The 114,651-nt window shown below is 64.4% G+C and carries 98 protein-coding genes, 1 tRNA gene and 2 riboswitches; of the genes, 62 read left to right on the forward strand and 37 right to left on the reverse strand.

Annotation, left to right across the window (positions count from 1 at the left end; genetic code table 11):
* The coding region (locus B0G62_RS18295) for an integrase core domain-containing protein (RefSeq protein WP_146055325.1) at positions 1-228 on the forward strand (228 nt) is incomplete at its 5' end.
* 73 nt (positions 229-301) lie between these two features.
* Here B0G62_RS18295 and B0G62_RS18300 read toward each other — a convergent pair.
* Complete coding sequence (locus B0G62_RS18300; protein WP_103705642.1) at positions 302-724, reverse strand: helix-turn-helix domain-containing protein; 423 nt, start codon at positions 722-724, stop codon at positions 302-304.
* Positions 725-1,089: 365 nt separating this feature from the next.
* Here B0G62_RS18300 and mnmE point away from each other — a divergent pair, with 365 nt between their 5' ends.
* From mnmE to B0G62_RS18330, 6 genes are all read left to right on the forward strand, one after another.
* Positions 1,090-2,490, forward strand: a complete 1,401-nt coding sequence (mnmE, locus tag B0G62_RS18305; protein ID WP_103705643.1) for a tRNA uridine-5-carboxymethylaminomethyl(34) synthesis GTPase MnmE — start codon at positions 1,090-1,092, stop codon at positions 2,488-2,490.
* 128 nt (positions 2,491-2,618) lie between these two features.
* Positions 2,619-3,284: a DUF433 domain-containing protein gene (locus B0G62_RS18310; protein WP_103705644.1), complete on the forward strand. Its 666-nt coding sequence runs from the start codon at positions 2,619-2,621 to the stop codon at positions 3,282-3,284.
* Positions 3,281-3,691 carry a PIN-like domain-containing protein gene (locus B0G62_RS18315; RefSeq protein WP_103705645.1) on the forward strand — a complete coding sequence of 137 codons (411 nt, stop codon included), beginning with the start codon at positions 3,281-3,283 and terminating at the stop codon, positions 3,689-3,691. The genes B0G62_RS18310 and B0G62_RS18315 overlap by 4 nt, the downstream gene beginning before the upstream one ends.
* A gap of 174 nt (positions 3,692-3,865) precedes the next feature.
* Positions 3,866-4,066, forward strand: coding sequence for a hypothetical protein (locus B0G62_RS18320; RefSeq protein WP_103705646.1), 201 nt, complete (start codon positions 3,866-3,868; stop codon positions 4,064-4,066).
* Between the two features lie 215 nt (positions 4,067-4,281).
* Positions 4,282-4,500 (forward strand): hypothetical protein, encoded by a 219-nt coding sequence (locus tag B0G62_RS18325; protein WP_103705647.1) that lies wholly within the window; start codon positions 4,282-4,284, stop codon positions 4,498-4,500.
* A gap of 433 nt (positions 4,501-4,933) precedes the next feature.
* Positions 4,934-5,977 (forward strand): S1C family serine protease, encoded by a 1,044-nt coding sequence (locus B0G62_RS18330; protein WP_103705648.1) that lies wholly within the window; start codon positions 4,934-4,936, stop codon positions 5,975-5,977.
* Positions 5,978-6,020: 43 nt separating this feature from the next.
* Here the strand turns inward: B0G62_RS18330 and B0G62_RS18335 are convergent, their stop codons facing one another.
* The 4 genes from B0G62_RS18335 to B0G62_RS18345 form a co-directional block, all read right to left on the reverse strand.
* Entirely contained in the window at positions 6,021-6,389 is a 369-nt protein-coding gene (locus tag B0G62_RS18335; RefSeq protein WP_181315609.1) for an ecotin precursor, read from the reverse strand.
* A 102-nt stretch (positions 6,390-6,491) separates the two neighbouring features.
* Complete coding sequence (locus tag B0G62_RS31360; RefSeq protein ID WP_146055326.1) at positions 6,492-6,674, reverse strand: hypothetical protein; 183 nt, start codon at positions 6,672-6,674, stop codon at positions 6,492-6,494.
* Between the two features lie 86 nt (positions 6,675-6,760).
* Positions 6,761-6,922, reverse strand: coding sequence for a hypothetical protein (locus B0G62_RS31735; protein WP_027815941.1), 162 nt, complete (start codon positions 6,920-6,922; stop codon positions 6,761-6,763).
* Between the two features lie 172 nt (positions 6,923-7,094).
* Positions 7,095-7,721 (reverse strand): LysE family translocator, encoded by a 627-nt coding sequence (locus B0G62_RS18345; protein ID WP_103705649.1) that lies wholly within the window; start codon positions 7,719-7,721, stop codon positions 7,095-7,097.
* Positions 7,722-8,075: 354 nt separating this feature from the next.
* Here B0G62_RS18345 and sap1 point away from each other — a divergent pair, with 354 nt between their 5' ends.
* On the forward strand, positions 8,076-8,417 hold the full coding sequence (gene sap1 / locus B0G62_RS18350; protein WP_103705650.1) for a surface attachment protein Sap1: 342 nt from the start codon (positions 8,076-8,078) through the stop codon (positions 8,415-8,417).
* A gap of 167 nt (positions 8,418-8,584) precedes the next feature.
* Positions 8,585-9,139 (forward strand): YaeQ family protein, encoded by a 555-nt coding sequence (locus B0G62_RS18355; RefSeq protein ID WP_103705807.1) that lies wholly within the window; start codon positions 8,585-8,587, stop codon positions 9,137-9,139.
* A 30-nt stretch (positions 9,140-9,169) separates the two neighbouring features.
* Here B0G62_RS18355 and B0G62_RS18360 read toward each other — a convergent pair whose 3' ends face one another.
* Positions 9,170-9,571: a VOC family protein gene (locus B0G62_RS18360; RefSeq protein WP_103705651.1), complete on the reverse strand. Its 402-nt coding sequence runs from the start codon at positions 9,569-9,571 to the stop codon at positions 9,170-9,172.
* 419 nt (positions 9,572-9,990) lie between these two features.
* Between B0G62_RS18360 and ada the strand changes: the two genes are divergently transcribed.
* The 5 genes from ada (at position 9,991) to B0G62_RS18385 (ending at position 15,662) form a co-directional block, all read left to right on the forward strand.
* The gene (ada, locus tag B0G62_RS18365) at positions 9,991-11,157 is read left to right on the forward strand and encodes a bifunctional DNA-binding transcriptional regulator/O6-methylguanine-DNA methyltransferase Ada (RefSeq protein WP_103705652.1); all 1,167 of its coding nucleotides are present in this window, start codon (positions 9,991-9,993) and stop codon (positions 11,155-11,157) included.
* 86 nt (positions 11,158-11,243) lie between these two features.
* On the forward strand, positions 11,244-12,134 hold the full coding sequence (locus B0G62_RS18370; protein WP_103705808.1) for a DNA-3-methyladenine glycosylase family protein: 891 nt from the start codon (positions 11,244-11,246) through the stop codon (positions 12,132-12,134).
* Positions 12,135-12,403: 269 nt separating this feature from the next.
* Complete coding sequence (gene gshA, locus B0G62_RS18375) at positions 12,404-14,026, forward strand: glutamate--cysteine ligase (protein ID WP_103705653.1); 1,623 nt, start codon at positions 12,404-12,406, stop codon at positions 14,024-14,026.
* A 189-nt stretch (positions 14,027-14,215) separates the two neighbouring features.
* The gene (locus tag B0G62_RS18380; protein WP_103705654.1) at positions 14,216-14,707 is read left to right on the forward strand and encodes a hypothetical protein; all 492 of its coding nucleotides are present in this window, start codon (positions 14,216-14,218) and stop codon (positions 14,705-14,707) included.
* Positions 14,708-14,945: 238 nt separating this feature from the next.
* Entirely contained in the window at positions 14,946-15,662 is a 717-nt protein-coding gene (locus tag B0G62_RS18385; protein ID WP_244193301.1) for an OmpA family protein, read from the forward strand.
* A 45-nt stretch (positions 15,663-15,707) separates the two neighbouring features.
* Here B0G62_RS18385 and B0G62_RS18390 read toward each other — a convergent pair whose 3' ends face one another.
* Both B0G62_RS18390 and B0G62_RS18395 read right to left on the reverse strand, forming a co-directional pair.
* The gene (locus B0G62_RS18390) at positions 15,708-17,276 is read right to left on the reverse strand and encodes a DHA2 family efflux MFS transporter permease subunit (protein WP_103705655.1); all 1,569 of its coding nucleotides are present in this window, start codon (positions 17,274-17,276) and stop codon (positions 15,708-15,710) included.
* A gap of 228 nt (positions 17,277-17,504) precedes the next feature.
* Positions 17,505-18,026 carry a MarR family winged helix-turn-helix transcriptional regulator gene (locus B0G62_RS18395; RefSeq protein WP_103705810.1) on the reverse strand — a complete coding sequence of 174 codons (522 nt, stop codon included), beginning with the start codon at positions 18,024-18,026 and terminating at the stop codon, positions 17,505-17,507.
* A 277-nt stretch (positions 18,027-18,303) separates the two neighbouring features.
* Between B0G62_RS18395 and B0G62_RS18400 the strand changes: the two genes are divergently transcribed.
* Together B0G62_RS18400 and B0G62_RS18405 are read left to right on the forward strand one after the other, a co-directional pair.
* Entirely contained in the window at positions 18,304-18,663 is a 360-nt protein-coding gene (locus B0G62_RS18400; protein WP_103705656.1) for a hypothetical protein, read from the forward strand.
* A gap of 174 nt (positions 18,664-18,837) precedes the next feature.
* Positions 18,838-20,436, forward strand: coding sequence for an efflux transporter outer membrane subunit (locus B0G62_RS18405; protein WP_103705657.1), 1,599 nt, complete (start codon positions 18,838-18,840; stop codon positions 20,434-20,436).
* Positions 20,437-20,484: 48 nt separating this feature from the next.
* On the opposite strand, the gene B0G62_RS18410 is transcribed toward B0G62_RS18405, so the two are convergent.
* The 8 genes from B0G62_RS18410 to gspG form a co-directional block, all read right to left on the reverse strand.
* Positions 20,485-21,264 (reverse strand): type II secretion system protein N, encoded by a 780-nt coding sequence (locus B0G62_RS18410; protein WP_103705658.1) that lies wholly within the window; start codon positions 21,262-21,264, stop codon positions 20,485-20,487.
* 21 nt (positions 21,265-21,285) lie between these two features.
* Positions 21,286-21,816: a type II secretion system protein M gene (locus B0G62_RS18415; RefSeq protein WP_227473331.1), complete on the reverse strand. Its 531-nt coding sequence runs from the start codon at positions 21,814-21,816 to the stop codon at positions 21,286-21,288.
* Positions 21,813-23,186 (reverse strand): type II secretion system protein GspL, encoded by a 1,374-nt coding sequence (gene gspL / locus B0G62_RS18420; RefSeq protein ID WP_103705811.1) that lies wholly within the window; start codon positions 23,184-23,186, stop codon positions 21,813-21,815. The genes B0G62_RS18415 and gspL overlap by 4 nt, the downstream gene beginning before the upstream one ends.
* 46 nt (positions 23,187-23,232) lie before the next feature.
* Positions 23,233-24,354, reverse strand: a complete 1,122-nt coding sequence (gene gspK, locus B0G62_RS18425; protein ID WP_407671209.1) for a type II secretion system minor pseudopilin GspK — start codon at positions 24,352-24,354, stop codon at positions 23,233-23,235.
* Positions 24,351-25,085, reverse strand: coding sequence for a PulJ/GspJ family protein (locus B0G62_RS18430; protein WP_407671210.1), 735 nt, complete (start codon positions 25,083-25,085; stop codon positions 24,351-24,353). The genes gspK and B0G62_RS18430 overlap by 4 nt, the downstream gene beginning before the upstream one ends.
* Positions 25,063-25,473: a type II secretion system minor pseudopilin GspI gene (gene gspI, locus B0G62_RS18435; protein WP_227473332.1), complete on the reverse strand. Its 411-nt coding sequence runs from the start codon at positions 25,471-25,473 to the stop codon at positions 25,063-25,065. Before gspI ends, B0G62_RS18430 begins: the two co-directional genes overlap by 23 nt.
* Position 25,474: 1 nt before the next feature.
* Complete coding sequence (locus B0G62_RS18440) at positions 25,475-25,987, reverse strand: GspH/FimT family pseudopilin (RefSeq protein WP_103705662.1); 513 nt, start codon at positions 25,985-25,987, stop codon at positions 25,475-25,477.
* Between the two features lie 120 nt (positions 25,988-26,107).
* Entirely contained in the window at positions 26,108-26,578 is a 471-nt protein-coding gene (gspG, locus tag B0G62_RS18445) for a type II secretion system major pseudopilin GspG (protein WP_103705663.1), read from the reverse strand.
* Between the two features lie 182 nt (positions 26,579-26,760).
* Here gspG and B0G62_RS18450 point away from each other — a divergent pair, with 182 nt between their 5' ends.
* Positions 26,761-27,174 carry a general secretion pathway protein GspC gene (locus B0G62_RS18450; RefSeq protein ID WP_103705664.1) on the forward strand — a complete coding sequence of 138 codons (414 nt, stop codon included), beginning with the start codon at positions 26,761-26,763 and terminating at the stop codon, positions 27,172-27,174.
* A 41-nt stretch (positions 27,175-27,215) separates the two neighbouring features.
* On the opposite strand, the gene gspF is transcribed toward B0G62_RS18450, so the two are convergent.
* Genes gspF through gspD form a run of 3 tightly spaced genes read right to left on the reverse strand, consistent with a single transcriptional unit; the run spans position 27,216 to position 32,290 of the window.
* A complete protein-coding gene (gene gspF / locus B0G62_RS18455; RefSeq protein ID WP_103705665.1) occupies positions 27,216-28,433 on the reverse strand; it encodes a type II secretion system inner membrane protein GspF in 1,218 nt (405 codons plus the stop codon).
* Positions 28,434-28,460: 27 nt separating this feature from the next.
* Positions 28,461-29,936, reverse strand: a complete 1,476-nt coding sequence (gspE, locus tag B0G62_RS18460; protein ID WP_103705666.1) for a type II secretion system ATPase GspE — start codon at positions 29,934-29,936, stop codon at positions 28,461-28,463.
* Positions 29,933-32,290, reverse strand: coding sequence for a type II secretion system secretin GspD (gspD, locus tag B0G62_RS18465; protein ID WP_103705667.1), 2,358 nt, complete (start codon positions 32,288-32,290; stop codon positions 29,933-29,935). The genes gspE and gspD overlap by 4 nt, the downstream gene beginning before the upstream one ends.
* 492 nt (positions 32,291-32,782) lie before the next feature.
* Between gspD and B0G62_RS18470 the strand changes: the two genes are divergently transcribed.
* Positions 32,783-33,226, forward strand: a complete 444-nt coding sequence (locus B0G62_RS18470) for a lytic transglycosylase domain-containing protein (protein WP_103705668.1) — start codon at positions 32,783-32,785, stop codon at positions 33,224-33,226.
* Positions 33,227-33,363: 137 nt separating this feature from the next.
* Positions 33,364-34,728, forward strand: coding sequence for a GTP-binding protein (locus tag B0G62_RS18475; protein WP_103705669.1), 1,365 nt, complete (start codon positions 33,364-33,366; stop codon positions 34,726-34,728).
* A gap of 142 nt (positions 34,729-34,870) precedes the next feature.
* On the opposite strand, the gene B0G62_RS18480 is transcribed toward B0G62_RS18475, so the two are convergent.
* Positions 34,871-35,149: an HU family DNA-binding protein gene (locus B0G62_RS18480; protein WP_027815965.1), complete on the reverse strand. Its 279-nt coding sequence runs from the start codon at positions 35,147-35,149 to the stop codon at positions 34,871-34,873.
* Between the two features lie 412 nt (positions 35,150-35,561).
* On the opposite strand from B0G62_RS18480, the gene mnmC reads away from it, so the two are divergent.
* From mnmC to B0G62_RS18515, 7 genes are all read left to right on the forward strand, one after another.
* A complete protein-coding gene (gene mnmC, locus B0G62_RS18485; RefSeq protein WP_103705670.1) occupies positions 35,562-37,538 on the forward strand; it encodes a bifunctional tRNA (5-methylaminomethyl-2-thiouridine)(34)-methyltransferase MnmC2/FAD-dependent 5-carboxymethylaminomethyl-2-thiouridine(34) oxidoreductase MnmC1 in 1,977 nt (658 codons plus the stop codon).
* A 975-nt stretch (positions 37,539-38,513) separates the two neighbouring features.
* Positions 38,514-39,719 carry a cation:proton antiporter gene (locus B0G62_RS18490; RefSeq protein ID WP_103705671.1) on the forward strand — a complete coding sequence of 402 codons (1,206 nt, stop codon included), beginning with the start codon at positions 38,514-38,516 and terminating at the stop codon, positions 39,717-39,719.
* 111 nt (positions 39,720-39,830) lie between these two features.
* The gene (locus B0G62_RS18495; RefSeq protein WP_103705672.1) at positions 39,831-40,946 is read left to right on the forward strand and encodes a YbdK family carboxylate-amine ligase; all 1,116 of its coding nucleotides are present in this window, start codon (positions 39,831-39,833) and stop codon (positions 40,944-40,946) included.
* A 698-nt stretch (positions 40,947-41,644) separates the two neighbouring features.
* Positions 41,645-42,283 (forward strand): MarR family winged helix-turn-helix transcriptional regulator, encoded by a 639-nt coding sequence (locus tag B0G62_RS18500; protein ID WP_103705673.1) that lies wholly within the window; start codon positions 41,645-41,647, stop codon positions 42,281-42,283.
* A 283-nt stretch (positions 42,284-42,566) separates the two neighbouring features.
* Positions 42,567-43,304: a glutamine amidotransferase gene (locus B0G62_RS18505; RefSeq protein WP_103705674.1), complete on the forward strand. Its 738-nt coding sequence runs from the start codon at positions 42,567-42,569 to the stop codon at positions 43,302-43,304.
* A 138-nt stretch (positions 43,305-43,442) separates the two neighbouring features.
* Positions 43,443-44,555 carry an NADH:flavin oxidoreductase/NADH oxidase gene (locus B0G62_RS18510; RefSeq protein ID WP_103705675.1) on the forward strand — a complete coding sequence of 371 codons (1,113 nt, stop codon included), beginning with the start codon at positions 43,443-43,445 and terminating at the stop codon, positions 44,553-44,555.
* Between the two features lie 329 nt (positions 44,556-44,884).
* The gene (locus tag B0G62_RS18515) at positions 44,885-45,385 is read left to right on the forward strand and encodes an SET domain-containing protein (protein ID WP_103705676.1); all 501 of its coding nucleotides are present in this window, start codon (positions 44,885-44,887) and stop codon (positions 45,383-45,385) included.
* 98 nt (positions 45,386-45,483) lie between these two features.
* Here the strand turns inward: B0G62_RS18515 and B0G62_RS18520 are convergent, their stop codons facing one another.
* The gene (locus tag B0G62_RS18520; RefSeq protein ID WP_103705677.1) at positions 45,484-47,049 is read right to left on the reverse strand and encodes a sensor histidine kinase; all 1,566 of its coding nucleotides are present in this window, start codon (positions 47,047-47,049) and stop codon (positions 45,484-45,486) included.
* A 204-nt stretch (positions 47,050-47,253) separates the two neighbouring features.
* Positions 47,254-47,940 (reverse strand): response regulator transcription factor, encoded by a 687-nt coding sequence (locus B0G62_RS18525; RefSeq protein WP_027815974.1) that lies wholly within the window; start codon positions 47,938-47,940, stop codon positions 47,254-47,256.
* 119 nt (positions 47,941-48,059) lie between these two features.
* Between B0G62_RS18525 and B0G62_RS18530 the strand changes: the two genes are divergently transcribed.
* Positions 48,060-48,290 carry a DUF3717 domain-containing protein gene (locus B0G62_RS18530; protein ID WP_103705678.1) on the forward strand — a complete coding sequence of 77 codons (231 nt, stop codon included), beginning with the start codon at positions 48,060-48,062 and terminating at the stop codon, positions 48,288-48,290.
* Positions 48,291-48,453: 163 nt separating this feature from the next.
* Here the strand turns inward: B0G62_RS18530 and B0G62_RS18535 are convergent, their stop codons facing one another.
* Together B0G62_RS18535 and phhA are read right to left on the reverse strand one after the other, a co-directional pair.
* On the reverse strand, positions 48,454-48,780 hold the full coding sequence (locus tag B0G62_RS18535) for a 4a-hydroxytetrahydrobiopterin dehydratase (RefSeq protein WP_279629761.1): 327 nt from the start codon (positions 48,778-48,780) through the stop codon (positions 48,454-48,456).
* A 143-nt stretch (positions 48,781-48,923) separates the two neighbouring features.
* The gene (gene phhA / locus B0G62_RS18540; protein WP_103705680.1) at positions 48,924-49,832 is read right to left on the reverse strand and encodes a phenylalanine 4-monooxygenase; all 909 of its coding nucleotides are present in this window, start codon (positions 49,830-49,832) and stop codon (positions 48,924-48,926) included.
* A 141-nt stretch (positions 49,833-49,973) separates the two neighbouring features.
* On the opposite strand from phhA, the gene B0G62_RS18545 reads away from it, so the two are divergent.
* Complete coding sequence (locus B0G62_RS18545; protein WP_027815978.1) at positions 49,974-50,465, forward strand: Lrp/AsnC family transcriptional regulator; 492 nt, start codon at positions 49,974-49,976, stop codon at positions 50,463-50,465.
* 32 nt (positions 50,466-50,497) lie between these two features.
* Here the strand turns inward: B0G62_RS18545 and B0G62_RS18550 are convergent, their stop codons facing one another.
* Both B0G62_RS18550 and B0G62_RS18555 read right to left on the reverse strand, forming a co-directional pair.
* Positions 50,498-51,025: a class IV adenylate cyclase gene (locus tag B0G62_RS18550; protein WP_103705681.1), complete on the reverse strand. Its 528-nt coding sequence runs from the start codon at positions 51,023-51,025 to the stop codon at positions 50,498-50,500.
* A gap of 194 nt (positions 51,026-51,219) precedes the next feature.
* Positions 51,220-52,107, reverse strand: coding sequence for a LysR family transcriptional regulator (locus tag B0G62_RS18555; RefSeq protein WP_103705682.1), 888 nt, complete (start codon positions 52,105-52,107; stop codon positions 51,220-51,222).
* A 136-nt stretch (positions 52,108-52,243) separates the two neighbouring features.
* Between B0G62_RS18555 and B0G62_RS18560 the strand changes: the two genes are divergently transcribed.
* The 26 genes from B0G62_RS18560 to B0G62_RS18685 all read left to right on the forward strand — a co-directional run bounded on the left by B0G62_RS18560 (position 52,244) and on the right by B0G62_RS18685 (position 81,781).
* Positions 52,244-53,776: a CoA-acylating methylmalonate-semialdehyde dehydrogenase gene (locus B0G62_RS18560; protein ID WP_103705683.1), complete on the forward strand. Its 1,533-nt coding sequence runs from the start codon at positions 52,244-52,246 to the stop codon at positions 53,774-53,776.
* Positions 53,777-53,791: 15 nt separating this feature from the next.
* Positions 53,792-55,495: a GMC family oxidoreductase gene (locus tag B0G62_RS18565; protein ID WP_103705684.1), complete on the forward strand. Its 1,704-nt coding sequence runs from the start codon at positions 53,792-53,794 to the stop codon at positions 55,493-55,495.
* A gap of 402 nt (positions 55,496-55,897) precedes the next feature.
* Positions 55,898-56,677, forward strand: coding sequence for an ABC transporter ATP-binding protein (locus B0G62_RS18570; protein WP_103705685.1), 780 nt, complete (start codon positions 55,898-55,900; stop codon positions 56,675-56,677).
* A complete protein-coding gene (locus B0G62_RS18575) occupies positions 56,674-57,450 on the forward strand; it encodes an ABC transporter ATP-binding protein (protein WP_103705686.1) in 777 nt (258 codons plus the stop codon). Before B0G62_RS18570 ends, B0G62_RS18575 begins: the two co-directional genes overlap by 4 nt.
* Positions 57,451-57,558: 108 nt before the next feature.
* Positions 57,559-58,776, forward strand: a complete 1,218-nt coding sequence (locus tag B0G62_RS18580) for an ABC transporter substrate-binding protein (protein WP_103705687.1) — start codon at positions 57,559-57,561, stop codon at positions 58,774-58,776.
* A gap of 108 nt (positions 58,777-58,884) precedes the next feature.
* The gene (locus B0G62_RS18585) at positions 58,885-59,769 is read left to right on the forward strand and encodes a branched-chain amino acid ABC transporter permease (RefSeq protein WP_103705688.1); all 885 of its coding nucleotides are present in this window, start codon (positions 58,885-58,887) and stop codon (positions 59,767-59,769) included.
* Positions 59,769-60,740: a branched-chain amino acid ABC transporter permease gene (locus B0G62_RS18590; RefSeq protein ID WP_167401309.1), complete on the forward strand. Its 972-nt coding sequence runs from the start codon at positions 59,769-59,771 to the stop codon at positions 60,738-60,740. Before B0G62_RS18585 ends, B0G62_RS18590 begins: the two co-directional genes overlap by 1 nt.
* Before the next feature lie 734 nt (positions 60,741-61,474).
* The gene (locus tag B0G62_RS18595) at positions 61,475-62,641 is read left to right on the forward strand and encodes an ABC transporter substrate-binding protein (protein WP_103705690.1); all 1,167 of its coding nucleotides are present in this window, start codon (positions 61,475-61,477) and stop codon (positions 62,639-62,641) included.
* 412 nt (positions 62,642-63,053) lie between these two features.
* Positions 63,054-64,166 carry an ABC transporter substrate-binding protein gene (locus tag B0G62_RS18600; protein ID WP_407671214.1) on the forward strand — a complete coding sequence of 371 codons (1,113 nt, stop codon included), beginning with the start codon at positions 63,054-63,056 and terminating at the stop codon, positions 64,164-64,166.
* 152 nt (positions 64,167-64,318) lie between these two features.
* Positions 64,319-65,374, forward strand: a complete 1,056-nt coding sequence (locus B0G62_RS18605) for a branched-chain amino acid ABC transporter permease (RefSeq protein ID WP_103705691.1) — start codon at positions 64,319-64,321, stop codon at positions 65,372-65,374.
* Between the two features lie 4 nt (positions 65,375-65,378).
* Entirely contained in the window at positions 65,379-67,166 is a 1,788-nt protein-coding gene (locus B0G62_RS18610; RefSeq protein WP_103705692.1) for a branched-chain amino acid ABC transporter ATP-binding protein/permease, read from the forward strand.
* The gene (locus tag B0G62_RS18615) at positions 67,166-67,912 is read left to right on the forward strand and encodes an ABC transporter ATP-binding protein (RefSeq protein WP_103705693.1); all 747 of its coding nucleotides are present in this window, start codon (positions 67,166-67,168) and stop codon (positions 67,910-67,912) included. Before B0G62_RS18610 ends, B0G62_RS18615 begins: the two co-directional genes overlap by 1 nt.
* A 194-nt stretch (positions 67,913-68,106) precedes the next feature.
* The gene (gene mnmG, locus B0G62_RS18620; RefSeq protein WP_103705694.1) at positions 68,107-70,080 is read left to right on the forward strand and encodes a tRNA uridine-5-carboxymethylaminomethyl(34) synthesis enzyme MnmG; all 1,974 of its coding nucleotides are present in this window, start codon (positions 68,107-68,109) and stop codon (positions 70,078-70,080) included.
* On the forward strand, positions 70,077-70,775 hold the full coding sequence (gene rsmG / locus B0G62_RS18625) for a 16S rRNA (guanine(527)-N(7))-methyltransferase RsmG (protein ID WP_103705695.1): 699 nt from the start codon (positions 70,077-70,079) through the stop codon (positions 70,773-70,775). The genes mnmG and rsmG overlap by 4 nt, the downstream gene beginning before the upstream one ends.
* Positions 70,776-70,877: 102 nt before the next feature.
* Positions 70,878-71,648 carry a ParA family protein gene (locus B0G62_RS18630; RefSeq protein WP_103705696.1) on the forward strand — a complete coding sequence of 257 codons (771 nt, stop codon included), beginning with the start codon at positions 70,878-70,880 and terminating at the stop codon, positions 71,646-71,648.
* A 19-nt stretch (positions 71,649-71,667) separates the two neighbouring features.
* The gene (locus tag B0G62_RS18635; RefSeq protein WP_103705697.1) at positions 71,668-72,555 is read left to right on the forward strand and encodes a ParB/RepB/Spo0J family partition protein; all 888 of its coding nucleotides are present in this window, start codon (positions 71,668-71,670) and stop codon (positions 72,553-72,555) included.
* Positions 72,556-72,605: 50 nt separating this feature from the next.
* Positions 72,606-73,733, forward strand: a complete 1,128-nt coding sequence (locus B0G62_RS18640) for an SLC13 family permease (protein ID WP_244193305.1) — start codon at positions 72,606-72,608, stop codon at positions 73,731-73,733.
* Between the two features lie 298 nt (positions 73,734-74,031).
* Complete coding sequence (locus tag B0G62_RS18645; RefSeq protein WP_407671215.1) at positions 74,032-74,634, forward strand: ATP synthase subunit I; 603 nt, start codon at positions 74,032-74,034, stop codon at positions 74,632-74,634.
* Positions 74,635-74,832: 198 nt separating this feature from the next.
* Entirely contained in the window at positions 74,833-75,684 is an 852-nt protein-coding gene (atpB, locus tag B0G62_RS18650) for a F0F1 ATP synthase subunit A (RefSeq protein WP_103705699.1), read from the forward strand.
* Between the two features lie 86 nt (positions 75,685-75,770).
* A complete protein-coding gene (gene atpE, locus B0G62_RS18655; RefSeq protein ID WP_027815999.1) occupies positions 75,771-76,049 on the forward strand; it encodes a F0F1 ATP synthase subunit C in 279 nt (92 codons plus the stop codon).
* Between the two features lie 136 nt (positions 76,050-76,185).
* Positions 76,186-76,656 (forward strand): F0F1 ATP synthase subunit B, encoded by a 471-nt coding sequence (locus tag B0G62_RS18660; RefSeq protein ID WP_103705700.1) that lies wholly within the window; start codon positions 76,186-76,188, stop codon positions 76,654-76,656.
* A gap of 2 nt (positions 76,657-76,658) precedes the next feature.
* On the forward strand, positions 76,659-77,198 hold the full coding sequence (locus tag B0G62_RS18665; protein WP_103705701.1) for a F0F1 ATP synthase subunit delta: 540 nt from the start codon (positions 76,659-76,661) through the stop codon (positions 77,196-77,198).
* Between the two features lie 66 nt (positions 77,199-77,264).
* Entirely contained in the window at positions 77,265-78,806 is a 1,542-nt protein-coding gene (gene atpA / locus B0G62_RS18670) for a F0F1 ATP synthase subunit alpha (protein ID WP_103705702.1), read from the forward strand.
* An 84-nt stretch (positions 78,807-78,890) separates the two neighbouring features.
* Complete coding sequence (gene atpG, locus B0G62_RS18675; protein WP_103705703.1) at positions 78,891-79,775, forward strand: F0F1 ATP synthase subunit gamma; 885 nt, start codon at positions 78,891-78,893, stop codon at positions 79,773-79,775.
* Between the two features lie 85 nt (positions 79,776-79,860).
* On the forward strand, positions 79,861-81,255 hold the full coding sequence (atpD, locus tag B0G62_RS18680) for a F0F1 ATP synthase subunit beta (RefSeq protein ID WP_103705704.1): 1,395 nt from the start codon (positions 79,861-79,863) through the stop codon (positions 81,253-81,255).
* Positions 81,256-81,355: 100 nt separating this feature from the next.
* Positions 81,356-81,781, forward strand: coding sequence for a F0F1 ATP synthase subunit epsilon (locus B0G62_RS18685; RefSeq protein ID WP_103705705.1), 426 nt, complete (start codon positions 81,356-81,358; stop codon positions 81,779-81,781).
* A gap of 91 nt (positions 81,782-81,872) precedes the next feature.
* Here B0G62_RS18685 and B0G62_RS18690 read toward each other — a convergent pair whose 3' ends face one another.
* Entirely contained in the window at positions 81,873-83,789 is a 1,917-nt protein-coding gene (locus B0G62_RS18690; RefSeq protein ID WP_103705706.1) for a hypothetical protein, read from the reverse strand.
* Positions 83,790-84,248: 459 nt separating this feature from the next.
* On the opposite strand from B0G62_RS18690, the gene B0G62_RS18695 reads away from it, so the two are divergent.
* Positions 84,249-86,000, forward strand: a complete 1,752-nt coding sequence (locus B0G62_RS18695) for an AMP-binding protein (protein WP_103705707.1) — start codon at positions 84,249-84,251, stop codon at positions 85,998-86,000.
* An 824-nt stretch (positions 86,001-86,824) separates the two neighbouring features.
* Here the strand turns inward: B0G62_RS18695 and B0G62_RS18700 are convergent.
* Positions 86,825-87,625 (reverse strand): transporter substrate-binding domain-containing protein, encoded by an 801-nt coding sequence (locus tag B0G62_RS18700; protein ID WP_103705708.1) that lies wholly within the window; start codon positions 87,623-87,625, stop codon positions 86,825-86,827.
* A gap of 224 nt (positions 87,626-87,849) precedes the next feature.
* Between B0G62_RS18700 and hemE the strand changes: the two genes are divergently transcribed.
* From hemE to B0G62_RS18725, 4 genes are all read left to right on the forward strand, one after another.
* Entirely contained in the window at positions 87,850-88,938 is a 1,089-nt protein-coding gene (hemE, locus tag B0G62_RS18705) for a uroporphyrinogen decarboxylase (protein WP_103705709.1), read from the forward strand.
* Between the two features lie 427 nt (positions 88,939-89,365).
* Positions 89,366-91,633, forward strand: coding sequence for a primosomal protein N' (locus B0G62_RS18710; protein WP_103705710.1), 2,268 nt, complete (start codon positions 89,366-89,368; stop codon positions 91,631-91,633).
* Between the two features lie 615 nt (positions 91,634-92,248).
* Positions 92,249-96,199, forward strand: coding sequence for a trifunctional transcriptional regulator/proline dehydrogenase/L-glutamate gamma-semialdehyde dehydrogenase (gene putA, locus B0G62_RS18720; RefSeq protein ID WP_103705712.1), 3,951 nt, complete (start codon positions 92,249-92,251; stop codon positions 96,197-96,199).
* 93 nt (positions 96,200-96,292) lie between these two features.
* Positions 96,293-97,441 (forward strand): branched-chain amino acid ABC transporter substrate-binding protein, encoded by a 1,149-nt coding sequence (locus B0G62_RS18725; RefSeq protein ID WP_103705713.1) that lies wholly within the window; start codon positions 96,293-96,295, stop codon positions 97,439-97,441.
* Between the two features lie 123 nt (positions 97,442-97,564).
* Here B0G62_RS18725 and B0G62_RS18730 read toward each other — a convergent pair whose 3' ends face one another.
* The 8 genes from B0G62_RS18730 to B0G62_RS18765 all read right to left on the reverse strand — a co-directional run bounded on the left by B0G62_RS18730 (position 97,565) and on the right by B0G62_RS18765 (position 109,090).
* On the reverse strand, positions 97,565-99,292 hold the full coding sequence (locus B0G62_RS18730) for a thiamine pyrophosphate-binding protein (RefSeq protein WP_103705714.1): 1,728 nt from the start codon (positions 99,290-99,292) through the stop codon (positions 97,565-97,567).
* A gap of 84 nt (positions 99,293-99,376) precedes the next feature.
* The gene (locus B0G62_RS18735; protein WP_103705715.1) at positions 99,377-100,765 is read right to left on the reverse strand and encodes an L-serine ammonia-lyase; all 1,389 of its coding nucleotides are present in this window, start codon (positions 100,763-100,765) and stop codon (positions 99,377-99,379) included.
* Positions 100,766-100,869: 104 nt separating this feature from the next.
* The gene (locus B0G62_RS18740) at positions 100,870-102,036 is read right to left on the reverse strand and encodes an alginate lyase family protein (protein WP_103705716.1); all 1,167 of its coding nucleotides are present in this window, start codon (positions 102,034-102,036) and stop codon (positions 100,870-100,872) included.
* Between the two features lie 179 nt (positions 102,037-102,215).
* The gene (gcvP, locus tag B0G62_RS18745; RefSeq protein ID WP_103705717.1) at positions 102,216-105,188 is read right to left on the reverse strand and encodes an aminomethyl-transferring glycine dehydrogenase; all 2,973 of its coding nucleotides are present in this window, start codon (positions 105,186-105,188) and stop codon (positions 102,216-102,218) included.
* A 79-nt stretch (positions 105,189-105,267) separates the two neighbouring features.
* Entirely contained in the window at positions 105,268-105,648 is a 381-nt protein-coding gene (gene gcvH, locus B0G62_RS18750; protein WP_103705718.1) for a glycine cleavage system protein GcvH, read from the reverse strand.
* 105 nt (positions 105,649-105,753) lie between these two features.
* On the reverse strand, positions 105,754-106,872 hold the full coding sequence (gcvT, locus tag B0G62_RS18755) for a glycine cleavage system aminomethyltransferase GcvT (RefSeq protein ID WP_103705719.1): 1,119 nt from the start codon (positions 106,870-106,872) through the stop codon (positions 105,754-105,756).
* A 101-nt stretch (positions 106,873-106,973) separates the two neighbouring features.
* A riboswitch (glycine riboswitch) is annotated at positions 106,974-107,093 on the reverse strand.
* 56 nt (positions 107,094-107,149) lie between these two features.
* Positions 107,150-107,261, reverse strand: a riboswitch (glycine riboswitch).
* Positions 107,262-107,483: 222 nt separating this feature from the next.
* A complete protein-coding gene (locus tag B0G62_RS18760; protein WP_103705720.1) occupies positions 107,484-107,864 on the reverse strand; it encodes a hypothetical protein in 381 nt (126 codons plus the stop codon).
* 176 nt (positions 107,865-108,040) lie between these two features.
* Positions 108,041-109,090, reverse strand: a complete 1,050-nt coding sequence (locus B0G62_RS18765) for an oxidoreductase (RefSeq protein ID WP_103705721.1) — start codon at positions 109,088-109,090, stop codon at positions 108,041-108,043.
* Between the two features lie 394 nt (positions 109,091-109,484).
* Between B0G62_RS18765 and B0G62_RS18770 the strand changes: the two genes are divergently transcribed.
* Positions 109,485-111,575, forward strand: coding sequence for a UvrD-helicase domain-containing protein (locus B0G62_RS18770; protein ID WP_103705722.1), 2,091 nt, complete (start codon positions 109,485-109,487; stop codon positions 111,573-111,575).
* A gap of 90 nt (positions 111,576-111,665) precedes the next feature.
* Here the strand turns inward: B0G62_RS18770 and B0G62_RS18775 are convergent, their stop codons facing one another.
* Positions 111,666-112,568, reverse strand: a complete 903-nt coding sequence (locus B0G62_RS18775; protein WP_103705723.1) for a c-type cytochrome — start codon at positions 112,566-112,568, stop codon at positions 111,666-111,668.
* A 318-nt stretch (positions 112,569-112,886) separates the two neighbouring features.
* On the opposite strand from B0G62_RS18775, the gene B0G62_RS18780 reads away from it, so the two are divergent.
* Positions 112,887-112,962, forward strand: a tRNA-Arg gene (locus B0G62_RS18780).
* Positions 112,963-113,114: 152 nt separating this feature from the next.
* Complete coding sequence (locus tag B0G62_RS18785; protein ID WP_103705724.1) at positions 113,115-114,416, forward strand: site-specific integrase; 1,302 nt, start codon at positions 113,115-113,117, stop codon at positions 114,414-114,416.
* The last annotated feature ends 235 nt before the right edge of the window (positions 114,417-114,651 follow it).

Consider the following 114,651-nt stretch of genomic DNA (forward strand, 5'->3'; position numbering starts at 1 on the left):
TTGCGTTGTTCGATGACGGACGGCTACGACTGCTACCAGAACGCACTGGCCGAGCGGGTCAACGGCATTCTCAAAGGCGAATTCCTGCTACAGCGGCCCGCCGACCTGCAGCAGGCGGCGAAGATGGTTGAGCAATCGGTACGTATCTACAACCAGGAACGGCCACACACCGCCCTTCAATACAAAACGCCCGATGCGGTGCATCGGGCGTTCAGGGACGCAAAATAGTGTCAACCTATTCCAGGACTTGACACTTTGCGGATTGCGTCGCGCTCGGGCGATACTGGCCCGAGTCCGGTATCTAGGTCTTCTCGGGGCCGCCGTAAAACTGCGTAACCAGCTCTTCCACGAGATAACGGTGATGCGCGCTCAACGACTCGATCTTCGAAGCGAGTTCGAGCGTTTCCTCGGAAAGCGGGTATTTGTCGTCGTGCTTGCGCGGTCTGGGTACAGCGGGCGAAGTCTTGCCCGGCGACGGACCGTAGTGGAGCCAATGCACATCCACGTCGAACCACTCGGCGAGCGTTTCCAGCTTGTCGCTCGTGGGAATGGTGCGACCGCTCAGCCATTTGTGAGCGGTTTGTGGCGAGACGGGTTGGTCGCCGTGATGGCGCAGATTGAACCGGTTCGCGAGATCGGTGCTGCCGCGCAGTTTTTCGGGCGCGCGCTTCATGGCGAACTTAAGACGTTCGGCGAAGGCGGCTTTTTCTTCAGGGGTTGGCATGACACTGATTGTGCAATCGGCTTTCGTCGAAGTTGACAACCAGTTGAGCTACATATAGCTCACAAAAGCTACAAATCGCCTGAAAACGCAACTACCTCAACAATTTGTCGTATGAGTGAAGAGACAGGCTGACCGCTTATTTTTCGCTCCTATGCCGTCTTTTGTCCTGGACTCGACCGCGAATCTTAAGACAACGCTTATCTAATTCGAGATAAATTCGGATAATTCTCGATCCTGCTTGGGACCGAGGCTCGGAAAGGCCACGCGTTACAATTCACGCAGCTTTGCGCGTCCACGCCAGAACGCATGAGCGCACCGCACCGTCTCCATCCCGATCTCACCGATTCACCTCGATTCCACCCGCCATGCTCGCCACCGATACCGATCCCATCGTCGCCATTGCCACTGCGCCCGGTCGCGGCGGAATCGGGGTCGTGCGAGTGTCGGCCGGCCGCGCGGGCGCTGCGGCCGCCGATGCGCTCATGCAGGCGCTGACCGGCCAGACGCTGGCCGCGCGCCATGCGAGCTACGTGCCGTTCCTCGACGGCGCGGGCACCGTGCTCGACCGCGGCATCGCGCTGTATTTTCCTGCGCCGCATTCGTACACGGGCGAGCACGTCCTCGAACTGCAGGGCCACGGCGGCCCGATCGTGCTGCAACTGGTCCTGCAACGCTGCATCGAAGCGGGCCGCGCATTCGGTCTGCGTCTGGCCGAGCCGGGTGAGTTCACGCGCCGCGCGTTCCTCAACGACAAGCTCGACCTCGCCCAGGCCGAAGCCGTCGCCGACCTGATCGAAGCCAGCACGGAGGCCGCCGCGCGTTCGGCGGGCCGCTCGCTCGACGGCGCGTTCTCGCGCGACATTCATGCGTTGGTGGACAACGTCGTGACGCTGCGCATGCTCGTGGAAGCGACGCTCGATTTCCCCGAAGAAGAGATCGACTTCCTCGAAGCCGCCGATGCGCGCGGCAAGCTCGGCGCGATTCGCGCACAGCTCGACCATGTGCTGTCCGAAGCGCGTCAGGGTGCGCTGCTGCGCGAAGGGTTAGCGGTCGTGCTCGCGGGGCAGCCCAACGTCGGCAAGTCGTCGCTGCTCAACGCGCTTGCGGGCGCGGAGCTCGCGATCGTCACGCCGGTGGCGGGCACCACGCGCGACAAGATCTCGCAGACGATCCAGATCGAAGGCATCCCGCTGCACATCATCGACACGGCGGGCCTGCGCGAGACCGAAGATGAAGTCGAGAAGATCGGCATCGAGCGCACGTGGAGCGAAATTGGCCGCGCCGACGTGGTGCTGCATCTGCTCGACGCCCGTGTGGGCATGACGGCGGAGGACGATACGATCGCCGCACGTTTTCCGGCGGGCGTGCCGGTCGTGCGTGTGCTGAACAAAACCGATCTGACCGACGTGGCGCCCGAAGTGGCAAAGCGCACGATGGATCATGGCGCCGAGCTATGCGAAGTGCGCCTTTCGGCTAAACAGGGTGACGGCGTCGCGCTCCTGCGCGCGGAACTGCTGCGTATCGCCGGTTGGCAGGCGGACGCCCAGAGCGTCTATCTCGCCCGCGAGCGCCATCTGATCGCGCTGCGCGCGGCGCGCGAGCACCTCGCTCAGGCAACGGCCCATGCGGAGCAGAACGCGCAATCGCTCGATCTCTTCGCGGAAGAACTGCGGCTCGCGCAGGAGTCGCTGAATTCGATCACGGGTGAGTTCACGTCAGACGATCTGCTCGGCGTGATTTTTAGTCGGTTCTGCATCGGGAAGTAAGCAATTGCCCGGGTACACCGGGAAGCTGCGGTTGCGATCCTAATGCTGTTGACTACGGCATGACAATGGTCACGGAGCGTTGCTCTGGGGGAAACAGCGCCGACTAGTGTCGCTGTTAGAATGCTTTCATGGATCTGACCGGAATTGGCCTATACACGCTGAAGGAAGCTGAGAGGCTCACTGGCGCCGACGCGCGCGAAGTGAGCCGGTGGCTGTTCGGCTATACATCCAAGGAAGGCGCCAAGCCACCACTCTGGACGACACAACTGGCAGAACTCGACCAGAAGGTTATCGGCTTTCGCGACTTGCTCGAACTGAGAGTCGTGAAAGCGTTTCGCAACCATAATGTCTCGCTACGCGTAATTCGGGCAGCGATAGAGAACGCAAAAGCGATCTTTGGATCCGATTACCCGTTCACTGCCAACCGGTTCCTGACTGACGGAAAGTCCGTATTCTATGAAGCATTGCGCGATCATGGAGAACTCGAACTTACCGATCTTGTGAGGCGTCAGCTTGTATTCGAGCACATCGTCCGGCCCGAGCTTTATGCGGGAATCGAGTTCACCGCTGAGGGGCATGCGAAGCGATGGTTTCCGCTAAAGCAAAGTCATGCGGTAGTGCTAGATCCGGAGGTCTCGTTCGGAAAGCCGGTTCTCTCTGAATATGGAATAAGAACCGATCTCATCGTTGAGACATACAAAGCGGAAAAGAGTAAAAAAATGGCCGCCTCGCTGTACAGCATTCCTCTTTCTGCTGTCGACGCGGCTATCCGCTATGAGCGGCTGGTCGCATGAGATATTTCTTCGACAACAATCTTTCGATGCATCTCGCGCATGCAGTGCGCGAGCTTTGCAAGGTTGAAGACTCGGTCGAAGACGTTATCCATCTGCGAGACAAATTTGCGCCGACTACCAAAGATCATGATTGGATCTCATTTCTCGGTAGCGAGGGGCGTTGGGTCGTTTTGTCTCAAGATGGCTTGCGAAAAAACGACCTCGAGCGCAGTGCACTTCGCCAATCAGGTCTGATTGTGTTTGTGCTTCACCGTCAATGGGCAGAACGGCGTCATTGGGACAAGGCACACAATCTGGTTAAGTGGTGGCCGGCCGTGATGGAGCAGAGTCGGCGCATTAAAGGCGGCGCATCGTTTCGAATACCCTGGCGATTCGGCGCCGGACAGTTCGAACAAATCAAGCTGTAGCACACTTACAGGTCGCGCCGTCAGCCATTGGTAAGGGTTGTGAATTGATCACATCCGGTTACACCGGGCCTGCGTGCCACGGCCTTCGATCTTTACCGCCGTAACCAGCGGTCACACATCGTTTCGTTTTCAAACCTCGCTTTTGCCGACAATAAAGGCATACGGGAGAACACCATGAAAACGATTCGACTCTTTTGCGCCTTGATTGCCGCCGTCGGTGCTGCGACGCTCGCGGGCTGTGTTGTGGCCCCGCCTTACGCTTATGCGCCGGCCCCCGCGTATGGTTACGGTTACGCGCCAGGTTATTACGCGGCGCCTGCAGTCGATATTGGGGTCGGCGTCGGCGGTTATTACGGTCACGGCTGGCGACATTAAGGACAACGTTGCAACACCAGGAAATCTCCTGGCTCAAGCTTGTCAACCAATCGACGAAGGCGCTGAAAGCGCCTTCTGGCGGGCTTCCGACGTGTCACCCGAACGTACTTCCCAGCGCCCTATCTGTTGTGATAGCTAGTCACCGGCTACCGGCAAACTAGAGTGACAACACAGATTCAAAAATGAGATCTGAAGCACACCGGGGAGCTAACAAAATGATGTTCATCGACCAGGAAATTGCGCACATCATGCGCGTCATGGTGCCGTCACTCTTGACCGACGGCACGGTCCCGATTCTTTCCGTCGAGTACTGGCACCGCCGCCTGTCGAACCTCCTCGACTCGGCCCAGCTCTCGCAAACCCAGTTTCGTACGATCGATTCGCTGATGACGCAACTCGAACGTCTTCAGCTTGAGCCGCGCCTCGCAGCCTGATTAGCCGGCCAGCGCGCAACGCGCCAGGAAAGGGCGCCGCACTATCGATTTGATTAACCTCGCCATGTAACCCGAGCATGGATTAGCCCGCCAAAGTGCGGGCTTTTTTCTTTTGAGTCGCGGGTATGGCCGATTATCACTTCTGGCGCGACGGCAGCAAAAAAATAGCCGCGGCAGGGGCCGCGGCGAAAGAGCTTGCCAACTACTGACTACACGGCGCGAGGGGACGTCGCCGCGAAACCATTGTCGTAGCTCGCACGTAGCGCTTCAATCTCCGCGTGTTTGATTTAACAATCGTTGACCTTCCTTACCCCGAGTCAATCTGCCCCCTTACAGAGGCATTTCCACGTCGCGTACGGGATTGGCGCACGCCTCTTGAAATCAACCTGCAACCCCTGCATGTACGGCGCACTTTCATCGGAGAATTCTGATCGTGGGAAGCCGTCCATCCTTCATCGACGATCTCGCGCGCGACCTGTCAGCCAATAGGGCCGATAGCGTGAGCACTCGTTCTCACGGCGACGATGCCTTGCTCGACGCCTATTCGCAAACCGTCGTCGGCGCGCTTGAGCGCGTGCATCACGCCGTCGCCCACATTGCCGTCGAGCGCCGCGCGACTTCCGGGAGCCCGGGCGCGGCGCGCGGCGGCAGCGGCTCGGGGTTTCTGTTCACGCCCGATGGCTATCTGCTCACCAACAGCCACGTCGTGCATGGCGCCAATGCGCTGCGCGTGACGCTCGCCGACGGCTCGACCTATGACGCCGATCTGGTCGGCGACGATCCGAGCACCGATCTCGCCGTCCTGCGCATCGGCGCTTCCGAAGTCCTGCCGCACGCCGATCTTGGCGAATCGGCGAAGCTGCGCGTCGGCCAGATCGCGATCGCCGTGGGCAGTCCGCTCGGCCTGACGCAGACGGTGACGACGGGCGTGGTTTCGGCACTGGGCAGATCGTTGCGCTCGAACTCGGGGCGGATGATTTACGACGTGATCCAGACCGACGCCGCGCTCAACCCGGGCAACTCGGGCGGCCCGCTTGTCAATTCGGCGGGACAGGTGATTGGCGTGAATACGGCGATCATTCCGGGCGCGCAGGCGATCTGCTTTGCCACGGCCATCGACTCGGCGAAATGGGTCATCACGCAACTGTTCGCGCATGGACGCGTGCGACGTGCGCATGTGGGTATCGCGGGTACGACCGTGCCGATCGCTCGCAAGGTCCAGCGCTTTTTCGAGCTGGGCGCAACGAGCGGCGTGCGCGTGATGGAGTTGGTGAAGGGCGGTCCCGCCGCGCTGGGCGGGTTGCGCGTGGACGATACGATCGTCGCGATCGACGGCGTGGCTGTCGATGGAATCGATGCGCTTCAGCGTCTGCTCGATGCTTCGCGTATCGGCCGCGCGGTCGAATTCACCATCGTGCGGCTCACGCAGAAACTGAACCTGCAGATCACGCCGGTCGAGCAGGCAGTGCTGGCCTGAACCTGAGCACGCAGGGACAAGCCAGCTTCGCCTCGATCGGAAATTACCAGCCGGGCTGTCCGTAGCCGTCGCCATAGCCGTTCGGCGGAGGCGGCGGGGCCGGTTGCTGGGGTGCGCACGGCACGTAACGTCCCGAATACCGGTCGTAGCAACCGGACGGCGCGGGAGCCGCGGCGTACACAGGAGCGGGTTCGGCATACACCGGCACGGGCGCCGGGGCCGGCTCGGCATAGACGGGCGGTGCCTGGTAGGCCACGGCCGGGCCGCTGTTGATCGCGGCGCCCACTACCGCGCCAATCAGCGCGCCGCCGACGAGCGCGCCCACCACATCGCCGCCGCGATCGTGCGCACTGGCCGGACCGGCCGCCATCACACATCCCGCCACCACCAGTACGGCTGCCATCTTACGCATGTTGTTCTCCTCGAGAACCTTTGAAAACATGCGAGCGATTGTCGCCGCGAAGCCCGGATACAGGTGCTGCAAGTCGTAACGACGAATTACGCAGCCGATGAATTACGGTGCGCGCGGCGGCGAGGTGGATTCAGGCGTGTCAGATTTCGCGTCGGGTTCAGACGCAGGAGGCGCTGCATCGCGACGCCTGCCAGCGCCGGGACACAGCAGTGACAGGGCGATGGCGCAAACCATCAGCGCGAACAGGGCGACGAAATACGTCATCCAGGAGAACTCGAATTCCACGAGTCCCTCCGACGATCAAACGCGCCCTCCGCGCGGCGCATGGACGGCAGCCCGGCGAGAAACCGGACTGCCATTCATGCAGCGAATCAGTGGTGCAGGATGCTACGCAGCGGATGACGCCAGTCGATATGGGGTGCACCCGCTTCCACGCGCTGCCGATGCTCCTCCAGGATTTCGTCCGAGAACAGAAAAACGACAATGACGAGGGGGATGACCAGAAACGCGCCCAGTATTACGTGCTCGATCACGATAACCTCCTGGTTGTCAAGCGGTTGCGAGTTCATTGTAGCCGGAAAGCTACAACTTGTACTGCGGGCGATGACTGATTCATCGGAACAGGGTGCGCCGCCGCACGCAATCGCTCTAGCAGGCGACGTGCCCGGCGATTGCCGCGTTGGCGAAAGCACCAGCGCACGCGCGTCAGGCCGCCGACTTCTTCCAGACGGCCGCAAACAGTCCCGCGCCGATCAGCAACGATCCGCCCGTGCGATTGACCACGCGCTGCACGCGCGGGCTGCGCACCGCGCGGCGTGCGGCCGCCGCGAGCAACGCGTAGCCAAAGGCGTTGAGCGTGGCGAACGCGAGGAAGGTGGCCTCGAAGATGACGATTTGCGGCAGCGCGGCGGCGTGCGGGTCGATGAACTGCGGCACGAAGGCGACGAAGAAAATCAGGCTCTTCGGATTGAGCGCGGTGACCGCGTAGGCGTGCGCGAAGATGCGGCCCGCGCGCGTTTCGGAAGTGTCGGCTGATTCGGCGGTCATGACGGGCGCGCGCCAGAGCTTGATGCCCAGGTAGATCAGGTAGGCGGCGCCGACCCACTTGAGCATCGAGAAAAGCGTGGCGGAAGCGGCGAGGATGACGCCCAGGCCAAGCATCGAAGCCGTCATCGCAGTGAAGTCGCCGAGCGCGACGCCGGCCGTGGTCGCGAGCGCGTAGCGGCGGCCGTGGCCGAGCGCATAGGAGACGACGAGCAGCACCGTCGGCCCCGGAATGGCGACGAGAATGGCGGATGCGATCGCAAACGGCAGCCAGTGGGCAAGGGTCATGTCGGTCTCCGCGTTCTGTGTTTCTGTGTCATAGGGAGATCCGATTTATCCACGAAGTTTCCGGCAGCGCAAGAGGGCGCCTGGCATCGATTTTCTTCTGTATCCGCCGGCTAATTGGACCGGCTCTGGCACATCCGGACAAGCAAGCTATGTGCACCGCGTCAGCCACAGCCGATAAGGCCGCCAGTCCGCAAGACGCGCCACCCCGTTGCGCCCGCACACAAGAAATCCTTGCACTTCGCCCACCGTCTTATAGATTCAGAAAGTCGGCTCGGGAACAGAAGTTAAATACATAGCTAACCTGAACAAGCATTCCCGACGCTCTCCACCAGAGTCGGGAGCGAGGAGGCAATCATGAAAACGCTTTCCACGATGGCCGTGCTCATCGCCGGACTTCTGTGCGCTTTTTCCTCCCAGGCGCAGGACGTCACGGTCAAACCGCAGCAGACCGTGCGCTTTAAGCCCGGCTCGTACGGCTGCCTTTCGAAGGACAAGCTCGATGCCGTGTCCCTGCATGAGCAGGCCGGCGAGCATCAGCAGATGCAGGAATATTTCGCCGATTTCCGTTGCCTCTCGACGCCGGAAAACCAGACGTTCCGCGTCGTGCGCGTCGATGGCCACGACGTCGAATTCGTGAATGCCGCGAACGCCGACGATCAAGGCCTCTGGACCAGCGATCGCTTCATCAAGCAGTAGCACCCACGCGAGCAGAAACACCGGATTCGCTGTTCAGGCGTCACGGCGCCGTCATTTTCGTGTCAGACCATGCCAGATGACCCGGCACGGCGCTGTCTGACGATTGCGGCACAGTTCGTGCTGGAACTCGCTATCATGTGCGGCTTTTGCGCGGCGCGGGATTCGGTATGGCACTTAAATCGACCATCTTCAAGGCAGAACTGCAGATTGCGGACATGGACCGGCATTACTACGCCGACCATGCGCTGACGATCGCCTGCCACCCCTCCGAAACCGACGATCGCATGATGGTCCGTATCGCCGCCTTCGCGCTGTTCGCGGGCGAGCGGCTGGAGTTCTGCAAGGGCCTGTCGGACATCGACGAGCCGGATCTCTGGAGCAAGGACTACACGGGCGCGATCCAGACCTGGATCGAAGTCGGTCAGCCGGACGAGCGCCGCATCGCCAAGGCAAGCGGGCGCTCGGAAGAAGTGATCGTGATCGCCTATGGTGGCCGCACCTCGGACATCTGGTGGCAAGGCGTGCGCAGCAAGGTCGAGCGGCTGCGCAACGTCACGGTCTGGTCGCTGGGCGAGGGCGTAGCGGCTTCCCTCGGCAAGCTCGCGGAGCGCACCATGCGGCTGCAGTGCACCGTCCAGGACGGCGCTGCGTGGATCGGCAGCGAGAAGAGCGAGCCGGTAGCGGTCGAGTGGACCGTGTACAAGGCGCCCGAGAACGTTTAAGGCAAGAGGCGGTCGCGGCGCTGTTGCAGGTCAGGCAGCGGGCGGCCCTTTGAGTTCGATCATGTTGCCTTCCGGATCGAACAGATACAGCGACGGCCCGAAACCCTCGGCGCCATAGCGCTCGACCACCTCGCCGGGACGCGCGCCGGATTGCGTGAGCCAGGCCTTCAGCGCCTCGCCGTCGAACGGCTCCACGCGCAGACAGAGGTGATCCATGTTGCGGCCCGCGCCGCCTTGCGCGTTGCGGTCCAGCGGCCCGCCCGCCGTGATGAGATCGACCAGCGAGCGCCCCGCGCGCAATTGCAGTAGCCCCAGTTCGCGTTCCTCACGTTCGACGCGACAGCCCAGCACCTCGCAGTAAAAGCGCGTCATGGACGCCGGGTCCGCCGCGCGGATCACCACATGGTCAATTTCGCGAATCCGGATCTGCATGGTGTCCACCGTTGCGGTGCGCGTGAGTGCGTCCAGGCAGTGTAGAAGGAAATCGGCAGGGGAAGGGAGGTGCGGCGCGTGCAAAAACGCTGGACGAAAAAAAGCCCGCTGCTGTGAGCGGGCTTAATCCATATCAGGAGGAGACATGGAGGAGACAAGAACCACTATACACAGCGGTCTGACGCGTTGCAACAAGTTTTTAAGGGAAAACCCGCAATGGTGCCAAATTGTCGCAGCGCCCTGCTTGCGTGCAGACGCCGCCTCTGAACGGGGCAGAGTCGTCGAGTAACCGGCATGGCCCAAAGAGGCAAAATAGCGGCTGAATGCGCGCCGAACGACAGCGCAAGATCCGGCGCGCCCGCGCCTGTGCGAGCGTCTACAGTGGGACCATCGAATCTGCTCTCACCAGGAGTCATGACATGAACGCTGTCCCGTCCACCGCTCCAGCCCGCCTCGACACCTCCGGCGATACCGCGCGCTGGGACGCCGTCGCCGCACGCGATGCCCGCGCCGACGGCCAGTTCTTCTACGGCGTGCGCACGACCGGCGTGTTCTGCCGCCCTTCCTGCGCATCGCGTCTGCCGCGTCCCGAAAACGTCGAATTCTTCCCCGATGCCGATAGCGCGCGCGCCGCTGGCTACCGCGACTGCAAGCGCTGCCAGCCAGGCGGCTTGCCGCGCGAACTGGAAATCGTGCAGCGCGCGTGCGCAGCGCTCGACGCCGATCCCCAGGAACGCCTCACGCTTGCGAGACTCGGCGAGGCGGTGCATCTGAGCCCGTTCCACCTGCAGCGTCTTTTCAAGCGCGTGCTGGGCGTCTCGCCGCGTCAATATCAGGCCGCCCGGCGCGGCGCGGTCCTGCGCGACGCGCTCGCCCAGGGCGCCGACGTCACGCGCGCGAGCGCCGATGCGGGCTTCAACTCGTCGTCGCGGCTCTATGAGAGCGTGGCGGGCGAGCTGGGCATGGCGCCCTCGGCATTCCGGCGCAAGGGCGCGGGCCTCACGATCCGCTATGCGGACGCGGCCACGCCGCTTGGGCATGTGATCGTCGCCGCGACCGACAAGGGGATCTGCCGGATCGCTTTCGGCGACAGCGCGAGAGCCTTGAGCGAAAGCCTGCACGCCGATTTCGAGAACGCCCGATGCGTCGAGGATGCCGCAGGCCTCGCGCCCTTCGTCGCGCAGATCGACGCTTATCTGCACGGCCGCAGCGAGCGCATCGAGTTGCCGCTCGACCTTTCCGCGACGGCGTTCCAGCAACGCGTCTGGGACGCGCTCCAGCGGATTCCCTACGGCGAGACGCGCAGCTACACCGAGATCGCCGAAACCGTGGGCTCGCCGCGCGCGGTGCGCGCCGTGGCGAGCGCGTGTGCGTCGAACCCGGTGGCGCTGGCGATTCCGTGCCATCGCGTCGTGCAAAAGGGCGGCTCGCTCGCGGGCTATCGTTGGGGACTTGAGCGCAAGGCCGCGCTGATCGACGCCGAAGCGCGCGCGGGCGAGGTCCATGTGCTGCAGGAAGCTGTGCAGCCCACTACCAGACTCAAACGGCGCGAGCGCGCCGACAACCCGCCGGAGACTGCTGCTTGAGCGCCGTCCAGCAATCCGTCGAACCCTTCGAAGCCGCGGACGCCACGCTCGAACTACCGTTTCGCGCGCCCTACGACTGGCCGCGCATGCTGCGCTTCCTCGCGGGCCGCGCGACGCCAGGCGTCGAAGCGGTGGAGGACGGCGCGTGGCTGCGCGCGATCGACTTCGACGGCGCGAGCGGCACGCTTGCCGTGCGCCGCCATGCGCGCAAGCGTTGCCTCGTCGCACGGATCGACGGGCCAGTAAGCGTGCATGCGGCCGCGCTCGCCGCGCCGCTTGCACGCGTGTTCGACATTCACGCGGATCCTGCCGCGATCGGCGCGGGTCTGGGCGGCGATCCGTGGCTCGGACCGCTCGTCGCCGCCGCTCCTGGGCTGCGTATGCCGGGCGCGTGGTCGGGCTTCGAGCTGGTGGTGCGCGCAATCGTCGGCCAGCAGGTCAGCGTGAAGGCCGCGACGACGATCGTCGGCCGCCTCGTCGAGCGGGTCGGCAAGCCGATCGCCGGTCACCCTCATGCGCGCACGGCCTGGCGCTTTCCCACGCCTGCGGCGCTCGCCGCGGCGGATCTCACCGGCATCGGTATGCCGGGCAAGCGCATCGCGGCGCTACAGGGCTTCGCGGCCGCCGTGGCGAGCGGCGCGGTCGCCGTCGAACGATCGCCTGCGTCCGGTCAAGACGGCAAAACCACTGCGGCTGAACGCGCCACGCTCGACGCCATGCGCGCGGCGCTGCTCGCGTTGCCGGGCATCGGCCCGTGGACGGTCGAATACGTGGCGATGCGCGCCTGGCGCGATGCCGACGCGTGGCCCGCCACCGACCTCGTGCTGATGCAGACCATCGCGGCACGCGACCCCGCGCTCGTGCGCGCGACGCAACAGCGCGCACGCACCGACGCCTGGCGTCCCTGGCGCGCCTACGCGGCCATGCATCTCTGGAACGAAATCGCCGATCGCGCCGGCGCGGCGCGCGGCGGCTGACGCGCGGCAATCCACGCCATAGCGCCGGGTTCGGCAACGCAGCACCCGTCGTCGCCCGGGTACTGCGCAAGCCGCTTAAAACCTTGCCAGCACTGGCTTCCAGCCATGTCAAATCGGCCGCAAAGGCAGGCCCGAGGTGGCCTCAAGCAGGTCTTTCGGCGAGATGTTAAAGTGCCCGCTACCGAAAAATTCCCTGCCAGCGAAGCGTGCCTATGTGCAATAACGTGCAATAGCGCCGTTGCCGCCGGCCAGTGCCCGACCAGCCCTCAATGCCAGACACGACCTCTACACGCACGAACGACGTTCTCACGCAGCGCCTTTCCGTGCTGAGCGCCGGGCCGCATCGCGACGCGCTCACGCGCGGTCTGCGCGGCATCGAAAAGGAAAGCCTGCGGGTCACGCGCGACGGCCATCTCGCCATGACGCCGCATTCCGCGGCGTTGGGTTCGGCGCTCACGCATCCGTCGATCACCACCGATTATTCGGAAGCGTTGATCGAGATCATCACGCCCGCCGAACAGGACGCGTCGATCACGCTCGACAAGCTCGACGAGCTGCATCGCTACGTCTACAGCGTGCTCGCGCGCGACGGCGAAATGCTCTGGAACGAATCGATGCCGGGCCTTTTGCCCGCGAGCGACGACGGTATTCCCATCGCGCGCTACGGCAGCTCGAACATCGGCAAGCTGAAATACGTCTACCGCATGGGTCTCGCGCTGCGCTATGGCCGCACCATGCAGTGCATCGCGGGCATCCACTACAACTATTCGCTCAACGAAGAAGTGTGGCGCGTGCTGCATGCGCACGATCAATCGACGGCCACGCAGACGGACTATCAGTCGGAGCGCTACCTCGCGCTGATCCGCAATTTCCGCCGCACGAGCTGGCTGCTGATGTATCTGTTCGGCGCCTCGCCCGCGCTCGACGCCCGCTTTCTGCGCGGGCGCGAAAACACGCTACAAAGCCTCGACGCCGACACGCTCTATCTGCCGTACGCGACGAGCCTGCGCATGAGCGATCTCGGCTATTCGAACACGACGGGCCAGTCCGCGCTGCGCGCCGACTACGACACCCTGCCCGGTTATCTCGACGCGCTCGCGCAGGCCGTGAGCCAGCCGTATCCGCCTTACGAGGCGATCGGCACGCATCGCGACGGCGAGTGGGTGCAGATCAACACCAACATCCTGCAGATCGAAAACGAGTTCTATTCGACGATCCGCCCGAAGCGCGTGACCTGGCCCGGCGAGCGGCCGCTGCATGCGCTCGCCGCGCGCGGCGTGCAGTACGTCGAAGTGCGCTGCATGGACATCGACCCGTTCGAACCCACCGGCATTTCGCTCGAAGCGGCGCGTTTTCTCGACGCCTATCTGCTCGCCTGCGCGCTCGACGACAGCCCGCTCTTGCCCGAGGCCGATTACGCGGAAGCCAACGAGAACTTCAGCCTCGTCACCAAGGAAGGGCGCAAGCCGGGCCTCGCGCTCGCGCGCGATGGCCAGCCGGTAGCGATGCAGGACTGGGCGACGGAGCTGTTCGCGAAGATCGAGCGCACGGCGGCGGCGCTCGACGCGCTGCACGGCGGCGACGCCCATGCGCGCGCGCTCGCGGCCCAGCGCGCGAAGCTCGCCGATGCGTCGCTCACGCCTTCGGCGCGCGTGCTTGAGACGATGCGCGACCAGCAGCAGACCTTCCTGCAATTTGCGCTCGCGCAAAGCGAGCGTCATGCGGCGGATTTCCTCGCCCGTCCGCTCGATGCGCAGACGACGGCTCACTTCGACCAGCTTGCCCGCGAATCGCTCGACGCGCAGGCCAAGCTCGAGCGCGAGGAAGTCGGTTCGTTCGATGCCTTCGTGGCTGCTTATCGCGCCTACACGCTCAATCGCTTCAGCGTCTGAAAGCGGGTTTTTCCGGCAGCAGGTTCGCGGCGGCGGGCATCGCACTTGCGGCAAATGCCAAGGGCTGCGCCCGCCGCGCTTCCATCCCTGCCTCCATCCCTTATAGTCACGCAGGGACTCCGACGAGTCACGCTAACGACACATGGAGGGGCCGCGCAGCGCGCGCCCCTAAAGGGAGGAACCCACGCGATGAAACGAACCCTGCCGATCCTGCTCTGCGCGGCGCTGGCGGCCTGCGCGCCGCGCGGCCAGGTCAACCCCGACGTCATGCAGATCGCCACCGCACCGCTGACCTGCAGCGACAAGCCGCAGTGCGATATCTGGTGGCAACGCGCCCAGGATTGGGTGCGCGGCCATTCGATGTACGAAGTGCAAACCGTGACCGACTCGCTGATCCAGACCGCCGGCCCCGGCGGCGGCAAGCGCGCGCTCGCCTACGAGATCACGAAGACTTCCAACGGTGACGGCACCACGACCATCGGCTTCGCGGCCCATTGCGACAGTTCGATCGGTTGCAAGCCCGATCCATGGGCGGCGGGCGCCGCGTTCAAGCAGTACGTGCGCACCGGCATCGAACAATCGATCCCCGGTTCCCATGACAACAGCGATACGGGCGACACCGGCACGGCGCCGCTGCCTGCATCGGCGGCCGCACCGGCTGCGTCGGCTTCCGCGCCTTGAGTCCGGTCCGCCCACGCTGATTCTTCTGCAAGCTCCGGTTCAGTCCGGAGTTTGCCAGCGTGTTTTTGCGAATTATCTTAAGCATAACTTGACGCAATAAGACGGACTCCGAATCGAATCATTTCGATTGCGGGTTTAAGCATTTTCTGATTGAGCGGGTATTTGAGGAAACGTATTGTGGGCCAGATTCGGCATCTGCCGGACGGTTTCACTCCTCTTCAATTATTCGAATCCAAAAATGAAAATGCGACTTCTGCCAGTCAGTGTGCTGGCCTTCCTGATCGTCGTCGCCGCCGGCTGCACCACCGCATCGGGGCCCATGCACAACCTCGACGTCGTGACGCTTGCCAACGGCACCCAGGCCTATCGCGTGCAATGTCTCGGGCTGCTCGAAAGCTCGAAGGAATGCATGAAGAAGGTCAACGAAATCTGCGGCGACAAGCAGCCGTTGCGCGTTTCGTCGGTCGATCGCGCGGCTTCGGGCTTCAAGCCGGAAAACGATCCGCGTGAAATCCTCTTCGTCTGCCAGGCACCGCAGCCGGCCGTCCAGGAAGCCCCTCCGCCCCCGCCCCCGCCGCCGGTGGTCATCCAGAAAGCGCCGCGCTCGATCACGCTCAACGCGGACGCCAACTTCGCGATCAACAAGTACGATCTGCTGCCGGCAGGCAAGCAGGCGCTCGACAAGTTCATCGCAGATAGCGACGGTGTGAATATCGGCACCGTCACCGTCGACGGTCATACCGACTCGACTGGCTCGAAGGCGTTGAACGACCGGCTCTCGCAGCGCCGCGCGCAAACCGTGCGCAACTATCTGCAATCGCACGGCCTGCATGCCACCCAGTACGAAGTGCACGGCTACGGCGCGTCGAAACCCATCGCGTCGAACGCCACCGTGGAAGGCCGCGCACAGAATCGCCGCGTCGAAATCCAGACTGACGGCGTAACGGCCCGCTAAGGCCGTACCGCCCGCGCGGCGCTGTCCGGGACCGTCCTTGAGCCTTTAGTGGCCCATCGACGGTCCCGCGCCTTTTCTGGGCTTCGTAATCCACACCAGCACGGCCAGCACCAGAAACACCACGCAGGAAATGCGGAAGAAGTCGTTGGTCGCCATCATGTAGCCTTGCGACGTGACCACGTCGTTGATCTTCGCGGTCATGCTTTGGCCCGCGTAGCCGATACCCGCCAGCGCGTCCTGATACGCGGTGGTGTTCGGCGAATAGATATTCACCGACTCCGCCAGCACCGCATGGTGATAGATCGCGTCGTCTTCCCAGAACGTCGTGCTAACCGCCGTGCCAATCGCGCCGGACAGCGTGCGCAGGAAGTTCGACAAGCCCGAAGCGCTTGCCAGGCGTTCGTCGGAAATACTCGATAGCGTGATGGTCGTCATCGGCACGAAGAAGCCCGCCACGCCGATCCCCTGCACGAGACGCGGCAAGATCACATGACTGAACGGCACGTCGAGCGTGAAGGTGGAATTCCAGATCGACACGAACGCGAATACAAGGAACGCGATACTGGCCACCAGGCGTAGATCGAGCTTGTGCATATTGCGGCCGATCAAGGGCGACAGCACGAGCGCGAGCAAGCCAACCGGCGCGGTTGCCAGGCCCGCGATCCCCGCCGTGTAGCCCATCACCGTTTGCAGCCACAGCGGGAAGATCACCACCGAGCCGAAAAACGCCATGAAACCAAACGAGATAATCAGCGCGCCGAGCGCGAAGTTGCGGTCGCGAAAGAGCGAGAGATCGACAACGGGCTCTTTTTCGGTGGCTTCCCACGCGAGCATGAAGGCAAGCGATACCGCCGCAATGACCGCGAGCGCGACGATGAACTTCGAACTGAACCAGTCACGGTCCTTGCCGAGGTCCAGCATCATTTGCAGGCACGAGACGCCGATCACGAGCAGCGCGAGGCCGACGGCGTCGATGCGCTGCCTGGTGATCTTCGTTTCACGACCGCGCAGCAGCAGGTAAGCGCACACGCCGGAGAACAGGCCGATCGGCACGTTGATGTAGAAGATCCACGGCCAGGTGTAGTTGTCGGTGATATAGCCGCCCATCACGGGGCCGAAAATCGGCGCGACGATCACCGTCATCGCCCAGAGGCCGAGTGCGAGCCCGCGCTTTTCAGGCGGATAAGAGCGCATGAGGATGGTCTGCGAAAGCGGCACCATCGGACCGGACACCAGACCCTGCACGAGGCGAAAGGCGATCAGCGTCTCGAAGTTCGAGGCGAAGCCACAGGCGGCCGACGCGAACGTGAACAGGATCACCGAGAGCGTGAAGAGCCGCACTTCGCCCACGCGGCGCGCGAGCCAGCCCGTGAGCGGCACGGCGATCGCCGAGGCCACGGAGTACGACGAAATCACCCAGGTGCCTTCGCTGTTGGCCACGCCCAGATTGCCCGAGATGGTCGGGACGGCGACGTTGGCGATCGAGGTGTCGAGCACCTCCATGAACGTGCCGAGCGCCAGGCCCACGGTCAGCAACGCGAGGGTGCCGCCTGACAGGGGCTTGGGTTCGGCGCTGGCCGGGGTAGAGGCGGGCGCGGTGGTTGAGGCGTCCATCTTCGGGTCCTTGTTCAGGATCGTTGGTCGGGTGCTGCTGCTGATTTGGGTCTACTTCGCTCGGCCTGCGTGCAGACCGTTGCCGCTGCAATGAACCATGTGCGAACGGTCGCGCGCATTTATATGCCGGAGCATTGTCTGCCCAGACAGCTATTCGGTTGCACTGTGGCCCTCTTGTCGAGGCCGGTTTGCCCCAGGCGCAAGACGGCGAAACAGCGGACCGCGAAACTAGTCAGGCGTATCGGTCAGCGCGCTCGCCTTGCTTTCGACGTGACCGCATACCGATTGCGTCTGCGCGTCGTTGGCGATGAAACGTTGAAGCAGGCCGATGAGCGTCGTGACTTCGTCGGCGCTGAAGCCCTGCAACTGCTCGTTCATCACCGAAGCGATCACATCGGGCAATTGCTGCGCCGCGTCCCGGCCGAGCGACGTGAGTTCCAGTTCCACGACACGACGATCGACATGGCTGCGCTGGCGCTCGATGAAACCCTTCTTCTCCAGGCGGTCGAGCATACGCGTCATCGAGCCGGTGTCGTAGGACAGCACCCGCGACATCTCGTTGGGCGTGCGGGCACGCTCGAACCAGAGCAGCATGATCACGCCGATCTGCGACGAAGTCAGACCGAGCGGCGCCACCGCGCGATCCATGCGCGAGGCCAGCACGTTGCGGGCGGTCGAAAGGAAATAACCGAGGCTCGGCACGACACCGACCTCTCCCGGCACATCCTGCGCGTAGGGGCCGTCGCTCATGGGAAAGACGTTCTCATCCATTACGGAAACATGCGCATTCTAGCCGGTTATTTTTCTGCCTGGGCAGCGAAAAAATATTCCGGATCGGCGGCTTGGATGACGACTTTAGTTAGATTGCCTTCGTCGCCCCGGTCATCGATCTGTCGCTATCGCGGCGTAAAAACAACACTGGAAATGATGCAGCGCAAACTATGTTGCGATTTGATTGCATAGTCAATATTATTGCAGGCAAGCATCTACACTCATCGGTTTCCCGAATTTCTTCTTTGGTCGCGCCATGCTGTACCTCAAAAACGCGCTCGGCGGCATTGGCCGCTCGGTCACCTGCACAGCACGACATGCCTTTGCGCATGCTGGCGGGGCTGCGCGTTGGCGCAAGGCAGCACTCTACGCGGCCATGTTCGTCCTGCCCGGCGGCTCGATCGCCGTCGTGCTGATGATGTGGGCCGACCGTCGCCGCTCGCAGCGCGGCGGCCAGAGCGCGAACAGTTCGACCAGCATGGTCAGCCCCCCTGCGGCTGCGATCGATCCCACGGCAGCGGCAAAAGCCACCTGCACAAACGTGGCGCATAGCGCGCGGGTGCGCGCTCACGGCGCCCTCCATGCACTGCGCCGCTGGCGCGGTAACGGCGCGTAAACTACCCCTTACGCGCCGTAACACATCCGTCCCCGTTCCCGGCTTAACCTTGCGGATTGCGCGCGCGACGCTACGCGCGTGCGCTACCATTGCCGCGGCCCGGCCTCGCTCCGCGCGCCGCATCGTGTAACGTCCGCATCACATTCGCCAGCCGCATCGACAGGAATTTCCCGCATGTCCCGCCGTCTCGTTATAACTGGTCGCTTTTCCGCTGCGCTGCGCCGTCGCGCGCCCACGTTCGCACTGATCGGCGCGGCGGCCGCGCTTGCGTTCCAGCTTGGCGGTTGCGCGGTTGGCCCCGACTATCATCGGCCCGATACGGCGGTGCCGGCGGCCTATAAAGAGGCACCGGAGGGTTTCAAGGTCGCACAACCGGCCGATATGGCGGATCGCGGTACCTGGTGGCTCATCTACGACGACGCGCAGCTCAACGGGCTGATGGATCAGCTCAACGCCAACAACCAGACGGTCGCGCAGTACGCCGCCGCTTATCGCCAGGCGCGCGCGCTGGTCGGCGAGGCGCGCGCCGCGTATTTCCCGGTTGTGAGCGCGTCGTTCTCGGGCACGCGTTCGCGCACGCCCACGCGCGTGTCGAACGCAAGCGGCAGTTTCCCGAGCGGCAATATCACCAACAACGTCAATCTCGGTCTCGACGCCACCTGGGAACCCGATCTCTGGGGCAAGGTGAGCCGCACCGTGAGCGCCGAGGAAGCGGGCCAGCAGGGCGCCGCCGCCGATCTGGCCAATGCGCGCCTGTCCGCGCAGGCCACGCTCGCGCAGACGTATTTCACGCTGCGCGCGCTCGACGCGCAGCAAAAGCTGCTCGACGACACCGTCGCCGCCTATCAGAAGTCGCTGACGCTCACGCAGAACCAATACGCCCAGGGCGTGGCGGGCCGCGCGGACGTGATCCAGGCGCAGACGCAACTGCAATCCGCGCAAGCCGCCGCGATCGACAACGGCGTGGCGCGCGCCCAGGACGAGCACGCGATCGCCGTGCTGGTCGGCCAGCCGGCCTCGTCGTTCTCGATTGCGGCGTCGCCGCTCACGGCCACGCCGCCGACCGTGCCGCTGACCATGCCTTCGGCGCTGCTCGAACGGCGGCCCGACATTGCCTCGGCGGAGCGCAAGGCAGCCGCCGCCAACGAGCAGATCGGCGTGGCGATTTCGGCGTTCTTCCCGACGCTCACGCTGTCCGCGAGCGGCGGCTTCGAAAGCTCGGTGTTCTCGCAATTGCTGCAGATGCCATCGCGCTTCTGGACGCTCGGGCCGTCGCTCGCCGCCACGATCTTCGATGCGGGTCTGCGCAGCGCGCAGACGCAAGCCGCGCGCGCGGCCTATGACCAGCAGGTCGCGGCCTACCGCCAGACGGTGCTGGCCGCATTCCAGGATGTCGAGGACAACCTCGCCTCGCAGCGCATCCTCGCGCAGGAGGTCGTGGTGCAGCAGCAGGCGGTGGAATCGGCGCAGCACGCGCTCTCGATCGTCACGAACGAGTACAAGGCCGGCACGACCGATTACCAGAACGTGCTGTCCGCGCAGACCACGGCGTTCACGGCGCAGCAGAAGCTCGCCAGCATCGCGGGCGAGCGCATGGTGTCGTCGGTGGGGCTGGTGAAGGCGCTCGGCGGCGGCTGGGATGCCGCGCAGATGGATCGCGAGAGCGGCGGCGTTGCAGCTCCCGCGCCTGCATCGGCGGCATCAGCATCGGGCGCGGCGGCCAGCACGACCGCCGCCGATACACAGCGCGCGCTGAACGTGCAGCCGCAATAAGTTTCGGCACGCGCATCGGCACAAGCGCGCGCACGACGGCGCGCGCCGTCAGTGCATGAAGGTCAGCGCGACCTGTCCCGGGCCGATCGGCCGTCCCAGCAGGTTCAAAAGCCCCGCGAGATTGTCGCGCTGATCGGGCGTGGCGCTCGCGGTGCCGTTGAACATCGCCGAATTGCGCGAAAACGTGCCGTGGCCGTCCAGCATCAGCGGGCCTTTTTGCGTGCTCAGATCGAGCGTCGACGACGCGCCCTGCGCCTGCAACACCGCTTCGTAAGTCCCCAGCGGCTTCACCAGCGAAACGCGTGAACTCATATCGCCGAGCGTGACCGTGAGGCGTCCGAACGCGTCGGTGCCGAACACGCGCCACGGGCTCCACGCGAGCCGCACATTGCCGTCCATATCGAGCGTATTGAACGGCGCGCCCAGACCGGCAAGCAGCGAGGCGGGCACGGCGATCGCGCCTGCCGTGACGGTGGCGCCGCGCGGCGTGGCCTCGACGTCGATGGGATCGGGCATCGCCTCGGTCTGGCGCATCTGCAGGCGCACGCGGCCCGTGAAGAGCGCCCAGAACGAAGCGCGCCATTCGATGCGTCCCGGCAGCAGCGTCGCGCCCTGAACGTCGTGGCCGGCCGCGAGCATGAGGGTGGCCGAGCCATGCCAGAGCGAACCCTGCGGATCGACGAGATTGACGTGCCCCTGGGTCGCGCGCGCGAACTGCGGCGCGATCCAGGCAGCGGGCAGACGCACGAGCAGCACCGCGCCCACCGAGAGCACGGCGACAAACAGCCAGGGCAGCACGGCGCGCACGCGCCGCATCCAGTAAGACATGCGATCGACCTCTGGCTGGTTTTAGCGCGCGTTCGCGGACTGCAGCGACGCGCTCAGGTCCACCTGGCCGTCGGCCTTGAGCGCCGTGATGTGCGCTTCGACCACCTGCACCTTGAACTGCTTGCGCACATCGTCGAGCCAGCCCGTCCAGAGCGGGAACGACGCATTCTTCAACTGCACCTGCGCACTCGTGCCGATCAGCTGAACCTGCGCGCCCGGCATCCCGTGATCGGCCAGCGAGGCCGTGAGCGCATCCTTGAGCGCCTGGCCGCCCGGCGCGACGCTCGCCGCGGCGCCCGCAAGTGCGCGTGCCTCGTCGGCCTGCGCCGTCATGAGCGCAAGCTCGCGCTGCAGGGCGGGCAGGCTTTCACGCAACTTCGCGCGGCCGTCCGCCGCAGGCTGCCAGAGCACCGAATAGCCGATCGCGATAGCCAGTACCGCGCCGCCCCACGTCAACAGGGTCTTTTCGCGCGTCGTGCGCGCTTCCCAGAAATGGGTCCACTGTTCCTGCAACGCCTCGGCGAACGCGCCGCCCGATGTCGATGTCTTCATGACCCGCTCCTGATGATCCATTTGCCGCTGCTGCTGTCCTGAGCGCCCGTGAGGCCGTTGCGCGCGAGGCGCTGGGCGAGGCCGCCATCCACGTTCACGCCGGGCTTGAAGGTCACGTCCAGGCGGCGGTCGTGATAATCGAGCGCCGCGATCGCATTCGCCGGCACGGGGCCAAGCGAGCGCGCGACGCCGTCGGCGAGCGCGAGGAAATCGTCTGGCGACGGCTCGCCGGCGGCCACGCGCAACTGCGAGAGCTGGCGCGCCATCTGGCCCGCCGGGTCGAGCACCACCGTGGTCCTGGGGAAGGCGTTGAGCAACAGCTCGGTCATCTGCGCGTTCATGGCGTCGCGCTGACGCGCGAGCATCAGCCATTGCACATTGGCGCCGATGATCGCCACCAGCAGCGAGGCGACGACCAGCACGATCGGCACGCGCAGGCGGCGCAGCGTCGCGCGGTCGAGGCGCCACGGCTGGGCGGCGAACTCGAACTGGCAGAGATCGAACTTGCAGGCGAGCGCGCGCTGCGCGAGCGTTTCGAAGGAGAGCGGCTGCGCGCCGGGCAGGGCGGCGGCGAGCGCGGCCTTGTCGGCGGCGCTGGTCGGCTCGCCGGGCAGGCCGGTGAGGACGTAGCGCGCAACATCGGCGTCGCCCGCCAGGGCCGCGACCGTTGCGGCCACGCTCGCGGCCGGCACGGCGAAGCCTTCGGCCGCCGCGCCGCGCACGATCGCGAGTTCAAGCAGCGCAGCAGGCGTCGTGTGGGTCGCCGCAAGATCGGGCAGCAGCGTGGGGGCCGTCGCCATGACATGGCCGAGCACGCAGGCCGTCACGGCTTCGCCATGGGCGGCTTCAACGGGCGCAATCGCATCGACATGCCCGCCTGCGGCAACGGGTTCGGCGGATTCGGCAATAACCGGCGCGGCTACGCTTTGCGCGGCAGGCAGGCAGCGCGCCACCGGCACCGCGCGCAGGTTGCGGTGCCCCGCGCCCCTGAAGCCCTCGACGATGAAGCGGAACCAGCCGCGATCGACCGCCGCAACCGTCTGCCGGCCGTCGGGCAGACGCGCGGGATCGAGCGCCAGGTGGCAGGTCTGCGGGTCCTGGATCAGGTGATCCTCGACCACGTTGGGCAGCGCCTGGCGCAGCCGCGGCCCCTTGAGCGGCGGCACGGCCGTCGCGACCATCAGCAGGTCGCGCGCGGCGATCAGCAGCACGGTGGCCGACGCTTTCGGCAGCAGGCCCAGCGCCGCGCGGCCCGCGCGCTGCGTGCGGCCCGTCTTGTCGAGCAGCACGAAAGGCAGTTCCGGCAACTGCCATTCCTGCGAGTGGACCGCCGGGTCGCGCGGCGGCATCAGGACGATCAGCGTGCTCACACGCACCTCTTTTCGATGTTGGACTGGTACGGCTTCATGATTCGCTTCAGGATTCGTCCCAGACGTGCACGATGCGCGTCGTATGGGTGAGTGAGTCGCGCCACACGAGCGTGGTGCGGTCTACGACGGCGCGCTCGTGCTGCACGCGCCCATGCACCAGAAAATAGCTCGTATTGACGTCGCAGAGCGTGGAATCGATGTTCGCCTGCGCGGTGCCCGCGCCGGTCAGCGCCAGTTGCACGTCACCCAGATTGCGGAAAAACACGGTCTGGCGTCGCGACACGAAAGCCTGCGCGCTCGACAGGCTCATGCCCTGCACGATCGAGGCGATCACTTCGGCCGGCGCGGTGTTCATGTTCACGGGCGTCGTGGTCGGCAGGACCGTCACGAAGGGCCGCAGCCGCGCGACGATGTCGGGCGTGAAGCCGGGCACGTCGAGCAGGGCGTCCACGCTCGTCATGAGGATCGGCGCGTTGCCGCGGTCGCCTTCGCTATCGCCGATGCCCGGGTTATCGGTGAAATTCGCGCCGCCACCCATGCCGCCCGCGACCGGTGCGGCAGCAGCAGGGGTGCCGCTGGCCGTCACGCCCGCCGAGGCGGTCTGAAAACGCGTGACCGAGTACGTCAGGCTCGAGCGCAGATAAACGGCCGCGTTCTTCGCGAGCTGGCCATCGACGCCAATCAGTTGCAGCAGGCGGGCGAACGCCTGGATCTGCGTGAGATTGAGCTGCAGCGCGCCGGGCGCCGATGCCGACACCAGATTGCGCAGATTGAAGCGCGCCTGGGCGTCCTCGATCGAGCCGGACAGCCAGGTGTCGGCGCCCTGTTCGGCGCGCGCCTCGCCGATCTGGCCAAGGAAGTCGGACAGCCGCGTGCGCGCCACCGGCATGCCCCACGCGCCGCCCAGATAGGTCACGCCCGCCGAGGTATCGGCTTCCGAGCGCAGGATCAGGCGGGTCCAGTCGAGCGACGCGCGCGAGATCCACTGCGCCTGGGCGAGCAGGCGCTGATTTTCGATGCGGCGCAGTTGCACCTGCTGGCGCCAGAGCATGCCGGACACGAGAATCGCCGACAGCGCGACCACCATCAGCGCCGTGATGATCGCGGCGCCGCGTTGTTTCGCGGTAGTGCGCCGCGAGCGCGGGGAAAATGCCAGGCGACGCATCATTGCCCCACCAGGAAAACGCGCGTCACGGGCCGCGCGAGCGCATGCGCACCGACGCTCACTTCAAGGCCGGTGACGGCGCGCGGCACCGGCGCGTTGCCGAGCTGCGGCACCTTCACGCTGTTGTTGTTGGCGTTGAGCTGCGAGCGCACGTCGCCCATATCCGAAGTCCAGCCGACCTTCGGCACGAACAGGCGCGCGTTGATCGAGGCCACGCCCTGCATCATCGGCAAGGCGCTCCACGCGCCGGTTTCGCCGCCGCGCAGCGCGCGCCGCAGATCGCCGATATGGGCGAGCGGCGGCGAGGCATAGCGCACCACCTGGCCGTCGGCCACGCGATAGCGCACCACCTGCAGGCGCGGCGGCGCGCCCGGCGGCACCGGGAACGCACGCACGATCTGCAGCGCGCCGCCGTCGATGGCGATGGCGGGCGCGCCCGCTTCGTCGTCGCTCGCGGCCTGGCGGGTGTCGATGCGCATCTGGTCGAACATCTGCGCGAACACGCGCTCCTCGGCCATCGACTGCGTGATGACGTTGCGCCCGCGGATGATCTGGTCGAGGCCGCGCCACGACAGCAGCGCCACCACGGCAAGAATCGCAATCGCGACCAGCAGCTCGATCAGCGTGAAACCGGCCGCCCGGGTCAGGGCCACCCGGGTCAGGGCCGCCTGGCGCGCGCGTCTGCCATGCGGTCTTATGCGCATCGAATAATCACAATGACCGGTTCGTTTCATTGCCGAGCACCGTGACGAGTTGCGCGAGATTGCCGTCGCGGCCCGGCGTCGTCACCGACACCTCCACGCGGCGAAACAGCGGATTGGGCGTGGCCGCGACGCGCTGCGTGCAGGTCAGACGCAGATTGCCCTGTGAGCAGTCGAAGCTGCGCTCGCCGAGATCGGGCCACGCATGAGTCAGGCTCAACTGGGCGAGCGCGTTGTCAGCGCTCCAGCCCGCGAGCAGGCGATCGTGGAGTTCGGCCTCGCTCGTGGCGAGGCTGCCCACGGCGCGCAGCGAAGCCGCAAGCGCGATCGCAACGATGGCGAGCGCGACCAGCACCTCGATCATGGTGAAGCCGCGTGCGGCACGGCGCGAGGATCGGCGCTCAATGGTGCGGACGCGCATCTCAGCGGACCTCATAGCGGCCCGTGCCGGTGCCGACGATGGTGGCGCGGCCCGCCGCCGAAAAGAGCGTGATCTCGACCGGCTGCTCGACCGCCTCGGTACCGAAGACGAGCCGGTTCGCGTGGAAATCGTCGTCGCCGCCGGGGTAGGTGATCGACACGCCCGTCACGCCGCCTTCCCATTGGCGCGGGCCGAGCAGGTCGTCGCGCAGCGGGCGCCAGCCGTCCTCGGTGCGCACATCGAAGCGAAAACCGCCCTCGACAGGCTGCCAGGCGATCGGTCGCGCGCGCACCTGCGCCTCGTCGCCGGCCGATTCGAACAGCAGCGCGAGACGCTGTGCTTCCTCGTTGAGATCGGTGCGCGGATTGCGCGTGAGCGAAAGCGACGCGAGCGACACCAGAATCCCCGCGATCAGCAGCACCACGAGCATCTCCAGCAGCGTGAAGCCCGCCGAACGCGCAGGCGTCAGCGCGCGGTCACGACGGCGCGGGATGCGGACAGGGCGGCAACGCATGGGCGGAAAAGGCGTGGTGCGGGCGAGGAGAGTGAAATACGGGCGAGACGCAACATCGCGGCGCGGCGGTCGAAACGACTGAGGCGCCGCGCCACGAATGTCATCGCGAAGGAACGACTTCTACTGCCAGGAGCCGACATCGGCGTCGTTGCCCTCGCCGCCGGGTTTGCCGTCGGCGCCGTAGCTGAAGACGTCGATATCGCTATGTACGCCAGGATTCAGGTACTGGTACGGATTGCCCCACGGATCGTTGGGCAGGCGCTCCAGGTAGCCGCCGTCCTTCCAGTTGTTCGGCACCGGGTCGGTGGTCGGCTTCTGGACCAGCGCCTGGAGGCCCTGATCCTGGGACGGATAGCGGCCGTTATCGAGGCGATAGAGCTTCATTGCCTGCATGATCGTGCCGATGTCCTGCTTGGCGGCCACGCGGCGTGCTTCGTCGGGACGGCTCATGATCTTCGGCACGATCAGCGCGGCGAGAATGCCGAGGATCGCGATCACGACCATGATTTCGATCAGCGTGAAGCCGCGTTGACGGCGCGTGCGCCCCTCGATGACGTCGCGGCTGATTTGCCCACGGTATTTGGCCCACATGGACATGACGGACTTCCCTCCTGATGATGATCGTTGCTGCGTATATGACGGGTCATTGTAATGTCACACGATGACGCCTTTGCGACCCTCTTTAGGGTCCATGTTCGATACGGACTTCTACCAGCGCTTTTGAAGCCTTTCCTGCCATCAAAACGTACCCATAACTCCGTACAATGGGGCGCATGAACCCACTGCAAATCCGTCTTCTGTCACTCGCTGCCTTCGCCGCGTTCTGCGCGACGGCAGCGTGGTGGACGCTCGAAATCGCCACCACGCGCGCGGCGCCCGTGCAGGCCGCCGCCGCGCAGGCGCCCGTCTCGCTCGACCAGGCCGGCACGCTGTTCGGCGGCAAGCTCGAACACAACGTCGCGCAGGACATCCATCTGTTCGGCATCCTCGCGCTCTCGCGAGGCGCGGCGGCCATCGTCAGCGTCGGCGGCGAGCCGGCCCGGGCGATTTCGCTCGGCGGCCCGATCGGCCAGGACTCGAAGCTGGCCGAAGTGCGCGCCCGCTCGATCGTGATCGACCGTCATGGCGTGCACTCCGAAATCTTCCTGCCCGCCAACGCCAGCGGTCCCACCATCTACGTGCGCTAACGCAGCACCGCCAAAAACCCAACCTCGGGCGTAGCAGTCGCTTACTGCACGAGGTTGTTCAGTTCGATGATCGGCAGCATCACCGCGAGCACGATCACCAGCACCACGCCCCCCATCGCCAGAATCAGCAACGGCTCGAGCAGGCTCGTCAGGAACATCGTGCGCCGCTCCAGCTCGCGCGCCTCGCCTTCGGCGGCGCGGTCGAGCATGGTGGTCACGTCGCCGGTCGCCTCGCCCGAGCGGATCAGGTGCACCAGCACGGGCGGAAACGTCTTCGTATTGCCGAGCGCGCGCGACAGCGACGTACCTTCGCGCACCCGCACGATGGCGTCGTCGATGTTGGTGCGCATCGCGCGGTTCGAGAGCGTTTCACCGGCCGCCTGCAACGCGCGCAGGATCGGCACGCCCGCGGCGCTCAGAATCCCCAGCGTGCTCGCGAAACGCACCGTGTTGTAGCCGCGCACGAGCTTGCCCGCGAGCGGCGCGGTGAGGATCCAGCGATCGAACGAGAGGCGCGGCCCAGGCCGCCGCAAGGTCGCGCGCACCACCCACGCGACGAACGCCACGGCGATCAGCACCGCCCACCACCATTGCCGCACGAACGACGAGAGCGCCATCATCACGATGGTCAGAAACGGCAGTTGCTGTTTGGTGCTCGCGAACACGTTCACGACCTGCGGCACCACATAGCTCAACAGAAACGTGACGATGCCGAACGCGATGATCGTCACGATCGTCGGGTACGTAAAAGCCAGCACGATCTTCTGCTTGAGCGCGTTGCGCTGCTCGATGTAATCGGCCAGACGCGAGAGCACGATGCCGAGCTTGCCGGTGTGCTCGCCCGCCGCGACCAGCGCGCGGTAGATATCCGGAAAATCGCGCGGATGCTGCGTGAGCGCGTTGGCGAGCGAATGGCCGCCGAGCACTTCGGCGCGGATCGCGGCCATGAGTTCGCGGATGTAGTCGCGTTCGGCCTGCTCGGTGAGCACGGCGAGCGCCTCGCCGAGCGGCAGCCCCGCAATCAGCAGACTGGCGAGCTGGCGCGTGAGAATCGCCTGCTCGCGCTGCGACAGTTTGCGCCCGAGCGCGAGACGTTGCTGGCGCGCGCCGCGCGTGCGGGTCGCGGCCGGTTCGACGACCAGCGGCGTCAGTCCCTGGCCGCGCAGTTGTTGACGCGCGCCGCGCGCGCTGTCGGCGTCGAGCACGCCTTTTTGCGCTTTGCCCGCGGCGTCGATGGCTTCGAAACGGAATGCCGGCATGGTGCTGGATTGCCTCCCGTTGTGCGCTTACGCGCCGCCCGTCACGCGCAGCACTTCTTCGAGCGAGGTCGTGCCCGCGTCGAGCCAGCGCTCGCCATCGTCGCGCAGCGTGCGCATGCCCTGCGCGCGGCCAGCGGCGAAGATTTCGGCGTCGGCGGCGTTGCGGTGGATCAGCGCGCGGATCGGCTCGTCGATCGTCAGCAGTTCGTACACGCCGCGACGGCCCGAATAACCCGAATTGCCGCAGCGATCGCACCCGACCGGGTGATAGCGCGTGCGGCCGTCTTCCTCCACGCGCGCTTCCTTGCAGTGCGGGCAAAGCTGGCGCACGAGACGCTGCGCGAGCACGCCAAGCAGCGAAGACGCGAGCAGATACGGCTCCACGCCCATGTCGGTCAGACGCGTGACGGCCGAAGCCGCGTCGTTGGTGTGGAGCGTAGCCAGCACGAGATGGCCCGTGAGCGACGCCTGCACGGCGATCTGCGCGGTCTCCAGATCGCGGATTTCGCCGATCATGATGATGTCCGGATCCTGGCGCAGGATCGAGCGCAGCGCCCGCGCGAAGGTCATACCGATGCGCTCGTTCACCTGGGTCTGGCCGATGCCCGAGAGGTCGTACTCGATCGGGTCTTCCACGGTCATGATGTTGGTCGTGGCGGTTTCGAGCCGCGACATCGACGCATAAAGCGTGGTGGTCTTGCCCGAGCCGGTCGGACCGGTCACGAGCACGATGCCGTGGGGCTTGCCGATCAACTGGTCGAATTTGCCCAGCGTGTCCGACGCCATGCCGAGCGCTTCAAGGTTCAAACGCTGCGCGTCTTTTTCGAGCAGACGCAGCACGGCGCGCTCGCCGTGGCCCGTCGGCAGGGTCGAAACGCGCACATCGACGGGACGCCCGCCCACGCGCAAGGTGATGCGGCCGTCCTGCGGCAGCCGTTTTTCGGCAATGTCGAGCTGCGCCATGATCTTGATACGCGAGATCAGCGCGCCATGCAGCGCCTTCTTCGGGCGCACCACGTCGCGCAGCGTGCCGTCGACGCGAAACCGCACCACCGATGCATTCTCGAACGGCTCGATGTGAATGTCCGAGGCCTGCTCGCGCGCCGCCTGGGTGAGCAGCGCGTTGATCATGCGGATGATCGGGGCGTCGTCTTCGGACTCCAGCAGGTCTTCCACTTCGGGAATGTCCTGCATGAGACGCGAGAGATCGACTTCGCCTTCCACTTCGCCGACCACCTGCGCCGCGCTGCCGTCCTGGCGCGCGTACGCCTGATTGATCGCCTGGGCGAGTTCGTCGGCAGGCACGCGCACCAGCGTGAGCGCGCCGAAATTGCGCGCGACTTCGGCGATCGCCGCGCCCGAGGTGCGATCGCTGATCCACACTTCGAGCCCTTCGGGCTGCTGCTGCGCGACGAGAATCTGGCCGCCGCGCGCAAAGCCGTACGGCACGAGCCGCGCGGCCAGCGGGGACGGTGTCGCGCGCGGCGTTTCTGCGATGCTCAAGGCTGCACCCTCGGCGTGGCCGTCAGCGGCTGCTGTTGCTGATCCGCGGGCGCGACCTGCAACGGCGCGCCCTGGACGGGCATGGGCGAGCTTTGAACCGGCGCGGTCTGTACGGGCGCCGTCTGAACGGGCTGCATCTGCGCGGCATTCGCGGGCGAAGCCGGCAACGTGCGCACCGCCTGCTCGCGCCGCATGCGGTCGAGATCGAACAGGTTCAGCGCCGATCCACCCTCGGCCGGGCCGACCGGCATCGGCGGCACGACCGGGTCGTCCTTGTCCCTCATCAGGTTGTTGTCGGACTTGTACGCGCCCGTCACGCCCTGGATGTAGTCGTAGCGGTTCGACGTGACCGCCTGCGCCGTATCGCGGTCGCCGATGATCACGGGGCGCAGGAACACCATCAGGTTGGTCTTCGCGCGCGTCTTGTTTTCCGAGCGGAACAGCTGGCCGATCCACGGAATGTCGCCGAGCAGCGGCACCTTGCTATTGCTGACCTGATAGTTGTCCTGCATCAAGCCGCCGAGGACGATGATCTCGCCATTGTCGGCGAGGACGGTGGACTGGATCGAACGCTTGGTGAAATCCGGGCCGGCCGGATTGGTCGTCGCGTTGGTCGTGCCGTTCACGATCGCCGAATCTTCGGTGTAGAGCTGCAGCTTGAGGATGCCGCCTTCGGTGATCTGCGGCTTGATATGCAGCGTCAGGCCAACGTCCACGCGATCATAGGTGTTGAACGCCGAACTCGTGGATCCGCTCGTGAGGTTCGAATACGAGCCCGTCTGGATCGGCACGTTGGTGCCGACGACGATCTTCGCTTCCTGATTGTCGAGCGTGATGAGGTTAGGCGTGGACAGCACGTTGGCGTCGTTGGTCTGCGACAGCGCCTGCAACAACGCGCCCAGCCCCTGCACGCCGAACAGGTTGTGCACCCAGCCCACGTTCAGGCCCTGCTGGAGATTGCCGAGCGAACTCACGAGACCGCCGCCCGTCACGGCGCCCGCCGTCAGATTGATGATGCTGTTGCTGTTGCCGCTGGTCAGATTGGTGCCGGCCAGCACGTTGCCGCTGCCGATCTGCCACTGGATGCCCAGGTTGGCATTCGTGTTCGAGTTCAGCTCGACGATCAGCGCTTCGATGTAGACCTGGGCGCGGCGCGCGTCGAGCTGGTCGATCACGGTGCGCAGGTTGCGATAGAGCGCGTCCGGCGCCGTGATGATCAGCGAATTGGTGGCGGCGTCCGCCTGGATCATGCCGCCGCCCGACGCGTTATCGTCGCCTTTGTCCTTGCTGTTGTCGCCGAGAAAATCGCCGTTGTTGCCGGAAGACGCGCCGCCCGACATCGGATTGTTCGATGAACCGCTGCCGCCGAACGAACTGGGCAAGGGCGGCGTGCCCGACAGACCGGTGGAGCTGCTGCCGCCGCCCGCGCCGCCGCTGTTGCCGTTCTGGTTGAACGAATTCGCGCTGCCGCCGGACGACGACGAATCGTTGCCGCCCTTGCCCATCATGCCGCGCAGGGTCTTGGCCAGTTGCACGGCGTCGGCGTTGCGCAGCGAGACGACGTGCATGTTGCCGGGCATACTCGTGGGCGCGTCGAGTTGCCTCGCGAGTTCCCTTGCAGCCGCAAGGCGCTGCGGGTTCGACGCGCGCAGCATGATCGAGTTGGTGCGCGAATCGGCGAGCACCGTGACCTTGAGCGTGGGATCGGAGCCGCCGATCGCGCCCGGATCGAGCATCTTCTGCAGCGTGGGCGCAATGTCGAGCGCGTTGGCGTTGCGCAGCGGCACCACCTGCACCTGCTGGCCGGCGGCCGTATCGACGCCCGCGATGATCGCCGCGATGCGCCGCACGTTGTCGGCGTAGTCGGTCACGACGAGCGCGTTGTTGCCCGGATAGGCCGCGATGGTGTTGTTCGGCGAGATCAGCGGGCGCAGCACCGGCAGCAGGTTGTTGGCCGACTCGTTGCGCAGCTGGAAGACCTGGGTGATGACCTGGTCGCCGCGTGCGGCCGGCGCGTTGCCCACGTAGGTCGGCACGCCCTGGAGCTTGGCGTCGGCCTCGGGCACCACCTTGAGTACGCCGTGGTCCTGGACCAGCGAGAAACCCTGCATGCGCAGCGCCGATTGCAGCGTCTTGAGCGCCTGGTCCTCCGGTACGGGATTCTCGGAAACGAGATTGAGCTGCCCCTTCACGCGCGGATCGACAATGATCGTTTTGCCGGTGGCCGCGCCAATGGCTCTCGCTACCTGATCGATATCAGCATTGACAAAGTTGAGGGTGACCTGGGCATGCGCGAGTTGCGCCGTAATCAGTCCGCTCACGAGCAGCGCCGTGGCGACGCGACGCAAAGCCATACGATTTCTTCTCATGGGTGTCATATCGAAGCCGGCAGCGGACACCGCCGGCTAGTCGTACTTATCGTGCTCAATGCACATCGTATCCGTGCGAATGGACCGCGGGATGGATGCGACACACCCGCCTGGCTCCCACCGCCGCAGACTGCCGACGCTCCTCCCCGGCAACCGATGCTCACCAAAAAGAGCAACAGTAGCAGCTTTTCGTGTCGAATTTGTCACAAAGACAAAACGTCTGGGGATTTCCTCTAAAGCCCGCGATGCCGAAAGAAGGCATTTGTAAGGATTGGCTAGCATCAAGCCTCGTTTGCCCGCCTGCCGACATTGGCGCATCGACCGTTCGGGCAGTTTGACGCGTCATGGACTGCCGGTATCATACGGGCGGCCCGGCGCCTGCGCACCCACGGGTTGCGCCCGCAAGACGCGGGTTTTCCCGATATCGGCCGTTGCGGCGCGGTTCTTTCGTACTCCAGCACTCCACTCGACGTTGCAATGAAAAAGGTTGCGTCCGCCACGATCTCCGTTCTTGTCGCGCTAGCCGCTACGGCGAGTGCGCCGGCGCGCGCCGACTGCTTCGACGAGGCGGCCCGCTACCAGAAGGTCAATCCGCTGATCCTGCGTGCAATCGCCTGGCAGGAATCGCACAACACGCCTGACGCACTGCACAGGAATGCGAACGGTTCCATCGATTACGGCGTGATGCAGATCAACTCGATTCATCTGCCCGTGCTCGCGCAGTACGGTATCTCGCAAAGCACGCTGATGGAGCCGTGCAAGAACGTCTACATTGCGGCGTGGCATTTGCGCCAGAAGATGAACAAATACGGCAATACCTGGGCGGCGGTGGGCGCCTACCATTCCGAAACGCCGACGCTGCGCGACCAGTACGCCCAGCAGATCGCCGCGATCCTGCGCAAATGGAAGCTGATGCCCTGATCGGGCCGCGTTGACCTCGCCCGTTCGGCCAACGCGGCCGGCGCCGTCAGCGCACGGAGTCCGCATGGTGCAAAATGCAGGTTTGCGCCGCCGGCCCGCCCGCGCGGCCCGATTTTCCTTCCTTACTGCACACTGCGATGAACCCGACGCCACTGCCCGTCACCGTGCTCTCCGGCTTTCTGGGCGCGGGGAAGACCACATTGCTCAGCCACGTCCTCGCCAACCGCGCCGGTCTGCGCGTGGCCGTGATCGTCAACGACCTGGCCGCCGTCAATATCGACGCGGCGCTCGTGCGTGACGCCTCCGCGCTCGCGCGCGTCGAGGAGCGTCTCGTCGAGCTTTCCAACGGCTGCATCTGCTGCACGCTGCGCGACGATCTGCTCACCGAAGTCCGCCGTCTGGCCGATCCGGCCCAGGCCGGACAGCGTTTCGACGCCATCCTGATCGAATCGACCGGCGTTGCCGAGCCGATGCCGGTGGCCGAAACCTTCACGTTCACCGACGAAGACGGCGGCTCGCTCGCCGATATCGCGCGGCTGGACACGATGGTCACTGTGGTGGACGCCTTCAATTTCCTGCGCGATTACGCCAGCGCCGATCCGCTCGCCGAGCGCGGCGTGACGGTGGGCGAGGGCGACGACCGCACCATCGTCGAATTGCTGATCGAGCAGGTGGAATTCTGCGACGTGCTGGTGCTCAACAAGGCCGATCTCGTGAGCGCCGACGATCTCGCGCGCCTGCAGCACATCCTCGCGCGGATCAACCCGCGCGCGGTGCAGGTGGTGAGCCGTTTCGGCGACGTGCCGCTCGACGCGGTGCTCAACACGGGGCGCTTCGATTTCGACGCGGCCGCGAGCGCGCCGGGCTGGCTCGCGTCGCTGCACGACGACGCTCACTCGCACGATCACGCACACGATCATGAGCATGATCACGGCCACGGCGATTGCGGCGCGCATTGCGGCCATCCGGATCACCAGCATCGCAGCGAAGCGGATACGTACGGCATCGGCAACTTCGTCTATCGCGCGCGCAAGCCGTTCCATCCCGAGCGTCTGTGGGCGCTGCTCAACCAGGAGTGGACCGGCGTGCTGCGCTCCAAGGGTTTCTTCTGGCTTGCCACGCGCAATGACGTGGCCGGCCAGCTTTCGCAGGCGGGCGGCGTGTGCCGTCATGGCCCGGCGGGAACCTGGTGGGCCGCGCAGCCGCGCGATGAATGGCCGCAGGATGCCGAACTGGCACAGGAGATCGCGCGCGACTGGTTCGGCGATGCGAGCGACACGCGCATCGGCGACCGTCGCCAGGAACTGGTGATGATCGGCGTGAATCTGGACCATGCGGCATGGCGCGCAAAGCTCGACGCGTGCCTCGTCACGGATGCCGAATTTGCTGCGGGCCCCGACGCCTGGCAGGCCTACGCCGACCCGTTCCCGCAGTGGGATTTCGACGACGAAGACGATCATGACCACGACCACGATGGCGAAATCGTCCATCGCCACGATTGATCCGGCCTCGGATTCAACCCTGATCGCCCATGAAAAAACCGCCTGAAAAGGCGGCTCGAAAACCACAACGGCGCCGTGCAATGCGGCGCCGTCGGGCGAAAAAACCCGCCAGGGGCGGGTGTCAACTTAAAGCGGTATTGTCTTAACGCTTGTTGACGGCGTCCTTGAACGCCTTGCCAGCCGTGAACTTGACGGTCTTGGCTGCCGGAATCTTGATGGTTTCGCCGGTCTTCGGGTTACGGCCCGTACGTGCCGCACGCTTGCCCGAGCCGAAGCTGCCGAAGCCGATCAGCTGGACAGCGTCGCCTTTCGACACGGCCTTCTTGACCACTTCGAGGAGCGTATCCAGCGTTTCACCGGTTTGAGCCTTGCTAGCGCCCGTCTGTGCTGCGACGGCGTCGATCAGTTCCTGTTTATTCATTGAGATATTCCTTTCTGTGTTTAGGTTGACACGAACAGCGCGAACGCGCCGATTATACGGACGCGTGCCGCGCCGTCGAGCAGCCCGGACCCGGAGCACCCCGGGGCTTTACGTCGCGGCTTGAGGCGCCTGCAAGTGCCCGCGCTTTCCCGCGACGTCCGTGCTGCCGCTTCCCTGGGCGGCGCTTGCTATGATAGCGCAGCGCAAACCCAATAACGACAAGGGTTTCGAAGATTTCGAGGGGTGCGCGCCGGTTTTTCCGCGCGTCCGTGCGTTTTCGATCCGCATCACGCGCCAAACGCAGCCGGCACGCATCGAATCTCACGCTCGCGCGTTGCGCTGCGCCAACGCTTTGCCGCCGCGAACCCAGACCCCACGGGCATTTCCCACTTTCCGCGCCCTCCCGTTAGTCATGACCGCCACCCTGATTCCCGCCACGCTCGCCTTTCGCGAGGACGGCACGCCGTTTTCGCCCCGCTTCGGCGACGTCTATCACAGCCCTTCCGGCGCCTTCGCGCAGGCCGATTTCGTCTTCCTGAAGGGCAACAGCCTGCCCGGACGCTGGCAAAACCGGCGCATTTTCACCGTGCTGGAGACGGGTTTCGGCATGGGCGTGAGCTTTCTCACGACCTGGGCGGCGTGGCGCGACGACCCCGCTCGTTGCGAGCGCCTGCATTTTGTCTCGGTGGAAAAGCATCCGTTTGGGCGTGACGATCTGCGCGCCGTGCTCGATAGCGTCACCGCTCACGCGCCGAATGCCGACCTCGCCATACTCGCGCGCGAGCTGATCGAAGCATGGCCGATGCTCGTGCCCGGCACGCATCGGCTCGAATTCGAGGGTGGGCGCGTGACGCTCACGCTCGTGTTCGGCGACGCTGTCGAGGCGCTTCCCAAAATGTGGTTACGCGCCGACGCGATCTATCTCGACGGTTTTGCGCCCGCGAAAAATCCCGAACTCTGGTCGCCGGCGATCTTCAAGGCGCTCGCGCGCGTCGCGGGCGACGAGGCCACCTTCGCCACCTGGAGCAGCGCCGGCGACGTCAAACGCGCGCTCGAACAGAACGGTTTCGAGTTTCGCAAGACGCCCGGTTTCGGCGGCAAGTGGGCGATGCTGAGCGGGTGCTTCGCGCCGCGCTGGCGCGTGCGCCGCTACGAACCACCCTTGCCCATGACGCTGGCCGAACGGTACGCCGTGGTGATCGGCGCGGGTCTCGCGGGCAGTGCGATCGTGGAGCGGCTCGCCGCGCGCGGCTGGCGCGTCACGCTGCTGGAGCGCCACCCGGCGCCCGCGTGCGAGGCCTCGGGCAATCCGGCGGGCGTGTTCCATCCGCTGATTTCGCGCGACGACAGCAACGCGTCGCGCATCACGCGCGCGGGTTTTCTCTACGCGCTGCGCCGTTGGAACGCGCTCGATGCGCTGGGCCATGCGCCCACGCGCACTCATGCAGGACTCCTGCATCTGGCCACCGACGATGAATCGCGCGCCGTAGCGCAGGCGCTCGCATCGTTTGGTTATCCCGATGAATTCGTGCATGGCGTCAATCGCGATGAGGCCCAGAAAATCGCCGGCGTGGCGCTTGCGCAGGGCGGCTGGTTTTATCCGCGCGGCGGCGCGATCGATCCGGCTTCGCTGTGCCGTGCGCAGATCGCCGCGGCCAGCACGTTGAGCGGCGCGCAGGTGGAGGTGCGCTACGGCGTGCAGGTTGGCCGCATCGCCCGCGCGGGCGAGTCGTGGCAGGTATTCGACGATGCTGGAACCTTGATCGCGCAGGCCGGCGCGGTGATCTTCGCCAACGCGCACGATACCGCGCGGGCGTCGGCGCTCGACTTCGCGCCGACGCGCAGCGTGCGCGGCCAGCTCACGCTGATCGACGACAGCCCGCTCGCGGCGCTGCGCGTGCCGGTGATCGGCGATGGCTATGCGGTGCCGCTCGACGGCGGCGTGACGCTCGCGGGCGCGACCTACGAGGTGGACGATACGAGCCTCGATCTACGCGCGCCTGGCCACGTGGAAAACCTCGAACGCGTCGCACTGATGTTGCCGGAGCTATCCCTTGCCGGCGAACCGCCAACCGGCTGGCGCGGCCGCGTGGCGCTGCGCTGCGTGACGAGCGACCGCATGCCGATGCTCGGCCAGCTCGGCGACGAAGAGGCCGCACGCCGCGACGCCCAGCGCCTCTCGGGCGCCTGGCCGCTCGATCTGCCGCGTGCGCCGGGGCTGTTCGGCGCATTTGCGTTCGGCTCGCGCGGACTGGTCTGGGCGTCTCTGGGCGCTGAACTGATCGCCTCGCAGCTCGAAGGCGAACCGTGGCCGATGGAGCGCGAACTCGCCGAACAGATCGATCCCGCGCGCTTTCTTCAACGCGCCTTGCGTCAGCGCAGTCTCTAGCCGCCTGAACCTTACAACGCACCTTACAGCGCCACCAATACAGTTATCCCGGCAGACATGTGGATAACTGCGCGAGTTGTGGACAAGTTTCGTGTGGGCGCGTTGTGGGCGTAAACGGGATAACTCGCGACCCGCTTTGCGCCCTCAAAAAGTTATTCTTGATTGCCAGGCAACATGCCACACACTATGCGACCGGTTGTGCGAACGCCAAGCCGATGATTCACATAGGTATACAGGGGTTATCCACAGGAAAGTGCCACCCTTGTTAACTTCTACTACGTATACATACGGTAAACCGTAAACCTGAAGCTGGCGCCACCGGTATCGGGAGGAGAAACGCCGTAAGGCGCTGCCGCGCCAGATGACCGGACCGTTCGGGGTGTCGCTATGGCGACGGTCATTTTTTCCGCATCGTCAGCGAAAACGGACGCAATTACCGGCAACGCCTGGCTACATCAGTGCAAGCGGGACAATTGCAAAAAAGCTATGGCACAATCGCCGTTCTTTTCCGCGTCATCCGCCAGACAAGCCGCACAAATTGCGCGCAAATGGCCGACGCGTCCACGGAACGGATGCCGCCTGAACTGACTCTCAGGTCTCAGGACAGCCGGCAGCGTTCGTTCACCCAACCCGGGCGCTGACATTTCATAAGAACGCGCCTGGACCGGCTGTTCGCCGCGCAAGCGGCACCGGTGCGAGGTCTCCCGCTGTCGTTCGCCGCAATCCTGGCGCTGCCGTTCCCGGCTGCGGGCTTGCGCGTCGCCGGCGGATACGGCTGACATCCTCGCGCCCGCCTCGCCGCGTATTCGCCACGCATGTGTTATGTCTGCGAGGCACGCGGCTTGCCCATGAGCCGGGCCGTAGCGGTACTCGTACGTCGGACAGCTGGACTTGTCTTCCATGCCGGCCGGAGCGGGCCTTCGAGGCCTCATCCGGTCCCCTGCATGAAGGTGTTGCCAAGGAGAAGCCTTCACGATGAAGTCGGCGTTTTCGTTCTTTCCCGCGTGGCCGCTGCAGCCAGACGGCATTTTCTGGGCCGGGCTGGCGCTGCTGGCCGCCGGTCTGTGCGGCGAGCTTTGTTATCGCGCCTGGCGCCTGCCACGCATTTCCGGCTACGCGATCATCGGCCTGATCGCCGGTTCGGCGGGCTTTGGCGTGATCGACATCGATACTGCCAATGCCGCGCGGCCCGTGCTCGATGTCGCGCTCGGCCTGCTGCTGTTCGAACTGGGCAGCCGGCTCGATCTGCGCTGGATCCGCCGCAATCCATGGCTGATCCTGTCGAGTCTCGCGGAGGCCTCGCTCACGTTCGTGCTCGTACTCGGCGTCCTGCTGTTCCTGTCCGTGCCGGCGATGGTCGCCACCGTTGTCGCGTCGATCGCAATGGCCACATCGCCCGCGATGGTGATCCAGCTCAAGACCGAGTTGCGCGCCGAAGGCCAGGTCACGCAGCGTCTGCTGACGCTTTCGGCGCTCAACAGCATGTACGCCGTCGTGGTCGAAAAGCTCGCATCGAGCTGGCTGCATCAGGAGATCTACGGCAACGTGTTCGCCACCATCCTGCAGCCGCTGTATCTGCTGGTCGGCTCGATCGTGGTGGCGTACGTGCTCGCGCGCGCCTGCACCTTGTTCTACCGCCGTCTGAGCCCGCAGGACGAGCATTCGTTCGTCGCGCTGTTCGGGCTCGTGCTGCTGGCGATCGCCGTGGCGCATCTGCTCAAGCTCTCGACGATCCTGAGCCTGCTGGCCGCGGGCATCATCGTGAAGAATCTGGAAGTGCGCCCGCAGCTCTGGCCGCAGCACTTCGGCACGGCGGGGTGGCTGCTCACCGTGATTCTGTTCGTGCTGACCATGACCACTTTCGAGTGGCATTACATCCTCGTCGGCGGGCTGGCCGCGGCGGGGCTGATCGTCGCGCGTCTGGTCGCGAAGCTCGTCGGCGTGCTGATTTTCGCGAAGCCGAGCGGACTCGAATGGAAGCAGGGCATCGCGCTCGGGGTGGCGCTCACGCCGATGTCGGCGCTCGCGCTGCTGCTCATGGAGGACACCTACGATCTGTATCCGAACTTCGATCCCAGCCTGCGCGCGATCATGATGTGCGCGATCGTCGTGTTGCAGCTGATCGGGCCGTGGCTCGTGTATCGCGCGCTGGCGCTGGTCGGCGAACGCGGCGAAAAATGAACGCGGCGGCCGTGTGCCGTCGGCAATACCGCCAGAAACACCACCCGCCGCGCGTGCCGCCGCTTCTGCAAGCGGGCGGCGGCGCGTGGCGCGGCCGAATGAGGGGACGTCATGTCACTGGAAACTTTTATCGATTCGAAGCCGTTCACCTTCGGCATCGAACTCGAAATGCAGATCGTCAACACGCACGATTACGATCTGACGAAGGCGGGCAGCGATCTCATGCGCCTCATCAAGGATCAGGAGATTCCCGGCAATATCACGCCTGAAATCACCGAAAGCATGATCGAACTGTCCACCGGCATTTGCACGCATCACGAGCAGGCCGTGGCCGATCTGCGCAAGATCCGCGACGTGCTGGTGACGGCGGCCGACCGTCTGAACGTCGGCCTGTGCGGCGGCGGCACGCATGCGTTCCAGCAGTGGAGCGACCGGCGCATCGTCGATACACCGCGCTTTCAGTACCTTTCCGAGTTGTACGGCTATCTCGCGAAGCAGTTCACGGTGTTCGGCCAGCACGTCCATATCGGCTGCCCGGATGCGGATAGCGCGCTCTTTTTGCTGCATTCGCTGTCGCGCTTCATTCCTCATTTCATTGCGCTGTCCGCGTCGTCGCCCTATGTGCAGGGCGTGGACACCGGATTTCATTCGGCACGACTGAATTCCGTGTTCGCGTTCCCGCTGTCGGGCCGTGCGCCCTTCGTGCTGAGCTGGGAGGCGTTCAAGGAATACTTCTCGAAGATGGTCCACACGGGCGTCGTCAACAGCATGAAAGACTTTTACTGGGACATTCGCCCGAAGCCCGGTTTCGGCACGATCGAAGTGCGTGTAATGGACACGCCGCTGTCCGTCGAGCGCGCGGCGGCGATCGCCTGCTATATCCAGACGCTCGCGCGCCATCTGCTCATCGACCGGCCGATCCAGCCGCTCGAAGACGACTACCTCGTCTACACGTTCAACCGCTTCCAGGCGTGCCGGTTCGGGCTCGCGGGCACGGTTGTCGATCCGCAGACGGGCGAGCGCCGCACCATCTCCGAGGACATTCTTGCGACGCTTGAAAAGATCGCGCCGCATGGCGAAGCGCTTGGCGCGACGCGCGCGCTCAGCGAAATCGGCACGATCGCGCGTTCGCAGAACAATGACGCGAGCTGGCTGCGCAGCGTGGTCGCCGACGAAAAATCGCTGCACGAAGCGGTGCGGCAGCAGTGTCTGCGTTGGCGCGCATGACGGGTAACGCGTCGCAAGGGTGTTAAAAATCAGCAGTGTGAGAGGGCAGCCAGAGGCTGCCCTTGTTGTTTGTGACGCGCTGTCGCGTGGCTCGCAGACCCCGCTCGTTGCCCGCAATGCAGTTTTGCGCGGGTCACTCGAAGATTTTTTTGTCCCAGGCAAGATACCAGGGGGTTCTTATTTTTTTTGATCTTTGCGCCGTTATGGGCAATAGTGTGCGGCAGGGCCTGCGCGCGCCTGTGGGTAACCGCTGAAATGCCTGCAAACTCAAGGGCCTGCGGTGTGCGTGGAGAGGTCGATCGTGCCTGCCCGGCAGGCACGGATGCGCGATAAGCCGCACGTCGATCCCGCGCGGATGGTGCATCGTCGAGAAGCTATCCACACATCGTTAGCCTGCTTACTAACGGGTTATCCACAATTACCGTTTGATAAGTTAGCTGTGCGATTTGCTACTCTCGCATAGAATGTCGGTTTGCTGCGCAGGCACGGGGTTACGAAGGAAGCACCGGGTCTGCCAGGCGAGAAGAAATGACTGTTCGCAGTCCGCGTTTGTGGCGGTTTTCGGCGCGAGCGAAGCAGGAATTTTTTGAGATGGTGTGGGCGATTCACTAAATCGTCCGCGAGGTTTCCCACAAAGCCGTCGGCAGATGCGGCGGCGGACGATGCAGCGCAAGCTGCCAAATAACCAGCGAAAGACTATGAGCGAAGGCGTATACGGAGAGCAGGCAGCCGGGCGGGTGACCCATAGCCTGCTGCGACTTAGCACGGCAATGCGGAGCCAGGCGTGGGACTGGGCCGAAGGGGCAGGCCTCACGCCGACCCAGGGCGAAATTCTCGTGCTGCTGATGCAGCGCAAGGGGCCGATGCGCCTCGGCGAGATCGCCCGCGAGACGGCACTGACTGCCGCCACGACCAGCGATGCAGTGAGCACGCTCGAAACCAAGGGTCTCGTCGAAAAGCGCCGTGCGCTCGACGATGGCCGCGCGCTCGCGGTGCGTCTGACCGCGCGTGGCCGCACGGCTGCGAAGAAGGCGGCGCAATGGCCTGACTTCCTCTCGAAGGCGGTCGGCACGCTGCGCGCAGACGAGCAATCGGCGTTCTATCGCACGCTGCTCAAGACGGTCTATGTGCTCGAGTCGCAGGAAGCCATGCCGCAGCACCGCATGTGCCTCTCGTGCTCGCACTTCGAGCCGAGCAAGACCCCGAAGAAGACGCCGCACAAGTGCGCGCTGCTCGGCATCCAGATGGCCGACACCGATCTGCGTCTCGATTGCTCGGTGTACGAACAGGCTGACGCGACGACCCAGAAGAAAAACTGGAAGATCTTCGCAGCCTGATTTCACCCGGCGTCACGCGCAGCGCCCACCAGGCCTGCCGCTCACACGCAGCGCCGCGTCGTCCCCCCGTGGACGGCCGCGTGCGCGCGGTGTGGCGGTCATCAGCGGTTTGGCGGGACGGGCACGGGCAGGTGAAGCGTCCATGCGGCGCATCGCGCCCGCGCCAATCTGTCACAGACGTGTCGCAAGAGTGTCGAAAGCGCTTGTCATAAGTACTCGACGTGCGTGCGGCATGACGCCAGCGCCGCGCGTCGAATTGTGTAGCTGACCCAGGGATTTGCCGATGAATCGCGAAGTATTGGCCGTTCGCCACGTATATTTCGAGGACCTCGGCAGTTTCGAGCGCGTGCTCGGCGATCGCGGGCGGCCGGTTCGCTATGTCGATGTCGGCTTCGCGCGCGTCGGCGCGCTCAATCCCACCTCCGCGTCGTTGATGGTGATCCTGGGCGGTCCCATCAATGCCTGCGACGATGCACGTTATCCCACACTCGCACCCATCGCCGCGCTGATCGAAAAGCGCATTGCGGCGGGATTGCCCACGCTCGGCATTTGCCTCGGCGCGCAGCTGATTGCGCGCGTGCTCGGTGCGCGCGTCCATGCGGCTGCCCACAAGGAAATCGGCTGGACGCCGCTCACGCTGACCGATGCGGGCCGCGCTTCGCCGCTGCGCCATGTCGATGGCGCGTCGACCTCGATGCTGCATTGGCACGGCGATACCTTCGACCTGCCGCCGGGCGCCACGCGTCTCGCCTCGACACCGCTGTGCGAGAACCAGGCTTACTCCTGGGGCAATCACGTGCTCGGGCTGCAATGCCATCCCGAAGTGCGCGCCGACCGTTTCGAGCCCTGGTTGATCGGCAATGCGGGGGAACTCGACGCCGCCGGCATCGATATCAACGCACTACGGGCGGCGACGGCCCAGTATGCGCCGCGCCTGGAAACCCAGGCGAGCCTGATGTTCCACGAATGGCTCGACGCGCTCGACAATCAGGCCGCCGGCGCGGCCATCAAGCAGCCCTGAAGCAGCCTTCACGTTGTTGTTTGGGTGAGCGCGCGATGGGCCTTTGATCGGCAGATCAGGCCCGCAGGCCTTGAAAGCGCCTGTCAAAAACGCGTGCTATTCTCGGACGCTCCCCACCACCGTCCGCATTCTCTCCCCATGAGCAAGCTCTTCACACCGCTCGCCCTGCGTGGCGTGACGCTCGCCAATCGCATTGTCGTCTCGCCGATGTGCCAATACTCGGCCGAGCGCGGCGAAGCCAACGACTGGCACATGATCCACCTCGGCCATCTCGCGCTGTCGGGCGCCGCGATGCTGTGCATCGAGGCCACGGCCGTCGAGCCCGATGGCCGCATCACGCCCGGCGACCTCGGCCTTTGGGACGACGCCACCGAGGCCGCACTCGAACCGGTGATCGCCGCCATCCGCCGTCATTCGCCGATCCGCATCGCCATGCAGATTTCGCACGCGGGCCGCAAGGCTTCGAGCCACGTGCCCTGGGAAGGCGGTCAGCTCATCAGCGTCGCCGATGGCGGATGGCTGCCGCATGCGCCTTCGGCACTGCCGCACAAGGACGACGAAACGCCGCCGCTCGCGCTCGACACCGCCGGCCTGAACCGCGTGCGCAATGCGTTCGCGGCGACGGCACGGCGCGCGGCTCGCCTGGGTATCGACGCGCTCGAAATCCACTGCGCGCACGGCTATCTGCTGCATCAGTTCCTTTCGCCGATCGCGAACCAGCGCACCGACGAATACGGCGGCTCGCTCGAAAATCGCATGCGCTTTCCGCTTGAGATTTACGACATCGTGCGCGCGCAGTTTCCCGATGACCGGCCCGTTGGCGTGCGGGTGTCGGCGACCGATTGGGTGGACGGCGGCTGGACGCCCGATGACACCGTGGTCTTTGCACAAGCGCTCAAAGCGCGCGGCGCGGACTGGATCGACGTGTCGTCCGGCGGTGTCTCGCCGCTGCAGAAGATTCCCGCCGAGCCTGGTTATCAGGTGCCGTTCGCGCGCAAGGTGAAGCAGGAAACCGGCATGACCACGATCGCCGTGGGCCTCATCACCGATGCGTTGCAGGCCAACCAGATCGTCGAGGACGGCGAGGCCGACATGATCGCGATGGCGCGCGCGATGCTCTACGATCCGCGCTGGCCGTGGCATGCCGCCGCGCAACTCGGCGCGACCGTGAGCGCGCCGCCGCAATATTGGCGTTCGCAGCCGCGCGAACTGAAGAAGCTGTTCGGCGATACCTCGCTCGGGCAACGTTGAGCGCGAGCTTTGCATGAAGTCGGCGCATCGCGTGTGCGCAGTGCATACGCGATGCAGGCCCGGTGTTGTGCGTTGCACGCGGCAGGTTGAACGAAAGACGCGCGAGCGTGTACGATGCCGGATGTGGCCAGATGTGGCGCGCCTCGCACTTCTCACGCAATTCATGCACGCTCACGAATGCGGCGCCGACACGGCGCAGCGCTTGCGTGAAGGGCGGAAGGGCGGCTTTTTCGGCACGGCGCGACGCAACGTGCGGAACATACCGCGGCACGCGTGAGCCGCGAGCGGGAACGTCTCCCCAGTCCCAGTACTTCACAAGGATTCCATCAATGAGTGTACGCAGGATCGTCGTGCGCCAGTCGGGCGTACACGGCAAGGGCGTATTTGCGGCGGATGCGATCGAGGCCGGCGAACGGCTGATCGAATACAAGGGCGAGCGCATCTCGTGGAAGGAAGCGCTGCGGCGTCACCCGCACAATCCCGACGAACCGAATCACACTTTCTATTTCGCGCTCGACGACGGCGATGTGATCGACGGCAAGGTCAAGGGCAATAGCGCGCGCTGGATCAACCACTCGTGCGCGCCGAACTGCGAAGCCGAAGAAATCGAAGGGCACGTCTACATCCACGCGCTGCGCGACATCGCGGAAGGTGAGGAACTGTTCTACGACTATGGCCTCGTGATCGACGCGAAGCAGACCAGGAAGCTCAAGCGCGAATACGAATGCCGTTGCGGCGCACGCAAGTGCCGCGGCACGATGCTCGCGCCGCCTGCGAAGAGTGAAGGCAAGGACAAGGCCGCGAAGTCGAAGGGCAAGAAGAAGAAATGACGGGCTGACATCGACGCTTGCGCGTCGGGTCGTCGAAAAGCACATGGGCCGCAATTGCGGCCCATGTTTTTTGGTCGATCCGGTTTTGATCCTCGCGATCAGAGATCGATCGGCGCCTGATGCGAAGGTTGCTTCGTTGTTGTTGTCATTGTCGCCGACGCCTGTTGAGGCGCCTCGCGATCATCGGCATGCACGCTGTCCGAGGCGATGCTCTTGCGCGTCACGGGGTCGCCCGGACGCCGCGTATTGAGCGGCACGCGCACGATGAAACGCGCGCCGCCCTCGGGCGCGTCTTCGTAATGCACACTGCCACGGTGCAGCGTCATGATGTCGTGCACGATCGCAAGGCCCAGACCCGCGCCGCTGTCGACGCCGCTTTCGCTCTGGCCGTCGCCGCGGAAAAAGCGCTTGAAGAGGTCCGCCTGCTGGCCGTGCGGCACACCGCGGCCGTTGTCCTCGACGATGATTTCGGCCATCGGCACGCCTTCGGTGATCGTCTGCGAGACGGTCACCGTGATGCGTCCGCCATCGGCGCGCGCGGGCGGCAGATATTTGAGCGCGTTGTCGAGCAGGTTCGCGATTACCTCGTGCAGCAGCACGGGATTGCCGCGCACCATCAGCGGCGTGTCGTTCTCGGGATCGTCGAGGCGCTGGAAGCCCAGGTCGACGTGCCACGCAAGCGCGCGCGGCACCCATTCCGCGCCGGTCTCGAAGGCGAGCGTGGCCATGTCGATATCCACGAAGCGCGCCGCCTGTTCGCCCGGCTCGGCGCGCGCGAGCGACAGCAACTGGTTCGACAGACGCACCGCACGGTCGGCGGCGGCGCGCAGTTCGCGCACGGCGTCGCTGACCTTCTGCGGCTCGCGTGCGTTGACGGCTTGTTCGGCGTGCAGCTTCACGGCGGTGAGCGGCGTGCGCAACTGATGCGCGGCATCGGCGATGAATTTGCGCTGGCCTTCGAGCGCGGTCTTCAGGCGCCCGAGCAGGGCGTTGAGCGCGCCCGTGAGCGGACGGATCTCGACGGGCACGTAGGTTTCGTCCACCGGCTCAAGCGACGTGTGGGTCTGGCGATTGAGCGAGTCGGCAAGATCGGTCAGCGGGTTGAGCTGCTGGTTCACGACGCGCCACACGATCACCCAGCCCGCGAGCAGCAGCAGCAGCAGCGGCATCATGATCGCCACGAGGAATTCGGCGGCGATGCGAAAGCGGTGATGCACGGGCTGGCCCACTTCGACGACGATCGGATTGCCTTGCGGCTGCGGCACGCGCACCTGGGCGACCCGCACGCTCACGCCCTGATAAATGGTCTCGAACACGTACGCGTAGTGCATGCGGCGCACGTTGGTGCCTTGCAGCGGCAGGTCGTGATCGCCGGCGATTTCGGTGTCGCCGTTGCTGATGCGGTAGACCAGATGCTCGACGGGGTCGGAGAACATCGCCTGGGCGAGCGGCGGCACGGTCACCGGCGCGTCGGGGCCTGCGATCTGGATCTGTTTCGAGATCGCCGTGGCGAGGTCGGCGAGCGAGCGATCGACCACGTGCTGCGTGTATTGCCACGCGAGCCAATAGGCGATCAGGCCGCTCATCAGCGCGAGCAGCGAAAGTGGAGCGGCGAGGCGGCGCAGCAGCGTACGGCGCAGGCTCGTTGCGGCCGGGAGGGACATGATCGGTTCAGGCTTAGGGTAGACGTGGGCGCGGGGCCGGGAGGCGGTCCACGCGGGCCTGGATCATTTTACGCGGGTGGACGCCCGCGCGGCACAGACGAAGGTGTCAGGGCGCGGGGCAGCGTAGAAGAGGCGGGAGAAAGTCAGGCGCCTCGCGGCAATGCGAGACGCCCTGGCGTGCCGACCGAGGCCGGCACCGGGGCTTTAAGCCGCCTGGCGGATTTCCTGCAGCAGGTAGCCGAAGCCGCGCACCGTGACGATTTCGACACGGCAGTTTTCGAGCTTCTTGCGTACGCGGTGCACATAGACTTCGATCGCAGTGTCGCCGAGATCGCCGCCGAAGTGCGTGAGGTGGTCCTGCAGTTGCGCCTTGCTCACGACGCGGCCATGACGCAGCAGCAGCATTTCGAGCACCGCGAATTCGCGCGGCGAGAGTTCGAGCGGCTTGTCGTCGTTGAAGATGCGGCGATCGACGCCCGACAGGCGCACGCCGCCAAGCGACACTTCAGGACGCGGCACGTCGCCATGCGGGCCGCTGCGGCGCATCACGGCGCGAATGCGCGCTTCGAGCTCGGCCGGTTCGAACGGCTTGAGCATGTAGTCGTCGGCGCCCGAATTGAGGCCTTGCACGCGGTCATTGAGTTCGTCACGCGCGGTCAGCACGATCACGGGCGTATGACGGTTGCTTTGACGGAAGCGCGACAGCAGCGTCATGCCGTCGATGCCCGGCAGGCCGAGGTCGAGGATCACGAGCTCGTGACGGTTCTGCGTGAGGGCCTGTTCGGCGAAGATGCCGTCGTGGACCATGTCGACCGTGAAGCCGGCTTGTTCGAGGCTGGACTGGATGCCGCGTGCGATGGGGCGGTCGTCTTCGATCAGAAGGAGTCGCATGGAATTCGCTCAAGTACAATGGGTTTAGCGTTCAGGCACGCCGTTCGCGGGCGCCGCGGATGAAGCGGCGGCGCAGACCGGGTGGCGCCGCGTGCAACAGTTGCACGATCACGACCAGCATGTCCGATATTTCGATCACCGAACTCGAAGCCGCGATCAACTTCTGGCGCGACCGCTCGCCTTCGAGCGGCGACGAACTCGCGTTGTGCCAGGAGGCAAGTGCGCTCTCAAGGCCATATGCGCTGCTGATTGTACAGCGTCGGAACGTCTTCTCACCGGAACGTTTGGACCCTGAAGCACGCATTGCCTGGGAGTCTTACGTGTCCCTCAAGAATGGCCTTCAAAGCTGAAGGTTTCGACGTCCGATACCCTGCATTATGCTTTCATCGCAGCGCATCTGCTCGCGGCGCGCCGTGCGCTTCGTTGTCTGACGCACGACGCACGCATTGCGCTGACTCGCGCTGACTCGCGTTTCCCCGGCATCTGCCGATGAGCGTCGTTCCATGCGGCTGCTCAGGTCGCGAGCGGTCCCGGCGCGATCGAATCGATGAAGCTTGCCAGTTCCACATCGCGCGTCGTGAGGCCGTCGGCCTCGTGCGTAGAGAGCGTAATTTCCACGCGGTTATAGACGTTGAACCACTCGGGATGGTGATTCATTTCCTGCGCCTTGATCGCCACGCGCGTCATGAAGCCAAAGGCTTCGTTGAAATCGGCGAAACGGAAATGGCGCTGGATGGCGTCGCGGCCCGCGACGGATTGCCAGCCATGCAGGCCGGCGAGCTGCGAGGCGCGTTCTTCGGAAGTGAGTCGGTTGATCATGGTGGCACCTGTATGCGTTATACGTTTCGCGCCCGGCAACAGGCCGGGCCGATGATTGATTCTTCCACGGATGTCCCGGGCGTGCGAGCGCGCGCCGGGCGTACTGCGGCAATCGGCGCAGTACGCCCGGCCGAGGCCTTGCGTTGGCGTAAGCGCGACGCGCGCTAAACGTCGCCGTCGGCGAGCCAGCCTTCGCGCGTGCCGCGCGTGTAGACCGTGTCGCTCGCCAGCACGTCGCCGGCGCCATGAGGCTCCACGGCGATGAGCGGCTCAGGGTCCGCCAGGCGTGCCGCAATGCCCGCGCCCAGCGCGTCGAAGAGTTGCGCGAACGAGTCGATCACAAAATAGGTCTTCTGGAACGTGTCGATGCGATAGCGCGTGCGCAGCACGCGGTCGAGATCGAAGGCAAGCCGGTTGGGCGCGGCGCTTTCCACGCTGTAGAGCGATTCGCCCTTGCTCGACACGATGCCCGCGCCGTAGATCTTCACGCCCTGCGCGGCGCCGGGTTTTGCGTCGGCATCGCGCATCAAGCCGAATTCCACCGTGTACCAGTAGAGCCGCGCGAGCAGCGGCAGGGCGCGGTCTTCGACGGCGAGCGCCGCGCGTCCGTAGGCGTGGATCGCATCGGCGAAAACCGGGTCCGCGAGCAGCGGCACGTGGCCGAACAAATCGTGGAAGCAGTCCGGCTCCTGCAGGTAGTCGAGCTGGTCGGGGCGGCGCATCCACCAGGTCACCGGAAAGCGGCGGTTGGCCAGATGCTCGAAGAAGATGCGATCGGGCACGAGGCCCGGCACGGCGACGATACGCCAGCCCGTGGCGGCCATCAGGCGCTCGCTCACGGCGTCGAAGTCGGGTACGTGCGCGACGTTCAGGCCGATGCGCTGCGCGCCCTCGATGAAGGCCTCGCAGGCGCGGCCGTCGAGCAGCGCCATTTGCCGCCGGTAGAGCTGATCCCAGACCGCGTGATCGACCGCGCCATAGCGTTCGCGCGGCTGGTCGATGGTGAAATCCGCGCGGGTTTCGAGGCCCGCGTCGAACTGTTCCTGCAGTTTGGCGGTGGCGGCGATGGCCATGTTCGTAACGCTCCACTAAAAGCACTTGCTGAAAGGCAAGTTTAGAGCGGAGTGCGTGCGGGAGGTGCGCGTTTCGGGTGGTGTATCGCCGTCACATGCGATAATCGTGCGTCACTTGGCTATTCAATGCAGGATATTTTCATGCTCGAACTCGATCACTTCGATCTTGCGCTGCTCGACGTTTTGCAGCGCTTTGGCCGCGCCACGCATCAGCAGCTTGGCGAACAGGTGCCGCTCTCGCCTTCGCAGATTGGCAGGCGCTTGCAGCGGCTGGAGGCGTCGGGGGTGATCGACGGCTATCGCGTCGTGTTGCGGCCCGAAAAGCTCGGGCTGGGCGTGACGGCGTTCACGAGCCTGAAGTTGAAGCACCACGGCGATTCGATCATCGAGCAATTCCAGCAGCAGATCGACGTGCTGCCGGAAGTGCTCGAATGTCATGCCGTGGTGGGCGACGCCGATTATCTGCTGCGCATCGTGGCGCCGGATCTGAACGCGCTGTCGTCGTTCGTGATGAAGAAGCTGATGCGGGTGCCCGGCGTGGACAGCGTGCGCTCGAACATCGTGCTGACGACCTTCAAGCGCAACGGCCCGCTGCCGCTGGGGCATCTGGAGCCGGGCGCGGCGCCGCTCTGAGGCGTGCCGCGCTTCAATCACTTCAGGGCGGGTTACGCGGCCTGTGCCGGCGCGTTGAGCAGATCGACGTAAGACAGCGCCACGAGATCGCTCTCGTCCACGCCGAGCTTCTTGAATACGGCTGCCGCTTCCGCTTCGCCGCCTTGCTCGTCGTCGTCGGGGGCGAGCACCACTTCCAGTTCGACGAAATCGCCCAGGCCGTCCACACGGTCCAGGTGGATGCGCGTGCGGCCCACCAGGTACACCTGGCGCTCCTTCGAGACGATGCCGCGCGTGGTGAGCGCGGTGGCCAGCAGCGAATGCATCGCTTCGGCGTTGGTGACGGGGCTGCGCGTGTAGTACGAGGCCTTGGGGCCGTCGCGGTCGTCGCGCTGGTAGAAGATCAGCTCGGGCGGCGTGCCGTCGTCGAATTGACGCAGCTTCAGGCGGCCGCGCGGCACATCGTAGAAGAAGTCCTGCTGGCGAAAGATCAGCGGCGCATCGGATGCGAGCTGGGCGGCGCGCTCGCGCAGGGCGTCGAAGTGACGGGCGCGGGCTTTGATTTCGATGTTGCGGGCCATGCAAGCTCCTGTTGGTACGAGGAAACAATCGGCGAGGCTCGAAACGCACCGCTGCGAAAAACGCGGCGCGAATTCCGAATCTAGCAAAACTTGCGTGACCGCGCTGTTACACCGATGACAGTTTTTCCGGTTTTCGATGTCAGGCGAGTAAGGTTAGACGTAACCCCGTCGCGCCGCATGTTCATGAGCGCGGCTCATATCGCCCACTGGGTTTCGATGGCCTTGAGCGCCGCTGCGATGGCGGGCTCGTCGCGCCGTGCCGCGAGCGTGATGAAGGTGAGTTCGGTGGGCACCGTCACGCCTTCGACGATGGTGAGCGCGTGCGCATGCGCCTCCGCTATGGCCGTGGCGTCGCGCGCGAGCGTGAGTCCCACGCCCGATTTCACGAGATCGAGCATCGACGGCTCCTGATCCACTTCCGCCACCTTGTTGGGCCTCGCCCCGGCGGCTTCGAACAGACCGGACAGCAGCCGGTTATGGGCAGACGCCGGCGGCGTCCAGATCCACGGCAACGCAGCGAGCGCACGCCAGTCGCGCGCGCCTTTCACCCGGTCTTTCCAGCCTGCGGGCGCGAGCACGCGGTACTGGAAGCGCGTCAGCGTGAGGGTGTGGAAGGTATCGGGATCCGGGCCGGGCTGGCCGATGTAGTAGCCCACGTCGAGTTCGCTTGCGCGCACCTGATCGAGCACCCAGCCCGACATGCCGTGGCGCAGCGCGGTTTCGATCTGCGGCCAGGTCTCGACCAGCTGGCGCAGAAAGCCGCCCAGGCGCAAAAACGCCGGATCGAGGATGGTGCCGATGCGCAGCTTGCCGCGCACCTCATGCCGCAGCGCAGCAGCGGCGCGCTGCACGTCGGCGGCGGCGCTGAGCGCGCGCTCAGCATGGGGCAGCAGCGCCTGGCCGTCGCGCGTGAGCGTGAGGCCGTGCGAGGTGCGCGTGAAGAGCGTGACGCCCAGCGTTTCCTGCAGATGCTTGATCTGCAGGCTCACGGCGGGCTGCGTGAGATGCAGATGCGTGGCCGCGCGCGTGAGATTGCCCTCGCGCGCGACCGTCGCGAACGCCCGCAACAAGGTCAGGTCCATGCGCTGATATTAACGCGCCTTATATCGCATTTGAGGATTAATCATTGGATCGGCGCGGCGTCGTGCGATTACGCTAAGGGCCGATCTGCACATCGCGTGCGGACCCGGACGATAAACCTCCATCGAAGAGGGACACATGAGCGAGACACATCGTAGCGAGGCGAGCGAGCGCGCCGTCGCGCAGCTTCCGCATTTCATCAACGGCCAGGCGCTGGACGCCACCAGCGGCCGTTATGCCGACGTTTTCAATCCCGCCACCGGCGCAGTGAGCGCACGCGTACCGCTCGCGAGCGTGGCCGAGGTCGATGCGGCCGTCGCCGCCGCGCAGGCCGCTTTCCCGGCCTGGAGCGAGACGCCGCCAATCAAGCGCGCACGCGTCCTCTTCAAGTTCAAGGAACTGCTCGACCGCCATCACGACGAACTGGCCGCGCTCGTCACGCGCGAGCACGGCAAGGTCTTCTCCGACGCAAAAGGCGAGGTGATGCGCGGCATCGAGATCGTCGAATTCGCGTGCGGCATTCCCAATCTGCTCAAGACCGATTTCACCGATCAGATCGGCGGCGGCATCGACAACTGGAATCTGCGGCAGCCGCTTGGCGTCGTCGCGGGCGTGACGCCGTTCAACTTTCCGATGATGGTGCCGTGCTGGATGTTCCCGGTCGCGCTCGCGTGCGGCAACACCTTCGTGTTGAAGCCATCCGAGCGCGATCCGTCGGCCTCGCTGCGGCTCGCGGAACTGCTCAAGGAAGCCGGTTTGCCCGATGGCGTGTTCAACGTCGTGCACGGCGACAAGGTGGCGGTGGACGCGCTGCTCGCGCATCCGGACATCGCCGCGCTGTCGTTCGTCGGCTCCACGCCGATCGCGGAATACATCTACACGGAAGGTACGAAACGCGGCAAGCGCGTGCAGGCGCTCGGCGGCGCGAAGAATCATCTCGTCGTGATGCCCGACGCCGATCTCGACCAGGCCGTCGATGCGCTGATTGGCGCGGCGTATGGATCGGCGGGCGAGCGCTGCATGGCGATCTCGGTGGCGGTGGCCGTGGGCCATATCGCCGACGAACTGATCCAGCGCCTCACGCCGCGCGTGAAAGCGCTCAATATCGGCGACGGCATGAACGAGGCCTCGGAGATGGGGCCGCTCGTGACGGCGGCGCATCGCGCGAAGGTGCAAGGCTATATCGACGCGGGCGTGAGCGCCGGGGCGAAACTCGTGGTGGACGGGCGCGGCCACACGGTCGCGGGGCGGGAAAACGGCTTCTTCCTCGGCGGCACGCTGTTCGACGACGTGAAGACCGATATGTCGATCTATCGCGAGGAGATTTTCGGGCCGGTGCTGTCGGTGGTGCGCGTGCCGGATTTCGCGAGCGCGGTCGATCTCATCAACGCGCACGAGTTCGCCAATGGCGTGTCGTGTTTCACGTCCGATGGCGGCGTGGCGCGCGCGTTTTCCCGGCAGATCAAGGTGGGCATGGTCGGCATCAACGTGCCGATTCCGGTGCCGATGGCGTGGCATTCGTTCGGCGGCTGGAAGCGCTCGCTGTTCGGCGATCATCACGCTTATGGCGAAGAGGGCGTGCGCTTCTACACGCGCTACAAGAGCATCATGCAGCGCTGGCCGGACAGCATCGCCAAGGGCGCCGAATTCACCATGCCGGTGGCGAAGTAAGCGAGGCGATCGATCATGTCTGCAACTTCTGGCGCTGAAGCCGGCCGCCGCATTGAGGGCGAATTCGATTATGTGATCGTCGGCGCGGGCACGGCGGGCTGCGTGCTCGCCAACCGCCTCACGCAGGACCCGGACGTCACCGTGTTGCTCATCGAGGCGGGCGGCAAGGACGACTATCACTGGATTCACATTCCGGTCGGCTATCTCCACTGCATCGGCAACCCGCGCACGGACTGGCTCTACAAGACCGCCGCCGAAAAAGGCCTCAACGGGCGCTCGCTGGCGTATCCGCGCGGGCGCGTGCTCGGCGGATCGTCGTCGATCAACGGCATGATCTATATGCGCGGCCAGCGCGAGGACTACGACAACTGGGCGCGCGTCACTGGGGATTCGGGCTGGTCGTGGGATTCGGTGCTGCCGGTCTTCAAACGCAGCGAGGACCACCACGGCGGCGCGAACGAATTTCACGGCGCAGGCGGCGAATGGCGCGTGGAGAAGCAGCGCCTCAAATGGACGATTCTGGAAACGTTCGCGCAGGCGGCGCAGGAGCAGGGCATTCCCGCGACCAGTGACTTCAATCGCGGCAATAACGAAGGCGTGGGTTACTTCGACGTGAACCAGAAGCGCGGCGTGCGCTGGAATGCGTCGAAGGCGTTCCTGCGCGCGGCGATGAAGCGGCCCAATCTCACCGTCGTCACCGGCGCGCTCACCGAGCGCGTGATCTTCGAGGGCAAGCGCTGCGTGGGCGTGGATTATCGTGGCGACGTTCCCTATCGTGCCCGCGCGCGTTGCGAGGTGATCCTGAGCGCGGGCGCGGTGAACTCGCCGCAACTGCTGGAGCGCTCGGGCATTGGCGATGCTGCGCGGCTGGCGCGGATCGGCGTGGATGTCGTGCAGGATCTGCGCGGCGTGGGCGAGAACCTGCAGGACCATCTGCAACTGCGCATGGCGTTTCGCGTGAACGGCGTGCGCACGCTCAACACGGCGTCGGCGCACTGGTGGGGCAAGCTGTTGATCGGCATGGAATATGCGCTGATGCAAAGCGGGCCGATGTCGATGGCGCCCTCGCAACTCGGTGCGTTCGCGAAGTCGGATGCGAGCGATCCGGACCTCACGCGTCCCGATTTGCAGTACCACGTTCAGCCGCTTTCTCTCGATCGCTTCGGCGAACCGCTGCATCGCTTCAATGCGTTCACGGCGTCGGTGTGCAATCTGCGGCCGACTTCGCGCGGCAGCATTCACGCGGTCTCCGCGCGCGCCGAGGACGCACCTGCGATCGCGCCGAACTATCTCTCGACTGAACACGATCTGCGCGTGGCCGCCAACGCGCTGCGTCTGACGCGCCGCATTGCGGCGTCGGCGGCGCTTGCGCGCTATCAGCCGCACGAGATCCTGCCGGGGCTGGCGTTCCAGAGCGAGAGCGAGTTGCGCGAGGCGGCGGGCAATATCGGCACGACGATCTTTCATCCGGTGGGCACCTGCCGCATGGGCCGCGCCGACGACGCCGATGCCGTGGTCGATGCGCGCCTGCGCGTGCGCGGCGTCGAGGGGCTGCGCGTGGTGGATGCGTCGGTGATGCCGTTCATCACGTCGGGCAATACGAATTCGCCGACGTTGATGATCGCCGAACGCGCCGCGCAGATGATGCGCGAGGATCGGCGCGCGGGGACGGCCACGTCGGTGCGTGCAGAGGCGGTGGCGCCAGCACCCGTGGGGTGAAGCGACTGCTTAACTGCGCGCGGCAGGATCTGTAAAGGTAATCGGCGCGCAGCAAAGCCGGTGTTTCGGACCACTATCCAGGACACGCGCCGTGCCAGCGGCGCGTGTGATTTTGCACGTCGATGGTGCAGATGCAATGTATTTAACTTGCACCTATCTTGCTGCTATCGCGCGCCTATCGTCGCTTAAATTAGCGTGCCGAATTCCATGCTCTCTGCCGCTCACCCGTAAGTGCAAATCCCAATGATTGCGCTGCATCAATGGGGAGACAATGGCGCGGAATGACAAAAGCGGGGGAGGCATGCGCCGGAACATGGCGTGTCATGCATCGTCGTGCGTATTCCTGCACGAACCCATCGAAGCCAGTCGAAGCATCAGCCTTTACTTCGCGTGGAAGGGAACATGATTCTCGGCGACACGATTCTGGAGACACGCGGCCTCACGAAACAGTTCAAGGGCTTCACGGCCGTGAACGGCGTGAACCTGCGCGTGTGCCGCGGTTCGATCCACGCGCTCATCGGACCGAATGGCGCGGGCAAGACCACTTGCTTCAACCTCCTGACTAAATTCCTCGTGCCGAGCGCGGGGCGCATCGTCTTCAACGGTATCGACATCACCAGCGAGCGGCCCGCGCAGATCGCGCGGCGCGGCATCATCCGCTCGTTCCAGATTTCCGCCGTGTTTCCGCATCTCACTGCGTTGCAGAACGTACGCATCGGTCTGCAACGGCAACTGGGCACGGCGTATCACTTCTGGAAAAGCGAGCGCACGCTGGCCGAACTCAACGACCGCGCGATGGATCTGCTCACGCAAGTGGGCCTCACGGATTTCGCCGATGTGCCCACCGTCGAGCTGGCCTACGGACGCAAGCGCGCGCTCGAAATCGCCACCACGCTCGCGATGGAGCCGGAGCTGATGCTGCTCGACGAACCGACCCAGGGCATGGGCCACGAGGACGTTGACCGCGTGACGGCGCTCATCAAGAAAGTGTCGAGCGGACGCACGATCCTGATGGTCGAGCACAACATGAACGTGATCGCGGGCATCTCCGACACCATCACGGTCCTGCAACGCGGCGAGGTGCTGGCCGAAGGCAGTTACGCCGAAGTCTCGAAGAATCCGCTCGTCGCCGAAGCCTATATGGGCAGCGCCGATGCGGCGCTCGCGGGGGCGCACGCATGAGCACGGTGGCCGAACAACATGGCGAACAGCGCGGCGAGCACGACGCCGCAGCCGGGGAGGGCGAAAGCGCGCTGGAGATCGCGGGCCTGCAGGCGTGGTACGGCGAATCGCACATCCTGCACGGCGTCGATTTGACCGTTAAGCGCGGCGAGGTCGTCACGCTACTCGGGCGCAACGGCGCGGGCCGCACGACCACGCTGCGCGCGATCATGGGCCTCACGGGCCGGCGCACCGGGTCGATCCGCATCGGTGCGCGCGAAACGATCCACATGCCGACCTATCGCATCGCGCATTGCGGCGTGGGCTATTGCCCGGAGGAGCGCGGCATTTTCGCGAGCCTGTCGTGCGAAGAGAATCTGCTGCTGCCGCCTGAGATAGGGACAAAAAGCGGCGCGAAGGGCATGTCGCTCGACGAGATCTATTCGATGTTCCCCAATCTTACCGAGCGGCGTCACAGCCAGGGCACGCGTCTGTCCGGCGGCGAACAGCAGATGCTGGCTGTCGCGCGCATCCTGCGCACGGGCGCGAATCTGCTGCTGCTCGACGAGATTTCCGAGGGCCTGGCGCCCGTCATCGTGCAGACGCTCGCGCGCATGATCGTCACGCTCAAGTCGCGCGGCTACACGATCGTGATGGTCGAGCAGAACTTCCGTTTCGCGGCGCCGCTCGCCGACCGTTTTTATGTGATGGAGCACGGACGCATCGTCGAGCGCTTCGGCATCGCCGAACTCGAAGGGAAGATGCCGGTGCTGCACGATTTGCTGGGGGTCTAGTTTCCGTATCCGCATCACGCGTGCGCGGCGTAGCCCTGCGCGCTGATCTGTTTTGCCTCGCCTGAATAACAACGCTGCATAACAACGTAACCAGTGAAGGAGACAGCAATGAAGAAAACCACGTTCGCGCGGCTCGCGGCTTATGTTGCCGCCACGGCGGCAGCTACGGCGCTTTGCGCGGGGAATGCGCAGGCCGCGAACGACGCGGTGAAGATCGGCTTCATCACGGATATGTCGGGGCTTTACGCGGACGATGATGGCCAGGGCGGTCTCACGGCGATCAAGATGGCGATCGCGGACTTCGGCGGCAAGGTGCTCGGCAAGCCGATCGAGATCATGTACGCCGATCACCAGAACAAGGCCGATATCGCCGCGTCGAAGGCGCGCGAATGGATGGACCGCGACGGCCTCGACATGCTGCTCGGCGGCACGAATTCGGCGACGGCGCTGTCGATGAATCAGGTCGCGCTGGAGAAAAAGCGCGTCTATTTCAACACGGGCGCGGGCAGCGATGCACTGACCAACGAGCAGTGCACGCCGTACACGGTCCACTACGGCTACGACACGGTCGCGCTCGCCAAGGGCACGGGCCTCGCCGTGCTCAAGCAGGGCGGCAAGACGTGGTTCTTCCTGACCGCCGACTACGCGTTCGGCAAGTCGCTCGAAAAGAACACGGCGGACGTGGTGAAGGCCAACGGCGGCCAGGTGCTCGGCGAAGTGCGCCATCCGCTCTCGGCATCGGACTTCTCGTCGTTCCTGTTGCAGGCGCAGGCCTCGAAGGCGCAGATCCTGGGCCTCGCGAACGCGGGCGGCGACACCGTCAACGCGATCAAGGCCGCCAAGGAATTCGGCATCAACAAGACGATGAAGACCGCGGCGCTGCTGATGTTCCTGCCCGACGTGAACAGCCTCGGGCTGGAGACGACCCAGGGCCTCGTGCTGACGACCGGCTGGTACTGGGATCAGAACGACGCCACGCGCAAGTGGGCGCAGCGCTATTACGACCAGACGAAGAAGATGCCGTCCGAACTCCAGGCGGCCGATTATTCGGCGGTGACCAATTACCTGAAGGCGGTGCAGGCGGCCGGCACGACCGACGCCGACAAGGTCATGGCGCAGCTCAAGAAGACCAAGATCGACGACTTCTACACGAAGGGCGGCTATATCCGCCAGGACGGCGTGCTGATCCACGACATGTATCTGGTCGAAGTGAAGAAGCCCTCGGAGTCGAAGCGCCAGTGGGACTACTACAAGGTGGTGCAGACGATTCCCGGCGAGCAGGCCTACACGACGAAGGCGGACTCGAAATGCGCGCTGTGGAAGTAAGCGCAACGCTGGCCTGGTGAGAACGCGCGCGGCGCCTGGGTGCGCCGCGTGGCGTTGTGAACGCGTACAGGTTGTATTCCGCTAATCGTGCCGTTATAGGCGGCTTTCATGATGATTTTTGGCATTCCGCTGCCGGCCTTGCTCAGCCAGTTGCTGCTCGGGCTCGTGAACGGTTCGTTCTACGCGATCCTGAGCCTGGGGCTTGCGGTGATCTTCGGTATGCTCAACGTGATCAACTTCGCGCACGGCGCGTTGTTCATGCTGGGCGCGATGCTCACCTGGATGGGTCTCGCGTATTTCAACCTGCCGTACTGGGCGATGATCGTCATCGCGCCGGTCGTGGTGGGGCTGTTCGGCATGTTGATCGAGCGGTCGATGCTGCGCTGGCTGTATCGGCTCGATCATTTGTACGGACTCCTGCTGACTTTCGGCTTGACGCTCGTGGTGGAAGGGGTATTCCGCTCGATCTACGGCGCGTCGGGGCAGCCCTATGACGTGCCCGATGCGCTTGCGGGCGCAACCAACCTGGGCTTCATGTATCTGCCCAACTATCGCGCGTGGGTCGTGGTGGCGTCGCTGGCTGTGTGCTTCGCGACATGGTTCGTGATCGAGAAAACGCGGCTGGGCGCGTATCTGCGCGCGGGCACCGAAAACCCCAAGCTCGTCGAGGCGTTCGGCATCAACGTGCCGCTCATGGTCACGCTGACCTATGGCTTCGGCGTGGCGCTCGCGGCGTTTGCGGGCGTGCTGGCCGCGCCCGTGATCCAGGTTTCGCCGCTGATGGGCCAGCCGATGATCATCACGGTGTTCGCCGTGGTCGTGATCGGCGGCATGGGCTCGATCATGGGTTCGATCCTCACGGGGCTGCTGCTCGGCGTGATCGAGGGCTTCACGCGCGTGTTCTGGCCGGAGGCGTCGGCGACCGTGGTGTTCGTCATCATGGCGATCGTGCTGCTGATTCGCCCCGCTGGCCTCTTCGGCAAGGAACGATGATGCAAAGAAAAGTGCTTTATGCGCTGCTGCTGGTCGCGCTGATCGTGGCGCCTTATGCGGGCGGCTATCCGCTCTTCGTGATGAAGGCGCTGTGCTTCGCGCTGTTTGCCGCCGCGTTCAATCTGCTGATCGGTTATACGGGGCTGCTGTCGTTCGGTCACGCGATGTTCCTCGCGAGCGCGGGCTACACCACCGGCTACGCGATCCAGTCGCTCGGTTTCACGCCCGAACTGGGCGTGCTGGCCGGCACGGTGGTGGCGACGCTGCTTGGCGTGGTCGTGGGCATTTTCGCGATCCGGCGTCAGGGCATTTACTTCGCGATGGTCACGCTCGCGCTTGCGCAGATGGTGTACTTCGTTTTCCTGCAGGCGCCGTTCACGCACGGCGAGGACGGTCTGCAAGCCGTGCCGCGAGGCAAGCTGTTCGGCTTTTTCTCGCTCGATCCGGATCTGTCGCTCTACTACGTCGTGCTGGTGGTGATGGTGCTGGCGTTCGCGCTGATCGTGCGCATCGTGCATTCGCCGTTCGGCCAGGTGCTGGTGGCGATCAAGGAGAACGAGCCGCGCGCGATTTCTCTTGGCTACGACACCGACCGCTTCAAGCTGCTCGCCTTCGTGCTTTCGGCTGGGCTTGCGGGGCTGGCCGGGTCGCTCAAGGTGCTGGTGCTGGGCTTCGAGACGCTCGGCGACGCCTACTGGACCATGTCCGGCCTCGTGATCCTGATGACGCTCGTGGGCGGCATGGGCACGCTGTTCGGGCCGCTGCTGGGCGCGGCGCTGATCGTCGCGCTAGAGGACCGGCTGGGCGATATCGGCAGCGCGCTTGCGTCGGTAACGGGGGTGGAGTGGTTCCGCTCGTTGGGTGAGTCCGCAACCATCGTCACGGGGCTGATTTTTATCGCCTGCGTGCTGGCGTTCCGGCGCGGCATCGTCGGCGAGATCGTGGCGCGAGTACGGCCTCTCCGTGCCTGATCTGTGCCTGATTTGGGTCTGATTCGAGCTTTGATTCTGGCTTGCTTCACGTGGAAATTCGCGTGAGAATAAGCGCCTTCGTGTGCGACCCACACGTTGCCCGGATGCGCAGGCGGAATGCGTCAAATCCGTGTCAGTGCGCCCCATTTCGGTGCCGCCCTGCACCACTAGGGTAAATGCTAGTTGCCCGCCAGGGGTGTGAAAGTTAAAGTTTCACCTAGTTCTGATGCACCAAATTTGCAGGTGGAGAACGAGGAGACAACTGAGGCACAAAGTGCCCGGACAAGGAAGCGCAGTTGGATGAGAATCCAACTGCGCTTTTAATATTGTGCTTTGGCCAATGTCGCTAAAACACGCCTCGTTTTCCATTCTCGTCTTTCCCTCCTCCGCTTTCCCCCTTTCGTTGTTCTGCTGGCATTCGCCAATCATCGTTATCCATCGGTATTCCCGCGTCTTTCGCTCGACGGATATTGCGTCGCGGCGCGTGAATTACCCACCTCGCCGGCCTTGAGCCAACCCCGTATTTACCCGCCGTTGCATCCACGCTGTAAGCCGCTGGAAAGCGCTTGCCGCGCGAAACATCGCTCCGTTACACTCGCCATTCGCCGACCAGGCGGTCAGCATTATCGACCTGCGCTGATTGGCGCATCGGTGCGCGAACCCTGCCTGATTCGAACCCGGAAAGCGCTGCGTTTTCCGGCGCCATAAAGAAAACGATGATCGAAGGAGTGGAGATGCAGTCGGTTTGGCGTTGGATGAGCGCGGCCTGTGCCGCGACGGGGATGCTTGCCGCAACGGCAGGCGTGGCGCACGCAGACGTGAAGATTGGCGTGACGCTGTCCGCCACTGGCCCCGCGGCTTCGCTGGGCATTCCGGAAAAGAACACGGTCGCGCTGCTGCCGAAGGAAATTGCGGGGCAGAAGGTCGATTACCTCGTCCTCGACGACGCCACCGATTCCACCCAGGCCGTGAAGAACGCGCGCAAGCTCACGAGCGAAGATCACGTGGACGCGCTGTTGGGCTCGACCGTCGTGCCGAATTCGCTGGCGATGATCGACGTCGCCGCAGAAACCTCCACGCCGATGATTTCGATGGCCGCCGCCGCCTCGATCGTCGAGCCGATGGATGCAAAGCGCGCATGGGTCTTCAAGACGCCGCAGAACGATCAGTTGATGGCGGGCGCGATCGCGCGGCACATGGCCGCGCATGGCGTGAAGACGGTGGCCTTCATCGGTTTCGCGGATGCCTACGGCGAGAGCTGGTACAAGGCGTTCAGCGCGGCCGCGGCGAACCAGGGCATCAAGGTCGTCGCCAACGAGCGCTTCGCGCGTAACGACGCGTCGGTCACGGGCCAGGTGCTCAAGATGATCTCGCAGCATCCGGACGCCGTGTTGATCGCGGGCGCCGGCACGCCCGCCGCGCTGCCTCAAAAGACGCTCAAGGAGCGCGGCTACGCCGGCAAGTACTATCAGACCCACGGCGTCGCCAACAACGATTTCCTGCGCGTGTGCGGCAAGGATTGCGAGGGCACGTATCTGCCCGCCGGGCCGCTGCTCGTCGCCGATCAATTGCCCGACTCGAATCCCGTGAAGCAATCGGCGCTTGCCTACAAGGCCACCTATGAGAAGGCGTATGGCGCCGGCTCCATCTCCACCTTTGGCGGCCATGCGTGGGATGCGGGCCTGTTGCTCCAGCATGCGATTCCCGTTGCGCTCAAGGCCGGGCAACCGGGCACCCAGGCATTTCGCGAGGCGCTGCGCAAGGCGCTCGAAGCCACGCATGATGTGGCCGGCGCGCACGGCATCTTCAATATGAGCGCGACCGATCATGCGGGCCTCGATCAGCGGGCGCGCGTGATGGTGCAGATCGTCGGCGGCAAGTGGAAGCTGGCTGGCGATTGAGTTTCACGAGGAACGCACACGCATCGCACTCGACATACAAAGGCACGCTCCCTGGGACGTGCCTTTTTTGTTGCTGTCGCAACGATGCATCGAGCGGCGCGCCAGGCAGAGCAGGGCAGTAGGGCAGCAGTCGAAGCAGTCGGGCAGCAGCATCGCGAGCGGATCGCGCGGCGGCTTGTGCGGTGCCGCAGGCAGGGAAAACCATGCATCACACGCGCGTTTCCCGTTACTACACTCAAAGGCCGACGCGGCGGCGAGCACGTTGCGACACATCGCGGCACGACGTCGGCACAACAAATCGGCACGCAGACGAAGCGTTTGGAGACGCGCAATGAAAACGAAGTTGGCGATGAAGAAGTGGTCGAAGCAGTTGTCCCTGAGCGTGCTCAATGCCTCGCTCGCAGCGGCATTGATGAGCGTGGCAGGCGTGGCTGCGGCGCAGGTGAAGATCGGCGTGACGCTTTCGGCGACGGGGCCGGCGGCGTCGCTCGGCATTCCGGAGAAGAACACGATCGCGCTGCTGCCCAAGGAGATCGGCGGCAAGAGCGTGCAGTACATCGTGCTCGACGACGCGTCGGACACCAGCAAGGCCGTGCAGAACACCCACAAGCTGATCGACGAGGATCACGTCGATGCGATCATCGGGTCGTCGGTCACGCCGAACTCGCTGGCGATGCTCGATGTCGTCGCGCAGGGCAAGACGCCGATGATCTCGCTCGCCGCGTCGGCCGCGATCGTGCAGCCGGTGGACGACAAGCGTAAATGGGCGTTCAAGCCGCCGCAGAACGACAGCCTGATGGCTGACGCCATCGCGGGCTACATGGAGAAGCACGGCGTGAAGACCGTGGGCTTCATCGGTTTCACGGATGCCTATGGCGATAGCTGGCTCAGGGAATTCACCGCAGCGGCGACGAAGCACAATCTGAAGATCGTCGCGAACGAGCGCTATAACCGCACGGATTCGTCGGTGACGGGGCAGGCGCTCAAGCTGATGTCGGCGAACCCGGACGCGGTGCTGATCGCCGGTTCCGGCACGCCTTCGGCGCTGCCCGCGACCACGCTCAAGGATCGCGGCTACAAGGGCAAGATCTATCAGACGCACGGCGTCGCCAACAACGATTTCCTGCGGGTGTGCGGCAAGGACTGCGAGGGCGAACTGCTGCCCGCCGGCCCGATTCTCGTCGCCGACCAACTGCCCGATTCGAACCCGGTGAAGAAGTCGGCGCTCGCCTATAAGGCGGCCTACGAGAAGGCCTATGGCGCGGGCACGGTCGCGACCTTCGGCGGCCACGCCTGGGACGCGGGCCAGATGCTCCAGCGTGCGATTCCCGCCGCGCTCAAGACGGCGCAACCGGGCACCGAAGCGTTCCGTGTGGCGCTGCGCGACGCGCTCGAAAGCATCAAGGATCTGCCGGTCTCGCACGGCATCATGAACACCACGCCGACCGATCACAACGGCCTCGACGACCGCGCGCGCGTGATCGTGGAAGTCGTGGGCGGCAAGTGGAAACTGCAGGGCGATTAAGCCGCGCTGCGCAATCCCCCGTTGTCATATCGCTGAAGCGGCGCAGCCCGGTTGGCTGCGCCGCGCGCATTCCCGCCGTGCTGCAACTTCCCGCATCGCTCCCAACGTCGTCCTGACGTTGCCGGTTTCACGTGTTTCAGGAAAGAGGGGTTATGGATTTATCGATCGCCGCGATCCTCGCGCAGGACGGCATCACCACCGGAGCAATCTACGCGCTGCTCGCGCTCGCCCTGGTGCTGGTGTTCTCGGTCACGCGCGTGATCTTCATTCCGCAGGGCGAATTTGTTTCGTATGGCGCTTTGACGCTCGCCGCGCTGCAATCGCAGAAGTTTCCCGCCACCTGCTGGCTGCTCGTCGCGCTGGGTGCTGCGTGCTTCGTCGTCGAGACGGCCGCTCTCGTGCGTCATGCCGAGCGGCGCCGCCATGCTGCGCGCACGCTGGTGTCGCTCGCGGGCAAGTATCTGCTCTTTCCCATCGCGCTCTACGCGCTCACGCGCGGCGTGGCCGGGCAGCCATTGCCGATGCTCGCGCAGATCGCGCTCACGCTCGCCATCGTCGTGCCGATGGGGCCGTTCATCTACCGGCTCGCCTATGAGCCGATCGCCGAGGCAACCACGCTGCTGCTGCTGATCGTGGCGGTGGCGGTGCATTTCGCGATGGTCGGTCTCGGGCTTGTGATGTTTGGCGCGGAAGGTTCACGCACGACCGCGTTCTCGGACGCCAGCTTCAACATCGGCGCGCTGTCGATCTCGGGGCAGAGTCTCTGGGTCATCGGTACGGCGATCGTGTTGATCGTTGCGCTGTACGTCTATTTCGACCGCACGATTTCGGGCAAGGCGCTGCGCGCGACTTCGGTGAACCGGCTGGGCGCGCGGCTCGTCGGCATCGGCACGACGCAGGCCGGGCGGCTCGCGTTCACGCTCGCGGCGGGGCTGGGCGCGCTGTGCGGCGTGCTGGTCGCGCCGCTTACGACGATCTATTACGACTCGGGTTTCCTGATCGGCTTGAAGGGTTTTGTGGGTGCGATCATCGGCGGGCTAGTGAGTTATCCGCTGGCCGCAGCCGGATCCGTGCTCGTGGGCCTGCTGGAGTCGTACTCGTCGTTCTGGGCCAGTTCGTACAAGGAAGTGATCGTGTTCACGCTGATTATCCCGGTGCTGCTGTGGCGCAGTCTCTCCACGCCGCACGCCGAAGAGGAAGAGGAGTGACGCGATGAAACGACTTGTTCTGCATAACCGCGTCTTCTGGCTGTTCCTCGTGGTGATGTTCGCGCTGCCGGTGCTGCCCGGCTTCGTGCGCGTGCCGGAGTACTGGATCACGCTGCTCAACTACATCGGGCTTTATTCGATCGTCGCCATTGGACTGGTGCTGCTTACCGGCATCGGCGGGATGACGAGCTTCGGGCAGGCCGCGTTTGTCGGTCTGGGCGCGTATGCGACGGCCTACCTGACGACGCAGTACGGCGTTTCGCCGTGGCTCGCGTTGATCGTCGGCGTGGTGATTACGGCGCTCGTCGCGCTCGTGCTGGGGCTTGTGACGATGCGGCTCTCGGGCCACTTCCTGCCGCTCGGGACGATCGCGTGGGGGCTTGCGCTGTTCTTTCTGTTCGGCAACCTGGACATGCTCGGCAAGTACGACGGCATTAACGGCATTCCGGTGCTCAACGTGTTCGGCATCGAACTGGAGTCGGGGCGGCACATCTATTACCTGATTTGGGTCGTGGTGCTGGCGTCGGTGATCTCCGTCCAGAATCTGCTCAATAGCCGCACGGGCCGCGCGATTCGCGCGCTGCGTGGCGGTGGGCTGATGGCCGAGGCGATGGGCGTCAATACGGCCTGGATGCGCGTGGTGATCTTCGTTTATGCGGCGGTTCTCGCAGCGGTCTCGGGCTTCCTGTACGCGCATCTCCAGCGCGCCGTGAACCCGACGCCGTTCGGCTTGAATCACGGCATCGAGTATCTGTTCATGGCTGTGGTGGGCGGTGTGGCTCACGTCTGGGGCGCGGTGCTGGGCGCGGCCATCCTCACCGTGCTGCAGGACTGGCTGCAGACCTTGCTGCCCAAACTGCTTGGCGAGAACGGCAACTTCGAGATTATCGTCTTCGGCATCTTGATGGTCTTGCTGCTCCAGTACGCGCGGCGCGGCGTCTGGCCGTTCGTCGCGCGCTTTTTCCCGCGCGGACCGCAGGCGCATGTGCCCGAGCACACCGAACCGTTGCCGCAGCGCAGCAAGCCCGCGACGGGTGAGTTGCTGCTGAGCGTCGACAAGGCGCGCAAGCAGTTCGGCGGCCTGGTCGCCGTGAACGACGTGAGCTTCGAGGTGAAGGCCGGGCAGATCATCGGCCTGATCGGACCTAATGGTGCGGGTAAATCGACCACGTTCAACCTGGTTACGGGTGTGCTCCAGCCGACCAGCGGCTCGATCACCTTTCGCGGCGAGCGCATCGACAAGCTGACTTCACGTGAAATCGTCGCGCGCGGGATCGGTCGTACCTTCCAGCACGTCAAACTGTTGCCGACGATGACGGTGCTGGAGAACGTGGCGATTGGCGCGCATCTGCGTGGCCATTCGGGTGTTCTGCGCAGCGTCGTCAAGCTCAACGCGGCGGAGGAGGGAAGGCTTATGGGCGAGGCGGCGCGGCAACTGAGGCGCGTCGGGCTTGAGAGGCACATGTATGAAGAGGCGGGCAGCCTGGCGCTCGGCCAGCAGCGGATTCTGGAAATTGCCCGCGCGCTTTGCTGCGATCCGACCCTGCTGCTGCTCGACGAACCGGCTGCGGGCCTGCGTTATCAGGAGAAGCAGCAGTTGGCCGCCTTGTTGCGCAAGCTGAGAGAGGAGGGGATGAGCGTGCTGCTGGTCGAACACGATATGGACTTCGTGATGAATCTCACCGATCGCCTGGTCGTGATGGAGTTCGGCACGCGCATCGCCGAAGGATTGCCGCAAGAGGTGCAGCAGGACCCGGCGGTGCTGGAGGCTTATCTGGGCGGGGTGGAGTGATGACGACACCCATTCTTGAGGTTTCGGGGCTTGCAGTTCGGTACGGCAAGATCGAGGCGCTGCATAAGGCGTCGATCAAGGTCGGCGCCGGGCAGATCGTCTCCGTGATCGGGCCGAACGGCGCAGGCAAGTCCACGCTGCTCAATGCCATCATGGGCGCGCTACCCGTGACGGGCCACGCGAGCGGGCGCATCGCTTATCTCGGTGACGAAGTCGGCGGTTTGCCGATCGAGCGCCGGGTGGCGCGCGGCATGTGCCTCGTGCCGGAGAAGCGCGAGCTGTTCGCGTCGATGACGGTCGAAGACAATCTCGTACTGGGCGCATACCGGCGTAAGCGGGCAGGGGAGCGCAACTTTCTCGATCAACTCGACCATGTGTTCGCGCTTTTCCCGCGCCTGAAGGAGCGGCGTGCGCAGGCTGCGGGCACGCTCTCCGGCGGTGAACGCCAGATGCTCGCAGTCGGACGGGCGCTGATGGGTAAGCCTGATTTGCTTATGCTGGACGAACCGAGTCTCGGGTTAGCGCCGCTGATTGTGAAAGAGATCTTCCACATCATTAGTGCGCTGCGGCAGACGGGCGTGGCAACGTTGCTCATTGAGCAAAACGCGCGCGCAGCGCTGCAGATTTCCGACTACGGCTATGTGCTGGAGACAGGCGATCTGGCGCTGGAAGGTCCGGCGAGCGAATTGGCGCAGAACCCGCGCGTGATCGAGACTTACCTCGGCTTGGCAAAGAGGCCTGTGTAGCGGTCTGGTTCTCGTCAGGCTCTGCAGAAATCGGCGGCGTGTTTCACGTGAAACACGCCGCTTTTTTCTTTTGGCGGACTAAACCTAATTCGGGTGTGAACGGTCCAAATCCTGAACCCGTTATAATCCGCGCATACCACTTTTTCTGAGAAGGCTCACGCGGTCCGTTCGTGTCCGTGCGTGAGGTCCCCGCCATGCTTTTTCCCACAGAGTTAGACGTAATCGTCGTCGGCGGCGGTCACGCCGGCACCGAGGCCGCGCTTGCCGCAGCCCGTATGGGCGTGAAGACGCTCCTGCTCACGCACAACATCGAAACGCTCGGTCAGATGAGCTGCAATCCGTCGATTGGCGGTATTGGCAAAGGCCATCTGGTCAAGGAAGTTGATGCACTTGGCGGCGCGATGGCCGCAGCGACGGACGAGGGCGGCATCCAGTTCCGTATCCTCAATTCGTCCAAGGGGCCGGCTGTGCGCGCGACGCGTGCTCAGGCTGACCGCATTCTCTACAAGGCTGCGATTCGTCGTCGTCTGGAAAATCAGCCGAATCTCTGGTTATTCCAGCAGGCGGTCGAAGACCTGATGGTCGAGGGCGACCGTGTGGTTGGCGCCGTGACGCAGATCGGTCTGCGCTTCCGCGCGCGCGCCGTGGTGCTGACGGCGGGGACTTTCCTCGACGGCAAGATCCACGTGGGCTTGAACAATTACACGGGCGGTCGCGCTGGCGATCCGGCTGCGGTGACGCTTTCGGCGCGCTTGAAGGAACTGAAGCTGCCGCAAGGCCGCCTCAAGACCGGCACGCCGCCCCGTATCGACGGCCGCACGATCGACTTCTCGGTGCTCGAAGAGCAACCTGGCGATCTCGATCCGGTGCCGGTCTTCTCGTTCCTTGGTCGTGCGGAGCAGCACCCGCAGCAGATTCCGTGCTGGGTCACGCACACCAACGAGCGCACGCACGACATCATCCGTGGCGGTCTGGATCGCTCGCCAATGTATACGGGCGTGATCGAAGGGGTAGGGCCGCGCTACTGCCCGTCGATCGAAGACAAGATCCATCGCTTCGCCTCGAAGGAATCGCATCAGATTTATCTGGAGCCGGAAGGGCTGACGACCAACGAGTTTTACCCGAACGGGATCTCGACGAGCCTGCCGTTCGACGTGCAACTGGAACTGGTGCACTCGATGCGCGGACTGGAGCACGCGCACATCCTGCGTCCTGGTTATGCGATCGAGTACGACTACTTCGATCCGCGTGGCCTGAAGGCGTCTCTGGAAACGAAGGTGATTGGCGGTCTATTTTTTGCGGGCCAGATCAACGGCACGACCGGCTATGAAGAAGCGGCAGCGCAAGGCTTGCTCGCAGGTATCAACGCCGGTCTGCAAGTGCAGGGCAAAGACGCATGGTGTCCGCGCCGCGACCAGGCCTACCTTGGCGTGCTGGTTGACGATCTCGTAACGCGTGGCGTCTCCGAGCCGTATCGTATGTTCACGAGCCGCGCCGAATATCGCTTGAGCCTGCGCGAAGACAATGCCGATATGCGTCTGACGGAAATCGGCCGTGAACTCGGCGTCGTTGACGACGAGCGCTGGGATGCTTTCAGCCGCAAGCGCGACGCTGTTTCACGTGAAACCGAACGCTTGAAGTCGACCTGGGTGAACCCGAAGACGCTGGGCGCCGAAGAAGCAACGGCGCTGCTCGGTAAGCCAATCGATCATGAATACAACCTCGCCGATCTGCTGCGCCGCCCAGGTGTGAGCTACGACGGTGTCGTCGGCCTGCAGGGAGGCGCATGCGCGCCCGAAGCTCCGCTCGCGGAGGACGCGATCCTGCTCGAACAGATCAAGGAGCAGATCGAGATCGGCATCAAATATCAGGGCTATATCGACCGTCAGGCCGACGAAATCGAACGCAACGGTGCGCACGAAAACACGCGTCTGCCGGAAGGTATCGACTACACAGAAGTACGTGGCCTCTCGTTCGAAGCTTGCCAGAAGCTCAATCAGTTCCGTCCGGAAACGATCGGGCAGGCATCGCGTATCTCCGGCATCACGCCCGCTGCGATCTCGCTGCTGATGGTGCACCTCAAGCGCGGACTCGGCCGTCGTCGTCAGAACCCGGCCGACGCTGCTGCTGCCGCTGCTACCGTCGATAACAAGCCGGTGGCTCAATGACGGGGCGCGCACGGCAACCCGGTATCGCCGACCGCGACGGTCTCGCCCGCATGTTGAAGGAGGGCGCTGATGCGCTTTCCCTCGACCTGAACGAGCGTCAACACGAACAACTGCTGGACTACGTCGCGCTGCTCGCGAAGTGGAACGCCGTCTACAACCTGACGGCGATCCGCGACCCGCGCCAGATGATGATCCAGCACATCCTCGATTCGCTTTCGATCCTGCCGCATCTGCCTTCACGTGAAAACGCGACGGTGCTCGACGTCGGTTCGGGCGGCGGTTTGCCCGGCATCGTGCTGGCAATTGCGCGCCCTGACTGGCGCGTGACGCTGAACGACATCGTGCAGAAAAAGTCGGCATTCCAGTCGCAGGCCAAGGCTGAACTGGGTCTTGCGAATCTGGCCGTGGTGACGGGACGGGTGGAATCGCTGCGCCCCGGCGTCGAAGTGCCGAAAAAATTCGACTTGATCGTCTCGCGGGCATTCGCGGAGCTGTCCGATTTCGTTACACTGGCCCGTCATCTCGTTGCGGACGGCGGCGCGATCTGGGCCATGAAGGGTGTTCGCCCGGATGGCGAGATCGAGCGCTTGCCCGAAGGCGCGCGCGCGGTGAAGACGATCCGTCTCGTGGTGCCGATGCTCGATGCGGAGCGTCATCTCAGCGAGGTACTGGTCGAACCGTTGCCGCAGGTCTGATCGCGGCAAGCATCAAACATTGGCCGAAAGGCCGAATAGCGCGGCCGTTCTGGCTGCGCTAACGTAAGCAAACTCTTAAGGCAGTAAAGGGACTCACACAAGATGGCAAAAATCTTCTGCGTTGCGAACCAGAAGGGCGGCGTCGGCAAGACGACGACAACGGTCAATCTCGCCGCGAGCCTCGCATCGCAGGGACAGCGTGTCCTTCTCATCGATCTCGACCCGCAGGGCAATGCCACGATGGGCAGTGGCATCGACAAGGCCGCCTGCGAGTACACCGTTTATGAAGTGCTCGTCGATGGCATCTCGGTGTCCGACGCGCGTACGAGTCCGGACCATGTTGGCTACGACGTGCTGCCCGCCAACCGCGAACTGGCCGGGGCAGAAGTGGAACTGGTGTCGGTCGATCAGCGCGAACGGCGCTTGAAGAACGCGCTGGCCCAGGTGGACGACCAGTACGACTTCGTCCTGATCGATTGTCCGCCCGCGCTGTCGCTGCTCACGCTCAACGGCCTGTGCGCAGCGCACGGCGTCGTGATCCCGATGCAGTGCGAGTACTTCGCGCTCGAAGGTCTGTCGGATCTCGTCAACACGATCAAGCAGGTGCACGCGAACATGAATCGCGACCTGAAGGTCATCGGCCTGCTGCGCGTGATGTTCGATCCGCGTATCACGCTGCAGCAACAGGTGTCGGAGCAACTCAAGGAGCACTTTGGCGACAAGGTGTTCGACGCGGTAATCCCGCGCAATGTGCGTCTCGCGGAGGCACCCAGCTACGGCTTGCCGGGCGTGGTGTTCGATCGCGCATCGCGCGGTGCGCAAGCCTACGTGCAGTTCGGCGCGGAAATGATCGAGCGCGTGCGCGCGCTCTGACGCAGACTGGGGAAGCACGATGAACGCAGTAGCACGTAAAAAAGGATTGGGCCGGGGACTCGAAGCACTGCTCGGCGGCAGCGCGGACATCACCGAAGCGGTGAAGATCGAAGGCGCACCCAACACGCTCCCGCTCACGCAGATGCAGGCTGGCAAGTACCAGCCGCGTACGCGCATGGACGAAGGCGCACTCCAGGAACTTGCGGCGAGCATTCGCGCGCAGGGACTGATGCAGCCGATTCTCGTGCGTCCGATCGGCGCGGGGCGCTATGAGATCATCGCCGGCGAACGGCGTTTCCGTGCGGCGAACATCGCGGGCCTGACGGAAGTGCCGGTGCTCGTGAAGGATGTGCCCGACCAGGCCGCCGCCGCGATGGCGCTGATCGAGAACATTCAGCGCGAAGACCTGAATCCGCTCGAAGAGGCGCAGGGTATCCAGCGTCTGCTCGACGAATTCAATTTCACGCACGAGCAGGCGGCCGAGTCTGTCGGGCGCTCGCGCAGCGCGGTGTCGAATCTGCTGCGGCTGCTGAACCTGGCGGCAGCGGTGCAAACGATGCTGCTCGCCGGCGACCTCGACATGGGTCATGCGCGCGCGCTGCTTGCCGTTGATGCCGCCACGCAGATCCAGCTCGCGCATCAGGTGGTCAATCGCCGCCTGTCGGTGCGTGAAACGGAAAAGCTCGTCGCGGCCACCACCAAAGCCGTGCCGACGGTCAAGGCGAAGGTCGCGCAGGACGGCGGCCGCGATACGCGCCGTCTCGAGGAAGAACTGTCCGATCTGCTGGCCGCGACGGTCAAGATCAAGGTTGGCCGCCGTGGTCGCGGACAGCTGACGGTCGATTTCGGCGACCTCGATTCGCTTGAGGGCATTCTGCTGCGCCTGCGCGGCGAAACCGCAGTCTGACGCGCCACGCGCGCCCGATGCGGGAACCCGATGCCGCCAAGCGCGGCCCCATGAAGGCAACGCCGAACCTGCTCCAGCGGGTCGGCGCATTCTTGCGCAGCGAGCCGGTGCTGACGATTCTCGTCGTCGCGCTGGTCTTGCTGCAGGTCTTTGCCCCGCAGCCGCTCTCGAAGCTGCCTGCGCTGGTTGACTGGCAAACGGTGATGACACTCGCCGGTTTGCTGATCCTCACCAAGGCGCTCGAATATTCAGGATTCCTCACCTGGACCGCGCATCGTCTGGTTCATCGCATCCGCTCGGAGCGCGCGCTGGCGTTCCTGCTGATTGCACTCGCGGCGGCGCTCTCGACGGTGGTGACCAACGACGTTGCGCTTTTCGTCGTGGTACCGCTCGTGCTCTCGCTGCATAAGCTCACGCCGTTGCCGCTCAAACGGCTCATCATCATGATCGCGCTGGCTGTGAACGCCGGCTCGGTACTCACGCCGCTCGGCAATCCGCAGAACCTGTTTCTCTGGCAAGTGAGCGGCGTGTCGTTTGGCCGTTTCGTGGCGGCGCTTGCGCCGCTTTGCGCGTTGCTGATGGTGCTGCTGTTCGCGCTCGCCGCGTTTCTCTTCAAGCCGCAGCAACTCGACCTCACGAAAGACGTGGATGAACATCGCGTCGATCGCGCATTGGCCGGTGTCGCCGCCGTGCTGTTCGTCGCCTTCGTGTTGCTCGCGGATGCGCATCGCGCCGGCATTGCGCTGGCCGGAGTCGGTGGGGGCTTTTTGCTGTGGCGCGCGCGCATCGTTTTGAAGATCGACTGGCTGCTTTTGTTGATCTTCGTGTTGATGTTCGTCGTTCTGCGCAGCGCCGCCGCACTGCCGTGGATCCATCACGCACTCGCCGATCTGGCGCTGCAGACCCCACTGCGCGCTTATGCCGCAGGGGCCGTTTTGTCGCAAGCCATCAGTAATGTTCCCGCCGCGATTGTGCTCGCGGGCTTCACGCACGACTGGCGCGCGCTCGCCTTCGGGGTGAGTGTCGGGGGCTTTGGCGTGGCGATCGGGTCGCTGGCGAACCTGATTGCCGTGCGTCTGTCGGGCGAACGCTCGGTATGGCTTTCATTTCACCTCATCTCCATGCCGTTCTGGTTAATTGCGGTATTGGGCGGTGGACTCTTGTTAAATTTTTTCTGACGGAAATGCGACAAGTCGGGGCGACACAAGCGCCGTTCCACGGTAAAATCGCGCCCCGTTTTGCCTGGCTCTCCTGAGTGCAGACTGCGTGCAGGACGCTGCCTTACAGTTTCCGTTACCTCCGGAGTAATGGCGCGTTTTCCGCATCATGAAGTAGCATTTCACGGGTGTTATTGAGCGGGCTAAAGTCTTGAATTGGCTGCAACTATCGCTTACAATCGCCCGGATTTATTTGGTTGGCGATGCTGTAAGCACGTTGCAAGAAAGTGCGTGCAAGGCAAATATCCGGAATCAAACGATGGTGGGTCAGAGGCCAGACGAAGCGCCGCAGGCGCATGAAGGGCCCGAAGGTCCGCAGCGCATGAACGAAGCATCCCGCCGGGGGCAGGGTGCGAAACCGGATGCGGCTCAAGCCGTTGTGCACGCAGGCAGTGACCACAACGCAGAGTGGGACGCCGACCAGCAGGATAACAACGACATCGTTCCGCTCACCCGGGCCGAAGCCGAGCAGATCTTCGGCGCACAGGTGAGTCGCCCCTCCCGCGTCACACCTTTTCGTGTCGTGGCGGCGCAAGTAGTTTTGTCCCTGGTTGCTACGCTGGTCTGGTGGCTGTTTTATAAGCCGCCGGGCGTCGATGCGCCAAACGCCGTGGCGTTGTCGGCGTTCCTCGGCGGAGCGATCTGCTGGATCCCCGGTGCGCTGTTCGCGGCGCGCCTCAAGCAGTTGAGCCGTGCAGCCACCGTGTTCAACTGGGTGCTCGGTGAAGCATTCAAGATGGGGGCGACGATAGCGATGTTCGTCGCCATCGCGTTCTGGTACCGCGACGTGCAGTGGATTCCCTTGCTCGTGACGTACCTGATCGCACTAAAGACATACTGGATCGCGCTCGCGTTGCGCTGACCCACTGCCGACATCGCGCCGCCTGCTACGTAGCCAACGTAGAGGGCGTCGAGGCGATCGGAGCGGTGCACGGTTGGATTACGCGTAGGCGACATATGCGGAGATAAGACTCACTCCGCAGCGGCGTGTTCCCGCAATACAGCATTGCGCGGGGGCGGCCGGAACCGATTTTCGACAATTTGGGTGGCTTTTAACGATATGGCAGCTAGCGAAGGCACGCGCGCTCTGGATCCTTCAGAGTACATTGCGCACCACTTGCAGAATTTTTCCACCTCGCATCAGACGTCGATCGTCGATTTTCACGTCTGGAATATCGACACGCTGTTCTGGTCGATTCTCTGCGGCCTCGTGACCATTTTTCTGCTGCGTCTCGCAGCGCGCAACGCGACGCCGGGCGTTCCGGGCCGTTTCCAGTGCGCGATCGAGATGCTGGTCGAAATGGTCGAAGACCAGTCGAAGTCCATCATCCATGGCAATCGTAAATTCATCGCGCCGCTGGCCCTGACGGTGTTCGTCTGGGTCGCGCTGATGAACTGTCTCGACTTCATCCCCGTCGACCTGCCGGGCCGCGTGATCGGCTGGCTGGGTCTGTCCGAGGCACTGCCGCACCAGCGCATCGTCCCGACCGCTGACCTTAACGGCACGTTCGGCATCGCGCTCGGCGTGTTCGTGCTGATGATCTATTACAACCTCAAGATCAAGGGTCCTGGCGGCTTCGCGCACGAACTGCTGTCGGCGCCTTTCGGCTCGCATCCGCTGCTGTGGATCCCGAACCTTGCACTCAACATCATCGAGTTCGTCGCCAAGACGGTTTCGCTCGCTCTGCGGTTGTTCGGCAACATGTATGCAGGCGAACTGCTGTTCCTGCTGATCGCCCTGCTGGGCAGTCTCTGGACCTTCGGTGCGGACACGACGGTGCTTGGCTTCATCGGCCACGTGATTGCGGGCAGCGTGTGGGCGATCTTCCACATCCTGATCGTTCTGCTGCAGGCGTTCATTTTCATGATGCTGACGCTGGTGTACATCGGCCAGGCACACGACAGCCACTAAGTACAAAACCAGGCGGCGGTCGTACCCAGAATTGCAGTTTTAAGTTTCAAATCCCCAGTTCCAGAAAATCTCACAAAGGAGTGATCATGCAAGCTTTCATCGCCAACATCCAGGGTTTCACGGCCATCGGTATCGGCATCATCATCGGCCTGGGTGCAATCGGCGCCTGTATCGGTATCGGCCTGATGGGCGGCAAGTACATCGAAGCCTGCGCACGTCAGCCTGAACTGATGAACCCGCTGCAGACGAAGATGTTCCTGCTGGCTGGTCTGATCGATGCAGCGTTCCTGATCGGTGTTGGTGTTGCAATGCTGTTCGCGTTCGCGAACCCGCTGCTGTCGAAGCTCGCCGCGGTCGCGGGCTAAGTTCCCTGGAAGGTTGCGCCTGATCTATAACGGAATGGGCGCAGAGCGGAACGGGTGACGAGGCGCTGATCGAGTTTCACAACCGATGAGCGCCTTGCCGTTTCAATTCCCCGGAATAGCTGATTAAGGAAACACCGTGAATCTCAACGCAACCCTGTTTGCGCAAATGGTCGTGTTCCTGATCCTCGCGTGGTTCACGATGAAGTTCGTGTGGCCGCCGTTGATCAACGCCCTCGACGAGCGCTCGAAGAAGATCGCTGACGGCCTCGCGGCTGCTGAAAAGGGCAAGGCGGAACTCGAAGCGGCGCACAAGCGCGTGGGCGAAGAACTCGCCACGGCCCGCAACGAAGGCCAGAACCGCATCGCCGACGCTGAAAAGCGCGCGCTGGCAGTCGCAGAAGAAATCAAGGCCCAGGCACAGGCTGAAGCCGCCCGCATCATCGCGGCGGCCAAGGCGGATGCCGATCAGCAGGTGGTCAAGGCTCGCGAAGCACTGCGCGCCGAAGTCGCCGCCCTCGCTGTGCAAGGCGCTGAACAGATCCTGAAGCGCGAAGTCGATCAGTCGGCCCATGCCGAACTGCTGAATCAACTGAAAGCCGAGCTCTGATCATGGCCGAACTTGCAACCATCGCCCGCCCGTACGCAGAAGCCCTGTTTGGCGTGGCCGAAGCTGGTGACCTCGCCGCCTGGTCCACGCTCGTGACGGAGCTGGCACAGGTTGCGGCCGTGCCCGAGGTACTGTCGGTCGCGTCGAGCCCGAAAGTGAGTCGGCCCCAAGTCGTCGAGCTGCTGTTCGCGGCGGTGAAGTCCCCGCTCAAGGATTCGGCCGAGGCCAAGAACCTCGTTCAGATGCTGGTCGCGAATCACCGCCTGGAACTGCTGCCGGAAATCCACGCGCAGTTCGAAGCGCTCAAGAACGCCAAGGCCGGCGCAGCAGACGCGCTGATCGTTAGCGCGTTCCCGCTCGAAGGCACGCAACTGGACGAACTCGTCGCCAGCCTCGAACGCAAGTTCAAATGCAAGCTGAAGCCGACCGTCGAGATCGACAAGTCGCTCATCGGCGGCGTGCGCGTCACGGTCGGCGACGAAGTGCTCGATACCTCGGTCCGCGCGCGGCTCGCCAGCATGCAGGCGGCTCTGACCGCCTGAGTGCCTCGGTCCAAGGGACCAGGCGCGGCGGCTGGCACGCAACAGAATTGAACATCAGGAGCGAATATGCAACTCAATCCCTCTGAGATCAGCGAGCTGATCAAGAGCCGGATCCAGGGCCTTGAAGCGAGCGCAGACGTTCGCAACCAGGGCACCGTGATCTCCGTGACCGACGGCATCGTGCGTATCCACGGCCTGTCGGACGTGATGCAGGGCGAAATGCTCGAATTCCCGGGCAACACCTTCGGTCTCGCGCTGAACCTCGAGCGTGACTCGGTCGGTGCCGTGATTCTCGGTGAATACGAACACATTTCGGAAGGCGACATCGTCAAGACGACGGGCCGCATTCTGGAAGTCCCGGTGGGTCCGGAACTGATCGGCCGCGTGGTCGATCCGCTCGGCAACCCGATCGACGGCAAGGGCCCGATCAACGCCAAGCTGACCGACGCGATCGAAAAGATCGCTCCGGGCGTGATCTGGCGTGAAGGCGTGTCGCAGCCGGTGCAAACCGGTCTGAAGTCGATCGACGCAATGGTGCCGATCGGCCGTGGCCAGCGTGAGCTGATCATCGGCGACCGTCAGTGCGGCAAGACCGCAGTGGCCGTCGACACGATCATCAACCAGAAGGGCAAGGATCTCATCTGTATCTACGTCGCCATCGGCCAGAAGGCGTCGTCGATCCAGAACGTGCTGCGCAAGCTCGAAGAAACCGGCGCGATCGAGTACACGATCGTCGTCGCGGCTTCGGCTTCGGAATCGGCTGCGCTGCAGTATCTCGCACCGTACGCCGGCTGCTCGATGGGCGAATACTTCCGCGATCGCGGTCAAGACGCCCTGATCATTTATGACGATCTGACCAAGCAAGCCTGGGCATACCGTCAAATCTCGCTGCTGCTGCGCCGCCCGCCGGGCCGCGAAGCTTACCCCGGCGACGTGTTCTATCTCCACTCGCGTCTGCTCGAGCGCGCCGCGCGCGTGTCGGCCGACTACGTCGAGAAGTTCACGAACGGCGAAGTGAAGGGCAAGACGGGTTCGCTGACGGCACTGCCGATCATCGAAACGCAGGCAGGCGACGTCACGGCATTCGTTCCGACGAACGTGATCTCGATTACCGACGGCCAGATCTTCCTGGAAACCGATCTGTTCAACGCAGGCATCCGCCCGGCAATCAACGCCGGCGTGTCGGTGTCGCGTGTTGGCGGTGCGGCTCAGACCAAGGTTGTGAAGAAGCTGTCGGGCGGTATCCGTACCGACCTCGCGCAGTACCGTGAACTGGCGGCATTCGCCCAGTTCGCATCGGACCTCGACGAAGCGACCCGCAAGCAGCTTGAGCGCGGCCGCCGTGTGACGGAACTGCTCAAGCAGCCCCAGTACCAGCCGCTGCAAGTCTGGGAACTGGCTGTGGCGCTGTTCTCGGCGAACAACGGCTACCTCGACGACATCGACGTTGCTGAAGTCCTGCCGTTCGAAAAGGGCCTGCGCGAATACCTGAAGTCGAAGCACGCCGACCTCGTCGCGCGCATCGAGGACAAGAAGGACCTTTCGAAGGACGACGAGAACGCGCTCCACGCGGCTCTCAAGGACTTCAAGAAGTCCGGCGCATACTGATCCGTCCGGGAATCAATCTAGATAAACGGACTGGGACCCGGGTGAGCGCTCAAGCGCTGATCCGGGTCGACAAAGGAGCAAGCAATGGCTGGAATGAAGGAAATTCGCGGCAAGATCAAGAGCGTGCAAAACACGCGCAAGATCACCAAGGCGATGGAAATGGTCGCGGCATCGAAGATGCGCCGCGCCCAGGAGCGCATGCGCGCTGCTCGCCCGTATGCCGACAAGGTCCGCGACATCGCTGCGCACATGAGCCGTGCGAACCCCGAGTATCGCCACCCGTTCATGGTGGAAAACAACGATGCGAAGGCCGCAGGCGTCATTCTCGTCACGACCGATAAGGGTCTGTGCGGCGGGATGAACACCAACGTGCTGCGCGCGACGCTGCAGAAGTTCAAGGATCTGGAAGCGTCCGGCAAGTCGATCGAGGCAACTGCGATCGGCACCAAGGGCCTCGGTTTCCTGAACCGTCTGCGCGCGAAGGTCGTCTCGAACGTCGTGCAGCTCGGCGACACGCCTCACCTCGAAAAGCTGATCGGCGCCATCAAGGTGCAACTCGACCAGTACTCGGAAGGCAAGATCTCGGCGGTCTACCTGGCGTACACCCGCTTCGTCAACACGATGAAGCAGGAGCCGGTGATCGAGCAGCTGCTGCCGCTGTCGACCGAGCGCCTGAACGGTGGCGAGGACGACGGTGCGACGCCGAAGTCGCAATGGGACTACATCTACGAGCCGGACGCGCAAACCGTCGTGGACGAACTGCTGGTCCGCTATGTCGAAGCACTGGTCTATCAGGCCGTGGCGGAAAACATGGCGTCGGAGCAGTCCGCACGTATGGTCGCGATGAAGGCGGCGTCGGACAACGCGAAGACGGTCATTAACGAACTGCAGCTCTCGTACAACAAGAGCCGCCAGGCCGCGATTACGAAGGAACTTTCGGAAATCGTCGGCGGCGCAGCAGCCGTCTGACCTTCGGGAAACGCGAACCGAACGCGCAACCGCGCCGGTGCAATCCGGCAGGCGAGTAAGAATTCAGGTATCTAAAGGAAAATCGATGAGTACAACTGCTTTGGTAGAAGGCAAGATCGTACAGTGCATCGGCGCGGTGATCGACGTGGAATTCCCGCGTACGAACATGCCGAAGATCTACGACGCGCTGATCCTCGAAGGGTCAGATCTGACCCTCGAAGTGCAGCAGCAGCTCGGCGACGGCGTTGTGCGCACCATCTGTCTGGGTGCGTCGGACGGCCTGCGCCGCGGCACCGTGGTGAAGAACACGGGCAAGCCCATCAGCGTGCCGGTCGGCAAGCCGACGCTCGGCCGTATCATGGACGTGCTCGGTCGCCCGATCGACGAAGCGGGCCCGATCGTCAGCGAGACGACGCGCGCGATTCACCAGAAGGCACCGGCGTTCGAAGACCTGTCGCCTTCGGCGGAACTGCTCGAAACCGGCATCAAGGTCATCGACCTGGTCTGCCCGTTCGCAAAGGGCGGCAAGGTCGGTCTGTTCGGCGGTGCAGGCGTGGGCAAGACCGTCAACATGATGGAGCTCATCAACAACATCGCGAAGGAACACGGTGGTTTCTCCGTGTTCGCCGGCGTGGGCGAGCGTACCCGTGAGGGCAACGACTTCTACCACGAAATGAAGGACTCGAACGTTCTGGACAAGGTCGCGCTGGTCTACGGCCAGATGAACGAGCCGCCGGGCAACCGTCTGCGCGTCGCGCTGACGGGTCTGACGATGGCCGAGCACTTCCGCGACGAAGGCCTCGACGTTCTGTTCTTCGTCGACAACATCTACCGTTTCACGCTGGCTGGCACGGAAGTGTCGGCACTGCTCGGCCGTATGCCGTCGGCAGTGGGCTATCAGCCGACGCTGGCAGAAGAGATGGGCAAGCTGCAAGAGCGCATCACGTCCACGAAGAAGGGTTCGATTACGTCGGTTCAGGCCGTGTACGTTCCTGCGGACGACTTGACCGACCCGTCGCCGGCTACGACCTTCGGCCATCTGGACGCAACCGTCGTGCTGTCGCGTGACATCGCTTCGCTGGGTATCTACCCGGCAGTCGATCCGCTCGACTCGACCTCGCGCCAGATCGACCCGAACGTGATCGGCGAAGAGCACTACTCGATCACGCGCCGCGTGCAGCAGACGCTCCAGCGCTATAAGGAACTGCGCGACATTATCGCGATTCTGGGCATGGACGAACTGTCGCCGGAAGACAAGCTGTCGGTCGCCCGCGCACGTAAGATCCAGCGTTTCCTGTCGCAGCCGTTCCACGTCGCGGAAGTCTTCACGGGCTCGCCGGGCAAGTACGTGCCGCTGAAGGAAACCATCCGCGGCTTCAAGATGATCGTTGACGGCGAATGCGATCACCTGCCGGAGCAGGCGTTCTACATGGTCGGCACGATCGACGAAGCCTTCGAAAAGGCCAAGAAGATCCAGTAAGGGTTGAGTTGCAGGCAATGAGGCGAGATTCGTCACGCAGGCATCAGTCAGCGGTGACTGATCTCGCCGCCGCAATCCCTTGACCCCAGGAGTCGAACATATGGCAGCAACCATCAAGGTAGACGTCGTCAGCGCCGAAGAGAGCATCTTCGACGGCCAGGCGAAGTTCATCGCGCTTCCGGGTGAAGCGGGCGAACTGGGCATTCTGCCGGGCCACACGCCGCTGATCACGCGTATTCGTCCGGGCGCTGTGCGCATCGTGGCGGAAGACGACAAGGAAGAGTTCGTGTTCGTCGCAGGCGGCATTCTCGAAGTGCAGCCGGGTGCCGTGACGGTCCTCGCCGATACCGCGATCCGTGGTAAGGATCTCGACGAAGCGAAGGCTGGTGAAGCACGCAAGCGCGCCGAAGAGGCGCTGCAGAACGCCGGTTCGAACCTCGAGTACGCAACCGCACAGGCTGAACTGGCCTATGCCGTGGCGCAACTCGCGGCGATCCAGCGCCTGCGCAAGATGAATCAGCACTGATTCCGGACCGCGCCCGCTTGCGCGTGTGGTATCGGAAAGCTAAAGGGCTCCCTGATCAGGGAGCCCTTTTTCATTGGCGCCCGCGAGCGGGTTAGCCGCGACCGCTGTCGTTCAGCACTTCGACGCGCATGACGCCCTGGCGCTCGGCGAAATAGTGCGTGTTGGAGAACAGGTAGTCGCCCACTTGAACGTGCTTGAGGATCAGTGCGCGGCCCGCAGGCGTGAGCTTGGGTTCGGCGAGCAGGGCGTCGAGATCGGCTTCGGTGATGCGGTGCTGGTTCTCGTCATCGCGCCAGTCTTCGCCCTGACGCAGCGCGCCCTGAAGCTTGAACTCCGACGTGAACATGGGCGCCCCGTTGAGTCCGTAGACGCTCATGCTGACCGGCATGATGCCTGCATCATAGATGTCCTGGGGCACGATCTCGTGAATGAACACGTTGTTGCCCGAGGTGAAGCCGTCGAGCCGCACGCCCCCGCCAGGGCCCGTTACGCCGAGCCGCACGATCGCCCGGTCGTTGCTGGAGCCGATGCCGTTGTCCGCGAGCGGCAGCACGCCGAGATACGAACTCGTGGCGATAAACAGGATGCCTTCCTTCTCCTTGTCCTGCGCGCCGGGTGTGAAGCGTTTGTCGATCTGCACGCTCACCGACTTGTTGACGCCCGCGATCTCGACCAGCGAAGTCCGTGCGCTGATCTCGAAGAACACTGCACCGTCGATATCGTCGACGGGCGCGTGCCGCTCGCCGTCGACCAAGGCCGTGAAATCCCAGCCGGTACGCTGGAAGAAACGCAGCGAGACGCCGTCCGCGGCGCGCGCGATGACGAATTCGTAGAGCCAGTATCTGCCGGGTTCGAGTTGCAGCTCGACCTCGTTCGCGCCGACCACCATCAGCACGCCGCCGATGAGTTTGCTCGTATCGACGGAACCGTCGGCCAGCGCGATTTCACCGTAATGCGTGCCTTCGGGCACGACGCCAAACGCGTACTGGATCGTATTGGCCGGATCGGAGTAGCCGTTGGCATCGGAGCCTGGTACGCTGGCCCAGATCTTCTTCGAAAGACGCAGCTTGCCTTTGGATTTGTTGTTATTGGTCACCTCGACGCGCATCACGCCCTGGCGCTGATAGAAGTAATTCTGGTTCGTGAAGAGCCAGTCGCCGACATGGATGTTGGCCCGAATCAGCTCGCGTGCTGCAGCGGTGAACTTGGGGTTCTGGAGAAGCGCGTCGAGTTCGTCCTGTGTGACTTCGTGCGCGTCGGGGAACCCGGCATTGAACCAGAGCGAGCCGTCGAACTGGTAGACGTCCATGGCTTCGGGGCGCACGCCGGCGTCGTAGTCCGCCTTGCGCACGACTTCGTGAATGAACACGTTGTTGCCCGACTGGAAGCCGTCGAGGCGCAATTTACCATCGGCGCCGGTGACGCCCAGCCGAACCACCGCGGTGCCGTCGAAGTTCTCGGACCCGATCTGCGTGAGGCCGAGATAGGAACTCGTGCCGAAGAACAGAATGCCTGCTTTACGGCCCCGGCCGCCGCTTACGCATTTGTCGATTTCCACGCAGAGCGATTTGTTGATGCCGACGATCGGCAGGTCAGCCGCACCGGCTGCTATTTCGAAGCGGACCGCGCCGTCGTCATTTTCGGGCCCGCGGAGTTCGCCTCCGATGAGCGCCGTGAGGTCCCACCCTGTGCGCTGATAGAACTTGAACGACACGCCGTCAGGATCGCGGCCGATGACAAATTCGTAGAGCCAGTATTTGCCCGGCGCGAGTGGTAGCCGGACATTGTTCGCTCCGACGACCAAAAGCGCACCGCCGATCAGCCTGTTCGTGTTGACCGAGCCATCTGGATTGGCGATGTCTCCATATTGGGTGCCTTCGGGTACGACGCCAAACGCGTACTGGATCGTATCGGCCGGATCGGAATATCCATTGGCATCGGAGCCGGGGACACCGGCACTGATCTTCTTGGACAGAAGGATGAAACTGGGGGCAAAACGGGCGCTCATCACTGCTCCTAAAAAGACGGCATCTACATGGGAGTTAGATCAGTAATCCGAATAAAAATAAGAAGGCAAAAACACGGTTAAACGTTCGCAACAGGCGCATTCCATTACGTATTGAAAGAAAAGTCCATCAGATACAGGTGAAGCGCGACGCGATGGCACGGCGTGCCGGCGCTGGAAGCGCAATTGCTTGCGCTGGGACAAATCGGTGGCGGCGTCGGTCCGAGCCTGATATGCCGCCCGATCCCCAGGAGGCCCTCAGCGAACGAGAAAAACTACTTGACGTTTACGGAAAGGTAATGCGAAATCATGCCTTCGTGCTTTCCGGCGGTACGATCGGCGAGCGTGTTCGCGGCCCATGCGCTGCGGGTAAAACTTGATGCTGCTGGCCTCAAGGGCGGTGGCACAATCGATTTCAAATCCATTTCAAACGGGACGCAGACTCCCGGGGAGACAGCCACCATGGCAATCGACGCAGCCGCAGCTAGCGCCCCGCGCGAAGCGCTCATCGCGCCGAAAGACGGGCTTTCCTATGTGCGCGGCAGCGCCACCACGCCCTTGAGCGACGCGACCATCGGCGCGTTTGTGCTCGACACCGCGCAGCGCTTTCCAGAGCGGCCCGCGGTGGTGTTCCGCGAACAGGGCATCCGCTGGAACTGGCGCGAGTTCGCCGACGAAGTGGATGTGCTGGCCGCGGGCTTTCTCGCGCTGGGCATCGAGCCGGGCGACCGCGTAGGGATCTGGTCGCCCAATCGCGTGGAGTGGCTGCTCACGCAGTTCGCGACGGCGCGCATTGGCGCCGTGCTGGTCAACATCAATCCCGCGTATCGCCTGGCCGAACTCGAATACGCGCTGAACAAGGTGGGCTGCAAGGCCATCGTCGCGGCGGAAAGCTTCAAGACCTCGAAGTATCTGGAGATGCTTCAAACGCTGGCACCGGAACTCGCGCATTCGACGCCAGGTGACTTGCACGCTGCGAAGCTGCCGGAATTGCGCGCGGTGATCCGCATGTGCGACACCGACACGCCCGGCATGCTCAATTTCAGCGACGTGATCGAGCAGGGCCGCGTGCGCCTGGCGCAAACCGGCAAGAGCGAACTGGAGGCCATCGGTTCGACGCTAAGCGCCGACGATCCCATCAACATCCAGTTCACGAGCGGCACGACGGGCAACCCGAAGGGCGCGACGCTCACGCACCGCAACGTGCTCAATAACGGGCGCTTCATCGCCATGGCGATGCGTCTGTCCGAAGAGGATTCGCTCTGCATTCCGGTGCCGCTCTATCACTGCTTCGGCATGGTGCTCGCCGTGCTGGCCTGCGTCTCCGTGGGCGCGAACATGGTATTCCCCGGCGAGGCGTTCGACCCGCGCGCGACGCTGCAGGCCGTTTCGGACGAGCGCTGCACGGCGCTACATGGCGTGCCGACGATGTTTATCGCCGAACTCGATCATCCCGATTTCGCGAGCTTCGATCTATCGCGCCTGCGCACGGGCATCATGGCCGGCTCGCCGTGCCCGATCGAAACGATGAAGCGCGTGGTCTCGAAGATGCACCTCGCGGAAATCACCATCGCCTACGGCATGACGGAGACGAGTCCCGTCTCGTTCCAGAGCGCGACGACTGATCCGCTCGACAAGCGCACGACCACGGTGGGCCGTATCCAGCCACATCTGGAAGTGAAGATCGTCGATGCGCTGGGCAATATCGTGCCGGTGGGCGAGACCGGCGAGCTTTGCACGAAGGGCTATTCGGTGATGCGCGGCTATTGGGGCGATGAAGCCAAAACGGCCGAATCGATCGTCGATGGCTGGATGCACACGGGTGATCTCGCGACGCTCGACGCCGAGGGTTACTGCAATATCGTCGGGCGCCTCAAGGACATGCTGATTCGTGGCGGCGAGAACATTTATCCGCGCGAAATCGAGGAGTTTCTGTTCCGCCATCCGAAGGTGCAGTCGGTGCAGGTGTTCGGCGTGCCCGATGCGAAGTACGGCGAGGAAGTGTGCGCGTGGATCGTGCTGCGTCCTGGCGAGGGCGCGACCGCCGAAGAGATCCAGGCGTTCTGCCAGGGGCAGATTGCGCACTACAAGATCCCGAAGTACATCCGGTTCGTCGATGAGTTGCCGATGACGGTGACGGGCAAGGTGCAGAAGTTCGTCATGCGCGCACGCATGATCGATGAGCTGAAGATCACCGAGCAGAAGACGGCCTGAGCGAAGCGTCGGCGCGTTTGAAATTAGTCTGGATAACGAAGGAATGGGCTGGCGATCGAGTCAGTCCATTCAAGCCGAAGCGAGCGTGCAGGGTCTTGCCAGTGCAGCAAAATGCATCGGCGAATAGCGCTTAAAAGAAGAGATTGGGAAACTGAAGGGAAACCGCGGGAAACTGCGGACGAAAAAAAAGCGGGCCTGGAGCCCGCTAAAAACCACACGCTACGGGGTTAGCGCGAGGAGACCAAAGGAGGAGTCGGCTGGAACGTATGAAACGCCGGTCACGGCTCCAGCAAGGATGCCCCTAAGCAAGGGCTTCGGCTAATGCCGACCGGCCGGTGATCGTGTCCGCTCACACTTCGCACCGAGCCACATCCGTGTTGAAACCGTTGAAGGCATTGTGGGCGAATTAATGAACCTTCGCGGTAACAAAGTGTTTCAGGTTGTAACGCCCGTCAAATAAGGCTTCGCGGGATTTTTTGCCATCCTGATCGTTTTGCGAAAGTCATTTTTACCTGCATTTTAGTGCGTAGTCAGGCCGCAAATGTGCCGCATTGCAATGCGGTATTCCACGTGCATGACGAAAGCTACGCTGTATAGGCGAAACACGCTATCCGTCACACGAAAACGCAAATTTGCCTCGCACATGCAACGGGCATTCACGTTCGCATTCATGTATGACATGCAATGATGGGTCATATCCGATTGCAACGAGTGGTTGCAACTCGTCATACGGATTAACGAACGTTGTCGCGCCGCGAGACGCGGCGCCAGGACTCATCGATGCATTATCGATAGCAACGCATGGAGCGCGCACGTCGCAACAATCACTTCAGCCATTTGTCCGAGATCGCCTGGTACTCGCCGCTTGCGCGCAGCAGATGCAGCCACTGATCGACGTATTGCTGGAAGACCACATCGCCGCGCGGCACCATCCATGCTTTCTCGCCGTACTGGAACGGCTTGTCGGGATGCACTGAGCAAAGCCCCGGATTGAGCTTCTGTTGCAGGAGCGTTTCGGAAGCGTCGGTCACCATCACGTCGGCTTTGCCCGCGAGGATCTGCTTGAAGATCGTCACGTTGTCGGGATAGACGGTGAGATTCGCGTGCGGGAAAAACTGCCTTGCGAAGCGCTCATTCGTGCCGCCCGGATTCACGATCACGCGAGTGGTTGGCTGATCGATCTGCGCGACGCTCTGGTACTTGTTCACGTCGTCGCAACGCACGATGGGCGTCTTGCCATCGATCTGATACGGCTCGGTGAAGAAGGCGCGCTTCTGGCGATCGAGCGAAGTGGACACGCCGCCCACCGCAACATCGCACTTCGCGAGGAAATCGTTCATGAGATTCGACCAGCTGGTCTTCACGAACTCGGCCTTCACGCCCAGCGACTTCGCGAGCGATTCGGTCATGTCGATGTCGATGCCCTCGAACGTGCCGTCCGGCTTATAGAACGAATAGGGCTTGTAGTCGCCGGTCGTGCACGCGCGCAGCGTGCCGCGCGCGATCACCTCGTCGAGCCGCGAAGGCGCCCCCGCGCTCTCGGCGAACGCAGCCGGCGTGATGGCCAGCGCGGCGACGCATGCGCAAAGCAGCGCGCACGCCGCCGCGATCCTGTTTTTGTTCATCTGGGTTGTCTCCTCGCGCGCGGGTTGATGTCGATGTTCTCGGGCGCACTGGTTTGCGATCATAGTCCGCGGCCGCCTGCGCGATAACCATGGACTCTCCCGATTGGCTTGATTGGCTCGCGTGCCGCGCGTACCCTTATCCCGGCCATCAGCGCCATGCGGCAGCGGTAGCTCCGGTAAAATAGCTGCCCGCTTCCGAATCTCGCGCGCAAGCGCCTCCGCACGTGGCCCACACCCTTCTGAACGACACCTTCCTGCGCGCCTTGCTGCGCCAGCCGACCGAGTACACGCCGATCTGGCTGATGCGTCAGGCGGGCCGCTATCTGCCGGAGTACAACGCCACGCGCAGCCGCGCGGGCAGTTTCCTCGGCCTGGCGAAGAATCCCGATTACGCGACCGAAGTGACGCTGCAACCGCTGGAGCGCTATCCGCTCGACGCGGCGATCCTGTTCTCGGACATCCTGACGATTCCCGATGCGATGGGTCTCGGCCTGTCGTTCCAGGCGGGCGAGGGTCCGAAGTTCGCGCATCCCGTGCGCACCGAGGAAGACGTCGCGAAGCTCGCGGTGCCCGACATCGGCGCGACGCTCGGTTATGTGACCGACGCCGTGCGCGAGATCCGCCGCGCGCTCACTGACGGCCAGGGGCGCCAGCGCGTGCCGCTGATCGGCTTTTCGGGCAGCCCATGGACGCTCGCGTGCTACATGGTCGAAGGCGGCGGCTCGGACGATTTCCGCACCGTGAAGTCGATGCTTTACGCGCGCCCGGACCTGATGACGCGCATCCTCGAAGTTAACGCGCAGGCCGTGGCCGCCTATCTGAACGCGCAGATCGAGGCGGGCGCGCAGGCCGTCATGATTTTCGATACGTGGGGCGGGGCGCTTGCCGACGGCATCTATCAGCGCTTCTCGCTCGAATACATTCGTCGCGTGGTCGCGCAACTCAAGCGCGAGCACGACGGCGAGCGCGTGCCTGTCATCACCTTCACGAAGGGCGGCGGCCTGTGGCTCGACGAGATCGCCGAAACCGGTGTCGATGCGGTCGGGCTCGACTGGACCGTGAACCTCGGCCGCGCGCGTGAGCGTGTGGGCGATCGCGTGGCGCTCCAGGGCAACCTCGATCCGAGCGTGCTGTTCGCGTCGCCGGCGGCGATCCGCGAACAGGCGTGCGCGGTGCTCGACAGCTTCGGCGCGCATCCGGGCCACGTCTTCAATCTGGGTCACGGCATCTCGCAATTCACGCCGCCGGAAAGCGTCGCCGAGCTGGTTGACGAGGTCCATCGCCATAGCCGCGCACTGCACGCCGCCGTGTGAATTTTATGTTGCGCCGCAGCGTGCTGGGCTCTCGGCATCAGGGCCGCGCGCGGCGCAACAGGCCATCCAGACGCCATCGCGCCGCTGTCAAGACTTGACTTATACACACTTGTCTCGTTGCGGCGCGCAAGACGGAAAAATTGCCGCAGGGCGATATCCTGGGCAGTGAACAATCAATCAGACCCTTGACAGACAAGGCTTTCGCCGCTCCACGGCCATTTGTGCGGTGTTCCACATAATGACCGCGCCAGCCGGCCGGCCGGGCGCTCGGGCCGAGTTCTTAACAAAGTTATCCACAGGCGCGGCGACGCGGAGCGTGATTGTTCAGCGGAATCCAAAACTTAGCGCAAAAAGTGACGATTCACTTTAAGGTCGGGCGTCTGTTCGCCAGCGCACCGTACGCGCGTCGTCCGAAATGGGGTGGGCCATGACGCCGCGCTTCGTGCGCGTGGCGCTCGACCATCCGCTGACCGCGCTTTACGACTACCGCTATCCGCCCGACGCGCCCGCGCCGCAACCCGGCATACTGGTGCGCGTGCCGTTCGGCCGACGCGAAGCGGTGGGGCTGATCTTCGAAGTGAGCGCTCACAGCGAGGTGCCCGCGAACAAGCTGCGCGACGTTAGCGCCGTGTGCGCGTCGTGTCCGCCGCTGTCGGGGCAGTGGCTCGATCTGGTGGGTTTCGCCGCCGATTACTATCAGCGCGGTCTGGGCGAGGTCGCGTTGCCGGCGCTGCCGCAGGCGCTGCGCGATCCGGCGCGCTGGGAGCGGCTGCTCGCGCCCGAGGAGCGTTATCGCGTGCTGCCCGCTGGACGCGATGCGTTGCCCGATGCGCTGCCCGCGCGCGCGCAGGTCTTGCGGCGGCTGGCGCAGGCGCTGCTGGAGGCCACCGAGCTGGACCTTGCCGACGCTCGCGCGCTGCATCCCAAGGCCGCCGCCACGCTCGAATCGTGGCGCGAGGCGGGGTGGGTCGAGTACGAGCGCGTCGAGTTCGGCGCGGCGCGATCTGCCGCAAGCGCAGTCGCCAACGCTGCCGAAGCGTCCGCGCGATCCGCCTTGCATCAGCTAAGCGACGAACAGGCCGAAGCCGTAGAGGCAATCCTCGAATCGCGCGGCTTCGCGCCGTTTCTGCTGCATGGCGTGACCGGCAGCGGCAAGACCGAGGTGTATCTGCGCGCGCTCGCGGGCCTGCTCGAACGCGCGCCCGACGCCCAGGCACTCGTCCTCGTCCCCGAAATCAACCTCACGCCGCAGTTCGAGGCCGCCTTCCGCACGCGCTTCGCGGGCGTGCTGCCCGACGACGCCATCGTCACGCTGCATAGCGGTCTTGCCGAAGGCGAGCGCGCGCGCCACTGGCTCGCGGCGCACACGGAACGCGCGCGCATCGTGCTGGGCACGCGGCTGGCCGTGATGGCATCGCTGCCGCGCCTGGCGATGCTGGTGGTCGACGAGGAACACGATCCCGCCTACAAGCAGCAGGAAGGGCTGCGCTACTCGGCGCGCGACCTGGCCGTCTGGCGCGCCAAGCAGCTCGAGGTGCCGGTCGTATTGGGTTCGGCTACGCCCTCGCTGGAAAGCTGGTGGCAAGCCGAACAGGGCCGCTACACGCGCCTCACGCTGTCGCGCCGCGCCGTCGCCGAAGCCGTGCTGCCGAGCATCAGACTGATCGATCTGGAAGAGGAGCGCCGGCGCGGACGCGCGTCGTTCGAAGGGCTGTCCGGCCCGCTGATCGCGGCGATGAAGGCGCGGCTCGAACGTGGCGAACAGAGCCTCATCTTCCTGAACCGGCGCGGCTATGCGCCGGTGCTGTCCTGCGACGCCTGCGGCTGGGTGGCGGGCTGCCCGCGCTGCAGCGCCTACGTGGTCCTGCACAAGCCCGAGCGGGCGCTGCGCTGCCACCACTGTGGCTGGGAATCGCGTATTCCGCACTCGTGCCCGGATTGCGGCAACGTCGATATCGCGCCGATGGGGCGCGGTACGCAGCGCATCGAGGAAGCGCTCGCGAGCGCGGTGCCGGGCGCGCGGGTGCTGCGCATCGACGCCGATAGCACGCGCCGCAAGGGCAGCGCCCAGGCGCTCTTTTCGGACGTGCATGCGGGCGAAGTCGACATCCTCGTCGGCACGCAGATGGTCGCCAAGGGACACGACTTCCAGCGCGTCTCGCTGGTGGGCGTCATGAATGCCGATAACGCGCTGTTCTCGCACGACTTCCGCGCAAGCGAGCGCCTGTTCGCGCAACTGATGCAGGTGAGCGGCCGCGCGGGCCGCGCCGGGTTGCCCGGCGAGGTGATGGTGCAGACGCGCTATCCGCGCCACGCGATCTATCACGCGCTCGCGCGCCACGATTACGTGGGTTTCGCGAATTCGCAGATCGCGGAGCGTCGGGACGCACACCTGCCCCCCTTCGTTTATCAGGCGCTGCTGCGCGCCGAGGGACGCACGCTGGAGGCGGCGCTGGCGTTTCTCGCCGAAGCCGCCAAGGCGCTCGCGGCGATGCCCACCGCTTCGCGCGTGATGGCCTATGACGCGGTGCCGCTCACGATCGTCAAGGTGATGAATGTCCACCGCGCCCAACTGCTCGTGGAAAGCAGTTCGCGCGCCGCGCTACAGGCCACGCTGCGAGCGTGGCTGCCGACCCTGCGCGGGTTGCGCGGCGTGCTGCGCTGGAATCTGGAAGTCGATCCGCTCGATATTTGAGCGTTGACCTGAGCGCTGCCAGGCCACGAATACGAAGGCGCGCAATGCGCCGCTCAAGACGGGCTTGCGGCGCGATGGCCGCGCATGTTGGTCGATGCGCTAGCCGATGCGCCGGGCAAAACCATTCTTGCGGCTTGTCGTCACGATGCGGTCCCGCGCAAAGCGGGCCGCTCGCGACGCCTCAGCGTTGGGCCGCGTGAGCCGCTTCGCCGCTCTCAGGTTGCGCCGCACGCAAGCGCCGGGACGTCGTTGCCGTCGCGCCCCGGATAAACAGCACGGCGCACAGCGCGCACATGCTCCACACACCTGCCATCACCATCCACTTTTCCATTTTCTGGTCCTCGCGCCGGACTGGCCGGCTCCCCGTCATGCCTGTATATCGGCAAACGATGCGGTTTGAACAGGGCGACAAAAAAGAATCACGCCCAGGGAAAATACCGAGCGCAACCGGCCGTCGCCCGGATGCCGCCACCAGCCGCAAACCCAGGCTGCGTGGGGTTTTCGGCGGGGTGCAACCAATCCGAGAAATTGGTTGCACCTTTTTTTTGGGAGGGGTACGATTCGCCAACTTTTTAGTCTTTGGCCGGTGCGGGTCAGCCGGCATACGAAGGAAACATGGCTAGCACCACCCTTGGCGTCAAGGTCGATGACCTCCTCCGCTCGCGGCTCAAAGATGCCGCTACGCGCCTCGAGCGCACCCCGCACTGGCTCATCAAGCAGGCCATCTTCGCGTACCTCGAAAAGATCGAGAACGGGCAACTGCCGCCCGAGCTGAACGGCCATGTGAGCGCCGCCGATCTCACCGAGGGCGCAACCGGCGACGGCCCCGACGAATACGCGTCGCACCCCTTCCTCGAATTCGCCCAGAACGTGCAACCGCAGTCGGTGCTGCGCGCGGCCATTACCGCCGCGTACCGCCGCCCGGAACCGGAATGCGTGCCGTTCCTGATCGGCGAGGCGCGTCTGCCGGCCAACCTCACCGGCGACGTCACGAAGCTGGCCACGAAGCTGGTCGAAACGCTGCGCGCCAAGCGCACCGGTGGTGGCGTCGAAGGCCTGATCCACGAGTTCTCGCTGTCGAGCCAGGAAGGCGTGGCGCTGATGTGTCTGGCCGAGGCGCTCCTGCGCATTCCCGACCGCGCGACGCGCGACGCGCTGATCCGCGACAAGATCAGCAAGGGCGACTGGAAATCGCACGTCGGCCACGCGCCGTCGCTGTTCGTGAACGCCGCCACGTGGGGCCTCATGATCACCGGCAAGCTGGTGACGACGAATAGCGAAACGGGTCTGTCGTCGGCGCTCACACGCATGATCGGCAAGGGCGGCGAGCCGCTGATCCGCAAGGGCGTCGATATGGCGATGCGCCTGATGGGCGAGCAGTTCGTCACCGGCGAAAACATCTCCGAAGCGCTGGCGAACAGCCGCAAGTTCGAAGCACGGGGCTTTCGCTATTCGTACGACATGCTCGGCGAAGCCGCCACGACCGAAGCCGATGCGCAGCGCTACTACGCCTCTTACGAGCAGGCGATCCACGCGATCGGCAAGGCGGCGGGCGGGCGCGGCATCTACGAAGGCCCGGGCATTTCGATCAAGCTCTCCGCGCTGCATCCACGCTATTCGCGCGCGCAGCAGGAGCGCACGATGAGCGAGCTGCTGCCGCGCGTGCGCGCGCTTGCCGTGCTCGCGCGCCGCTATGACATCGGCCTGAACATCGACGCCGAAGAAGCCGACCGGCTCGAACTCTCGCTCGATCTGCTCGAAGCGCTCTGTTTCGACCAGGAACTGGCGGGCTGGAACGGCATTGGCTTCGTGGTGCAGGCGTACCAGAAGCGCTGCCCGTTCGTGATCGACTACATCGTCGATCTCGCGCGCCGCAGCCGTCACCGCATCATGGTGCGCCTCGTGAAGGGCGCGTACTGGGATACCGAAATCAAGCGCGCGCAGGTCGATGGCCTCGAAGGCTATCCGGTCTACACGCGCAAGATCTACACCGACGTGTCGTACCTCGCGTGCGCGAAGAAGCTGCTGGGCGCGCCCGATGCGGTGTATCCGCAGTTCGCCACGCACAACGCGTACACGCTGTCGGCGATCTATCACCTCGCGGGCAACAACTACTACCCCGGCCAGTACGAATTCCAGTGCCTGCACGGCATGGGCGAGCCGCTCTACGAAGAAGTCACCGGCCCGCTCGCGCAGGGCAAGCTCAACCGTCCGTGCCGCGTCTACGCGCCGGTCGGCACCCACGAAACGCTGCTTGCGTACCTCGTGCGCCGTCTGCTTGAAAACGGCGCGAACACCTCGTTCGTGAACCGCATCGCCGATGAAACCGTGCCGGTCAGCGAACTCGTCACGGACCCGGTCGATGACGCCACGAAGGTCGTGCCGCTGGGCGCACCGCACACGAAGATCCCGCTGCCGCGCGAACTCTATGGCAGCGAGCGTCTGAATTCGATGGGCCTCGACCTTTCGAACGAACATCGCCTGGCGTCGCTCTCGTCGGCGCTGCTGGCAAGCGCCCATCATCCGTGGCGCGCCGCGCCGATGCTCGCGGATATCGACCTTGCGGAAGGCGGTTCCGCAACGAGCGCGCGCGACGTGCGCAATCCGTCCGATCACCGCGACCTCGTGGGCACGGTGGTGGAAGCCACCAGCGAGCACGTGAGCGCCGCGCTCTCGCACGCCGTGGCCACCGCGCCGATCTGGCAGGCCACGCCGGTCGAAGCGCGCGCCGATTGCCTCGCGCGCGCCGCCGATCTGCTCGAAGCCCAGATGCACACGCTGATGGGCCTGATCGTGCGCGAAGCCGGCAAATCGCTGCCGAACGCCATCGCGGAGATCCGCGAAGCGATCGACTTCCTGCGCTATTACTCGACGCAGATCCGCGAGGAATTCTCGAACGACACACATCGCCCGCTCGGTCCGGTCGTGTGTATCAGCCCGTGGAATTTCCCGCTGGCGATCTTCATGGGCCAGGTGGCCGCCGCGCTCGCCGCAGGCAACACCGTGCTCGCGAAGCCCGCCGAACAGACGCCGCTGATCGCCGCGCAAGCCGTGCGCATCCTGCGCGAGGCGGGCGTGCCCGCCGGCGCCGTGCAACTGCTGCCGGGCGACGGCGAAACCGTGGGCGCGGCGCTGGTCGCCGACGCCCGCACGCGCGCCGTCATGTTCACCGGCTCGACCGAAGTGGCGCGCCTCATCAACAAGACGCTGTCGCAGCGTCTGGATTCGGATGGCCGTCCGATCCCGCTGATCGCCGAAACGGGCGGCCAGAACGCGATGATTGTCGATTCGTCGGCGCTCGCGGAACAGGTCGTCGCCGACGTGCTGCAAAGCGCGTTCGACTCGGCGGGCCAGCGTTGCTCGGCGCTGCGCGTGCTGTGCCTGCAGGACGACGTGGCGGATCGCACGCTCGAAATGCTCACGGGCGCGATGCAGGAACTGGCGGTCGGCAACCCGGACCGTCTGTCGGCCGACGTCGGCCCGGTGATCGACGTGGAAGCGAAGCGCGGCATCGACGCGCACGTGGCCGCGATGCGCGAGAAGGGCCGCAAGGTCCAGCAGATGCCGATGGGCGACGACTGTGCGAAGGGCACCTTCGTGCCGCCGACGCTGATCGAAATCGACAGCCTCGACGAACTCAAGCGCGAAGTGTTCGGCCCCGTGCTGCACGTGATCCGTTATCGCCGCAGCCAGCTCGACAAACTGCTCGAACAGATCCGCGCGACGGGCTACGGCCTGACGCTGGGCATCCACACGCGTATCGACGAAACCATCGCGCATGTGATCGGCCGCGCGCATGTGGGCAATATCTACGTGAACCGCAACGTGATTGGCGCGGTGGTGGGCGTGCAGCCGTTCGGCGGCGAAGGGCTGTCGGGCACGGGTCCGAAGGCGGGCGGCGCGCTGTATCTGTCGCGTCTGCTGGCCAAGCGTCCGGCCGGTCTGCCGAAGTCGCTCTCGAATGCGCTGATCGTCGATCAGCCGCAAGGCGAAGGCGCCGGGAATTCCGCGCACGCGAATCTCGCGACGCTGCGCGACTGGCTCATCGCCGAGCGCGAACCCGCACTCGCGGCGCGCTGCGACGGCTATCTGCAATACGTGCTCGCGGGCGCGACGGCCGTGCTGTCCGGCCCGACGGGCGAGCGCAACACCTATACGCTGTCGGCGCGCGGCACGGTGCTGTGTGTGGCCTCGACGCCGACCGGCGCGCGCGCGCAACTCGCCGTCGTGCTGGCAACGGGCAACCGCGCGCTGTTCCAGGGCGCGGCCGGTGACGCGCTCGTCAACGCGCTGCCGGCATCGCTGAAGGCTCACGTCGCGATCAAGAAAACCGCCGATGCCGACTTCGACGCCGTGCTGTTCGAAGGCGATAGCGACGAGCTGCTCGGGCTCGTGAAGGAAGTGGCCAAACGCGCCGGCCCGATCGTGTCGGTGCAGGGCGTGGCGGCGCACGCGCTCGCCAACGGCGACGAAGATTACGCGCTCGAACGTCTGCTCACGGAGCGCTCGGTGAGCGTGAATACCGCCGCGGCTGGCGGCAATGCAAATCTGATGACGATCGGTTAAGCACAGTCCATACTGTCGGTCGTCTCAAGACAAGGAAGCGGCAAAGCTACGAGCCGAAGCCGCTCATCTGATACCTGGTACCAAGGAGAAGCTATGCAACACACGATGAAGCAGCTGGCAGGCGCAACGCTGGTTGCGGCCCTGTCGCTGGCGGGGACCGCAAACGCGCAGCAGGTCGAGGACGTCAAGGTCGGTTTCGCAGGCCCGATGACGGGTGCGCAGGCGCACTACGGCAAGGACTTCCAGAACGGCATCACGCTCGCGGTCGAAGACATGAACGCGACCAAGCCGGTGATCGGCGGCAAGCCGGTGCGTTTCGTGCTGGATTCGGCGGACGATCAGGCTGACCCGCGCACGGGCACGACGGTCGCGCAGAAGCTCGTCGACGACGGTATCAAGGGCATGCTCGGCCACTTCAACTCGGGCACGACGATCCCGGCTTCGCGCATCTACGCGAACGCAGGCATCCCCGAAATCGCCATGGCCACGGCGCCGGAATACACGCAGCAAGGCTTCAAGACGACGTTCCGCATGATGACGTCGGACACGCAGCAAGGTTCGGTCGCGGGCACGTTCGCGGTGAAGAGCCTCGGCATGAAGAAGATCGTCGTGGTCGACGACCGCACGGCTTACGGCCAGGGTCTCGCCGACGAATTCGCCAAGGCCGCGAAGGCTGCGGGCGGCAACATCATCGACCGCGAATACACCAATGACAAGGCCGTCGACTTCAAGTCGATCCTGACCAAGGTGAAGGCGCAGAACCCCGACCTGATCTATTACGGCGGCGCCGATTCGCAGGCCGCGCCGATGGTCAAGCAGATGAAGTCGCTGGGCATCAAGGCGCCGCTGATGGGCGGCGAAATGGTTCACACGCCGACCTTCCTGCAGATCGCGGGTGACGCGGCGAACGGCACGGTGGCATCGCTCGCGGGCCTGCCGCTGGAAGAAATGCCGGGCGGCAAGGACTACGTTGCGAAGTACAAGAAGCGCTTCGGTGAAGACGTGCAGACGTACTCGCCGTACGCTTACGACGGCGCGATGGCGATGTTCGACGCCATGAAGAAGGCCAACTCGACGGACCCGGCCAAGTACCTGCCGTTCCTCGCGAAGACCAGCATGACGGCCGTCACGGCGAAGGATCTCGCCTATGACTCGAAGGGCGACCTGAAGAACGGCGGCATCACGCTGTACAAGGTTGTCGACGGCAAGTGGACGACGCTGCAAAGCGTGGGCGGCAAGTAAGCGCCTGATCTAGCTGCAGAGAAGTAAAAAACCCCCGCAGGATCGCAAGATCCGCGGGGGTTTTGTTTTGTGCGCTCGCCTTCGATTACAGCAAAGGTGAGCTTATTCAGGATTCCTTTTGAATCAGGAATGGCGCAGCTTGCGGCCTTGCTCGCGAACCTGTTCGAGCGTGGCGGCGGGCGTGCTGGCTTCCTTCGTGACGCGGATTTCGATGAGCGCGGGCTTGCCGGCAGTGAGCGCGCGTTCGAGCGCGGGGGCGAACTGCGCCGTGCTCGTGACGACTTCGCCATGCGCGCCGAACGACTGCGCAAAGGCTGCGAAATCGGGGTTCGTGAGTTGCGTGCCATGCACGCGGCCCGGATAGTGGCGCTCCTGGTGCATGCGGATCGTGCCGTAGTGGCTGTTGTTCACGACGATGAACACCACGTTCAGACCGTACTGCATCGCCGTCGCCAGCTCCGACGAAGCCATCATGAAGCAGCCGTCGCCCGCGAGCGCCACCACGGCGCGTTCCGGATACAGCGACTTCGCGGCGATCGCGGCGGGCACGCCGTAGCCCATCGCACCGCTGGTCGGTGCGAGCTGCGAGCGGAAATGCCGGTACGCAAAGTGCCGATGCAGCCACGTCGCGTAATTGCCCGCGCCGTTCGTGACGATCGCATCGTCGGGCAGACGCGCGCGCAGTTGCTGCATCACTTCGCCCAGTTGCACGTCGCCGGGCATCGGGCGCGGCGCGCGCCACGCCAGATACGCCTCGTGCGCCTCTGTCGCCGCGCCGGTCCACGCGGGCATGTCGGGCGCGGGCAGCGCCGCGAGCAAGGCCGCGATTTCGGCGAGACCCGAGACGATCGGCAGATCGGCTGCATAGACGCGCCCGAGTTCTTCCGCGCCCTGATGGACGTGAATGAGCGTCTGCGTCGTTTTGGGGATGTCGAAGAGCGTGTAGCCGCCCGTCGTGGATTCGCCCAGACGCGGGCCGAGCGCGAGCAGCACGTCGGCGTCGCGGATACGTGCCGCCAGCGCCGGATTGATGCCGAGACCCACATCGCCCGCGTAGTTCGGATGATCGTTGCTCAGCGTGTCCTGGAAGCGGAACGCGAGGCCAATGGGCAACTGCCAGTTTTCGATAAAGCGTTGCAGGTCGGCGCACGCTTCGGGCGTCCAGCCGTGGCCACCCGCGATCACAAAGGGTTTTTTCGCACCGCTGAGTAATTCGCTCAGGCGCTTCATTTGCGCCGCCGAGGGCGACGCCTGCACGCGCTGCGCGGCCGGCGGCGTGCGTTGCGCCTCGGAAGCGGGGATCGCGCCGCTCAGCATGTCCTCGGGCAGCGCGAGCACGACGGGGCCAGGGCGGCCCGACGTCGCGATATGGAAGGCGTGGCTCAGGTATTCGGGCACGCGGCGCGCGTCGTCGATCTGCGCGACCCATTTCGCCATCTGCCCGAACATGCGCCGGTAATCGATCTCCTGGAACGCCTCGCGATCCATCTGCTCGCGCGCGACCTGGCCGATCAGCAGGATCATCGGCGTGGAGTCCTGGAAGGCCGTATGCACGCCGATGGAGGCGTGCGTGGCGCCCGGCCCGCGCGTGACGAGCGCCACGCCCGGCTTGCCGGTGAGCTTGCCGATCGCTTCCGCCATGTTGGCCGCGGCCGCTTCGTGGCGGCACACGATGGTCTCGATCTGCGCGGTCTCGTCGGACAGCGAATCGAGCACAGCGAGATAGCTCTCCCCGGGCACGCAGAACACGCGCCCGACGCCATTGGCGACGAGCGCATCGACAACGAGGCGCGCGCCGGTGACGGTCTGTGATGCGGTCTGTGAAGCGGTTTCGTTCGACTGCTGCTGCATGGCGTTGCTGTCTCCTCTCAGTCTTGAATCGGGTTTTGCGATCCTGCTTCGATATGTTCTTGCCGCGCTTGCTTCAGCCCGCGATCAGCACTCGACGATATTCACCGCGAGGCCGCCGCGCGACGTCTCCTTGTACTTCGTCTTCATGTCGGCGCCGGTTTCGCGCATGGTCTTGATGACGGAATCGAGCGAGACGTAATGCGCGCCGTCGCCGCGCAGCGCCATGCGCGCGGCGTTGACGGCCTTCACCGACGCCATCGCGTTGCGCTCGATGCAGGGAATCTGCACCATGCCGCCGACCGGATCGCAGGTGAGGCCCAGGTTGTGCTCCATGCCGATTTCGGCGGCGTTTTCGACCTGCAGCGGCGTGCCGCCCATCACGGCCGCAAGCGCCCCCGCCGCCATCGAGCAGGCCACGCCCACTTCGCCCTGGCAGCCCACTTCGGCGCCCGAGATCGACGCGTTGAGCTTGTAGAGAATGCCGATGGCGGCGGCCGTGAGCAGGAAGTCGATCACGCCTTGCTCGTTCGCGCCGGGCGTAAAGCGCACGTAGTAGTGCAGCACGGCGGGGATGATGCCGGCCGCGCCGTTGGTCGGCGCGGTGACGACCCGGCCGCCGGCGGCGTTTTCTTCGTTGACGGCGATCGCGTAGAGGTTGATCCAGTCGATCATCGACAGCGGGTCTTGCAGCGCGCGTTCGGGATGCGCGGTGAGCGCGCGATAGAGCTGCGGCGCGCGGCGCTTGACCTGGAACGGGCCGGGCAGCGTGCCTTCGGCGTCAGGGTTGCCGATGCCGCAGCCGCGCGTGACGCAGGACTGCATCACGTCCCAGATGCGCAACAGGCCGGTGCGGATTGCCTCGTCGCTATGCCAGACGCGCTCGTTGTCGAGCATCAACTGCGCGATGCTCTTGCCCGTCGAGGCGCACAGCGCGAGGAGTTCGGCGCCGCTGCGAAACGGATGCGGCATCTGCTGGGCGGCGGCCAGCACCTTGGTATTGGGCGCGCCCGCCGTGACGACGAAGCCGCCGCCCACGGACAGATAGGTGCTCTCGCGCAGGGTCTCGCCGTTTGCGTCGAGCGCGCGCAGCTTCATGCCGTTCGGATGCTCGGGCAGCGCCTGGCGATAGAAGGCGATGTGCTCCTTCATCACGAAGGGAATCGTGTGATGGCCGAGCAGCGCCAGCAGGCGCGAGTTGCGCACGGCTTCGAGGCGCTCGGAGATGGTGTCGGGATTGACGGTGTCGGGCGCGTCGCCCATCAGGCCGAGCATGACGCCGCGGTCGGTGCCATGGCCCTTGCCGGTCGCGCCGAGCGAGCCGTACAGCTCGACTTTCACCGACGCGGTGGGCGCGAGCAGACCGTCGCGATCCAGCCCTTCGGCGAACATCAGGGCGGCGCGCATCGGGCCGACGGTGTGCGAGCTCGACGGCCCGATACCGATCTTGAAGAGATCGAAAACGCTTACTGCCATGGGTGCTGCTCCTGCTTGATCGTGTCGGTTTTCAGGGGATGCCGCACGGTGCGGTGCGCGGCATCGAATTCAATGCGCCACCGCTGCAACCCCTTGCGCGCTGGTTAGCGCGCCGGCAACGGCAGGCAAACGGCGAGCCACGCGGGTGGCGTGGGCGCCAGCTTGAGCGCGATCGGCGTGTAACGGCCGTCCAGACGCGCGGCAAGGTGATACAGCTCGGCGGCGTTCTTCGTGTCCCAGGCGCCGGTGTAGCCGGGCAGCCCGGCTTCGCGGCGTTTGGCGTCGAACGGCACGCTCGAATGCACGAATTCCTCGTGCGTTTTGTCGCCCGTGGCATAGGGCGTCAGCCAGTCCAGCGCGCCCGCCAGCGTCGCGCCGTTGGCGGCGCGCTCCGGCAGCCAGTTGCGGTTGTGGCGGCGCGCGGCGAGCGCGGCCGTCACGAGCGGCTGCAGATCGTAGGTCACGTAATGCAGCGCGTCGCGCTCGGTGAAGTCGAGCGTCGAGCCATCGGGCGCGACGTTGTCGCCGATATGCTCGATAAAGAGGCGCTGCGCCGCCGCAATCATCTTGCGGTTGTCGAGCGTGAACGCGATCATCGAAATCAGCTTGACGCGATGGCTCTGCCAGTTGTTCGCGAAGGTGCCCTTGAGCGGGCGCGGCTGCGCGTCCACCTGCTGGATGTAGCCGTTGGCGAACTTGTTCAGGAACACCATCGTGGCGTTGCGCGTCTTCACGGGCAGCGCACTGGCGGTCATGTCGTAGGCGAGGATCAGGCCTTCGAAATGGGTTTCGTCGATGGGGTTGAAACTCGGCTGATAGGTCGTGACCCACGCGAACAGGAAGCGGTCGACCAGCTTCAGATAGCGGTCGTCGCTGGTCGCACGCCAGGCCAGCGCCGCATTGCGCATCAGGTCGAGTTCCTTTTCGGCCTCCACGCTCTGGTCGTAGATGCCCTCGTGCGGCAGCGTGCCTTCCGTATGCAGTTTGGCGAGCGGATGCGGCGTGTCGTTCACGTGCGACTGCACGTCGGCCACGAGCGCTTTCACGCCCGGATCGGCATTGGTGCGCTCGCTCGTCTGCAGCGCGGGCGCCGCGCAGAAGTTCATCGCCGCGCGCGCCGGTTGCGCCGCGCCCAGGGCCGCAAGACCCATGCTCACGAAGCAGGCCGCGACACGTGTGCGTGCCCGAACTGCCCGCTTCAGTGACTGAACTCGTGACCGAGCGAGTAACTGGGCATGCCCGGCAAAGGCCGTTTCCACCTTCCGCGCCATGCGCGACTCCCTGATTCAAGGCTGACAGGTGTGTGATGTTAACGGTTTGGCAGGCGTTTGCGGCGGCAAATGTGCGTTGCGCAAAAGCCGCCGCGGCCCCAAAAGGGGCGCGCGGCGGCTCGAACGCCTTGCAGCGGGGCCGGCTGGCGGGCGCGCGGGGACGCGACGAGGGACGCGTGTTATTCGCCCGCGCCCTGACCGGCCGCTTCGTCGGCATAGTCGCCGACGGGCACGCACGAGCAGAACAGATTGCGGTCGCCATACGCGTTGTCGGCGCGCCCGACTGGCGGCCAGTACTTGCGCGCGGCGAGCGACGCGACCGGATAAGCGGCCTGCTCGCGCGAGTAGGCATGTTTCCAGTCGTTCGCGATCACTACGGCGGCCGTGTGCGGCGCGTGACGCAGCGGGTTGTCTTCCTTGTCCGCGCGGCCTTCCTCGACGGCGCGAATTTCCTCACGGATTGCAACCATCGCGTCGATGAAGCGGTCGAGTTCCTCCTTCGACTCCGATTCGGTCGGCTCGACCATCAGCGTGCCCGGCACCGGGAAGCTCATGGTCGGCGCGTGGAAGCCGTAGTCCATCAGACGCTTGGCGACGTCGTCCACGGTGATGCCGCTTGCATCCTTGATGGGACGCAGATCGAGAATGCACTCGTGCGCGACCAGCCCGCCGGGGCCGCTGTAGAGCACCGGATAGTGCGGCGCGAGCTTGTTGGCGACGTAGTTGGCGTTGAGGATTGCGGTTTCGGTGGCGGCGCTCAGGTTGGCCGCACCCATCATGGCGATGTACATCCACGAAATCGGCAGGATCGACGCCGAGCCGTAAGGCGCCGCGCTCACCGCGCCGATGCCGTGCTCGTCGCGCTTGTAGCCCGACGAAAGCTGGTTCGGCAGGAACTGCGCGAGGTGCGCGCCGACCGCGACCGGACCGACACCGGGGCCGCCGCCGCCGTGCGGAATGCAGAAGGTCTTGTGCAGGTTCAGGTGCGAGACGTCGCCGCCGAACTGGCCCGGCGCGGCAAGACCCACCATCGCGTTCATGTTCGCGCCATCGACGTACACCTGGCCGCCGTGCGCGTGCACGATGTCGCAGACTTCGCGCACGTTCTGCTCGAACACGCCATGCGTCGACGGGTAGGTGATCATGATGGCCGCGAGCTTCGCGGCGTGCTGATCGGCCTTGGCCTTGAGGTCGGCGAGATCGACGTTGCCCTGTGTATCGCACGCGACCACGACGACCTGCATGCCGGCCATCTGCGCCGAAGCCGGGTTCGTGCCGTGCGCCGAAGCGGGAATCAGGCAGACGTTGCGATCGGCCTGGCCACGCGAGGCGTGGTACGCCTTGATGATGAGCAGACCGGCGTATTCGCCTTGCGAGCCGGCGTTGGGCTGCAGCGAGACGGCGGCGTAGCCGGTGGCGGCCACGAGCATCTGTTCGAGCTGATCGACCATCTCGCGATAGCCGACGGTTTGCTCGGCGGGCGCGAACGGGTGGATGCGGCCGAATTCGGGCCACGTGACCGGCAGCATTTCCGAGGTCGCGTTGAGCTTCATCGTGCACGAGCCGAGCGGAATCATCGAGCGGTCGAGCGCGAGATCCTTGTCCGACAGGCTGCGCAGATAGCGCAGCATTTCCGTTTCCGAATGATGACGGTTGAAGACCGGGTGCGTGAGGTAGGCGCTTTCGCGGGCAAGCGTTGCCGGGAACGTCGCGGCGCTCGCGGCAGCCAGTTCGGCGTCGAGCGCATCGACCGACGGCGTTTCGCCCGCAAACGCGGCTTGTGCGAATACGGCCAGCAGATCGGCCAGATCGGCGCGCGTCGTGGTTTCATCGACGGACACGCCCACGCGCGTTTCGCTCACGCGGCGCAGGTTCATGCCGCGCGCAAGCGCCGCATCGTGCAGCGCCTGGGCGCGTGCGCCGGCTTCGAAAGTGAGCGTGTCGAAGAACGATTCGTTGACGAGCGTATAGCCGAGCTTGTGCGCGCCCGCCGCGAGGATCGCGGCGACGCGGTTCACGCGCAGCGCGATGCGCTTGAGACCCTGCGGGCCGTGATAGACCGCGTACATGCTGGCCATGATCGCGAGCAGCGCTTGCGCCGTGCAGACGTTCGAGGTGGCCTTCTCGCGGCGGATATGCTGCTCGCGCGTTTGCAGCGCGAGGCGCAGCGCCGGGTTGCCGTTCGCATCGACGGTCACGCCCACGAGGCGGCCCGGCATCTGGCGCTTGAATTCGTCCTTCACCGCGAGGTAGGCGGCGTGCGGGCCGCCGAAACCCATCGGCACGCCGAAGCGCTGCGAGTTGCCCACGGCCACGTCCGCGCCCCATTCGCCCGGCGGCGTGAGCACGGTGAGCGCGAGCAGATCGGCTGCGGCGATCACCGCGCCGCCCGCCGCGTGGACGGCCTGGGCGAGTTCGCGATAGTCGCGCACATCGCCGTTGGCGCCCGGATATTGCAGCAGCACGCCGAAGGCGCCAGCCTGGGCCGCTTCAGCCGCCGGGCCGACCTTCACTTCGATGCCGATCGGCTTCGCGCGCGTCTTCACGACTTCGATGGTTTGCGGCAGCACGTCGTCGGCGACGAAGAACACGTTCGACTTCGACTTGCCCACGCGCTGCACGAGCGTCATGGCTTCGGCGGCGGCGGTGGCTTCGTCGAGCAGCGAAGCGTTGGAGATCGCGAGACCCGTGAGGTCCACGATCATCTGCTGATAGTTCAGCAGGGCTTCGAGACGGCCCTGCGAGATTTCCGGCTGATACGGCGTGTAGGCCGTGTACCACGCCGGGTTTTCGAGCACGTTGCGCAGGATGACGGCCGGCGTGTGCGTGTCGTAGTAGCCCTGCCCGATGTACGAGCGGAACACCTGGTTCTTGTCCGCGAGCGCGCGCAGGGCGGCGATCGCTTCGGCTTCCGTGCGCGGCTGCGCGAAGGGGCCGAGCGGCAGCGCTTCCTTGCGGCGGATCTGCGCGGGAATCACCGCATCCATCAGCGCGGCGCGCGAGGCGAAGCCGAGCGCATCGAGCATCGCCTGCTGGTCGGCCGTGTCCGGGCCGATATGACGGGCGGCGAAGGCGTCGTGGGCTTCGAGCGCCGCGAGCGAGAGAGCCGAGAGCGAGGTGTTCATCAGACGATCCGGGTGTTCGAGCTTCATGAAGTTTCCTGCCGGCGCGGGCGGTGCAAGGCCATGAAAGGCACTGTGCCGCCGCGTCGCGCCGTGACGGTTGCTGGGGTTAAGCGCCGATGGCCTTTTCGTAGGCGGCGGCGTCGATCAGGCCGTCGAGCGTGGCGTCTGCGGCGGGCTTGATCTTGAAGAGCCACGATTCATACGGCTCGGTGTTGACCTGGTCGGGCGTGTCGGCGAGTTCCGCGTTCGAGGCGATGATCTCGCCCGAAACCGGCGCGTAGATGTCCGACGCGGCCTTGACCGATTCGATCACGGCGACTGCATCGCCGGCGGTGACCTGGCGGCCGGCTTCGGGCAGTTCCAGGAAGACGATGTCGCCCAGCGCCTGCTGTGCGTGGTCGGTGATGCCGACGGTCAGGGTGCCGTCGGCTTCGGTGCGAACCCACTCGTGCGATTCGGTGTATTTCAGATCGGCCGGGATGCTCATGGTTGCTCCAGTGCGTGGTTGCGAAGTTGCGTTCGCTTATGGCTTGAAAAGAGGGAGGCGTGCGCGGCGTGCGAGGACTGCAACCCGCTGCAAACGCTTGCAGGATCAGGCGGCCAGCACCTTGCCATTGCGCACGAACGGCAGTTTTACCACGCTTGCGGGAAGGGCCTTGTCACGGATTTGCACCTGCACGAGGTCGCCCGGCTGCACGCCCACGGGCACGCGCGCGAAGGCGATGGATTCCTGCATCGTCGGCGAGAAAGTGCCGCTCGTGATCTCGCCCTCGCCATGCGGCGTGAGGACTTTTTGATGCGCGCGCAGCACGCCGCCCGCCTTGCCGTTTTCCTTCTGCAGGATCAGGCCGACGAAGGTCGAGCGCGCGCCATTGGCTTCCAGCGCCGGGCGGCCGACGAAGTCGCGCGGCTCCTTCATGTCGACGGTCCAGGCGAGGCCCGCGTCGAGCGGCGAGACGCCTTCATCCATGTCCTGGCCGTAGAGGTTCATGCCGGCTTCGAGGCGCAGCGTGTCGCGCGCGCCGAGGCCGCAAGGCGTCACGCCCTGGCGCTTGAGCGCATCCCAGAGTTCGCAGACAGCGGCGGTGGGCACGACGATTTCGAAACCGTCCTCGCCGGTATAGCCGGTGCGCGCGATCATCAGCTCGCCGAACGGCGTCGCTTCGATCTTCGCGGCATTGAAGGGCTTGAGGATTTCGGTGGCGCTGCGCGAGGAGGGCGCGACCTGCCAGACCTTTTCGCGGGCGTTCGGGCCTTGCACGGCGACGATGGCCAGATCGCGGCGCGGCGTGATGGTCAGGCCGAAGCCGCCTTCGGCGTTGAGCTTCTCGAACCAGGCGATGTCTTTTTCGGCCGTGCCCGCGTTGACGACGGTGCGAAACGCGTCGTCGGCGAAGTAATAGACGATCAGGTCGTCGATCACGCCGCCTTCGGGGTTGAGCATGCAGGAGTAGAGCGCCTTGCCCGGCGTCGTCAGCTTGGCGACGTTGTTGGCGAGCGCGCGCGCGAAGAATTCGCGTGCCTTCGCGCCCGCGAAGTCCACCACGCACATGTGCGAGACGTCGAACATGCCCGCGTCGGTGCGCACGGCGCGATGCTCGTCGATCTGCGAGCCGTAGTTGACGGGCATGTCCCAGCCGCCGAAGTCGACCATACGGGCATTGAGCGCGCGGTGCGTGTCGTTCAGCGGGGTGCGTTTGAGTTCGGTCATGGGGCCTCAGGCGGTCGCGAGCGTTCTTGCGCAATGTCGCGCGAAAACGAAAAAGGCCATGCAGGAAACGCCGCCGGCACAATGCCCGTGGTCATTTCGTGCATGGCCCCTCTGTCCTCGATACCTGAGAGATTGCGTCTTGACGACGCGCGCCCCTTCGGTGGGCAGCCTGAACGCGGGGATGATCCGCCGTCCTACTGCCGCTCTCCAGAGTTGCGAACCTGAGTGCCGATCCGGTTGCCGCGTGCATGAGCACGAGGCAGGCGATTCAGCGGTCCGGCGCGCACGGTCCTTTTGCCTGAGAGTTTGTGGGTTGCCCCTTCGGCGGCGCCGTCTTTTGTCCTGGCGATACGCTGGACATGGACGGCGCGCTCTCCCGGCGCGCGCAGCGATTGTGCGCGACGCCGCAGGGCTATGTCAATGCGGAAAAAAACGGGCGCCACTGGCATCGGCAGGGGCGAAACGGGCCACTGGCGGGGCTTGCAGGGCGCATAGCCGGTTCGCGCAGACAGGCGAAATTGGACTTGGGATCGGACCCGTTTTGGGTGCGTGCAGGCTTGAAATGAAAACGGGCCGCGCAAGGCGGCCCGTCGATGTATCGCGCAGCGCGCTTATTCACCGATGGCGCGTGCAGCCGTGTCGAGTTCCTGATTCAGCACGTGCTGTTCGTCGCCGGAAATGCCGCCGCCGTGCTGGGCGGCCATGTCGTGCGCTTCGCCGCGGATCACGTCGAGGCGGTGATGCAGCGCGCCGCCTTGGGGCGGCGGGTAGTAGCCCTGATTCACGTGAGCGTCGATGCGGCGGCTCAGGTTGTCGATGCGGGCGTCGATCTGATGCAGGCGGTCCACCGCCGCTTCATGCGGATTCGGGCCGGGGCGCGGCGCCGGCTGATTGACGACGCAAGCGGCGAGCGTCGAGACGAGCGCGCCGGCGGCGGCAATACGGGAGGCACGGTTCAAACGGGTATTCCAGCGGGTATTCAAGCGGGTCATTCGCGACTCTCCGGTTGGTCGTTATCGCTCTTTGCGGCGTTGTATGTCGGCAAACGTCTGGCGCGCGCGCAGCGATGACCGCGCGGCGCCCCGCAGATGTAACCGTTTGTATGGACCTTTCAGCCGCGTCGGGCGAATGCAAGGGCGCGCCCGGCCGCAGTCGTGGCACTCGTGGCCTAGGCCGCCCGCGAGAACGCGATGGTGCGGCCTTCCCCGGCGCTGCGCATCGCCAGCTCGACGATCGTCATCACGTCGATGGCGTCCTGCGGGCTCACCGGGAACGGCTGGCCTTCGCGGATCGCCGCCGCAAGCGCCCGGTACAGATCGGCGTAATTGCCCGCCGCATTGGGGATTTCGCGCTCGGCTTCCTGGCCGTCGTCGCTCACGGCGTGCAGGCGGCCTGCCTCGTTGCCGTCGCCAAAACCGGGCTGACCGGGGCGCAGGCCCGCCTTCAACTGGTCTTCCTGCGTATCGAGGCCGTTCTTCAGGTAGCTGCCGCGCGTGCCGTGAATCGCGAAACGCGGCGCATAGGCGGCCAGAGCGCTCGCGTGCAGGACGGCGTCGAGGCCGTCGTAGCGCAGCACGATATGCGCGTAGTCGGGCGCGCTCGCGTTGTCGCGGCGCGTGTGGACGAAGGCCGTCACCGATTGCGGCGTGCCGAACAGCGCAAGCGCCTGGTCGATCAGATGCGGCCCGAGATCGTAGAGCAGGCCGCCGCCGCGCGTGGCGTCCTCGCGCCAGCGCTGGCGCACCAGCGGACGAAAGCGGTCGAAATGCGATTCGTAGTGCGTGACGCGGCCAAGCTCGCCATCGGCGATCAACTGCTTGACGGTGAGGAAGTCGCCGTCCCAGCGGCGGTTATGAAACGGCGCGAACACCAGGCCGCGCTGCTTCGCGATGGCCGCGAGCGTGCGCGCTTCTTCGGCGGTGAGCGTGACCGGCTTGTCGACGAGCACGTGCTTGCCGCGCTCAAGCGTGCGGCGCGCGAGTTCGTAGTGCGTGTCGTTGGGCGTGGCGATCACGACGCATTCGATGGCGTCCAGCGCGAGCAGCGCGTCGATATCGGGGACGATTGCGGCGTTGGGATAATCGGCCTGCGCGCGCTCGGCCTGGCTCGTGGCGATGGCGGCGAGCGTGGCCGCGCCGCTATGGGCGATCACGGGGGCGTGGAAGGTCTGGCCGGCGAAGCCGTAGCCCATCAGGCCGATTTGCAGCGGTGCAGTCATGTAGCGCGTCCTCTTTCCAGCAGGTTATGCAGCAGATCAAGCCGCGTGTCGCACGGCGGTGCGAGTAGCGATGCCGCAGGTGGAGGGAACTGGCTATTTTGGCACGCACGGCGCCGCGCGTGGCAAGGCGCGAGGGACAGATGCAAGCGGCGCCTTCGGCGTCATTTGCGGTTAGCGGGGCGACATCGGCCAGTTGGCTGACCGTGTTAACATCGCACCTCTCGTGCGAGAGGCCCCGCTGCGCCATGCAGGCTGCGGCCGCGTTGCTGCTTTGACGCGGCTTCGCCTCTCGCCCGCGCGGCTCGCCGCGCTTCGCCGTCGAGCGGCGGGAGCGTGTGTCGCGAAAGCCCGCGCCTCCCGGCCGTACCACCCGTTTTTCCAAATCCAGGCAACGATGTCCGCAGGTCTGAATCCCGCCCAAAACGAAGCGGTGCGCTATCTCGACGGTCCCTGTCTCGTGCTCGCGGGCGCGGGCAGCGGCAAGACGCGCGTCATCACGCAGAAGATCGCGCACCTGATCGAAGCGAAAGGCTTCGAGCCGCGCCATATCGCGGCCGTCACCTTCACCAACAAGGCCGCCGCCGAAATGCGCGAGCGCGTGGGCAAGCTGCTCGAAGGCAAGACGCTCACCACGCCCGGCAAGGAAGGCCGCAAGGTGCCGACCAACCAGCTTACGGTGTGTACGTTCCACTCGCTGGGCGTGCAGATCCTGCGCCAGGAAGCCGAGCATCTGGGCCTGAAGCCCCAGTTCTCGATCATGGATTCGGACGACTGCTTCTCGATGATCCAGGAGCAGGTCGGCTCGACGGACAAGGGCTTCATCCGCAAGATCCAGTCGATCATCTCGCTGTGGAAGAACGGCCTCGTGATGCCGGAAGAAGCGCTCGCGACCGCGTCGAACGAGGACGAGCACCAGGCCGCCATCGTCTACCGCAACTACGTGGCGACGCTGCACGCGTACCAGGCCGTTGACTTCGACGACCTGATCCGCCTGCCGACCGAACTCTTCGCGAAGAACGAACCCGTGCGCGAGCGCTGGCAGAACAAGCTGCGCTATCTGCTGATCGACGAGTACCAGGACACCAACACCTGCCAGTACGAATTGCTCAAGCTGCTGGCGGGCCCGCGCGCGGCCTTCACGGCCGTGGGCGACGACGACCAGGCGATCTACGGCTGGCGGGGCGCGACGATCGAAAATCTCGCGCAGCTCGGCAAGGATTACCCGAAGCTGCACGTCGTCAAGCTGGAGCAGAACTATCGCTCGACGGTGCGCATTCTCACGGCGGCGAACAACGTCATCGCCAACAACCCGAAGCTGTTCGAGAAGAAACTCTGGTCCGAGCACGGCATGGGCGACACCATCACCGTCACGCCCTGCAACGACGAAGAGCACGAAGCCGAATCGGTCGTGTTTCGTCTGTCGGCGCACAAGTTCGAGCGCCGCGCGCAGTTCCGCGATTACGCGATTCTTTATCGCGGCAACTTCCAGGCGCGCATCTTCGAACAGGTGCTGCGCCGCGAGCGCATTCCCTACGTGCTCTCAGGCGGCCAGTCGTTCTTCGACAAGGCCGAAATCAAGGACATCTGCGCATATCTGCGCCTGATCGCTAATCACGACGACGATCCCGCGTTCATCCGCGCGATCACCACGCCGCGCCGGGGCGTGGGCAATACGACGCTCGAAGCGCTTGGCTCGTTCGCGGGCCAGGCGAAGGTGTCGCTGTTCGAGGCGGTGTACATGGGCGGCATCGAGGCGCGGCTGTCGGCGCGTCAGGTCGAGCCGATGCGCGTGTTCTGCGACTTCATGCAGCGACTCGCCGAGCGTGCGCTGAAGGAACCGGCGACCGTCGTGCTCGACGACCTGATGGACGCGATCCACTACGAGGCGTATCTCTATGACGCCTTCGACGAGCGCCAGGCGCAGTCGAAGTGGCAGAACGTGCTCGAATTCCTGGAGTGGCTCAAGCGCAAGGGCACCAAGCCGGAACAGGAAATCGGCGAGGATAGCGAGGCCACGGGCTACGACAACACCGATGGTCTCGCCGATACCGGCAAGAACCTGATGGGCCTGATCCAGACCGTGGCGCTGATGTCGATGCTCGAAGGCAAGGAGGAAGACCCGGATGCGGTGCGCCTGTCGACCGTGCACGCGTCGAAGGGGCTGGAGTATCCGCACGTATTCCTCGTGGGCGTCGAGGAGGGCATCATGCCGCACCGTGGCGGCTCGGAAGACGACATCGTTGACGATGCGCGCATCGAGGAAGAACGCCGCCTGATGTACGTGGCGATCACGCGCGCGCAGCGCAGCCTGCATCTGAACTGGTGCAAGAAGCGCAAGCGGGCGCGCGAGACGGTGGTGTGCGAGGCATCGCGTTTTATCCCCGAGATGGGGCTGGACGAGGCGCCGCCGCCTACAGCCGAGGAAGCGCCGATGTCGCCCAAGGATCGGCTCGCCAGCCTCAAGGCGCTGTTGCAGAAGGGCTGATTTTTTGGGCGTTTAGGCATCGCTGAAATGAAAAGGGCCGCATCGGTTGACGATGCGGCCCTTTGTTTTTGCTGAGAGCGGCGGCGGCGGTTACTTTGCCGCGCTGACCATGTAATCGACGGCGGCTTTCACGTCGGCGTCGGAGGCGGTCGAACCGCCTTTGGGAGGCATCTGGCCCTTGCCGTGCAGCGCGTAGTTGTAGACCGTGTCCATCGGGTCCTTGAGGCGCGGCGCCCAGTCGGCCTTGTTGCCGAACTTCGGTGCGCCGAGCACGCCCGCCGCGTGACACGCCTGGCAAACCTGCGTGTAGAGCGCCTTGCCGGCCTGCGAGGCGTCGGCGCTGGCTGCGCCGCCCGCCGGCGCGGAACCGGTCTGCGGGATCGCGGCGATGGCGGCTGCCGCTGCCGAGGCCTGGGCCGCGTTGGCGTCCGCTGCGCCTGACGCACCCGAAGCAGTCGCAGCACCCGACGCGGCGTTGGCCGCACCCGGCGCCGGTTTGGGCGGATCCTGGAAGTTCGCGCCGCCGTGGTTCGCCATATAGGCGACGGCGAGGCCGATTTCGTAATCGGAGTAATCGTCGGGACTCGTGCCGCCGCGCGCGGGCATGGCGCCCTTGCCGGTCAGCGCCGTGTGCCAAAGCGTGTCATAGCCCTGGGCGATGCGCGGCGCCCAGTCGCCCGAATTGCCGAACTTCGGCGCACCCGCCGCGCCGCTCGCGTGACACGCCGAGCAGACGGCCTGATAGACCTGCTCGCCGGTCTTGTAGACGCGCGGCGCGTTGGCGTCGCGAATCGACACCTGCGCGATCGGCGCGATGCGGTCGGTGACCTGCTGGACGGAAAGCTCGTCGGTGCCCGCGCCCGTGCGCGTCGTGTTGTCGACGTAGTAGGCGAGCAGAATGATGATGACGATGGGGACGGCAAACCCGGCAACGACAGCGGCGATCAGCTGGCCGGGGGTTTTGATCGGGGCTCCGTGGGGTGCTTCGCTCATGCTTGTCTCGTCTCCCGTTGGTTTTTTGGTGAGCGGTACAGCAGGACGGCATTAGCCTTGCGATTGAGCAAACAGGGTCGATTATAGACGCAAGGTTTCGCTGTCGGTTGCGGTGTGGGTGAGGTGTTCAGCGGGCGTTTACCCGGATTTTCGGGTTGTCGTGGCGTGGGTTGGGCCGGGCTGGCCCTGGCTGGGCACGTCGTCGCGCCGCCCGCCCCGCGCGGTGGACGGGCCGACCGAAACCGGGTATTCTCTCGGTCTCTTCGACGCTGCTGTCCTACGTGTTCTTCGGACCGATCGCAGCGCTCAAATGACAACGCGCCCGTAGCTCAATGGATAGAGTACTGCCCTCCGAAGGCAGGGGTTGCTGGTTCGATCCCAGCCGGGCGCGCCAAAATCCTAACGAAATCAATAGGTTAGGTTGTCTGTCTAAGCAGGCATTCTCGGTCGTTTCAGACAAAATCCCTGTTTTTCGCCAAAAATTTGCCAAACGGATCTCGTGCGCCTGCGTTAGGATAAGGCAGTATTCTGACAAAAGGGGTTGCCGTGAGTGCTGACGCAGAACAAGTGCCCAAAGGCATTGAGGTCATCAAGTGGACCAATGGAGATAAGTCGAAGTCAATTCGCTACCGCGTGCGTGTCAAACGGCTCAAGAAAGGCATTGACTACAACGAGACCTTTGAGTCCTTGCCTAATGCTATTGAAGCCCGGAAAGCAGTCCTGAACGGTGATACACCGGAAAAACGCCCGGTGGCCAAGAATCTTACTCAGCATGAGTTGGGTCAACTCATGCTGAGTAAGTATGGCGATGACCAGGGTGTCAAATTGCTAACCGATACCCCGTTTTCCTTCTATGCGAAAAAATATTTTGAAGGAAAGATTGAGGGTAAGGACTTGGATAAGCCCACTGGCAAATTCAATGAGGATTCCACAAAATATCGGTTGAAGTCCATTCTGGATACACCCATTGAATACAAGAGGAATGCCGATAGCAAGGTAGATGGTATTTGGGAAACCCTGCTGGTTTCTACAAAGACCACCCTGGGGAATATTCCTGCAAAATTCCTCGATCACGTTGCCATTAATTCATATATCCAAACGGCACTAAAGAAAAAGGCCAAATCCACGGTAAAACGGGAATTAGGTGTTATTAGTGCCATTGTGAATTACACCATGCACGTAGCTCCTGATTTTTATAAAAAGCACTGGCTGATTAACCCGGTCAAGCTGGCTGATAAAAGCCGACTGACGGGTCACAATGCTCCACTTGATAGGAGAATATCTCCTGAGCAAGAGGAGGCTGTTATAAATGCGTTGGCAAATTATTCTAACCAAGAAGTCAATCAGATATTCATTCTGTCGTTGCTCACCGGTGCACGCCGAAGTGAAATTCTGTTTTTGGAATGGAGTCAGATTAAGGACTCGCATATTTATTTAGGTGTCACTAAATCAGGTAAGCCGAGAAAATTGCTGTTGAGGGATGAGGCAAAAGAGGCTCTTGCCCTGATCCAAAAAAGGGAAAATTCTCCGAGATTGTTCACGTATTCGCTTTCAGGTTTTGCCGGGATCTGGCAGAAATTGAAAAAAGAATATGGGTTCACTGAAGTAAAATTTCACGATTGCCGACGTGAATTTATTGCGCGCTTTCTCGAACTGATGGGAAATAAAAGCGTCATTGCAATCGCAAATATGACCGGACAAACTGATCTCCGTCACCTCGAAAAAACTATTGAAGCTCTGGAGCAACCGGATCTCTCCACGGAGAAAGGGCTCCAAAAACACGTGGGGCATAGCTCATTAAATATGCTTCGCCATTATGCAAGTGGATTGCTCAATCAGAAAAAATAAACTCAAATTGCGCCCGGTTGAAATAGAAAATCCTGCCAGCAAGCAGGATTTTTTATTTCTGCCGGAAGGGATTGTAAGGGCTGGCCCTTACGACCGGATTTTGATTTTTGCTTTTGGGGAATCCAAAGGGGCGAAGCCCTTTTGGCGAACGGAAACCCCAAAGGGGTTTCTATAGTGAGTGATAGCAACCCGAAGGTTGCTATCTTGACGTGCTCTCAAAAACTGTTAAGTTAGT

Source organism: Paraburkholderia eburnea, from assembly GCF_002917095.1.
GTDB classification, from domain to species: Bacteria; Pseudomonadota; Gammaproteobacteria; order Burkholderiales; family Burkholderiaceae; genus Paraburkholderia; species Paraburkholderia eburnea.

Excerpts from the sequence above, each read along its gene's own strand:
- B0G62_RS18515 (WP_103705676.1), top strand. The coding sequence starts at position 44,885 with ATGAGTGTACGCAGGATCGTCGTGCGCCAGTCGGGCGTACACGGCAAG.
- B0G62_RS18490 (WP_103705671.1), top strand. The coding sequence starts at position 38,514 with ATGAAGTCGGCGTTTTCGTTCTTTCCCGCGTGGCCGCTGCAGCCAGAC.
- B0G62_RS18560 (WP_103705683.1), top strand. The coding sequence starts at position 52,244 with ATGAGCGAGACACATCGTAGCGAGGCGAGCGAGCGCGCCGTCGCGCAG.
- B0G62_RS18510 (WP_103705675.1), top strand. The coding sequence starts at position 43,443 with ATGAGCAAGCTCTTCACACCGCTCGCCCTGCGTGGCGTGACGCTCGCC.
- gspK (WP_407671209.1), bottom strand. The coding sequence starts at position 24,354 with ATGATGCGTCGCCTGGCATTTTCCCCGCGCTCGCGGCGCACTACCGCG.
- B0G62_RS18575 (WP_103705686.1), top strand. The coding sequence starts at position 56,674 with ATGAGCACGGTGGCCGAACAACATGGCGAACAGCGCGGCGAGCACGAC.
- B0G62_RS18525 (WP_027815974.1), bottom strand. The coding sequence starts at position 47,940 with ATGCGACTCCTTCTGATCGAAGACGACCGCCCCATCGCACGCGGCATC.
- B0G62_RS18410 (WP_103705658.1), bottom strand. The coding sequence starts at position 21,264 with ATGTCTTACTGGATGCGGCGCGTGCGCGCCGTGCTGCCCTGGCTGTTT.
- B0G62_RS18610 (WP_103705692.1), top strand. The coding sequence starts at position 65,379 with ATGAAACGACTTGTTCTGCATAACCGCGTCTTCTGGCTGTTCCTCGTG.
- atpA (WP_103705702.1), top strand. The coding sequence starts at position 77,265 with ATGCAACTCAATCCCTCTGAGATCAGCGAGCTGATCAAGAGCCGGATC.
- mnmE (WP_103705643.1), top strand. The coding sequence starts at position 1,090 with ATGCTCGCCACCGATACCGATCCCATCGTCGCCATTGCCACTGCGCCC.
- B0G62_RS18320 (WP_103705646.1), top strand. The coding sequence starts at position 3,866 with ATGAAAACGATTCGACTCTTTTGCGCCTTGATTGCCGCCGTCGGTGCT.
- B0G62_RS18360 (WP_103705651.1), bottom strand. The coding sequence starts at position 9,571 with ATGCAGATCCGGATTCGCGAAATTGACCATGTGGTGATCCGCGCGGCG.
- B0G62_RS18550 (WP_103705681.1), bottom strand. The coding sequence starts at position 51,025 with ATGGCCCGCAACATCGAAATCAAAGCCCGCGCCCGTCACTTCGACGCC.
- B0G62_RS18545 (WP_027815978.1), top strand. The coding sequence starts at position 49,974 with ATGCTCGAACTCGATCACTTCGATCTTGCGCTGCTCGACGTTTTGCAG.
- B0G62_RS18495 (WP_103705672.1), top strand. The coding sequence starts at position 39,831 with ATGTCACTGGAAACTTTTATCGATTCGAAGCCGTTCACCTTCGGCATC.
- B0G62_RS18390 (WP_103705655.1), bottom strand. The coding sequence starts at position 17,276 with ATGGACGCCTCAACCACCGCGCCCGCCTCTACCCCGGCCAGCGCCGAA.
- B0G62_RS18630 (WP_103705696.1), top strand. The coding sequence starts at position 70,878 with ATGGCAAAAATCTTCTGCGTTGCGAACCAGAAGGGCGGCGTCGGCAAG.
- B0G62_RS18665 (WP_103705701.1), top strand. The coding sequence starts at position 76,659 with ATGGCCGAACTTGCAACCATCGCCCGCCCGTACGCAGAAGCCCTGTTT.
- B0G62_RS18555 (WP_103705682.1), bottom strand. The coding sequence starts at position 52,107 with ATGGACCTGACCTTGTTGCGGGCGTTCGCGACGGTCGCGCGCGAGGGC.
- phhA (WP_103705680.1), bottom strand. The coding sequence starts at position 49,832 with ATGGCCATCGCCGCCACCGCCAAACTGCAGGAACAGTTCGACGCGGGC.
- atpD (WP_103705704.1), top strand. The coding sequence starts at position 79,861 with ATGAGTACAACTGCTTTGGTAGAAGGCAAGATCGTACAGTGCATCGGC.
- B0G62_RS18480 (WP_027815965.1), bottom strand. The coding sequence starts at position 35,149 with ATGAATAAACAGGAACTGATCGACGCCGTCGCAGCACAGACGGGCGCT.
- gcvH (WP_103705718.1), bottom strand. The coding sequence starts at position 105,648 with ATGAGCATCCCGGCCGATCTGAAATACACCGAATCGCACGAGTGGGTT.
- gspI (WP_227473332.1), bottom strand. The coding sequence starts at position 25,473 with ATGCGCGTCCGCACCATTGAGCGCCGATCCTCGCGCCGTGCCGCACGC.
- B0G62_RS18450 (WP_103705664.1), top strand. The coding sequence starts at position 26,761 with ATGAACCCACTGCAAATCCGTCTTCTGTCACTCGCTGCCTTCGCCGCG.
- B0G62_RS18415 (WP_227473331.1), bottom strand. The coding sequence starts at position 21,816 with ATGAAGACATCGACATCGGGCGGCGCGTTCGCCGAGGCGTTGCAGGAA.
- B0G62_RS18565 (WP_103705684.1), top strand. The coding sequence starts at position 53,792 with ATGTCTGCAACTTCTGGCGCTGAAGCCGGCCGCCGCATTGAGGGCGAA.
- atpB (WP_103705699.1), top strand. The coding sequence starts at position 74,833 with ATGGCAGCTAGCGAAGGCACGCGCGCTCTGGATCCTTCAGAGTACATT.
- gspF (WP_103705665.1), bottom strand. The coding sequence starts at position 28,433 with ATGCCGGCATTCCGTTTCGAAGCCATCGACGCCGCGGGCAAAGCGCAA.
- B0G62_RS18500 (WP_103705673.1), top strand. The coding sequence starts at position 41,645 with ATGAGCGAAGGCGTATACGGAGAGCAGGCAGCCGGGCGGGTGACCCAT.
- B0G62_RS18325 (WP_103705647.1), top strand. The coding sequence starts at position 4,282 with ATGATGTTCATCGACCAGGAAATTGCGCACATCATGCGCGTCATGGTG.
- B0G62_RS18685 (WP_103705705.1), top strand. The coding sequence starts at position 81,356 with ATGGCAGCAACCATCAAGGTAGACGTCGTCAGCGCCGAAGAGAGCATC.
- B0G62_RS18600 (WP_407671214.1), top strand. The coding sequence starts at position 63,054 with ATGAGCGTGGCAGGCGTGGCTGCGGCGCAGGTGAAGATCGGCGTGACG.
- B0G62_RS18405 (WP_103705657.1), top strand. The coding sequence starts at position 18,838 with ATGTCCCGCCGTCTCGTTATAACTGGTCGCTTTTCCGCTGCGCTGCGC.
- B0G62_RS18700 (WP_103705708.1), bottom strand. The coding sequence starts at position 87,625 with ATGAACAAAAACAGGATCGCGGCGGCGTGCGCGCTGCTTTGCGCATGC.
- mnmC (WP_103705670.1), top strand. The coding sequence starts at position 35,562 with ATGACCGCCACCCTGATTCCCGCCACGCTCGCCTTTCGCGAGGACGGC.
- B0G62_RS18645 (WP_407671215.1), top strand. The coding sequence starts at position 74,032 with ATGGTGGGTCAGAGGCCAGACGAAGCGCCGCAGGCGCATGAAGGGCCC.
- B0G62_RS18730 (WP_103705714.1), bottom strand. The coding sequence starts at position 99,292 with ATGCAGCAGCAGTCGAACGAAACCGCTTCACAGACCGCATCACAGACC.
- B0G62_RS18470 (WP_103705668.1), top strand. The coding sequence starts at position 32,783 with ATGAAAAAGGTTGCGTCCGCCACGATCTCCGTTCTTGTCGCGCTAGCC.
- B0G62_RS18315 (WP_103705645.1), top strand. The coding sequence starts at position 3,281 with ATGAGATATTTCTTCGACAACAATCTTTCGATGCATCTCGCGCATGCA.
- B0G62_RS18695 (WP_103705707.1), top strand. The coding sequence starts at position 84,249 with ATGGCAATCGACGCAGCCGCAGCTAGCGCCCCGCGCGAAGCGCTCATC.
- mnmG (WP_103705694.1), top strand. The coding sequence starts at position 68,107 with ATGCTTTTTCCCACAGAGTTAGACGTAATCGTCGTCGGCGGCGGTCAC.
- gshA (WP_103705653.1), top strand. The coding sequence starts at position 12,404 with ATGCCAGACACGACCTCTACACGCACGAACGACGTTCTCACGCAGCGC.
- atpG (WP_103705703.1), top strand. The coding sequence starts at position 78,891 with ATGGCTGGAATGAAGGAAATTCGCGGCAAGATCAAGAGCGTGCAAAAC.
- B0G62_RS18335 (WP_181315609.1), bottom strand. The coding sequence starts at position 6,389 with ATGCGTAAGATGGCAGCCGTACTGGTGGTGGCGGGATGTGTGATGGCG.
- atpE (WP_027815999.1), top strand. The coding sequence starts at position 75,771 with ATGCAAGCTTTCATCGCCAACATCCAGGGTTTCACGGCCATCGGTATC.
- B0G62_RS18615 (WP_103705693.1), top strand. The coding sequence starts at position 67,166 with ATGACGACACCCATTCTTGAGGTTTCGGGGCTTGCAGTTCGGTACGGC.
- B0G62_RS18735 (WP_103705715.1), bottom strand. The coding sequence starts at position 100,765 with ATGGCAGTAAGCGTTTTCGATCTCTTCAAGATCGGTATCGGGCCGTCG.
- B0G62_RS18505 (WP_103705674.1), top strand. The coding sequence starts at position 42,567 with ATGAATCGCGAAGTATTGGCCGTTCGCCACGTATATTTCGAGGACCTC.
- gcvT (WP_103705719.1), bottom strand. The coding sequence starts at position 106,872 with ATGACCGAACTCAAACGCACCCCGCTGAACGACACGCACCGCGCGCTC.
- sap1 (WP_103705650.1), top strand. The coding sequence starts at position 8,076 with ATGAAAACGCTTTCCACGATGGCCGTGCTCATCGCCGGACTTCTGTGC.
- B0G62_RS18760 (WP_103705720.1), bottom strand. The coding sequence starts at position 107,864 with ATGACCCGCTTGAATACCCGCTGGAATACCCGTTTGAACCGTGCCTCC.
- B0G62_RS18430 (WP_407671210.1), bottom strand. The coding sequence starts at position 25,085 with ATGAAACGAACCGGTCATTGTGATTATTCGATGCGCATAAGACCGCAT.
- gspG (WP_103705663.1), bottom strand. The coding sequence starts at position 26,578 with ATGTGGGCCAAATACCGTGGGCAAATCAGCCGCGACGTCATCGAGGGG.
- B0G62_RS18530 (WP_103705678.1), top strand. The coding sequence starts at position 48,060 with ATGTCCGATATTTCGATCACCGAACTCGAAGCCGCGATCAACTTCTGG.
- gspD (WP_103705667.1), bottom strand. The coding sequence starts at position 32,290 with ATGGCTTTGCGTCGCGTCGCCACGGCGCTGCTCGTGAGCGGACTGATT.
- B0G62_RS18310 (WP_103705644.1), top strand. The coding sequence starts at position 2,619 with ATGGATCTGACCGGAATTGGCCTATACACGCTGAAGGAAGCTGAGAGG.
- B0G62_RS18740 (WP_103705716.1), bottom strand. The coding sequence starts at position 102,036 with ATGGCGCGGAAGGTGGAAACGGCCTTTGCCGGGCATGCCCAGTTACTC.
- B0G62_RS18690 (WP_103705706.1), bottom strand. The coding sequence starts at position 83,789 with ATGAGCGCCCGTTTTGCCCCCAGTTTCATCCTTCTGTCCAAGAAGATC.
- B0G62_RS18765 (WP_103705721.1), bottom strand. The coding sequence starts at position 109,090 with ATGACTGCACCGCTGCAAATCGGCCTGATGGGCTACGGCTTCGCCGGC.
- rsmG (WP_103705695.1), top strand. The coding sequence starts at position 70,077 with ATGACGGGGCGCGCACGGCAACCCGGTATCGCCGACCGCGACGGTCTC.
- B0G62_RS18640 (WP_244193305.1), top strand. The coding sequence starts at position 72,606 with ATGAAGGCAACGCCGAACCTGCTCCAGCGGGTCGGCGCATTCTTGCGC.
- B0G62_RS18355 (WP_103705807.1), top strand. The coding sequence starts at position 8,585 with ATGGCACTTAAATCGACCATCTTCAAGGCAGAACTGCAGATTGCGGAC.
- gcvP (WP_103705717.1), bottom strand. The coding sequence starts at position 105,188 with ATGAAGCTCGAACACCCGGATCGTCTGATGAACACCTCGCTCTCGGCT.
- B0G62_RS18385 (WP_244193301.1), top strand. The coding sequence starts at position 14,946 with ATGAAAATGCGACTTCTGCCAGTCAGTGTGCTGGCCTTCCTGATCGTC.
- B0G62_RS18595 (WP_103705690.1), top strand. The coding sequence starts at position 61,475 with ATGCAGTCGGTTTGGCGTTGGATGAGCGCGGCCTGTGCCGCGACGGGG.
- B0G62_RS18345 (WP_103705649.1), bottom strand. The coding sequence starts at position 7,721 with ATGACCCTTGCCCACTGGCTGCCGTTTGCGATCGCATCCGCCATTCTC.
- B0G62_RS18475 (WP_103705669.1), top strand. The coding sequence starts at position 33,364 with ATGAACCCGACGCCACTGCCCGTCACCGTGCTCTCCGGCTTTCTGGGC.
- B0G62_RS18590 (WP_167401309.1), top strand. The coding sequence starts at position 59,769 with ATGCAAAGAAAAGTGCTTTATGCGCTGCTGCTGGTCGCGCTGATCGTG.
- ada (WP_103705652.1), top strand. The coding sequence starts at position 9,991 with ATGAACGCTGTCCCGTCCACCGCTCCAGCCCGCCTCGACACCTCCGGC.
- B0G62_RS18370 (WP_103705808.1), top strand. The coding sequence starts at position 11,244 with ATGCTGCGCTTCCTCGCGGGCCGCGCGACGCCAGGCGTCGAAGCGGTG.
- B0G62_RS18300 (WP_103705642.1), bottom strand. The coding sequence starts at position 724 with ATGCCAACCCCTGAAGAAAAAGCCGCCTTCGCCGAACGTCTTAAGTTC.
- B0G62_RS18520 (WP_103705677.1), bottom strand. The coding sequence starts at position 47,049 with ATGTCCCTCCCGGCCGCAACGAGCCTGCGCCGTACGCTGCTGCGCCGC.
- B0G62_RS18605 (WP_103705691.1), top strand. The coding sequence starts at position 64,319 with ATGGATTTATCGATCGCCGCGATCCTCGCGCAGGACGGCATCACCACC.
- B0G62_RS18440 (WP_103705662.1), bottom strand. The coding sequence starts at position 25,987 with ATGCGTTGCCGCCCTGTCCGCATCCCGCGCCGTCGTGACCGCGCGCTG.
- B0G62_RS18775 (WP_103705723.1), bottom strand. The coding sequence starts at position 112,568 with ATGAGCGAAGCACCCCACGGAGCCCCGATCAAAACCCCCGGCCAGCTG.
- B0G62_RS18725 (WP_103705713.1), top strand. The coding sequence starts at position 96,293 with ATGCAACACACGATGAAGCAGCTGGCAGGCGCAACGCTGGTTGCGGCC.
- B0G62_RS18400 (WP_103705656.1), top strand. The coding sequence starts at position 18,304 with ATGCTGTACCTCAAAAACGCGCTCGGCGGCATTGGCCGCTCGGTCACC.
- B0G62_RS18380 (WP_103705654.1), top strand. The coding sequence starts at position 14,216 with ATGAAACGAACCCTGCCGATCCTGCTCTGCGCGGCGCTGGCGGCCTGC.
- B0G62_RS18580 (WP_103705687.1), top strand. The coding sequence starts at position 57,559 with ATGAAGAAAACCACGTTCGCGCGGCTCGCGGCTTATGTTGCCGCCACG.
- B0G62_RS18635 (WP_103705697.1), top strand. The coding sequence starts at position 71,668 with ATGAACGCAGTAGCACGTAAAAAAGGATTGGGCCGGGGACTCGAAGCA.
- B0G62_RS18710 (WP_103705710.1), top strand. The coding sequence starts at position 89,366 with ATGACGCCGCGCTTCGTGCGCGTGGCGCTCGACCATCCGCTGACCGCG.
- B0G62_RS18570 (WP_103705685.1), top strand. The coding sequence starts at position 55,898 with ATGATTCTCGGCGACACGATTCTGGAGACACGCGGCCTCACGAAACAG.
- B0G62_RS18585 (WP_103705688.1), top strand. The coding sequence starts at position 58,885 with ATGATGATTTTTGGCATTCCGCTGCCGGCCTTGCTCAGCCAGTTGCTG.
- putA (WP_103705712.1), top strand. The coding sequence starts at position 92,249 with ATGGCTAGCACCACCCTTGGCGTCAAGGTCGATGACCTCCTCCGCTCG.
- B0G62_RS18770 (WP_103705722.1), top strand. The coding sequence starts at position 109,485 with ATGTCCGCAGGTCTGAATCCCGCCCAAAACGAAGCGGTGCGCTATCTC.
- B0G62_RS18395 (WP_103705810.1), bottom strand. The coding sequence starts at position 18,026 with ATGAGCGACGGCCCCTACGCGCAGGATGTGCCGGGAGAGGTCGGTGTC.